106 protein-coding genes (1 of these 106 only partly in view) are annotated in these 112,668 nt (G+C 68.1%); 72 read left to right on the forward strand and 34 right to left on the reverse strand.

What is annotated here, in order from left to right; translation table 11 throughout:
- Positions 1-328 precede the first annotated feature (328 nt).
- On the forward strand, positions 329-1,306 hold the full coding sequence (locus tag KVT32_RS18770) for a hypothetical protein (RefSeq protein ID WP_217618676.1): 978 nt from the start codon (positions 329-331) through the stop codon (positions 1,304-1,306).
- A gap of 201 nt (positions 1,307-1,507) precedes the next feature.
- On the forward strand, positions 1,508-1,765 hold the full coding sequence (locus KVT32_RS18775) for a PAAR domain-containing protein (RefSeq protein ID WP_152382378.1): 258 nt from the start codon (positions 1,508-1,510) through the stop codon (positions 1,763-1,765).
- A 5-nt stretch (positions 1,766-1,770) separates the two neighbouring features.
- Here KVT32_RS18775 and KVT32_RS18780 read toward each other — a convergent pair whose 3' ends face one another.
- Positions 1,771-3,837, reverse strand: a complete 2,067-nt coding sequence (locus tag KVT32_RS18780) for a TonB-dependent receptor (protein ID WP_175155318.1) — start codon at positions 3,835-3,837, stop codon at positions 1,771-1,773.
- A 98-nt stretch (positions 3,838-3,935) separates the two neighbouring features.
- On the opposite strand from KVT32_RS18780, the gene KVT32_RS18785 reads away from it, so the two are divergent.
- From KVT32_RS18785 to KVT32_RS18795, 3 genes are all read left to right on the forward strand, one after another.
- A complete protein-coding gene (locus KVT32_RS18785) occupies positions 3,936-4,151 on the forward strand; it encodes a SlyX family protein (RefSeq protein WP_056326323.1) in 216 nt (71 codons plus the stop codon).
- A 375-nt stretch (positions 4,152-4,526) separates the two neighbouring features.
- Complete coding sequence (locus tag KVT32_RS18790) at positions 4,527-4,892, forward strand: DUF4148 domain-containing protein (protein ID WP_217618677.1); 366 nt, start codon at positions 4,527-4,529, stop codon at positions 4,890-4,892.
- A gap of 137 nt (positions 4,893-5,029) precedes the next feature.
- Positions 5,030-5,410, forward strand: a complete 381-nt coding sequence (locus KVT32_RS18795) for a hypothetical protein (protein WP_217618678.1) — start codon at positions 5,030-5,032, stop codon at positions 5,408-5,410.
- Positions 5,411-5,509: 99 nt separating this feature from the next.
- On the opposite strand, the gene KVT32_RS18800 is transcribed toward KVT32_RS18795, so the two are convergent.
- The gene (locus KVT32_RS18800; RefSeq protein ID WP_152382384.1) at positions 5,510-7,807 is read right to left on the reverse strand and encodes an NADP-dependent malic enzyme; all 2,298 of its coding nucleotides are present in this window, start codon (positions 7,805-7,807) and stop codon (positions 5,510-5,512) included.
- A 106-nt stretch (positions 7,808-7,913) separates the two neighbouring features.
- Here KVT32_RS18800 and KVT32_RS18805 point away from each other — a divergent pair, with 106 nt between their 5' ends.
- The 6 genes from KVT32_RS18805 (at position 7,914) to KVT32_RS18830 (ending at position 14,741) form a co-directional block, all read left to right on the forward strand.
- Complete coding sequence (locus KVT32_RS18805; protein WP_217618679.1) at positions 7,914-8,882, forward strand: LysR substrate-binding domain-containing protein; 969 nt, start codon at positions 7,914-7,916, stop codon at positions 8,880-8,882.
- 105 nt (positions 8,883-8,987) lie between these two features.
- Positions 8,988-11,726 carry a cation-transporting P-type ATPase gene (locus KVT32_RS18810; protein ID WP_217618680.1) on the forward strand — a complete coding sequence of 913 codons (2,739 nt, stop codon included), beginning with the start codon at positions 8,988-8,990 and terminating at the stop codon, positions 11,724-11,726.
- Positions 11,727-11,848: 122 nt separating this feature from the next.
- The gene (locus tag KVT32_RS18815; RefSeq protein WP_217618681.1) at positions 11,849-12,397 is read left to right on the forward strand and encodes a hypothetical protein; all 549 of its coding nucleotides are present in this window, start codon (positions 11,849-11,851) and stop codon (positions 12,395-12,397) included.
- Positions 12,394-12,885: a hypothetical protein gene (locus tag KVT32_RS18820; protein ID WP_217618682.1), complete on the forward strand. Its 492-nt coding sequence runs from the start codon at positions 12,394-12,396 to the stop codon at positions 12,883-12,885. Before KVT32_RS18815 ends, KVT32_RS18820 begins: the two co-directional genes overlap by 4 nt.
- 74 nt (positions 12,886-12,959) lie before the next feature.
- Entirely contained in the window at positions 12,960-13,766 is an 807-nt protein-coding gene (locus KVT32_RS18825; protein ID WP_152382387.1) for an AraC family transcriptional regulator, read from the forward strand.
- Positions 13,767-13,841: 75 nt separating this feature from the next.
- Positions 13,842-14,741 (forward strand): DMT family transporter, encoded by a 900-nt coding sequence (locus tag KVT32_RS18830; RefSeq protein WP_217618683.1) that lies wholly within the window; start codon positions 13,842-13,844, stop codon positions 14,739-14,741.
- Here the strand turns inward: KVT32_RS18830 and KVT32_RS18835 are convergent.
- Entirely contained in the window at positions 14,728-15,204 is a 477-nt protein-coding gene (locus KVT32_RS18835; protein WP_056326992.1) for a MarR family winged helix-turn-helix transcriptional regulator, read from the reverse strand. The two genes, KVT32_RS18830 and KVT32_RS18835, sit on opposite strands and share 14 nt — an antisense overlap.
- 134 nt (positions 15,205-15,338) lie before the next feature.
- On the opposite strand from KVT32_RS18835, the gene KVT32_RS18840 reads away from it, so the two are divergent.
- Positions 15,339-16,739, forward strand: a complete 1,401-nt coding sequence (locus KVT32_RS18840; RefSeq protein WP_217618684.1) for an MATE family efflux transporter — start codon at positions 15,339-15,341, stop codon at positions 16,737-16,739.
- Here KVT32_RS18840 and KVT32_RS18845 read toward each other — a convergent pair.
- Positions 16,663-17,676: a LysR family transcriptional regulator gene (locus KVT32_RS18845; protein WP_217618685.1), complete on the reverse strand. Its 1,014-nt coding sequence runs from the start codon at positions 17,674-17,676 to the stop codon at positions 16,663-16,665. The two genes, KVT32_RS18840 and KVT32_RS18845, sit on opposite strands and share 77 nt — an antisense overlap.
- A gap of 124 nt (positions 17,677-17,800) precedes the next feature.
- Between KVT32_RS18845 and KVT32_RS18850 the strand changes: the two genes are divergently transcribed.
- Together KVT32_RS18850 and KVT32_RS18855 are read left to right on the forward strand one after the other, a co-directional pair.
- Positions 17,801-18,217 (forward strand): sel1 repeat family protein, encoded by a 417-nt coding sequence (locus tag KVT32_RS18850; protein WP_152382390.1) that lies wholly within the window; start codon positions 17,801-17,803, stop codon positions 18,215-18,217.
- Entirely contained in the window at positions 18,214-18,969 is a 756-nt protein-coding gene (locus KVT32_RS18855) for a sulfite exporter TauE/SafE family protein (RefSeq protein ID WP_152382391.1), read from the forward strand. Before KVT32_RS18850 ends, KVT32_RS18855 begins: the two co-directional genes overlap by 4 nt.
- Here KVT32_RS18855 and KVT32_RS18860 read toward each other — a convergent pair.
- The gene (locus tag KVT32_RS18860) at positions 18,966-19,781 is read right to left on the reverse strand and encodes an SDR family NAD(P)-dependent oxidoreductase (protein WP_152382392.1); all 816 of its coding nucleotides are present in this window, start codon (positions 19,779-19,781) and stop codon (positions 18,966-18,968) included. The genes KVT32_RS18855 and KVT32_RS18860 overlap by 4 nt on opposite strands.
- 260 nt (positions 19,782-20,041) lie before the next feature.
- On the opposite strand from KVT32_RS18860, the gene KVT32_RS18865 reads away from it, so the two are divergent.
- A complete protein-coding gene (locus tag KVT32_RS18865; protein WP_056326291.1) occupies positions 20,042-20,374 on the forward strand; it encodes a hypothetical protein in 333 nt (110 codons plus the stop codon).
- Between the two features lie 21 nt (positions 20,375-20,395).
- Here KVT32_RS18865 and KVT32_RS18870 read toward each other — a convergent pair whose 3' ends face one another.
- Positions 20,396-20,932 (reverse strand): GNAT family N-acetyltransferase, encoded by a 537-nt coding sequence (locus KVT32_RS18870; RefSeq protein WP_152382393.1) that lies wholly within the window; start codon positions 20,930-20,932, stop codon positions 20,396-20,398.
- A 6-nt stretch (positions 20,933-20,938) separates the two neighbouring features.
- Positions 20,939-21,514: a helix-turn-helix domain-containing protein gene (locus KVT32_RS18875; RefSeq protein WP_152382394.1), complete on the reverse strand. Its 576-nt coding sequence runs from the start codon at positions 21,512-21,514 to the stop codon at positions 20,939-20,941.
- Positions 21,515-21,632: 118 nt separating this feature from the next.
- On the opposite strand from KVT32_RS18875, the gene KVT32_RS18880 reads away from it, so the two are divergent.
- From KVT32_RS18880 to KVT32_RS18910, 7 genes are all read left to right on the forward strand, one after another.
- Positions 21,633-23,174: a phospholipase D family protein gene (locus KVT32_RS18880; RefSeq protein WP_217618686.1), complete on the forward strand. Its 1,542-nt coding sequence runs from the start codon at positions 21,633-21,635 to the stop codon at positions 23,172-23,174.
- Positions 23,175-23,252: 78 nt separating this feature from the next.
- Positions 23,253-23,966, forward strand: coding sequence for a 2OG-Fe(II) oxygenase (locus KVT32_RS18885; RefSeq protein ID WP_142053628.1), 714 nt, complete (start codon positions 23,253-23,255; stop codon positions 23,964-23,966).
- A 1-nt stretch (position 23,967) separates the two neighbouring features.
- Positions 23,968-24,627 (forward strand): DNA oxidative demethylase AlkB, encoded by a 660-nt coding sequence (gene alkB, locus KVT32_RS18890; protein ID WP_217618687.1) that lies wholly within the window; start codon positions 23,968-23,970, stop codon positions 24,625-24,627.
- A gap of 160 nt (positions 24,628-24,787) precedes the next feature.
- Positions 24,788-25,789 (forward strand): formylglycine-generating enzyme family protein, encoded by a 1,002-nt coding sequence (locus KVT32_RS18895; protein ID WP_217618688.1) that lies wholly within the window; start codon positions 24,788-24,790, stop codon positions 25,787-25,789.
- 60 nt (positions 25,790-25,849) lie between these two features.
- Positions 25,850-26,242, forward strand: a complete 393-nt coding sequence (locus KVT32_RS18900; RefSeq protein WP_108007096.1) for a VOC family protein — start codon at positions 25,850-25,852, stop codon at positions 26,240-26,242.
- A 175-nt stretch (positions 26,243-26,417) separates the two neighbouring features.
- Positions 26,418-26,786: a cupin domain-containing protein gene (locus KVT32_RS18905; protein WP_217618689.1), complete on the forward strand. Its 369-nt coding sequence runs from the start codon at positions 26,418-26,420 to the stop codon at positions 26,784-26,786.
- Positions 26,787-26,828: 42 nt separating this feature from the next.
- Positions 26,829-27,575 carry an SDR family oxidoreductase gene (locus KVT32_RS18910; protein ID WP_217618690.1) on the forward strand — a complete coding sequence of 249 codons (747 nt, stop codon included), beginning with the start codon at positions 26,829-26,831 and terminating at the stop codon, positions 27,573-27,575.
- A gap of 66 nt (positions 27,576-27,641) precedes the next feature.
- Here KVT32_RS18910 and KVT32_RS18915 read toward each other — a convergent pair whose 3' ends face one another.
- Both KVT32_RS18915 and KVT32_RS18920 read right to left on the reverse strand, forming a co-directional pair.
- Complete coding sequence (locus KVT32_RS18915; RefSeq protein WP_217618691.1) at positions 27,642-28,160, reverse strand: MgtC/SapB family protein; 519 nt, start codon at positions 28,158-28,160, stop codon at positions 27,642-27,644.
- A gap of 94 nt (positions 28,161-28,254) precedes the next feature.
- Complete coding sequence (locus KVT32_RS18920; RefSeq protein WP_217618692.1) at positions 28,255-28,944, reverse strand: HAD family phosphatase; 690 nt, start codon at positions 28,942-28,944, stop codon at positions 28,255-28,257.
- Positions 28,945-29,091: 147 nt separating this feature from the next.
- On the opposite strand from KVT32_RS18920, the gene KVT32_RS18925 reads away from it, so the two are divergent.
- The gene (locus tag KVT32_RS18925) at positions 29,092-29,748 is read left to right on the forward strand and encodes a 2OG-Fe(II) oxygenase (protein WP_217618693.1); all 657 of its coding nucleotides are present in this window, start codon (positions 29,092-29,094) and stop codon (positions 29,746-29,748) included.
- Between the two features lie 35 nt (positions 29,749-29,783).
- Here the strand turns inward: KVT32_RS18925 and KVT32_RS18930 are convergent, their stop codons facing one another.
- Positions 29,784-30,767: a tripartite tricarboxylate transporter substrate binding protein gene (locus tag KVT32_RS18930; RefSeq protein ID WP_217618694.1), complete on the reverse strand. Its 984-nt coding sequence runs from the start codon at positions 30,765-30,767 to the stop codon at positions 29,784-29,786.
- Positions 30,768-30,856: 89 nt separating this feature from the next.
- Here KVT32_RS18930 and acnA point away from each other — a divergent pair, with 89 nt between their 5' ends.
- From acnA to KVT32_RS18945, 3 genes are read left to right on the forward strand one after another with little or no spacing between them, the layout of a single operon-like run.
- On the forward strand, positions 30,857-33,487 hold the full coding sequence (acnA, locus tag KVT32_RS18935; protein ID WP_217618695.1) for an aconitate hydratase AcnA: 2,631 nt from the start codon (positions 30,857-30,859) through the stop codon (positions 33,485-33,487).
- Complete coding sequence (locus KVT32_RS18940; RefSeq protein ID WP_217618696.1) at positions 33,484-34,380, forward strand: GntR family transcriptional regulator; 897 nt, start codon at positions 33,484-33,486, stop codon at positions 34,378-34,380. The genes acnA and KVT32_RS18940 overlap by 4 nt, the downstream gene beginning before the upstream one ends.
- Positions 34,381-34,429: 49 nt before the next feature.
- Positions 34,430-35,479 carry a lactonase family protein gene (locus KVT32_RS18945; protein WP_217618697.1) on the forward strand — a complete coding sequence of 350 codons (1,050 nt, stop codon included), beginning with the start codon at positions 34,430-34,432 and terminating at the stop codon, positions 35,477-35,479.
- On the opposite strand, the gene KVT32_RS18950 is transcribed toward KVT32_RS18945, so the two are convergent.
- The 3 genes from KVT32_RS18950 to KVT32_RS18960 form a co-directional block, all read right to left on the reverse strand.
- The gene (locus KVT32_RS18950; protein WP_217618698.1) at positions 35,476-37,938 is read right to left on the reverse strand and encodes a TonB-dependent receptor; all 2,463 of its coding nucleotides are present in this window, start codon (positions 37,936-37,938) and stop codon (positions 35,476-35,478) included. The two genes, KVT32_RS18945 and KVT32_RS18950, sit on opposite strands and share 4 nt — an antisense overlap.
- A gap of 95 nt (positions 37,939-38,033) precedes the next feature.
- Positions 38,034-39,005 carry a FecR domain-containing protein gene (locus KVT32_RS18955; protein WP_217618699.1) on the reverse strand — a complete coding sequence of 324 codons (972 nt, stop codon included), beginning with the start codon at positions 39,003-39,005 and terminating at the stop codon, positions 38,034-38,036.
- Positions 39,002-39,523, reverse strand: coding sequence for a sigma-70 family RNA polymerase sigma factor (locus tag KVT32_RS18960; RefSeq protein ID WP_217618700.1), 522 nt, complete (start codon positions 39,521-39,523; stop codon positions 39,002-39,004). The genes KVT32_RS18955 and KVT32_RS18960 overlap by 4 nt, the downstream gene beginning before the upstream one ends.
- Before the next feature lie 149 nt (positions 39,524-39,672).
- On the opposite strand from KVT32_RS18960, the gene KVT32_RS18965 reads away from it, so the two are divergent.
- Positions 39,673-41,319, forward strand: a complete 1,647-nt coding sequence (locus KVT32_RS18965; RefSeq protein ID WP_217618701.1) for an ATP-binding protein — start codon at positions 39,673-39,675, stop codon at positions 41,317-41,319.
- 11 nt (positions 41,320-41,330) lie between these two features.
- On the opposite strand, the gene KVT32_RS18970 is transcribed toward KVT32_RS18965, so the two are convergent.
- Both KVT32_RS18970 and KVT32_RS18975 read right to left on the reverse strand, forming a co-directional pair.
- On the reverse strand, positions 41,331-41,675 hold the full coding sequence (locus KVT32_RS18970) for a hypothetical protein (protein WP_152382409.1): 345 nt from the start codon (positions 41,673-41,675) through the stop codon (positions 41,331-41,333).
- 81 nt (positions 41,676-41,756) lie between these two features.
- Positions 41,757-41,999 (reverse strand): hypothetical protein, encoded by a 243-nt coding sequence (locus tag KVT32_RS18975; protein ID WP_056326242.1) that lies wholly within the window; start codon positions 41,997-41,999, stop codon positions 41,757-41,759.
- A 261-nt stretch (positions 42,000-42,260) separates the two neighbouring features.
- Between KVT32_RS18975 and KVT32_RS18980 the strand changes: the two genes are divergently transcribed.
- Positions 42,261-44,366, forward strand: a complete 2,106-nt coding sequence (locus tag KVT32_RS18980; RefSeq protein WP_217618702.1) for a PTS sugar transporter subunit IIC/EAL domain-containing protein — start codon at positions 42,261-42,263, stop codon at positions 44,364-44,366.
- Here KVT32_RS18980 and KVT32_RS18985 read toward each other — a convergent pair.
- Together KVT32_RS18985 and KVT32_RS18990 are read right to left on the reverse strand one after the other, a co-directional pair.
- Positions 44,359-45,261 carry a prohibitin family protein gene (locus KVT32_RS18985; RefSeq protein WP_056326237.1) on the reverse strand — a complete coding sequence of 301 codons (903 nt, stop codon included), beginning with the start codon at positions 45,259-45,261 and terminating at the stop codon, positions 44,359-44,361. The two genes, KVT32_RS18980 and KVT32_RS18985, sit on opposite strands and share 8 nt — an antisense overlap.
- Before the next feature lie 244 nt (positions 45,262-45,505).
- Entirely contained in the window at positions 45,506-46,141 is a 636-nt protein-coding gene (locus tag KVT32_RS18990) for a DUF4375 domain-containing protein (protein WP_180097979.1), read from the reverse strand.
- Between the two features lie 180 nt (positions 46,142-46,321).
- Between KVT32_RS18990 and KVT32_RS18995 the strand changes: the two genes are divergently transcribed.
- Both KVT32_RS18995 and KVT32_RS19000 read left to right on the forward strand, forming a co-directional pair.
- Positions 46,322-47,386, forward strand: coding sequence for a M4 family metallopeptidase (locus KVT32_RS18995; RefSeq protein WP_180097978.1), 1,065 nt, complete (start codon positions 46,322-46,324; stop codon positions 47,384-47,386).
- Positions 47,383-47,715, forward strand: a complete 333-nt coding sequence (locus tag KVT32_RS19000) for a protealysin inhibitor emfourin (RefSeq protein WP_217618703.1) — start codon at positions 47,383-47,385, stop codon at positions 47,713-47,715. Before KVT32_RS18995 ends, KVT32_RS19000 begins: the two co-directional genes overlap by 4 nt.
- Here KVT32_RS19000 and KVT32_RS19005 read toward each other — a convergent pair.
- Positions 47,636-48,886 (reverse strand): MFS transporter, encoded by a 1,251-nt coding sequence (locus KVT32_RS19005; RefSeq protein WP_175155191.1) that lies wholly within the window; start codon positions 48,884-48,886, stop codon positions 47,636-47,638. The genes KVT32_RS19000 and KVT32_RS19005 overlap by 80 nt on opposite strands.
- A 131-nt stretch (positions 48,887-49,017) precedes the next feature.
- On the opposite strand from KVT32_RS19005, the gene KVT32_RS19010 reads away from it, so the two are divergent.
- Entirely contained in the window at positions 49,018-49,824 is an 807-nt protein-coding gene (locus tag KVT32_RS19010) for a helix-turn-helix domain-containing protein (RefSeq protein WP_062839716.1), read from the forward strand.
- Between the two features lie 13 nt (positions 49,825-49,837).
- Here KVT32_RS19010 and tam read toward each other — a convergent pair whose 3' ends face one another.
- On the reverse strand, positions 49,838-50,611 hold the full coding sequence (gene tam / locus KVT32_RS19015; protein WP_152382414.1) for a trans-aconitate 2-methyltransferase: 774 nt from the start codon (positions 50,609-50,611) through the stop codon (positions 49,838-49,840).
- Between the two features lie 176 nt (positions 50,612-50,787).
- Positions 50,788-51,774 carry a TerC family protein gene (locus tag KVT32_RS19020; protein WP_062839718.1) on the reverse strand — a complete coding sequence of 329 codons (987 nt, stop codon included), beginning with the start codon at positions 51,772-51,774 and terminating at the stop codon, positions 50,788-50,790.
- 109 nt (positions 51,775-51,883) lie between these two features.
- Between KVT32_RS19020 and KVT32_RS19025 the strand changes: the two genes are divergently transcribed.
- The 3 genes from KVT32_RS19025 to KVT32_RS19035 all read left to right on the forward strand — a co-directional run bounded on the left by KVT32_RS19025 (position 51,884) and on the right by KVT32_RS19035 (position 53,927).
- Positions 51,884-52,777, forward strand: coding sequence for a LysR family transcriptional regulator (locus KVT32_RS19025; RefSeq protein WP_062839719.1), 894 nt, complete (start codon positions 51,884-51,886; stop codon positions 52,775-52,777).
- 85 nt (positions 52,778-52,862) lie between these two features.
- Positions 52,863-53,258, forward strand: a complete 396-nt coding sequence (locus KVT32_RS19030) for a hypothetical protein (protein WP_217618704.1) — start codon at positions 52,863-52,865, stop codon at positions 53,256-53,258.
- Between the two features lie 54 nt (positions 53,259-53,312).
- On the forward strand, positions 53,313-53,927 hold the full coding sequence (locus tag KVT32_RS19035) for a hypothetical protein (RefSeq protein ID WP_227741289.1): 615 nt from the start codon (positions 53,313-53,315) through the stop codon (positions 53,925-53,927).
- Between the two features lie 19 nt (positions 53,928-53,946).
- Here KVT32_RS19035 and KVT32_RS19040 read toward each other — a convergent pair whose 3' ends face one another.
- Complete coding sequence (locus KVT32_RS19040) at positions 53,947-54,348, reverse strand: hypothetical protein (protein ID WP_056326215.1); 402 nt, start codon at positions 54,346-54,348, stop codon at positions 53,947-53,949.
- Between the two features lie 214 nt (positions 54,349-54,562).
- Between KVT32_RS19040 and KVT32_RS19045 the strand changes: the two genes are divergently transcribed.
- Positions 54,563-55,141 (forward strand): YdcF family protein, encoded by a 579-nt coding sequence (locus KVT32_RS19045; protein WP_152382415.1) that lies wholly within the window; start codon positions 54,563-54,565, stop codon positions 55,139-55,141.
- A gap of 53 nt (positions 55,142-55,194) precedes the next feature.
- Positions 55,195-56,238, forward strand: a complete 1,044-nt coding sequence (locus KVT32_RS19050) for a histone deacetylase family protein (RefSeq protein ID WP_217618705.1) — start codon at positions 55,195-55,197, stop codon at positions 56,236-56,238.
- Positions 56,239-56,344: 106 nt separating this feature from the next.
- Here the strand turns inward: KVT32_RS19050 and KVT32_RS19055 are convergent, their stop codons facing one another.
- A complete protein-coding gene (locus tag KVT32_RS19055) occupies positions 56,345-57,679 on the reverse strand; it encodes an MFS transporter (RefSeq protein WP_056326974.1) in 1,335 nt (444 codons plus the stop codon).
- Positions 57,680-57,900: 221 nt separating this feature from the next.
- Between KVT32_RS19055 and cyoA the strand changes: the two genes are divergently transcribed.
- The 5 genes from cyoA to KVT32_RS19080 all read left to right on the forward strand — a co-directional run bounded on the left by cyoA (position 57,901) and on the right by KVT32_RS19080 (position 62,846).
- Positions 57,901-58,944 carry a ubiquinol oxidase subunit II gene (cyoA, locus tag KVT32_RS19060; RefSeq protein ID WP_175155195.1) on the forward strand — a complete coding sequence of 348 codons (1,044 nt, stop codon included), beginning with the start codon at positions 57,901-57,903 and terminating at the stop codon, positions 58,942-58,944.
- Positions 58,945-59,007: 63 nt separating this feature from the next.
- Complete coding sequence (gene cyoB, locus KVT32_RS19065) at positions 59,008-61,011, forward strand: cytochrome o ubiquinol oxidase subunit I (protein ID WP_152382418.1); 2,004 nt, start codon at positions 59,008-59,010, stop codon at positions 61,009-61,011.
- The gene (cyoC, locus tag KVT32_RS19070; protein ID WP_056326198.1) at positions 61,004-61,645 is read left to right on the forward strand and encodes a cytochrome o ubiquinol oxidase subunit III; all 642 of its coding nucleotides are present in this window, start codon (positions 61,004-61,006) and stop codon (positions 61,643-61,645) included. Before cyoB ends, cyoC begins: the two co-directional genes overlap by 8 nt.
- On the forward strand, positions 61,642-62,067 hold the full coding sequence (gene cyoD / locus KVT32_RS19075; protein WP_369818574.1) for a cytochrome o ubiquinol oxidase subunit IV: 426 nt from the start codon (positions 61,642-61,644) through the stop codon (positions 62,065-62,067). Before cyoC ends, cyoD begins: the two co-directional genes overlap by 4 nt.
- Positions 62,067-62,846 carry an SURF1 family protein gene (locus KVT32_RS19080; protein WP_175155196.1) on the forward strand — a complete coding sequence of 260 codons (780 nt, stop codon included), beginning with the start codon at positions 62,067-62,069 and terminating at the stop codon, positions 62,844-62,846. The genes cyoD and KVT32_RS19080 overlap by 1 nt, the downstream gene beginning before the upstream one ends.
- Positions 62,847-62,919: 73 nt before the next feature.
- Here the strand turns inward: KVT32_RS19080 and KVT32_RS19085 are convergent, their stop codons facing one another.
- The 3 genes from KVT32_RS19085 to KVT32_RS19095 all read right to left on the reverse strand — a co-directional run bounded on the left by KVT32_RS19085 (position 62,920) and on the right by KVT32_RS19095 (position 66,245).
- Positions 62,920-64,620, reverse strand: a complete 1,701-nt coding sequence (locus KVT32_RS19085; protein ID WP_217618706.1) for a nicotinate phosphoribosyltransferase — start codon at positions 64,618-64,620, stop codon at positions 62,920-62,922.
- A gap of 21 nt (positions 64,621-64,641) precedes the next feature.
- Positions 64,642-65,490, reverse strand: a complete 849-nt coding sequence (gene prs, locus KVT32_RS19090; protein ID WP_152382421.1) for a ribose-phosphate diphosphokinase — start codon at positions 65,488-65,490, stop codon at positions 64,642-64,644.
- Positions 65,491-65,591: 101 nt separating this feature from the next.
- Positions 65,592-66,245, reverse strand: a complete 654-nt coding sequence (locus KVT32_RS19095; protein WP_056326188.1) for an NUDIX domain-containing protein — start codon at positions 66,243-66,245, stop codon at positions 65,592-65,594.
- A gap of 254 nt (positions 66,246-66,499) precedes the next feature.
- On the opposite strand from KVT32_RS19095, the gene KVT32_RS19100 reads away from it, so the two are divergent.
- Positions 66,500-67,606 (forward strand): porin, encoded by a 1,107-nt coding sequence (locus KVT32_RS19100; RefSeq protein WP_152382422.1) that lies wholly within the window; start codon positions 66,500-66,502, stop codon positions 67,604-67,606.
- Between the two features lie 56 nt (positions 67,607-67,662).
- Here the strand turns inward: KVT32_RS19100 and KVT32_RS19105 are convergent, their stop codons facing one another.
- Positions 67,663-68,331 (reverse strand): ankyrin repeat domain-containing protein, encoded by a 669-nt coding sequence (locus KVT32_RS19105; protein ID WP_152382423.1) that lies wholly within the window; start codon positions 68,329-68,331, stop codon positions 67,663-67,665.
- Between the two features lie 187 nt (positions 68,332-68,518).
- Between KVT32_RS19105 and KVT32_RS19110 the strand changes: the two genes are divergently transcribed.
- Positions 68,519-69,862: a ParB/Srx family N-terminal domain-containing protein gene (locus tag KVT32_RS19110; protein WP_217618707.1), complete on the forward strand. Its 1,344-nt coding sequence runs from the start codon at positions 68,519-68,521 to the stop codon at positions 69,860-69,862.
- 51 nt (positions 69,863-69,913) lie between these two features.
- Here KVT32_RS19110 and KVT32_RS19115 read toward each other — a convergent pair whose 3' ends face one another.
- The gene (locus KVT32_RS19115) at positions 69,914-70,285 is read right to left on the reverse strand and encodes a hypothetical protein (RefSeq protein ID WP_152382425.1); all 372 of its coding nucleotides are present in this window, start codon (positions 70,283-70,285) and stop codon (positions 69,914-69,916) included.
- 171 nt (positions 70,286-70,456) lie between these two features.
- On the opposite strand from KVT32_RS19115, the gene gvpU reads away from it, so the two are divergent.
- Both gvpU and KVT32_RS19125 read left to right on the forward strand, forming a co-directional pair.
- The gene (gene gvpU / locus KVT32_RS19120; protein ID WP_180097963.1) at positions 70,457-70,906 is read left to right on the forward strand and encodes a gas vesicle accessory protein GvpU; all 450 of its coding nucleotides are present in this window, start codon (positions 70,457-70,459) and stop codon (positions 70,904-70,906) included.
- A 5-nt stretch (positions 70,907-70,911) separates the two neighbouring features.
- Positions 70,912-71,607 (forward strand): pentapeptide repeat-containing protein, encoded by a 696-nt coding sequence (locus KVT32_RS19125; RefSeq protein WP_152382426.1) that lies wholly within the window; start codon positions 70,912-70,914, stop codon positions 71,605-71,607.
- 59 nt (positions 71,608-71,666) lie between these two features.
- On the opposite strand, the gene KVT32_RS19130 is transcribed toward KVT32_RS19125, so the two are convergent.
- On the reverse strand, positions 71,667-72,227 hold the full coding sequence (locus KVT32_RS19130) for a DNA-3-methyladenine glycosylase I (protein ID WP_254636942.1): 561 nt from the start codon (positions 72,225-72,227) through the stop codon (positions 71,667-71,669).
- A gap of 155 nt (positions 72,228-72,382) precedes the next feature.
- Entirely contained in the window at positions 72,383-72,787 is a 405-nt protein-coding gene (locus KVT32_RS19135; protein ID WP_056326179.1) for a lysozyme inhibitor LprI family protein, read from the reverse strand.
- 131 nt (positions 72,788-72,918) lie between these two features.
- Between KVT32_RS19135 and KVT32_RS19140 the strand changes: the two genes are divergently transcribed.
- On the forward strand, positions 72,919-73,740 hold the full coding sequence (locus KVT32_RS19140; RefSeq protein WP_217618709.1) for a metallophosphoesterase: 822 nt from the start codon (positions 72,919-72,921) through the stop codon (positions 73,738-73,740).
- Here KVT32_RS19140 and KVT32_RS19145 read toward each other — a convergent pair.
- Positions 73,725-74,204, reverse strand: a complete 480-nt coding sequence (locus tag KVT32_RS19145; RefSeq protein WP_217618710.1) for a hypothetical protein — start codon at positions 74,202-74,204, stop codon at positions 73,725-73,727. The two genes, KVT32_RS19140 and KVT32_RS19145, sit on opposite strands and share 16 nt — an antisense overlap.
- 216 nt (positions 74,205-74,420) lie before the next feature.
- Positions 74,421-75,470 carry an NADP(H)-dependent aldo-keto reductase gene (locus tag KVT32_RS19150; RefSeq protein WP_152382432.1) on the reverse strand — a complete coding sequence of 350 codons (1,050 nt, stop codon included), beginning with the start codon at positions 75,468-75,470 and terminating at the stop codon, positions 74,421-74,423.
- 156 nt (positions 75,471-75,626) lie between these two features.
- Between KVT32_RS19150 and KVT32_RS19155 the strand changes: the two genes are divergently transcribed.
- Positions 75,627-76,415: a hypothetical protein gene (locus KVT32_RS19155; protein ID WP_152382433.1), complete on the forward strand. Its 789-nt coding sequence runs from the start codon at positions 75,627-75,629 to the stop codon at positions 76,413-76,415.
- Positions 76,416-76,451: 36 nt separating this feature from the next.
- Here KVT32_RS19155 and KVT32_RS19160 read toward each other — a convergent pair whose 3' ends face one another.
- Entirely contained in the window at positions 76,452-79,088 is a 2,637-nt protein-coding gene (locus tag KVT32_RS19160; RefSeq protein WP_152382434.1) for an excinuclease ABC subunit UvrA, read from the reverse strand.
- Between the two features lie 264 nt (positions 79,089-79,352).
- Here KVT32_RS19160 and KVT32_RS19165 point away from each other — a divergent pair, with 264 nt between their 5' ends.
- Both KVT32_RS19165 and KVT32_RS19170 read left to right on the forward strand, forming a co-directional pair.
- Positions 79,353-79,814, forward strand: a complete 462-nt coding sequence (locus tag KVT32_RS19165; RefSeq protein ID WP_175155204.1) for an SRPBCC family protein — start codon at positions 79,353-79,355, stop codon at positions 79,812-79,814.
- Between the two features lie 165 nt (positions 79,815-79,979).
- Entirely contained in the window at positions 79,980-80,768 is a 789-nt protein-coding gene (locus KVT32_RS19170) for a hypothetical protein (RefSeq protein WP_193725321.1), read from the forward strand.
- Positions 80,769-80,774: 6 nt separating this feature from the next.
- Here KVT32_RS19170 and KVT32_RS19175 read toward each other — a convergent pair whose 3' ends face one another.
- Positions 80,775-81,539 carry a class II aldolase/adducin family protein gene (locus KVT32_RS19175; RefSeq protein ID WP_056326159.1) on the reverse strand — a complete coding sequence of 255 codons (765 nt, stop codon included), beginning with the start codon at positions 81,537-81,539 and terminating at the stop codon, positions 80,775-80,777.
- A gap of 167 nt (positions 81,540-81,706) precedes the next feature.
- Between KVT32_RS19175 and KVT32_RS19180 the strand changes: the two genes are divergently transcribed.
- From KVT32_RS19180 to KVT32_RS19195, 4 genes are all read left to right on the forward strand, one after another.
- On the forward strand, positions 81,707-82,366 hold the full coding sequence (locus KVT32_RS19180) for a glutathione S-transferase family protein (RefSeq protein ID WP_152382436.1): 660 nt from the start codon (positions 81,707-81,709) through the stop codon (positions 82,364-82,366).
- Positions 82,367-82,432: 66 nt separating this feature from the next.
- A complete protein-coding gene (locus tag KVT32_RS19185; RefSeq protein ID WP_217618711.1) occupies positions 82,433-84,160 on the forward strand; it encodes an alpha/beta-hydrolase family protein in 1,728 nt (575 codons plus the stop codon).
- Positions 84,161-84,178: 18 nt separating this feature from the next.
- Positions 84,179-84,916: a hypothetical protein gene (locus KVT32_RS19190; RefSeq protein WP_152382438.1), complete on the forward strand. Its 738-nt coding sequence runs from the start codon at positions 84,179-84,181 to the stop codon at positions 84,914-84,916.
- Positions 84,917-84,962: 46 nt separating this feature from the next.
- Complete coding sequence (locus KVT32_RS19195; protein WP_371825600.1) at positions 84,963-86,153, forward strand: hypothetical protein; 1,191 nt, start codon at positions 84,963-84,965, stop codon at positions 86,151-86,153.
- Positions 86,154-86,162: 9 nt separating this feature from the next.
- Here the strand turns inward: KVT32_RS19195 and KVT32_RS32500 are convergent, their stop codons facing one another.
- Positions 86,163-88,763 carry a carbohydrate-binding family V/XII gene (locus KVT32_RS32500; RefSeq protein WP_371825601.1) on the reverse strand — a complete coding sequence of 867 codons (2,601 nt, stop codon included), beginning with the start codon at positions 88,761-88,763 and terminating at the stop codon, positions 86,163-86,165.
- A gap of 422 nt (positions 88,764-89,185) precedes the next feature.
- On the opposite strand from KVT32_RS32500, the gene KVT32_RS19205 reads away from it, so the two are divergent.
- The 19 genes from KVT32_RS19205 to KVT32_RS19295 form a co-directional block, all read left to right on the forward strand.
- Positions 89,186-91,468 (forward strand): phage tail sheath subtilisin-like domain-containing protein, encoded by a 2,283-nt coding sequence (locus tag KVT32_RS19205; RefSeq protein ID WP_217618712.1) that lies wholly within the window; start codon positions 89,186-89,188, stop codon positions 91,466-91,468.
- Positions 91,469-91,535: 67 nt separating this feature from the next.
- Positions 91,536-92,060, forward strand: a complete 525-nt coding sequence (locus KVT32_RS19210; protein ID WP_056326957.1) for a phage tail protein — start codon at positions 91,536-91,538, stop codon at positions 92,058-92,060.
- 12 nt (positions 92,061-92,072) lie between these two features.
- Positions 92,073-92,798 (forward strand): hypothetical protein, encoded by a 726-nt coding sequence (locus KVT32_RS19215; RefSeq protein WP_175155208.1) that lies wholly within the window; start codon positions 92,073-92,075, stop codon positions 92,796-92,798.
- Positions 92,795-93,595: a hypothetical protein gene (locus tag KVT32_RS19220; protein WP_152382441.1), complete on the forward strand. Its 801-nt coding sequence runs from the start codon at positions 92,795-92,797 to the stop codon at positions 93,593-93,595. Before KVT32_RS19215 ends, KVT32_RS19220 begins: the two co-directional genes overlap by 4 nt.
- Positions 93,592-94,884 (forward strand): DUF4255 domain-containing protein, encoded by a 1,293-nt coding sequence (locus tag KVT32_RS19225; protein ID WP_175155209.1) that lies wholly within the window; start codon positions 93,592-93,594, stop codon positions 94,882-94,884. The genes KVT32_RS19220 and KVT32_RS19225 overlap by 4 nt, the downstream gene beginning before the upstream one ends.
- Positions 94,881-96,824 carry an ATP-binding protein gene (locus tag KVT32_RS19230; protein ID WP_217618713.1) on the forward strand — a complete coding sequence of 648 codons (1,944 nt, stop codon included), beginning with the start codon at positions 94,881-94,883 and terminating at the stop codon, positions 96,822-96,824. Before KVT32_RS19225 ends, KVT32_RS19230 begins: the two co-directional genes overlap by 4 nt.
- Complete coding sequence (locus KVT32_RS19235; RefSeq protein ID WP_217618714.1) at positions 96,821-97,063, forward strand: hypothetical protein; 243 nt, start codon at positions 96,821-96,823, stop codon at positions 97,061-97,063. Before KVT32_RS19230 ends, KVT32_RS19235 begins: the two co-directional genes overlap by 4 nt.
- Before the next feature lie 8 nt (positions 97,064-97,071).
- Positions 97,072-98,244: a DUF4157 domain-containing protein gene (locus KVT32_RS19240; protein WP_217618715.1), complete on the forward strand. Its 1,173-nt coding sequence runs from the start codon at positions 97,072-97,074 to the stop codon at positions 98,242-98,244.
- Between the two features lie 8 nt (positions 98,245-98,252).
- On the forward strand, positions 98,253-98,522 hold the full coding sequence (locus tag KVT32_RS19245) for a hypothetical protein (protein ID WP_056326128.1): 270 nt from the start codon (positions 98,253-98,255) through the stop codon (positions 98,520-98,522).
- Positions 98,519-99,172 carry a hypothetical protein gene (locus KVT32_RS19250; protein WP_056326125.1) on the forward strand — a complete coding sequence of 218 codons (654 nt, stop codon included), beginning with the start codon at positions 98,519-98,521 and terminating at the stop codon, positions 99,170-99,172. The genes KVT32_RS19245 and KVT32_RS19250 overlap by 4 nt, the downstream gene beginning before the upstream one ends.
- Positions 99,169-99,510, forward strand: coding sequence for a LysM domain-containing protein (locus KVT32_RS19255; protein WP_152382446.1), 342 nt, complete (start codon positions 99,169-99,171; stop codon positions 99,508-99,510). Before KVT32_RS19250 ends, KVT32_RS19255 begins: the two co-directional genes overlap by 4 nt.
- Entirely contained in the window at positions 99,482-100,630 is a 1,149-nt protein-coding gene (locus tag KVT32_RS19260) for a hypothetical protein (protein WP_227741290.1), read from the forward strand. Before KVT32_RS19255 ends, KVT32_RS19260 begins: the two co-directional genes overlap by 29 nt.
- On the forward strand, positions 100,627-101,142 hold the full coding sequence (locus tag KVT32_RS19265) for a phage baseplate assembly protein V (protein WP_056326117.1): 516 nt from the start codon (positions 100,627-100,629) through the stop codon (positions 101,140-101,142). Before KVT32_RS19260 ends, KVT32_RS19265 begins: the two co-directional genes overlap by 4 nt.
- Positions 101,143-101,166: 24 nt before the next feature.
- On the forward strand, positions 101,167-101,490 hold the full coding sequence (locus KVT32_RS19270; protein ID WP_217618716.1) for a DUF4280 domain-containing protein: 324 nt from the start codon (positions 101,167-101,169) through the stop codon (positions 101,488-101,490).
- A gap of 11 nt (positions 101,491-101,501) precedes the next feature.
- Entirely contained in the window at positions 101,502-101,864 is a 363-nt protein-coding gene (locus KVT32_RS19275) for a GPW/gp25 family protein (RefSeq protein ID WP_152382448.1), read from the forward strand.
- Entirely contained in the window at positions 101,861-104,317 is a 2,457-nt protein-coding gene (locus KVT32_RS19280) for a putative baseplate assembly protein (RefSeq protein WP_217618717.1), read from the forward strand. The genes KVT32_RS19275 and KVT32_RS19280 overlap by 4 nt, the downstream gene beginning before the upstream one ends.
- Positions 104,314-107,439: a putative baseplate assembly protein gene (locus tag KVT32_RS19285; protein WP_217618718.1), complete on the forward strand. Its 3,126-nt coding sequence runs from the start codon at positions 104,314-104,316 to the stop codon at positions 107,437-107,439. The genes KVT32_RS19280 and KVT32_RS19285 overlap by 4 nt, the downstream gene beginning before the upstream one ends.
- Positions 107,436-109,550, forward strand: a complete 2,115-nt coding sequence (locus tag KVT32_RS19290; protein ID WP_217618719.1) for a phage tail protein — start codon at positions 107,436-107,438, stop codon at positions 109,548-109,550. Before KVT32_RS19285 ends, KVT32_RS19290 begins: the two co-directional genes overlap by 4 nt.
- Positions 109,551-109,575: 25 nt before the next feature.
- Positions 109,576-112,668, forward strand: the 5' portion of a protein-coding gene (locus KVT32_RS19295; protein WP_217618720.1) for a DUF6519 domain-containing protein. It continues 33 nt past the right edge of the window; only the first 3,093 of its 3,126 coding nucleotides appear in the window; the start codon lies at positions 109,576-109,578; its stop codon lies beyond the right edge, outside the window.

Here is a 112,668-nt window from a genome sequence, read left to right on the forward strand (position 1 = left end):
CGAAGTCGAACAGCTCTGCGCCCATGGCGCCGGCCTGAGCGGTTATGACACGACGCCCGTGCAAGCAAACAAAAGCATATTCCACCGATTCAACGGTCAAGGCTTCGACCTGGTCGACATCAACGGAACCGTGCTCGGCTGAACGACATACATAGATTCCCTCCGCCATGTATCCGGCGCATTACCTAACAGCATCGGAACTATCCCGGAAGGACTCATGCAACTCGTCCTGTCTGCTCCATGTCGGCAGCGCAGACAACGCGCCTGCGCAGCGGGCGTCCGGTTCCAAGAACGCGCACCCATTCGCCACTACGACGCGAACTAGCTCATGTCCAACCAAAATGCTCTGCTCACTTTTCAAGAAATGCTGTCCAACCTGCGGGCACGATCAGACTGGCAATCGCTACCTGATATCCGTATCGCAATGTGGCCTGGCCAGGTGAGTTTTTCCGATGACCTATCCGACCCTCGAATGTTCAACGAACGCTACGTGGAGAGCCGCGTATTTGCGGGAAAAATGGCGTTTGTCCTTTATTTGCTTTGCGGAGCATTTTTGACGTCGTCTGCATTCATCATCTACTTCGTATGGTGGACCTTAGACGAAGGCGGAACGGCATACGAGGCATTGGCCGACAGTTGGGTAATCCTGCTGCTTTCGGCCCTTACAGGTTGGCTAGCTGGCGTCCTGCTCAAGCTGGAACCCGCCTGCGTTCGGTTCAACCGTCAAGCTCAGGTCGTTCACATCTATGACGGCCCGAGCAAAGCGACCACGGTTGCATGGCGGGATGTGCACCCCTTCACCGAGTTCAGGACTTCGGCAGACGGAAAATTTGCTATCAGACTAGTCTTTCAGACTGGGCCGGCCGATTTGGCGATGGCGTCAGGTGCATTCGACATCGGTGACGAATCGGCAATGATCGACAACCTAACAAGACTTGAGTTCTTGCGCCGTTACATGGCCGAGGGCCTAACAGCCGTGCAGCCCGACCCTCAGCGCATCCCTTGCAAGCCAAGCGGATTCACAAAATCTGTCACCCTGAAAGAAGATGGAGTGCTCAGTTTCCTCCTAGCGAAATTCTTCATCTTTCCCGCGTACTGCTTGGCCGGCGGTCCGTTCATCGATCGCTACCTCCTGCGTCGCGCGTCACGTCTCCAATGGCCCGCCGAGGTCGAGCGCCTCTGTGCGCCGGACGCGGATCTTAGCGGCTATGACACCACACCTGTTCGACCTCACAAGCACCACTTTTACCGATTCGATGGGCGAGGGATCAAAATCGTCGGCAGTGACGGGAACGCAATTGGATGAGCACCGCCCCAGCGTTAACGCTGCATGCCACTGTCCTTCGCGCCCACGTCCTCTGACGGTGCGCCGCCGACGGTCAATGGCCAGTCGCGGACGAACGACCTTGTGCACCGGAAGCCTATCTCAGCTTGAGGCATTGCTTCCGCGGAAGCCGCATCACAGCATTTCTACCGCGCTTTGAACACACGATACGAGGAACCACCCATGCAACCCATCGTCCTAGTCGGCCATCGCCACGCCTGCCCCACTCACGGCAGCGGCACTGTCATTACCGGCGCTGCGCAAGCCCACGTCAACGGCCGGCCCATCGCGCGGGTTGGGGACAAGATCAGCTGTGGGGCAGTGATCGTGACCGGGTCGTCCACTGCCACGCTGGAGGGACGGGCCATCGCCCGGCTGGGCGACACCACGAGCCATGGTGGAGTATTGGTCGAGGGAGAATCGGCGTGGCTGGTGGACTGAGCGCATCAAAACCGATAAGTCGCCCCCACCCCAACGCCAGCATTCCGGCCGGGCGCCGGTTCGTAGTAGCGTCCGTTCGCTTCGTTGACGATCACCGATCCCGCGTAGTCGCGATCGAACAGGTTGTCGACGCGGGCATAGGCGTTCAGTTTCCATTGGCCCACCTGCTTCACGTAGCCGACGCTGGCAGCGGCCACGAAGTAGGCGGGTGCGTCCGCGTTGTTGGCATCGTTGACGTAGATCTTGGACAGGTAGCGGCCTTCCACGCCTGCTTGCCAGCCTTCGGGCGGCGCCCAGGCCAGGGACGCGAAGGCCGCCTGGCGTGCGATGCCCGGGATCTTGTTGCCGGCGCGGATGTTGCCCGAACCGTCGTCGGCGTAGCGGGCGTTGAGCAGCGTGTAGGCCACTTGCGTGCGCCAGTGCTGCGCGAATTCCCCGGACCAGCTCAGTTCCAGGCCATCGCGGCGAGTGCGGCCGGCGTTCTGGTAACTGGTGCGGCCGCCTGAACTGCCGGCGGAGACGATCTCGTCGTCGGTGCGGGTATGAAAGACTGCAGCCGTCAGCAGGCCGCCTGCCATGCGCGCCTTGATGCCGGCTTCAAGGTTGGTGCTGACCGACGGCATCAAGCCGAAGTTCAGGCCCGGGTCGCCGTCGGGCCGGTACGAGATTTCGTTCAGCGTCGGCGTCTCGAAACCGCGCCCATATGAGGTGTAGACGCTGACGTCGTCATTGACGGCGTAGCGCAGCGCGGCGACGGGCAAGGCCTTGCGGTAGCGGGCGCTGCCGCTGTCGTCGGCGTTGCCGGGGGTGATGTAGTGGTCGTCGGAATCGAAGCGGACCGTGCTGTATCGCAGGCCGGCGTCCAGCGTCCAGCGGTCCGCGAAGTTCCAGGACGCCTGGACATAGGGGTCGGCGTTGTAGACGCGGTTGGTCTCGTCGCGCCGCAGGGCGCCCTGCACGCCGAGTTGCCGGCTGGGGCCCGCGCCAGTGAAGTTCTGGTAGCCCTTGCGGTCTTCCTGCATGGCGTCGTAGGCAAAGCCGCCGATCAGGGTCAGCGCCCGGCCGCCCAGGGCAAGCTCGGACGTCCAGCGCACGTCGGCGCCGCCGTATTCGCGCTTGAGGTCGATGACGCCGCCGGCTTGCGTGGGTGGGATTTGCACCGCGGGAGGAATCGACTGGTACTGCGTCGTGTCGCGCTGGCCGTAGTAGACCATCACACGCAGCGCGTTGCGGCCGTCGACCTGGTGGTCGAAGACCAGCCCGCCTTGCGTCTGCTTTACCGTCTTGCGCGTGTTGTATTGCTCGGCAAGCGGCGCGCTGCGCGGGTCGTCCTGGAACTGCTGGTAGGTCAGGCCCAGCGGATCCTGCGCCTTCAGGTCGACGCTGTTGACGACCAGCGTCAGGCGGCTGTCGTCATTCAGTTGCAGGCCGAGCTTTGCATTGCCCAGATTCTTGCGGGCGGCGCTGTGGTCGCGATAGCCGTCGGTGGTGAAGCGCGACAGGTCCAGCACATAGTCCAGTTGACCGGCGCCCGTGCCCGACACCCCGCTTGCCATCGCGCCATAGCGCCATGTGCCATAGCTGCCGCCCCAGCCGCTGGCGGTGATCTCGGGCGGGTCGGCGCCGTCCTGCGTGAAGACCTGGATGACGCCGCCTGAAGAGTTGCCGTACAGCGCCGAGAACGGGCCGCGCAGCACCTCGACGCGGTCGATGGAGCCGATGTCGATATTGGAGGTCTGCCCCTGGCCATCCGGCATCGTTGCGGGAATGCCGTCCACGTAGAGGCGCACGCCCCGCACGCCAAACGTGGAGCGTGCGCCAAAGCCGCGGCTGGATATCTGCAGGTCTTGCGCGTAGTTCTGGCGGTTCTGGATCTGCAGGCCCGGCACGCTTGCCAGCCCTTCAGACAGGTTGATGCCCGGCTGCTGCCAGCGCATGGCGCTGCCTTGGACGACGTCGACCGAAGCCGGCGTCTCCAGCACCTCGGTGCCCAGCCGTGTGCCGGTCACCACCACCGGGGCCAGCGTGTCGGCCTGCGCCAGCACGGTGGCAGCCGGCGCAAGCGCCAGTATTGTGCCCGCCGTCCACCGCCAGGTCCCGCTGTCCCGCCATTGCCGCTGTACCAAACTTCTCTCCTGTGCCTGGGCGGGAATGGGTTCTAATACCCGCCATGGAAAATACGCAAGACATTGAACGCCGGCTGTTGGACCTGGAGGTCAAGGCCAGCTTCTCGGATGATCTTCTGGAGCAGTTGAACCAGATCATCGTCCGCCAGCAACAGCAGATCGACCGGCTCATGCGCGAGGTCGCCGACCTGCGCCAGCAGGCGCCCGAGGGCGCAGCCCCTTTTCGCAGCCTGCGCGACGAACTGCCGCCGCACTACTGATTGCGAAGCCTGAAGGCGCTGCAGCCTGGTCATCCTACCCAAGGGCCCTGACTGGCGCATCCGCCATAGGGGCGCCCGCGCCCGCAGCGAATATCGTGCCCGCTGCGCGGGGCCATCGGGTTCGTGGCCACGGCTCGTCGAAGCTGGCGGGGCGCGTCGGCGACGCTGACACTATCTCACGACCAAACGTTCCATCAGCGGCATCAAAGCCTGAAATACGGCCAGAATTTTCCATTGGTGGAATTATCTTTTACGGATATCCGGGTTTATCCGCATTCTAGATCGGCGCAAGATTCAGCCATCGGGAAACAGCAACGAACCACGACGGAAAGGCCGCCGGATTCGCTCCCAGGCTCTAGAAATCGGAGGTTTACCATGAAAACCCTTGCGACCGCTGTGATGTTTTCGCTGGCTGCACTGAGCGCCGGCGCCTACGCCTCGCCCAACATCGAACCCAACAACGTGCCCTTCCAGGGTGTCTATGGCACCCCCTACGAAGGTCCGACCCGCGCCCAGGTGCAGGCCGAACTGGCCGCCGCGAAGGCCGCCGCCAAGGCCGCCGGGATCAACACCAACGCCGAACCGAACAACACGCCCTTCCAGGGTGTCTACGGCACGCCGCACACGGGCAAGACCCGCGCCGAAGTCCAGGCCGAACTGGCCACCGCGAAAGCCGCGGGCCAGGTGTCGAACGTGGAACCGAATGACATGCCGTTCGCGGGCGTGTATCGCGGCAACTGAAGCGGCGCAGATTTACCCTCCCCTTGTTGTATGTTGGCCGCCCGGTTGGGCGGCCTTTTTTTGGCGTACTATCGGCTCAGATTCATGATGCAGACTCGCTTACCGCCAAACCGGCTGTTCACATCAGGGAGCCCATCTTGATATACCCCCGCGTTCTTGCCGCGTTGCTGCTGTCCGGCGGCATGGCGTCGGTGGCGGTTGCCGCCCCGCCCGTCATGCTCAACGACGCACTCATCACCCAGATATCCAAGGCCGACCGCGCCTCGTTCCACGAAGCCGTGGCGCAAGCGCTGAACAGCTCGGCCGACGGCCAGAGCACCGAATGGAAAAGCGCGCACCAGCCCAAGCGTGCGGCGCCGATCACGGTGCAGCTGACTCCCAAGCAGACCACCCGCGCCGGCAACGACCGGGTTTGCCGCTTCCTGGTGGGCAACTTTGCGCGGACCAGCACCTCGGAAACGTGGCAGTTCTGGTTCTGCAAGCAGCCCGACGGCACCTGGAAGGCCAGCGCCAACTAGGCCGCCCGGCGCCCCCCGGAAGAAAAATGCGCGCCAGCCCCGGAAGGGGTGGCGCGCATTGTCATGCCCGCGCAAGACGCGCGGGCCGGTGAAGGCCGATCAGGCGCCTTCGACGCGATTGGCGTCCAGCACGGTCATGGCCGTCATGTTGATGATGCGACGCACGGTGGAGCTGTTGGTCAGGATGTGCACGGGGGCATTGGCGCCCAGCAGGAACGGACCCACCGCCACATTGCCGCCCGCGGCGGTCTTGAGCAGGTTGTAGGCGATGTTGCCCGAGTCCACGTTCGGGCAGACCAGCAGGTTGGCTTCGCCTTTCAGCGTGGAGGACGGCAGGATGCGCATGCGCAGTGCCTCGTCCAGCGCGCAGTCGCCGTGCATTTCGCCGTCAATTTCAAGTTCGGGCGCGGATTCGCGGACCAGTTCCAGCGCGCGGCGCATCTTTTCGCCGGAGGCCGAACTGCCCGAGCCGAAGTTCGAACGCGACAGCAGCGCGACCTTCGGCGCAAGGTTCATGCGCGCCATTTCCTGGGCGGCCATGATGGTGAATTCGGCGATCTGCTCGGCCGTGGGATCGTCGTTCACGTGCGTGTCCACCAGCACCACCGTGCGCTCGTCGAGCAGCAGGATGTTCATGGCGGCATACACGTTGTGGCCGGGGCTGCGGCCGATCACTTCGTCCACGAAACGCAGGTGGTCGTGGTACGCACCCACCGTGCCGCAGACCATGCCGTCGGCATCGCCCAGGTGCACCATCATCGCGCCGATCAGCGTCAGGCGGCGGCGCATTTCCACGCGTGCCATTTCCTTGGTGATGCCGCGGCGGCTCATCAGTTCCCAATACGTCGTCCAGTACTGATGGAAGCGCTCGTCGTATTCGGGGTTGGTAACTTCGACGTCCTCGCCCAGGCGCAGGCGCAGGCCGAATTTTTCGATGCGCGAGAGCAGCACGGCGGGACGGCCCACCAGGATGGGACGCGCCAGGCCTTCGTCGACGATGACCTGGACCGCGCGCAGCACGCGTTCGTCTTCGCCTTCGGTGAAGACGATGCGCGCCTTACCGCCCGAACGCACGATGCGCTTGGCCGCCGAGAACAGCGGCTTCATGAACGCGCCGGAGTGATACACGAACTGCTGCAGCTGTTCCTCGTAGGCTTCCAGGTCGGCCAGCGGGCGCGTGGCCACGCCGCCTTCCATCGCGGCCTTGGCCACCGCCGGCGCGATGCGCACGATGAGGCGCGGATCGAACGGCTTGGGGATCAGGTATTCGGGGCCGAACGAGATGTCATACGTGCCGTAGGCCGCGGCCACGACTTCGTTCTGCTCTTCTTCGGCCAGGTCGGCAATGGCATGCACCGCCGCCATTTCCATCTCACGCGTGATGGTCGTGGCGCCCACGTCCAGCGCGCCGCGGAAGATGTACGGGAAGCACAGCACGTTGTTGACCTGGTTGGGATAGTCCGACCGGCCCGTGGCCATCACCACGTCGTCGCGCACGCCGTGCGCCACTTCCGGCAGGATTTCCGGCGTGGGGTTGGCCAGCGCCAGGATCAGCGGGCGCGGGCCCATGGCGGCCACCATTTCCGGCTTGAGTACGCCGCCGGCCGACAGGCCCAGGAACACGTCGGCGTCCTGGATCACGTCGGCCAGCTTGCGGGCGTCGGTCTTTTGCGCAAAGCGCGCCTTGTCCGGGTCCATCAGCGTGGTGCGGCCTTCATAGACCACGCCTTCGATATCGGTGACCCAGATGTTTTCCAGCGGCAGGCCCAGGTCCACCATCAGGTCCAGGCACGCCAGTGCCGCGGCGCCCGCGCCGGACGTGACCACCTTGACCTGCTTGATGTCCTTGCCCACGACCTTCAGGCCGTTGATGAAGGCCGCCGACACGGTAATGGCGGTGCCGTGCTGGTCATCGTGAAAGACCGGGATCTTCATGCGCTCGCGCAGCTTGCGCTCGACGGTGAAGCATTCCGGCGCCTTGATGTCTTCGAGGTTGATGCCGCCGAAGGTGGCTTCGAGGCCGGCAATGATCTCGACCAGCTTGTCCGGGTCGGTTTCGTTGATTTCGATGTCAAAGACATCCAGGCCGGCGAACTTCTTGAACAGCACCGCCTTGCCTTCCATGACGGGCTTGGAGGCCAGCGCGCCGATGTTGCCCAGGCCCAGCACCGCGGTGCCGTTGGTGATGACGCCCACCAGGTTGCCGCGCGCCGTGTAGCGGTACACGTTGGACGGATCGGCCACGATTTCCTCGCAGGCCGCCGCCACGCCGGGCGAATACGCCAGCGCCAGGTCGCGCTGGTTGACGAGCGGCTTGGACGCCACGACGGAGATCTTTCCCGGGGTGGGGAACTCGTGATAGTCCAGGGCTGCCTGGCGGTCGGAGGGGTTGTTCATGGGCTGTGGCCTCGCTGTCTTGAATGAGCAAAATTCTAGGCGTTAAGACATAAGGCGATCATTCGGATTTAATATCGTCCCATTATGTTTTCCTAATGCCTTGTCTATGACAGCCTTCGACCCGGATGCCGTCTTCCGGAAATTGACCTCGCGCCTGAAGATGCGCCACCTGATGCTGCTGCTGCAAATCGAGCAGCACGGATCGCTGACCCGGGTGGCCGAACACATGGCGACCAGCCAGCCGGCCGTGACCAACGCACTGGCCGAACTGGAAAGCATGTTCGGCGTGCCGCTGTTCGACCGTTCCGTGCGGGGCATGACGCCCACGCCGATGGGCGCCGTGGTGCTGGCGCGCGCCCGCGGGCTGGTGCACGACCTGGGGCATCTGGCGCAGGAAATGGAAACGGTCGCGGCCGGGCACGCCGCCCACCTGCATATTGGCGTCATCCCCTTCGTGTCGGGCCAGATGCTGTCGGCGGCCATCGGCCGCACGCTGCCGCAGGGCCGCCAGCTCACGGCCACCATCCACGAAGGCCAGGGGCCGGCCCTGCTGCGCCAGCTGCGTGACCACACGCTGGACGTGGTGGTGGGCTGGGCCACGCCTTCGGTGGACCTGACCCATATCGGCTTCGAGGTCCTGTATCACCAGCAGCCGCGCCTGATCGCCAGCCGCCGGCTGGCCGCGCGTCTGGGCCGGTCGCGCCTGGAATGGAACCGGCTCGCCGACCTGGACTGGATCCTGGGCACGCCGGGCAGCCCGATCCGCGAGCAGGTGGCCGACATCTTTCTGCGGGCCGGCCTGGCGCCGCCGCCGCCGTCCGTGCAAAGCGACTCGTCCAAGCTGATTGGCGAAATGATCGTGGCCAGCGACCGCGCCGTCACGATCCTGCCGGCCGACATCGCGGACGAGCTGGTCCGCATCGCGGGCGCGGCCATCGTGCCGTACTCGTTCGATTGGACGCTGCCGCCGATCTCGCTTTTCACGCGGTCCGATGGCTTGCGGCGCAACGTTGAAGCCCTTTTCGCCGCCGCCTTGCGCGAGGTCTATCTGAAGGGCGCCCGCCCGCCGCTCTGATCGTCCACGGGCAGTTGGCCGTCGTATCATGGACGCCGGACTGACGCGTGCGGCCCCCGACCCCCGGCCCGGCCACGGCGCCGGTCCTCCCGGGAGGCCGTCGCAATGACGCAGGCGCACACGCAGGCTCCGCAAACTCCTCGCCCCTGGCACCAGCTCTCCGTCGACGAGACGCTGGACGCGCAGGTGACCAGCCCGTCGGGCCTGACGCAGGACCAGATCCGGCGCAGGCAGGAAACCCACGGCCTGAATGCCCTGCCTCCGCCCGCCCGCCGCAGCGCCTGGCTGCGCTTTCTGGGTCACTTCAACGACGTGCTGATCTACATCCTGCTGGCCGCGGCCGTGGTGACGGCGTTGATGGCCCATTGGCTGGACACGATCGTCATCCTGGCCGTGGCCGTCATCAACGCGGTCATCGGCTACGTGCAGGAAAGCCGCGCCGAACGCTCGCTGGACGGCATCCGCAACATGCTGTCGAACCACGCCCGCGTGGTGCGCGACGGCCAGAAGGAAGAGATCGACGCCCGCGACCTGGTGCCGGGCGACATCGTGATCCTGCGGCCCGGCGACAAGATTCCGGCCGACGTGCGGCTCTTTGATACCCACAACTTCCGCGTCGAAGAATCGATGCTGACCGGCGAGTCCACCGTCGTCGAGAAGCACGACGCGCCGCTGCCCGGCGAGGCGCCGCTGGGCGACCGCCTGAACCTGGGCTTCTCGGGCACGAACGTCAGCGCGGGCAACGCGCGCGGCATCGTCGTGGCCACCGGCAGCGACACCGAGATCGGCCACATCAACCGGATGATGAGCAACGTGCGGACGCTGCAGACGCCGCTGCTGCGGCAGATGCAGCTGCTGGGCAAGCGCATCTTCCAGGTGGTGCTGGTGATGGTGGCGGCGCTGTTCGTGCTGGGCCGCTACGTGCTGGACATGCCCCTGCCCGACCTGCTGTTGTCGCTGATCAGCATCGCGGTGGCCTCGGTGCCCGAAGGGCTGCCGGCCATCATCTCGATCATCCTGTCGCTGGGCGTGCAGCGCATGGCGCGCAATCGCGCCATCATCCGCAAGCTGCCCACCGTGGAAACGCTGGGCGCGATGACGGTGATCTGCTCGGACAAGACCGGCACGCTGACCATGAACGAGATGACCGCCAAGAATGTGCTGCTGGCGCAGGGCGTCTATCGTGTGTCGGGCGACAACTACCGCCCGGTCGGCGACGTCACCCGCGAGTCCGACGGCATGCCGGTGGACTGGAGCCAGGAGGACGCGCTGACGCGCTTCGTGCGCGCGGCGGCCATTTGCAACGACAGCCAGCTGCACGAAGACGCCGACGGGCAGTGGCGCATCGTGGGCGGCCCCACCGAAGGCGCCATGATGGTGCTGGCCGCCAAGGCGGGCCAGGGCCTGGATGGCGTGGCCAAGCATGGCAAGGTGCCGTTCGACTCGGGCTACAAATACATGGCGCGCCGGTGCGACGACCACGGCCAGAACGTCATCTACGTCACTGGCGCGCCCGACGTGCTGTTTCAGTTGTGCGCGCAGGAACAGGGCGAAGACGGACCGCAGCCGTTGCGGTTGGACTATTGGGAAAGCGGGCTGCAGGCCTTTGCGCACGAGGGCCTGCGCACGTTGGCCGCCGCCTACAAGCCCGGCGCCGCCGGCGCCACGGCGCTGGACCATCCGGATTTCCAGGCCGGCCTGATATTGCTGGGCGTGGCCGGCATCATGGATCCGCCCCGCCCCGAGGCCATCGAGGCCATCGCGCAGTGCAACCAGGCCGGCATCCGCGTGAAGATGATCACCGGAGACCATCCCGAAACCGCGCTGGCCATCGGGACGATGCTGGGCATGACGCACGTCAGCGAGGCGGTGACCGGCGCGCAGCTGGAGCAGACCAGCGACGAAGCGCTGGCTGCGCTGGCGCGCGACCACGACATCTTTGCCCGCACCAGTCCCGAGCACAAGCTGCGCCTGGTGCGCGCCTTGCAGGGCATGGGCGAAGTGGTCGGCATGACGGGCGACGGCGTCAACGACGCGCCCGCGCTCAAGCAGGCGGACGTGGGCGTGGCCATGGGCATCAAGGGCACCGAGGTCACCAAGGAAGCCGCCGACATGGTGCTGGCGGACGACAACTTCGCCTCGATTGCCTACGCGGTGCGCGAAGGGCGCCGCGTCTACGACAACCTGAGAAAGACCATCCTCTTCATCCTGCCGACCAATCTGGCGCAAGGGCTGCTCGTCATCGCGGCGCTGCTGGCGGGCGCGCAGGCGCCGCTGACGCCGCTGCAGATCCTGTGGATGAACATGGCCACCTCCATCACGCTGGCCTTTGGCCTGGCGTTCGAACCGGCCGAGCCCGGGGTGATGCAGCGCGCGCCGCGCGATCCGGCCAGATCCATCCTGGACGCCTTCGCCATCTGGCGCATCGCCTTCGTGGGGCTGCTGTTCATGGCGTCGGCCTTCGTCATTGAAAAGAGCCTGATCGCCGCCGGCCGCGATCCGGACTTCATCCGCACGGTCATCCTGCAGACGCTGGTGACGGCGCAATGGACCTACCTGTTCAACTGCCGTCTGCAGGACCGCTTTCCGCTTACGCCCAGCATGTTCCGCAACAAGGCGCTGTGGCTGGTGACGATCATGCTGGGCGTGCTGCAAGGCGCGCTGATCTACCTGCCCGTGATGAACCGCGTCTTTGGCACCGTGCCGCTGCCGCCGGAGTACTGGACGCTGACGCTGGTGGCCGCCGGCATCCTGTTCTGCGTGGTCGAGGCCGAGAAGCTGGTGCTGCGCATGTGGCGGGCGCGGCGCGACCGCGTGGCGCTGGCGCAGCGAACGGCGGCGTGAAGCGTCCGGCAGGGTAAGGCGCCCGCCCACAAAAATGCCAACAAATGTAAAGCCCGCGGCCGCAAGGCCGTGTGCGCTCCTATACTTGCGCCCGCCAAGTTTCACGCAGGAGGGCACGCAGCGTGTTCACCATCTCGCCAATCCTTGCGAGCCGCCGCGCGCTTACCGCCGTGGGCATCGCCGCGCTGACCGCGCTTTCCGGCTGCAGCTCGATGCTGGGCGAAGGCACGGGCGCCGCGGCAGGTATCGCCGGCACGGCCATCGCCAATAAAGTCACGGACAACGCCACCGTCGCCACCGGCATCGGCCTGGGCGTGCAGGCCGGCGCCAAGGCCGCGCTGGCCTATGCGCAGCGCCAGACCCGCGGCGAAGAACAGGACGCCATCGCCAAGGCCGCCGGCCCGCTCGCGGTGGGCAAGGTCGCCAGTTGGAACGTCAAGCACAAGCTGCCCATCGAAGACGACGCGCGGGGCCAGGTCACCGTCAGCCGGCTGATCGGCGGCGGCGATCTCCAATGCAAGGAAGTGGTGTTCTCGGTGGACATCCCCGCCGACAAGCCCGGCGCCGATCCCGAGCGCGAATTCTACGTCACGACCGTCTGCCGCGACGGCGAACACTGGCGCTGGGCCAGCGCCGAACCGGCGACCGCCCGCTGGGGTTCGCTCCAGTGACGCGCGCGCTTGGGATGCTGGCGCTGGCCGCCAGCCTCGCGCTCGCGGGCTGCCAGAGTTCGTCCATCGGTCCGGCCACGGGCGCGGTGGTCGGCACGCTGAGCGGCGCGGCCACGGCCAATCCCGTCGCCGGCTTCGCCATCGGCGTTTCGGTGCAAGCCGCGGTCGACGCCACGGTGAAGTACGTATTGCGCGAGTGGAAGAACGACCAGCAGAACGTGATGGCCAACGCGGTGGGCACGCTGCCCCTGGGCGAAGTCCGGCAGTGGCAGGTCAAGCGCACGCTGCCGGTGGGCAACGAGCGCGGCAGCATCCAGGCGGTGCGCGATATCAAGACGCCACTGGCGCATTGCCGCGAAGTGCTGTTCACGGTCGAGGTCGAAGGCGCCGCCCCGGCCTACGCCAGCACGATCTGCCAGCGCCCGGACGGCCAATGGAAGTGGGCCGCTGCCGAGCCCTCGGTGGCGCGCTGGAACGGGCTGCAATAGCCCGCTTGATCGCGGCGCAAGCGGCGGGCGATACTGGCCGGAATCTCCCGCGTCATCGCCGCCCCCGTTCGTCCATGCCCGCAGGCCAATTCCTCATGCAACGCAGCGCCATCGCCGGCGTGCAGGCCGTTTCCGCCTGCAGCGGGCACGCGTTTGCGCGCCACACGCACGAGCAGTTCGGCATCGGCGTGATGCGCGCGGGCGCACAGGTGTCGCACAGCGGGCGCGGCCAGGTCGAGGCCGGACCCGGCTACGTCATCACGGTCAATCCGGGCGAGGTGCACGATGGCGCGCCCCTGGGCGGCGGGGCGCGCGCCTGGCAGATGCTGTATCTGGACCCCGACGTGGTCCACGCCTGCAGCCAGGAGATCGCGGGCGCATCGCGCTACGAATTCGAGCACCCCGCCCGCGAACAGCCGGCGCTCGCGCGCGCGGTCCTGGCGCTGTATGTGCAGGGGACTTCCGGCGCGCCGGCGCTGGCGTGCGAGGCGCTGCTGCTGCGCGTGCTGGCGCAGGCCGGCGGGCCGTGCGGGGCGCCCGTGTCTGCGTCCGGCCGGGAAGGCGTGCCCGCGTCCTTGCGCCATGCGCTGTCGCTGATCGACGACGACCCGGCCGCCGCCCTGTCGCTGGCCGACCTGGCTGGCGTCGCGGGGCTCTCACGCTACCAGGTGCTGCGCGCCTTCACGCGCGCGACGGGACTGACCCCGCATGCCTACCAGACGCAGCGCCGCCTGCTGCTGGTGCGCCGCCTGATCCGGCAGGGCCTGGCCCTGGCCGATGCGGCCGCGCTGGGCGGATTTGCCGACCAGAGCCACATGACGCGCACCTTCGCCCGCGCCTATGGCGTGTCGCCGCGCCGGTATGCCTTGGCGGCCGCCTGACCCTGCAATTTCGTTCAAGACCGACGCCGTCCCGCCCGCTTACGCTGCGCTTTTCCACAAGGGAGAAGACGCGCGATGGCGATCAGCAAGCAACAGCTCGGGTATCTCTATCTGGCGGGGGCCATGGTGCTGGTGGGCAGCACCGTGACCGCCAGCAAGATCATTGGCGCTGGCCTGCCGCCCTTCACCGCGACCGCGCTGCGCTTTGCCATTGCGCTGCCGTGCTTCGCGCTGCTGATGGCCGCGTCGGGCGCGCGCATGCCCCGGCTGGACCGCCGCGACTGGCTGCTGCTGACCGTGCAGGCCGTGGCGGGCAGCGTGGGGTACACGACGCTGCTCATCGCGGGGTTGCAGCGCACATCGGCGGTGGACGGCGGGGTCATCCTGGGGACGCTGCCGCTTGTCACCGCCGCGATTGCCGTGCTGCTGTTGGGCGAGCGGCCGGGCAAGGCGGCCTTGGCGGCGATCGGCCTGGCGGCATTCGGCGTGTGGCTGATGTCGGGCCATGCGGCCGGACCCGGCAAGGCAGGATCGCTGGCGGGCAATGCGCTGATCCTGGGCGCCGTGGCCTGCGAGGGGCTCTTCATCCTGTTGAACAAGCGTCTGCGCACGCCCGTTGCGCCGCTGGCGCTGTCGACGCTGATGGCGGCGTTTGGTCTCGTATTCTCGGCCGCCGCCAGCCTCGCGGAGGCGCCCTGGACGCTGACATTCACGCAGGACGCGGTGGCGGCGGTGGCGTACTACGCGCTTGTGCCCACGGTTGGGGGATTTCTGCTCTGGTATGCCGGGGCGGCGCGCGTGCCCGGATCGGAAGCGGCGCTGTTCACCGCGCTGGCGCCGGTATCCGCCGTGCTGCTGGCAGCAGGCATGCTGAAAGAGCCGCTGTCGGCCGCGCAGATCGCCGGCATGGGCTGCGTGCTGGGCGCGGTCGTGATGCTGGGCGGCACGCGGCGGGCGGGTGCTACCCCCGGCTGAAGGCCAGCGCGAACTCGTCGGAAAAGATGTCGGCCAGCGCGTGCCGCAGCGCCGCGGCGCGCTCGGCGCCGTAGGCGGCCTCGAAACGGTTCTGCGCGTCTTTCCACAGGCGGCGCGATTCGGCCAGCTTGGCGCGGCCGGTCTCGGTCAGTTCGACCCGTCGGCTGCGGCCATCCAGCGGGTCGCGCATCATGCGCACGTAGCCGTCGCGCTGCAGGGGCTTGAGGTTGTGGGCCAGCGCGGACCGGTCCAGCACCATTGCGCGGGCCAGATCCGTCATCGAGGGCGAACCTGCGCGCGCGATGTGCACCAGGATCGAATGCTGCGACACCTTCAGCCCGCAGGGCGCCAGCACCGTGTCGTACAACTGGGACACGCGGCGCGTCGCCTTGCGCAACGCCGCGCCGTTGCAGATGAGCGGATCCGGAGGAACGGCGGGGCCAGGGAGCGGGGCGTCGGACATGGCGAGCGGCGAAGGAAGGTGTGCGGGCAAGGACATAACGCTAACGCCGGGGCAGGCCCCGCGTCCAGCGCGATATTGACAGATATTGGCATATGCACGTAAATTTTGCCGACCCCTTTCAACCGGCCCGTCCCATGACCGCGACCGTTCCGCCTCGCCCCGCCAATGCGCGCTTGCAGGCCATGCTGCACGCCCCCATCGCGCCCACGCTCGCGCGGCTGGCGTGGCCCAACATCCTGATGATGCTGGCGCAGTCGTCCACCGGCCTGATCGAAACCTGGTTTCTCGCGCGGCTGGGCACGCCGGTGCTGGCGGGCGTGGCGCTGGTCGTGCCGGTCCTGATGCTGATGCAGAACATGTCGCAGGGCGCGATGGGCGGCGGCATATCCGCGGCGGTGGCGCGGGCGCTGGGCGGCGGCCGCCAGCAAGAGGCGGATCAGCTCGTGCTGCACGCGGTCGTGCTCAACGCCTTGCTGGGGGTCCTGTTCTGCGTGCTGCTGCTGGCCTTCGGTCCGGCGCTGTACCGGGCGCTGGGCGCCGAGGGCGCGGCGCTCGATGCGGCGCTGGCCTATTCCAACGTCATCTTCGGCGGCATCGTGCTGATGTGGCTGATGAATGCCTTCGCCAGCGCCATCCGGGGCACCGGCAACATGCTGGTGCCGGGCGCGGTCATCTGCGGGGGCGCGCTGCTGCTGATTCCCCTGTCGCCGTGCCTCATCTTCGGTTGGGGTCCCTTCCCCGCGCTGGGCGTGGCCGGCGGCGGCTGGGCGCTGGTGACCTACTACGCGGTGGGCACGCTCATCCTGGGCGCGTACTGCGCCAGCGGCCGCAACGCGGCGCGGCTCGTGGCCAGCCGGCTGCACGTGACGCTGATGCGCAACATCCTCAGCGTGGGTGCGCTGGCCACCATCAACCCGCTGCTGACCAACGCGCTGGTGGCCCTGACCGCCGCATTGGTGGGCGCCTACGCGGGCGAGGCGGCCGTCGCGGGTTACGGGGTGGCGGTCCGGCTTGAATACCTGCTGATGCCGATTGCATTCGGCCTGGGCGCCCCCATGGTCGCGATGGTGGGCTCCAACATCGGCGCCGGGCAGCCCGAGCGCGCCATGCGCATCGCCTTGACCGGCGGGGCGATGGCCTTCGTGCTGGCCGAGGCGATCGGGCTGGCCGCGGCGTGCTTTCCCGAGGCATGGCTGCGTCTCTTTGGCGCGCAGGATCACATGCTGCAGGCGGGCGCCGACTACTTGCGCACGGTGGGCCCGGTGTACGGGTTCTTTGCGCTCGGCTTTTCGCTGTACTTCGCGTCGCAGGGCGCGGGACGGCTGAAGTGGCCGTTGACCGCGGGATTCCTGCGGCTGCTCATCGGCATCGGGGCGGGCGGCATTGCGCTGCACCTGACCGGGTCGCTGACCGTGTTCTTCGTGATTGCGGCCGTGGCAATGTGCGTCTACGGCCTGGTCATCCTGGCCGCCGTCGCGTCGGGGTCCTGGTACGGCCCCGGGCACCTGCCGGGGCGCCGGCTGTTCGCGCGGTGATGCCTGCCGGCGCATTTTCCGGCGCATTTTCCGGCGCATTTTCATGCGCATTTTCCGGCGCATCGCGCAACGCATACGCCACCAGCTCGTCCGCGTAAGCAGGCAGATCGTCGCGCACGCACAGCACCAGGTCGCGCGCGGCCCAGGGATCGGCCAGCGCCACCCGGCTCACGCCCGCCGCGCGGCCATAACGCAGCGCCGCCGCCCGCGGCACGATGGCCACGCCCACGCCCTGGCCCACCATCCGGCACACGGCGTCAAAGCTACGCAGCCGCACACGATAGGACAGGGGCCTGCCGCTGCGGCGCGCATGATGCGCAATGTGTTCCTGCAGCGCGCTGCCCTGCACCAGTCCCACGAAGTCATGCCCGGCCACGTCCTGCAACAGCACCTGCGGCTGCGCCGCCAGCGGATGGCCGCGCGGCACGATCAGCGTTAGCGGATCGTGCCGGAATATGCGCGTGCGCAAGCCATGCAGGTCGGCCGAGTCCGCCAGCACCCCAATGTCGGACGCGCCCGCCCGCAGCGCGTCGGCGATCTCGTGGCTGAGGCGCTCTTCCAGGTCGACGGAAATATGCGGGTGGTCCTTGAGGAACGCGCCGAGCACGGGCGGCAGGTATTCACTGAGCGCCGTGGTGTTGCACAGCACGCGCACGTGCCCCTTCAGGCCAGCCCCATAGTGGTCGAGTTCGCCGCGCATGCGGTCGATCTGGCCCAGCACCAGCCGGGCATGGTGGACCAGCGTGCGCCCGGCGGGTGTGACCTGCACGCCGCGCGGCTCGCGCACCAGCAGCGGCACGCCCAGCGCGTCTTCCATGCCGCGGATGCGCTCGCTGGCCGAGGCCAGCGTCATGTGCGAACGCCCCGCGCCCGCCGTGATGGAGCCGGTTTCGTGCACATTCAGAAATAGGCGAAGGTCGGTCAGGTCGAAACGCATGGAAAAAAGCGTAGCACGCGAGCCTCAGGCGCATCCATAGGCTGGGTAAGCCAGATCCCGATAGGTGTAGCGGGGCGCGATCGGCAGAATGTGTTCACCCCCCCCTTCAGAACAGGCGAAAAACATGTACCTCGCACCCTTGCGCACCCGCGCCGCGCGCTGGACGGGCGCGGCCGCGATCGCACTCGCGCTGCAGGCCTCAGGCGTGGCCGAAGCGAACAACGGTCTTGGCGGCGCCATCACGCCCGCCCAACAATACGCGCTGGCGCTGGAAGCGCAGACCCAGGGCGATCATGCCGCGATGCTGGCGTGGCTGCGCGCCGCGGCGCGCGGGGACCACGCGCCCGCGCAACGGATGCTGGGCGTCGTCCTGATCGCCGGCCCGGCGTTATATGGTCCATCACTGCCCGCCGATCTGTGCGAAGGACGCGCGTGGCTGCTGCGCGCCGCCCGCCAGAAGGAGGGCCCGTCGCAGGACGTGGCCTATGCCCTGTTCGGCCGACCCAAGGATGTGCTGACCGCGCACTGCGAGCCCGCATGAATCTCTTGGATCCGGTTTTGCTGGCCGCCGTTGTCGCGGTGTTTGTCCTGGCGGGCGTGGTCAAGGGCGTGGTCGGCCTGGGCCTGCCCACGATTTCCATGGCGCTGTTGGCGCTGGTGATGGCGCCCGCACAGGCGGCGGCGCTGCTCATCGTGCCGTCGCTCATCACCAACCTGTGGCAGGCGCGGCCGTGGGTCACGCTGCGGGCGGTGCTGCTCCGGATCGCGGGCATGCAGGCGGGCGTCTGCACCGGGACGGTGGCGGGCGCGCTGTGGCTGGGTCCGCCTTCGGGCGAGTGGGCGGGCATCTGCCTGGGATTGGCGCTGGTGGCCTATGCCGGGTGGGGACTGTTTGGCACGCCGCCCACGGTGCAGCCCCGTCACGGACCCTGGCTGGGCATCGCCACCGGCGCCGTCACTGGCGTCATCACGGCGGCCACGGGCGTCTTCGTCATCCCCGCCGTGCCGTATCTGCAGGCGCTGAACCTGGACAAGAACGCGCTCATCCAGGCCATGGGAATTTCGTTCACGGTGTCGACCTTGGCGCTTGCTGCGGGGCTGTGGCTCAACGGCGGCTACACGGCCGGCGCGGCCAGCGCGTCCCTTCTGATGCTGCTGCCCGCGCTGGCCGGCATGGCCTTGGGGCAGCGCTTGCGCAACCGGATGTCCGCGCGCACCTTCAAGCTGTGCTTCATGGTCAGCCTGGCGCTGCTGGGCGCGTATCAGGCCGGGCGCGGCCTGCTGGGCCTCTAGGCGGCAAGCCGACGTGCGTCGGCAACACCGATCGACACCGACATCTCGCGCCAGCGCGCCAGCTCCTGCTGCACCGACTGGATCTTGCTGCGCGCCAGGTCGAAGGAATCGCGGCCCAGGAACAGGTGCAGCGGCGCGTACTGCGCCTGCGCGGCATCGATCAGCGCTTGCGCCGCCTTGGCCGGGTCGCCGCTCTGATCCCACCCCTGCGCGCCGCGCGCGGCCAGTTCCGGCGATGCCTCGGATTCGCTGGCGCGCATCGCACCCGGATAGACGAGCGAAACGCGGATGCCGAGCGGGGCGGCTTCGGCGGCCAAGGATTCGGTCAGCCCGCTGACGGCGAACTTGGCGGCGCTGTAGGCGCCCCATTGCGTCGTGCGCCCGTCGAAGCCCAGGATGGACGAAATGTTGAACACATGCCCGCCGCGCTGCGCGCGCAGGCGCGGCATCACGGCGCGGATGACGTTCAGCACCCCGAACACGTGGGTATCGAACGTGCCGCGCAACTGCGCGTCGGTCAACCTGTCGAGCGCGCCCTGCACCCCTTGCCCGGCGCCATTCACCACCACGTCGATGCCGCCGAACGCGGCGACGGCGGCATCGACCGCGCGCCGCGCCGCGCGCTCGTCGGCCAGGTTGACCGTCAGCGGCAGGAACCGGCCTTCCAGCTTGGCGCCCACCGCCTCCAGCAACGCATCGCCATCACCTGAGGTCGCGGCCACCTTGTGTCCCTGGTCCAGCAGCATTTTGACCAGGGTGATGCCCAGGCCGGCCGATACGTCCGTCACCAACCAGATTTTTTCGGTATTCATGCGATTCCCATCCCTTGCTTGCGGCGGCCGGCAAGATGCCGTGCCGCCCGGCCGATGCCGCCGCCCTTGGCAAAACCACGGCCGGCGCGGCCCTGGACAGGATAGTAAGAATCGCCCGCGCGGGCGTACAGGCAGGATCTTGCGTGAAACCTGCCTATTTCTACGGCAATGCGATATGGCGGATAATCCGTCTGTTTGCCGCCGCCTTGCGCGGCGGATCATCACGGGGGCAACCGCCCCCGCTGCTTTCGGAGTCAGCTATGTATCGCGGCATTGAGGCGATCGAACACTTCATGGAATCCATCGGCCTGACCTGGCGGCCCGGCCAAGCCGAACGCGCCGAACTGCGCGTCAGCTACCGCATCGGCAATACCCGCCCGCTGGGCATCGACCGCACCCTGGTGGAATTCCACTGCGATGCGAAGCGCGCAAAGGTGTGGGTGCCGGAGTTCTCGCGCACCAGTTTTCACCAGTGGTTCGAAGTGCCCTACCAGGAATTCGAGTTCACGCCGGGCGGCTCCATGCTGAAGATCAAGGCCGCCGCCCGCGGCAACGCGCCGCCCTACAGCGTGGGCATCAAGCCGCTGGCCTGACCGCCCCGCGCGGGACGCCGGTCATAGCTGCTTGTACATGATCGTCGTTCCATCCACCTTGTCCGGGTCGAGCGGATCGCGCGCAAAGCCCGGAATCACCCCCACGGTCTGGTAGCCCAGCGACGCATATAGCGGCTCGGCCGAGTCGCCCGTGCGCGTGTCCAGCGTGAGCAGGCTGCGTTGCAGCCGCCGCGCCATGTCCTCGACCTCGCCCATCAACCGCCGCGCAATGCCCTGGCGCCGGAAATCCGGATGCACCAGCAGCTTGCGCACCTCGGCGCGGTGCGGCTGATTCGGCGGCGTATCCACATCCAGCTGCACGGAACCGGCCACCCGCCCGTCCACCCGCGCCACCCACAACTTGACCGCGCCGCTTTCCACGGCCGGCAGCACCTTGCGGCGCCAGAACGCCTGCGCGTCGTCATGGCTGTACGGCAGCACGAAGCTGACGCTGGCGCCGCCCTGCACGCACGCGTGCAGCAAGGTGGCGAGGTCGGACACGGCGGCTGCGGCGGCGTCGGCCGGCAGCAGCGTCAACTCAAGATTTGAAGGCGTCATGGGGGCTCAGACAATGAATAGCAGGTAGCGGGCGCCGCGATGCGGCGGGGTGACGAAGGTGCTGGCGCCGAATAGCTGGTAGCGCAGACAGTCGCCCGGCAGCAGGCGGTGCGCCTGCCCGTCCACCGTGACGGACAGCTCGCCGTCCAGCATCAGCAGGTGGTGTTCAAGACCGGGCCGGGGGGATTGCTCGTAATGGATGCGGGCATCGGCGGCCAATTCGCAGGCCAGCACCTCGCCGGCAAGGCGTTGCGAGGGCGGCGACACCGAGCGGCGCGTAAAGCCCACGCTGTCGTCCACCCACACGGACTGCGCGGCTTCGGGCACGCAGGCGGCAAAGTCGTCCTCGACCATCAGCATGAGGCGCGACATGGTCATGCCATGGGCGGCGCACAGCTTGCCGAGCACGCTGGCGGTGGGACTGACCTCGCCATTCTCCAGCCGGGACAGCGTGGCGCGGCTGATGCCGGCCCGGCCGGCCAGATCGTCCAGGGCCCAGCCGCGTTCCTGGCGCAGCATTTTGAGCCGGGCGGCAAGACGAAGGTCCAGCCCGGCGTCGGCAGAAGCGTTTTTGTTTTCCATATTTGGGAATTTATCCCGTATATGAAAAAACGTCGACTGCGTGGTTTCCCCAATGCGCGATTCGTTCGGCCGCCGGACACTACGGAGGACCCGCGCAGGATTCGGCACAATAGCGGTCATGCAACTGGGCAAACTCCTCTACATGACCATCCTTTGCGCGTTGACCTCCGGTTGTTCCCTTCCCTCGCTCGACAAGCGCAGCGTGTCGCAGGCGCTTCCCGAAGACCAGGCCCAGACCACGCCGCTGGGACAGGCGATTGCGCCGCTGGCCGCCGCGCATCCCGGCAAATCCGGCATCCATGCCCTTGCCAACCCCCTGGACGCGTTCGCCGCCCGCATCATGCTGGCGCGCGCGGCCGAGCGCAGCCTGGACGTGCAGTACTACATCTGGCACGACGACATGACGGGCATCATGCTGTTCGAGGCGCTGCACGAGGCCGCCGATCGCGGCGTGCGCGTGCGCCTGCTGCTGGACGACAACGGCACCGCGGGCCTGGACCGGACGCTGTCCGCCCTGGACGGGCATCCGAACATCGAAGTCCGCCTCTATAACCCGTTTGCGGTGCGCTGGCCTAAGCCGCTCGGCTACCTGACGGACTTCAACCGGCTGAACCGCCGGATGCACAACAAGTCGTTCACCGCCGACAAACAGGTCACCATCGTCGGTGGCCGCAATATCGGCGACGAATACTTTGGCGCCACCGACGGCGTCGTGTTCACGGACATGGACGTGCTGGCCATCGGGGAAACGGTCAGCGACGTGTCGGCCGATTTCGACCGTTACTGGTGCAGCGATTCCGCTTATCCCGTGGAAGGCCTGGTCAAGAAGGCGGCCTCCAACGAACTGGAGGAACTGGAAGCCGATGCCGCCACGGTCGAGCGATCGCCGCAGGCCGCGGCCTATGCCCAGGCCATGCGCGACCTGCCGTTCATCCGCCAGTTGCTCAGGGGCGAGCTGCCCCTGGAATGGTCGACGACACGCATGGTCAGCGACGATCCCCGCAAGACGCTGGGCACCGCGCCGCCCGAGGCGATGCTGCCGCACCAGCTGCACGACATCGTGGGCGTGCCGGCCAAGGATCTGCTGCTGGTGTCGCCCTACTTCGTACCCACCGCCGCCGGCACGCGCGCGTTCGCCAAGATGGCGCGCAACGGCGTCAGGGTGCGGGTGCTGACCAACGCCCTGGAAGCCACCGACGTGGCGGTGGTGCATTCCGGCTACGCCAAACGCCGCAAGGATCTGCTGGCTGCCGGCGTCGAGATCTACGAAATGAAGCGCGCGTCGCACGGCGTCGAACGCAACCGAAGCATGGGCCCCTTCGGCAGTTCGGGCTCCAGCCTGCACGCCAAGACCTTCGCCGTGGACGGTGAACGCGTCTTCGTGGGTTCGTTCAATTTCGACCCGCGTTCGGCGCGGCTGAACACCGAGCTGGGCTTTGTGATCGACAGCCCCGCATTGGCCCGCGGCATCGAGAACGCATTCGACAAGGAGCTGCCCCGCACCGCCTACCGCGTCCGGCTGGACGACATGGGCAAGCTCTATTGGCTGGAGGAACGCGACGGCCAGACGGTGCGGCACGACCGCGAGCCGGGCGCCACCCTGCTGCAACGCGCGACCGTGTGGTTTGCATCGAAGCTGCCGCTGGAACCGCTGCTCTAGGCGTCCGCAACAAGCGGAGTGGCCGGCGCACGCGCAAGGCGTAGACTGGACGCAGCGATATTCCTTTTTTTGCCGATCATGACCCTGACGCCCGCCGACGCCTTGCTCGCGCAGCAAGACTGGACCCGCGCCGCCGCAGACCTCGACGCGCACGGTAATGCCATCCTGCCCGCCCTGCTGACGCCCGCGCAATGCAATGTGCTGTCCAATGCGTACGACCAGGACGACCGCTACCGCAGCCGCGTCGTGATGGCGCGCCACGGATTCGGACGCGGCGAATACAAGTATTTCCGCTACCCCTTGCCCGGCCCGATTGCCCGGCTGCGCGGCGCGCTGTATGCCCGGCTGGCGCCCATCGCCAACCGCTGGAACCGCCAGATGGGCATCAACGTGCAGTACCCGGCAGACCACGCCGGCTTTCTGGCGCGGTGCCACGCGGCCGGACAGCGCCGGCCGACGCCGCTGATCCTGCGGTACGGGCCGGGCGACTACAACTGCCTGCATCAGGACCTGTACGGCGAACACGTCTTTCCGTTGCAGGTGGCGCTCTTGCTATCGGCGCCCGGCGTGGACTTCACGGGCGGAGAATTCGTCATGACCGAGACCAGCAGCCGCGAGCAGCGCGCCGACGTGCTGCCCTTGCAGCAAGGCGATGCCCTGATCTTCACGGTGAACCAGCGCCCCGTCGCGGGCGTGCGCGGCTGGCGCAAGGCGGCCATGCGCCACGGCGTGAGCGAACTGCGCGCGGGCCGGCGCCACACGCTGGGCATCATCTTTCACGACGCGGTGTGACATGACCTCGACCCTGAACCTATTCGGCGGCGACGATCCCGCCCAGCACGGCCGCGTGGCGCTCGGTGCGCAATCGGTGGTGCTGCGCGGGTTTGCGCTACCCGCCGTGGACGCGCTGCTGGCCGGCGTGGACGACGTGATCGCGCAGGCCCCGTTTCGCCACATGGAGACGCCTGGCGGCTACACGATGTCGGTGGCGCTGACCAATTGCGGTGAGCTGGGTTGGACGACGGATGCCCGCGGTTACCGCTATAGCCGCATCGACCCCGTGTCCGGCCAACCCTGGCCGGCGATGCCGCGGGCCTTCAGGCAGCTGGCCGAAGACGCGGCGCGGGAAGCCGGCTTTGCGGACTTCGCGCCGGATGCGTGCCTGGTCAACCGTTACGCGCCCGGCTCGCGGCTGTCGCTGCATCAGGACCGCAATGAACGCGATTACGGCGCGCCCATTGTCTCCGTGTCCCTCGGCATGCCGGCGATGTTTCTGTTCGGCGGCGACGACCGCGCGGACCGGGCCGCGCGGGTGCCGCTGTTTCATGGCGACGTCGTCGTGTGGGGTGGCGTAGACCGCCTGCGGTTTCACGGCGTGATGCCGCTGAAAGACCTGCCGCATCCGCGGCTGGGCAGCCAGCGCATCAACTTCACGATCCGCAAGGCGGGTTAGGCGCGCGGCGGCCATGACGTGGCCGCACGCCTTCCTGCGACGTGGCAGGATGCGCATGCTTGCCGTCCGATGCCCGCAACATGAGGGTTCACCATGTCTGGCGGCGGCTGCGCGGCGGCCCTACTATGGCGCACCCTCTGGCCCAACCCGTCGGACACCCATGCGTACCCGCACCGCCATCGCCCTCATTTGCACCCTGACCTGCGCGCCCGTCCTGGCGGCCACGCCGCCCGACATCATCGAGAACTCGCTGGGCATGACGTTCGTGCGCGTGCCGGCGGGCACGTTCCAGATGGGCAGCGACGAAGACCCCCGCACGCTGGCCGCCGCCTATCCGCAGTATCCGCCGGAGCGCCACGCCCAGCTCTTTGACGAAGCGCCGGTGCACACCGTCCGCATCACGCGGCCGTTCTACCTGGAACGCACCGAAGTCACGGTGGGCCAGTTCCGCCGGTTCATCGAAGCGTCCGGCTACGTGCCGGAGTCCGAGGCCGACGGCACGGGCGGCTACGGCTACAACGCCGCCTACGACCCGGAAACGTCTGCCTCGGGCGACGCCTTCGAAGGCCGCGACCGCCGGTATTCGTGGCGCAATCCCGGCTTCGCGCAAGGCGACGATCACCCGGTCGTGAACATCAGCTGGAACGACGCCACCGCGCTGGCGCAGTGGCTGACAAAGACGGAGGGCCGCGTGTACCGCCTGCCCACCGAGGCCGAATGGGAATACGCCTGCCGCGCCGGCACGCGCACCCGCTACCAGAACGGCGACGACCCGGCCGCGATGCCGGACGTGGGCAACGGTTTCGATGCCGACGCCAGCCCGCTGTGGCCGAAATGGCAGGCCTTCGCCTCGCCACGCCACGACGGCAACACCTTCACCGCGCCCGTCGCCAGCTACGCGCCCAATGCATTCGGCCTGTACGACATGCACGGCAACGCCTGGGAATGGGTGGCGGACTGGTACGGCGAGGACTACTACGCAAAGTCCCCCACGGACGACCCGCAGGGTCCGGACACCGGCAACGTGCGCGTGCGGCGCGGCGGCTCCTGGCACACCTGGGCGCTGTACACGCGCGCGTCGTACCGCAACTGGAACACGCAGGAAACGCGCTATCCGCTGGTCGGCGTGCGCCTCGTGCGCGAAGCCCACGCCGCCGACTGAAGAAAAAGACTGCCTGGTGGGTTAGCATGGCCGCACGATCCATTTGAAGAGAATCCTGACATGCACACGCTGGGCCGTCTCGTCCTGCTTGTAAACGACTACGACACCGCCATCGCCTTCTACCGGGACAAGCTCGGGATGGAGGTGTCTGTCGACATGCCTGTCGGCCAGCAGCGCTATGTGCACCTGCGCCTGCACGATCAGCCTTCGGTGGGCATGTGGCTGCTGCAAGCCCAGACGCAGGCGCAGCGCGATCGCGTGGGCGACCAGACCGGCGGCCAGCCGGTCGGCGTGTTCTACACGGACGACGTGCTGCGCGATCATGCGCACTTCGCGGCCAAGGGCGTGCGCTTTACCCGCGAGCCCGTGCACGAGGAAACCGCCGCCTACGCGCACTTCATCGACCTGTACGGCAACGAGTTCGTGCTGGTGCAGTTGAAGCAGCCGGCCTGAACCATCTGACGCGCCGCCACGTGCAGGCCTACGGCATGGCGCCCGACCGCTGGCGGCGGATGCTGTACGCCTGACGGGCGGCGCCGGGGCGGGCCCGGCAAACTTGCTCGATCGTACAAGACGCGTTGACCGGCATGGCCGTATCGTGGGGGTTCTCCCATGCCGAGGCAACGCCATGTCCGTTCCCGCCCCCATCAATCTGGCCGCCAAGCTGGCCCTCATCCACGACCACTGGATGCCCAAGGTCATCGCCGAGATGAACGACTACCAGTTCAAGCTCGTCAAGCTGAAGGACGACTTCGTCTGGCACGCGCACGCCGACACGGACGAGACGTTCATCGTCATCGCCGGCCGGCTGCGGATCGCGCTGCGGGACGGCCAGATCGACCTGGGTTCTGGCGAAATGACGGTGATACCCAAGGGCGTCGAGCACAAGCCCTGTGCGCTGGAGGAAACACAAGTCATGCTGATCGAGCCGCGCGGGGTGGCCAACACGGGCGATGCGGGAGAGGAACGCCGCGCGCCCAACGACGTATGGATCTGAGCGTCCGGCTTTGCTAACGTGATGCCCCAACAGGAGGAAACCATGTCCAAAGTCATGCTGGTCACCGGCGGCAGCCGCGGCATCGGCGCCGCCATCGCCAAACTGGCCGCCCGCCGCGGCTACGCCGTCGGTGTCAACTACCACGCCAATGCCGATGCCGCGCAAGCCGTGGTGGACGAGATCGCACGCAGCGGCGGCAAGGCGGTTGCCATCCAGGCAGACGTGGCCGACGAGGATCAGGTGGTGCGCATGTTCCGCACGCTGGACGAGCGCCTGGGCCGCATCCACGCGCTGGTCAACAACGCCGGCATCCTGGAAAAGCAGATGCGCGTCGAAGACATGGACGCCGCCCGCCTGCACCGGGTGCTTTCCACCAACGTGGTCGGGGCATTCCTGTGCGCGCGCGAAGCGGTGCGGCGGATGTCGCCGCGCCACGGCGGCCAGGGTGGCGCCATCGTCAACGTGTCCTCGGCCGCGGCCCGTCTGGGATCGCCCAACGAATACGTGGACTACGCCGCGTCCAAGGGCGCGATGGACACGCTGACCATCGGCCTGTCCAAGGAAGTTGCACCCGAAGGCATCCGTGTGAATGGGGTGCGCCCGGGCACGATCTACACCGAGATGCACGCCAGCGGCGGCGAACCGGGCCGCGTGGACCGGCTGAAAAGCTTCATTCCGTTGCGCCGCGGCGGCACGGTCGAAGAAGTGGCCGGGGCGGTGATGTGGCTGTTTTCGGACGAGGCGGGCTATACCAGCGGATCGTTCATCGAAGTGTCGGGAGGCAGTTGACGCGCGGCCCGGCAAGCTTGTGCCGGACCGGCACCGGCATCCGGCCAGGCCTGCTATGCAGGACGGCTACTTGTCGTCCGTGGAAATCACGGACTTTGCCTGGCTTTCGGAAATGCGCGCTTCGACGCGCCGCAGCACGGCCAGCACGAAGAGCGCCATCAAGGTGCTGACGACAGCCGTGGCCTCGCGACCCATGCCCGCAGCCACGCCGATGGCGGCCGTCATCCAGATGCTGGCCGACGTGGTGAGACCGTGGATTTCGCGCTCGGCGCCCAGCTTGATGATGGCGCCCGCCCCCAGAAAGCCGATGCCCGCGATCACGCCTTGCAGCACGCGGCTCAGGTCGCCGACGTCCATGCCGCCCTGCAACGGCACCAGCACAAAAATGGCCGCGCCCAGCGCGACCAGCATATGCGTGCGCAACCCTGCCGCCTTGCCGCTGCGTTCCCGTTCGTAACCCAGCAGGCCGCCCAACAGGACGGCCATGCTTAAGCGCAGCACGATGCGCGTTGCCTCTGCCACATCGGGAATATCGGCAAATTCAGTGCGCACGGCAGTCCAGATTTCCAGCCAGATTTGCGACATCGACGCGTCCTTGGATCCGAGGAGAAACCGAGCATAGCAGGCGGCGGGCAGTCCGCCACGCCCGGACGCGCGCGTGCGGCGCGGCCGTTGCGTGTCAGGCGGCGGCTTGCCAACCCGCCAGCAGCGCCGGCAGCGCGCGCATGTCGGTAAAGACGTGCGCCACGCCCACGCTGCGCAGCGCCTGTGCGCCGCTGTGTCCGGGTTCGCCCGGGCTGTAACCGAACACGGTGGCGCCGGCGGCCACGCCCGCCGTCGCGCCGGTAACGGTGTCTTCCACGATCGCGCAACGCTTCGGATCCACGCCAAGCGCCTGCGCGGCCGCCAAGTACACATCCGGGAAGGGTTTGCTGCGCGGCATTTCGTGGCCGCTGAAGACGCGGCCCTCGAAGCAGTCTGCAATCCCGACCTTGACCAGTTGCAGCTCGACCTTGCGCCGGTCTGCCCCCGAGGCCACGGCAATGCGTCCGCTCAGCGCCTCGTGCAGCGCGCGCACGGCATGCGGCGCGCCGGGAATCTCGAGCAGGTCGCGGTCCAGCGCGTCGTTGCGGCGCTGGCGGAACTGGTCGAACCACGCTGGCGTGATCGTGGCGCCGGTACGCGCCTGGATCAGCGGCAGTTCGTCCTTGACCGCCTTGCCCGTGAAGATCTGCATCGTCTCGGCGTGCGTGATGCCCCAGCCCAGCTCATTGAGCATCTCGGTCAGCACGCGGCTGGTGATGGGTTCGGAATCGACCAGCACGCCGTCGCAGTCGAACAGCACGGCGTCAAAGGGAAAATCAGTCATTGGGGGCAGCGAAGGGAGTGTCCATGAAGCGGGTAAGCATACTGCACGGCCACTGCCTCCCCGGGTGGCCGGGCCGCCACGCAGCAAGCGGCGGAGTGCCCGGGCGGGCGGGAGTGGCTAAGCTGTCGTTTCGACCACCAACTGACCATGACCATGCCCGCCTCCCGGCCGCTCGGCCACTACGACTGGACTTGCGTTGTCCAGGACCTGAACGCGCAGGGCTGGACGATGCTGCCCGGGCTTTACGCGCCGGACGACGCGCGCGCGCTGGCTCACGCTTTGCCGCAGTCCGGCCCCCTGCCCGACCCGTTGCCCGCGCCGCTTGCCCGCCTGCGCGCCGGCCTCTACGACCGCCTGCTTCCCATCGCGCGCGCCTGGGCGGCCGCGCTGGATCTGGACACCTTGTATCCCGACACGCTGGCCGCCTACACCCAGGAGAACCGCCTGGCGGGCCAAGCGCGCGACCTGTCCGCCATCCAGCGCCTGCCAACGGACGGCTACCAGCCGCTGCTGCAGCACGCCGAGGGAACCTGCGTATTTCCGCTGCGGCTGATCGTCCTGCTGTCCGAACCCGGTGTTGACCACACGGGCGGCGAACTGGTCATGACCGAGCAGCGCCCTCGGATGCAGTCCCGTCCCCTGGTGCTGCCGATGGGATTGGGCGACGCGGCGGTGATCGCAACGTCGCACCGGCCCGTGCAAGGCGCGCAGGGCATCTACCGCGTCACGGTGCGCCAGGCGATCAGTCGCGTGCGCAGCGGCGAACACGTCAGCCTCAGTCTGATGCTGCACGACGCGCCGTAGCCGCAAACCACGCAGCGGTCCGGCGCGCGTCCCGATCAATTCTCGGCCGTGATGTTGCCGTCGGCCACGACCTTGGCAAACACCGCTGTCTGCGCCTTGATGAATGCCCGGAATGCATCCTGGCTCATGGGCTGCACTTCGCCGCCCAACTCGCGAATGCTGGCCACGAATTTCTCATCTTTCAGCGCGCGGTCGATGGCGGCTGCCAACTTTTGCTGCACCTGCGGCGGCGTGCCCGCCGGGACGAAAACGCCGAACCAGTTTTCCAGCGCGTAGTCCTTGAGCGGCGCGTACTCGGCCAGCGCCGGAATGTCCGGCGCAAACGACGCGCGCTTGGCCGACGTCACGGCCAGCGGCTTGACCTTGCCGCTCTTGATGAAGGGCAAGGCGCCCGCCAGGCTGACAAAGGTGAGGTCCACGCTGCCGGCGGCCACGTCCACCAATTGCGCCGCGGCGCCCTTGTACGGCACGTGAACCATCTTGATGCCCGCCAGCGACTGCAGCAGCTCGCCGTTCAGGTGCTGCGGATTGCCCACGCCGCTGGTCGCATACGTCAGCTTGTCGGGATGCGCGCGGCCATAGGCGACCAACTGTTCGACCGAGGCGACCGGCAGCTTGGGATTGGCGACCAGCACGTTGGGCACACGCGCGATCAGCGCAATGGGCGCCAGGTCTTTTTCGGGCTGGTACTGCATCTTGGCCTTGAAGACGAGGGGATTGATGGCGGTCTCGCCGGCCGACCCCAACAGTAGCGTGGCGCCGTCCGGCGCGGCGCGCACGACCGCCGCCGCGCCCAGCATGCCGCTGGCGCCGGGCTTGTTCTCCACGACGACGCCCTGCGGCAGTTCGCTGCGCAGCCGCTCGGCCAGCAGGCGGCCCATGCCGTCCACGCCGCCGCCCGCCGCAAAGGGGACGATCAAGGTGATCGGCCGGTTCGCCGGCAGGTCGGCGGCGTGCAAGGGGGATGAGGCGGCGAACGCCAGGGCCGCGGCAGCGGCCAGGATGCGAATAGGGGGCATGGTTTTGTCTCCGATGGGGCCAGCGTCATTGCGCGGCCGGGTTTTTCCTTAATTGCATTTTATGCAGTCAATATGCAAAACTGGCAGCTATGGAAAACACCAATGCCCCGCTGCGCCGCACGCACTTCACCCTGGACGGCACCCGGTACACCTGCCCGGACCTGCCGGCTGCGTTCGGCGCGGACTATTTCCGGTTGCCGGTCTTGCTGCGACTGCTGCTAGAAAACGCGCTGCGCAACATGCAGGGCGCCGAGCGCGACGCCGCCGTGGCCGCCCTGTTCGGCTGGCTGGCGCACGGCACCAGCGAAGCCGAGATCGCCTTCCAACCCGGCCGCGTCCTGATGCACGACACGACCAGCACCCCCGCGCTGGTCGACATTGCCGCAATGCGCGATGCGCTGGCTGAGGCCGGTGTCGATCCGGCGGTCCTGAACCCCGTGCTGCCGGTTGACGTGTCGGTCGACCACTCGCTGGCCGTCGAGGCCTATGCGCGCGCCGACGCGGCGCAATGCAACCTTGACCTTGAATTGCGCCGCAACGCCGAGCGCTACCGCTTCCTGCGCTGGGCCTCCAAGGCGCTGACGAATGTGCGCATCCACCCGCCGGGCACCGGCATCATGCACACCATCAACCTGGAGCAGCTGGCCACGGTGGTCTGCCAGCAACCCGGCCCCGACGGCATCGCGCTATATCCCGACATGATGATCGGCACCGACAGCCACACGCCGATGATCAACGGCATCGGCGTGCTGGGCTGGGGCGTGGGCGGACTGGAGGCGCAGACGGTCATGTTCGGCATGCCGACGATGCTGCGCATTCCCGATGTGATCGGCGTGCGGCTGACCGGTGCGCTGCAACCGGGCGTGACCGCCACCGATCTGGCGCTGACCGTCACGCAGCGCCTGCGCGCCATCCACGTCTCCGGCGAATTCGTCGAATTCTTCGGACCGGGCGTGGCCACGCTGCCCGCCGGCAGCCGCTGCGTCGTCGCCAACATGGCGCCCGAATACGGCGCCACCACGGGCTACTTTCCGATCGACGGGGAAACGCTGGCCTACCTGCGCCAGACGGGCCGCGACGAGGCGCAGATCGCGCGCATCGAGGCCTACGCGCGATGCACCGGCATCGCGCTCGATCCGAACGCCGAGCCGCGCTATACCCGCGTGGTCGACCTTGCGCTGGACGCCGTGCAGATGCACGTGGCGGGCCCCAAGCGCCCGCAGGACCTGCATCCCTACGGCCAGACCCGCGCGATTCTTGCCGCGCTGGATTTCACGCCGCGCACGCAAGCGGACCTGCCCCGACACGCCATCGCCATCGCCGCGATCACCAGTTGCACCAACACATCCGATCCGCGCCTGCTGACCGCCGCCGGCCTCTTGGCCCGCAAGGCGCGCCAGGCCGGCTTGCGGCCGCCGGCGTGGGTCAAGACCTCGCTGGGTCCGGGCTCGCCGGCCGCCGCCGATTACCTGGCGCGCGCGGGTCTCCTGGACGACCTGGCCGCCGTGGGTTTTGACATCGTCGGCTACGGCTGCACCACCTGCATCGGCAACTCGGGCCCGCTGCCGGCGGTGGTGCGCGAAGCCCTGGCCGAAGGCGCCATCCACCCCGTCGCGGTGCTGTCCGGCAACCGCAATTTCACGGGGCGGATTCATCCCGACCTGGACCTGGGCTTTCTGATGTCGCCGCCGCTGGTCATCGCGTTCGCGCTGGCGGGCGACGCGGAACGGGACCTGAGCCGCGACCCCGTCCAGGTGACGCCCGACGGCCGCGCGGTGCATCTGGCGGACCTGTGGCCGACGGAAGCGGAGATCGATGCGGCCCTGGCCGCGGGGCAGCGCCCCGAGGACTACCGCGCGGCCTTCAAGATCGCCAGCGCGAATCCCGCCTGGCAGGCCCTGCAATCGCCTGCATCGGCGCGGTTTCCGTGGGACCCCGCCTCGACCGCGCTGCGCCGGCCGCCGTTTGCCAGCACCGAGGCGGGCAGCCAGCTTGGGCGCTACACCGCGTATCCGCTGCTGGTAGTGGGCGACGACGTCACGACCGACCATCTGTCGCCGGCCAGCGCGATCCCGCCTGACAGCCTGATCGCCGACTTCCTGGTCGAACGCGGCGACGACCGCAATGACCTGAATGTGTTCGCCTCGCGCCGCGGCAATTGGGAAGTCATGATGCGCGCCGCGTTCTACAGCAAGAGCCTGACGAATCTGCTCTGTCCGCCGGCGCCCGTGGGCCACACCCTGCATGCGCCCAGCGGCAGAATGGAACCCATCTGGGAGGCCGCCGCACATTACGCCGAGGCCTCACAGCCGGTGGTGCTGGTGGCGGGCGCGCGCTTCGGCACGGGCTCGTCGCGCGACTGGGCGGCCAAGGGCCAGCGCCTGCTCGGCATCCGTGCGGTGCTGGCCGTCAGCTTTGAACGCATCCACCGGTCCAACCTGATCGGCATGGGCATCCTGCCGCTGCGCCTGCCGGACGGCGTAACGCCCGGCACCCTGCGGCTTGAACCGGGCGACCGGATCGACATCGATGCCGATGCCGCCGCGCTGATGCCCCGCGCCGCCATCCCGGTGCGCATTCTGCGCGCACAGGGCGGGTCCGAACCGCTGATCGCCACCGCCGCAGTCGAAACGCGGCTGGAGATCCGCCTGTTGCAGTTGGGCGGCGTCATTCCCGCTATCCTGTCGGACACCCTGTCATCGGCCGTCCGCCACCCGTGAGCGCGCAAACCAATACCGTCACGAAAATCCTGGACCTGATCCGGGAAGACCGCCTGCTGGAGGGCGCGCACCTGCGCGCGCAACAGATCGCCGACCGCCTGCGGCTGTCGCGGTCGCCGGTCAACGATGCGCTGAGCATCCTGGCGCAGCACGGCGTCGTGGCGCGCAAGCCCAACCGCGGGTATTTCCTGTTGCGCGACTTCGACGCGACGGGCGACGCCCCCGCGGACATCACGCCCCCGTCGGCGGACGACATCGTCACGCAGACGTACTTCGCGCTGGCCGACGAACTGCTGCGCGGCGAATTGCCCATGCAGTGCAGCGAAGCGTTGCTGCGCACGCGCTACGCGCTTACGCAGGCGCAGACGCAGGCGCTGCTGGCCCGCATCTCGCAGGAGGGCTGGGCGCAGCGCCGGCCGGGCTACGGGTGGGAGTTCTCGTCCATGATGACCACGCCCGACAGTCTGCTGCAGTCCTACCGGCTGCGGCTGGCGCTGGAGCCGGCGGCGCTGCGCGAACCGGGCTTTCACATCGACAAATCCGTGCTGGCGCGCTGCCGCGCCGCCGAACTGCACCTGCTTGAGGGCGGCATCGCCACCGACACGGCCGATCAGTTGCACGATCGCGGCGTGCGATTCCACGAGTCGCTGGTGGAAGCCTCGGGCAATCCGTTCTTCATCGACACGATCAAACGCGTCAACCGCGTGCGCCGCCTGCTGTCGTACCGCTCGATGCAGGACCGCAGCCGCTACAAGCAGCATTGCGATCAGCACCTGGCCATCCTCGACCTGCTGGAACGCGAGCGCAACGACGAAGCGGCCGACGCGCTGGCCGCCCATCTGCGCAGCACGCTCGACAACCTGGCCCGCATCAGCGGCATCCTGACTTCGTAGGCCGCGCGGGGCGCGGCCGCTTTCAACTGGCAGAAAAGAGGCTCGCGCCATGCATGTCTACATCGGCTCCCGGACCACCCGGGAACGCAACGCCCGCGGCGAGGGCATCAGCGTGTACGACTACGCGCCCGGCGCGGGAACGCTGACGCTCAAACAGGTCGTGGGCGGGTTGCCCAACCCGTCGTATCTGTTGCCGCACCCCACCCTTGCCGTGCTCTACACCGTGCATGGCGACAGCAGCGAGGTCAGCGCCCTGCACCGCGATCCGCGCGATGGCACGCTGACGCCGTGGCATACCCAGCCCTGCGAAGGCCGCAATCCCGTGCATCTGGCGTTGGGGCCCTCTGGCCGCTACCTGATGGTGTCCAACCACCTGACGGGCACGCTGGCGGTGCTGCCGGTGGCGGCGGACGGCGCGTTGCAGGCCGTGGCGCAGACGGTGCAGCTGGCCGGCGAGCCGGGCCCGCATCGCAAGGAACAGCCGTTTTCCAAGCCGCATTTCAACGTGCTGGACCCCTCGGGCCGGTATGTCGCGGTGCCGGACAAGGGACTGGACCGCGTCTTTCTGTACCCGGCCGACGCGCGCGGCCTGGCCGCGCAGCCCGCCAGCGCCGTCGCCACGCGCGAGGGCGCGGGGCCGCGCCACGCCGTCTTTCATCCTTCCGGCCAATGGCTGTATGTCGTCAACGAACTGGACAACACCGTTACCGCGTACGCCGTGCAGGAAGGGGTCTTGCTACCCTTTCAAGTGCTGCCCACCCTGCCCGACACCTACACCGGCAACAGCCGCGCCGCCGGCATCGCGCTCGGCGCGAGTGGCCAGCATCTGTATGCGTCGAACCGGGGCGACGACAGCATCGCGGTGTTCAGCGTGGATCCGGCCAGCGGACGGTTGTCCCCCGTGCAGCACACCCCCACCCACGGCCGCACGCCGCGCTTTTTCACGCTGTCGCCCGATGGCCTGTTCCTCTTCGCGCTGAACGAGGACACCGATACGCTGCAGCGTTTTCGCGTCGATCCGGCCAGCGGCACGCTGACGCATGACGACTATGCGCTGCCCATTGGCAGCCCGGTGTGCATGGTGTTCGCTGGCCCCTAAAAGTCCATCGACGCCGACAGCATCACGGTGCGCGGCACGCCTTGCGAGATCGTGCCGTACGACGCCACGCCGGACCAGTACGCGCGGTTGAACACGTTGACCACATTGGCGCGCAGCGTGACGTCCCGGCCCTGCACCTTCAAGGCATAGCGCGCGCCCAGGTCGAACGTCGTCCACGACGGCACGGACTGCGTGTTGGCCTGGTTGATGTATTCGCGGCCGGTATAGACCATGCCGCCCGTCAAGGTCAGCCCGGTCACCCAAGGCGTGTCCCATTCGGCGCCCAGATTGACCGCGACGGTCGGCACGCCCACCGGCCGGTTGCCCTGCGTGGCCGCGCTGCTGGTGCGCGTCAGCTCGGCATCCAGCAGCGTCACGCCGCCCAGGAGGCGCAGGCCGCGCAACGGCTCGCCGGACACATTCAGCTCCAGCCCGCGGTTGCGCTGCTCGCTGTCGGCGGCATACACCCCGTTCGTGAGCTGCCCGCTGGGCTTGGTGATCTCGAAGGCGCTCAGCGTCACCATCGCGCTGTCCAGCTCCACCTTGACGCCCACTTCCTTCTGCTTGGCCTTGTAGGGCTTGAAGACCTCTCCCGAATTGATGGCGGTGGCGGGCGCCACGTCGCCCTTGCTCAGGCCTTCGATGTAGTTGGCGTAAAGCGACACGTTGTGCCAGGGCTTGATGACCAGGCCCGCCAGCGGCGTGGTCGCGCTTTCGTCGTAGCTGACGGTGCGCACGCCCGTCGTGCCATTGAAGTTGCGCGACTCGATGCGCTGGTGGCGCAGGCCCAGCGTCAGCTGCGCGCGCTCGTCCAGGATGCTGAGCGTGTCGGCCAGCGCCAGCCCGGACAGATCGGACGAGGACACCTTGGGCACGTTGGCCGGCGCGGGGATATGCTGCTCCGGACGTGTGATCGGACGGTAGATGTTGGACGTGAGCGGCGTGCCGTTTACGCTGGCCTGGCTGTTGCGGTCGCTGTACAGGCTACCCATGAAGCTGACGGCGTGGCGCACCGGCCCCGTGTCCAGTTTGGCGCGCAACCCGGCGTTGTAAGTGCTGCGGTCGACCTGGAAGCGGAAGTTGTTGGGCGTCACCACCGTGTCGCCGGCCTCGTTCACGATGGTGGGCGTCTGGTCCGACAGGCGAGAGACCGAGGTGTCCGAACCGCCCGCGTCCGCAAAGACGGTCAGCCTGTCGCTGATGTCGTACTCCACGCGCAAGAGCGCCGACTGGCCGTCGGACTTCCACCATCCCCACGGCTGCGTGGCATTGCGGCGGCCGTCCGCCGCGCGGGGCACGGCAATGCCGGGCGCGACCAGGAACGGCCGCGTCGGGGCATCGATCTTCTCGTGCTGCGTCAGCAGGTCCAGCGAGGCGCGCAGCCGTTCGCCCTGGTAATCCAGCGACAGCGCACCGATGGTCGTGCGCGAGGACATGTTGTCCAGCGGCGTATCGCCCTGCCGTTGCATGCCGTTGACCCGCACGCCCCAATCGCCTGCGTCGCCAAACCGGCGGCTCAGGTCGACCCGGGCGCCGAACTGCGAGTCGCCGACGTAATCGGCCGACACGCGCGTCAGGTCCTCGGGCAGCGCGCGTTTGGGCACCATGTTGATCACGCCGCCCACGCCGCTGTTGGGCGACATGCCGTACAGCAGCGCCGCAGGCCCTTTCAGCACTTCCACCCGTTCGATGTAGTCGGTGAAGACGTGGTAGTTGGGCGCCACGCCATAGACGCCGTCGAAGGCGATTTCGCCGAGGTTGCCTTCCCCGATTGGAAAGCCGCGGATGTAGAACGAGTCGGTCACGCCGCCGATCTGGCCGGTAAAGCGCACCGACGGCTCCACGGTCAGCGCATCGGCCAGCGTCACGGCCTGGCGGTTCGCCAGCAATTCCGACGTATAGCTGGTGACATTGAACGGCGTATCCATCACGTCGCGATTGCCCAGAAGGCCCAGACGCGCCCCGCGCGCCACCTGGCCGCCCGCAAATTCGGCGGGCAGCGCGGACGGGCTCACGCCTGCCCCGGCCACGGTCACCGCGGGCAGCACGGTGATCTCGCCGGCGGCCACCGGCAGCTTGCGCAGCGAGTACGCGCCGCCGCCCTGTTCCGACAGGGCATAGCCCGACCCCGACAGCAGTCGGGCAAACCCCTCTCGCACGGTGTACGCGCCCTGCAGGCCGTCGCTATGCTGGCCTGCCACCAGGGCGGGATCGAACGACAGCGGCACCCCCGCGGTGGCGGCAAACTGCGCCAGCACGTCGCCCAGCGGTCCGGCCGCGATGGCGTAGGACTTGCGCGCGGCGGCAGCGGCGGGCTCGGCCGCGTGCGCCGGCGCCAGCGTTCCCGTGGCCGCAATCAGCGCCAGCCCGAGGCCGGCGGCCCGGACAAGCGACGCCGCGGGCGACAAAACGGCAAGGCCGCGCGGCAGGCGGGGCGGACGGGAGAGTCGGGAAACCATCAAGCGATCCTTCGTGGGTATGGGGTGGCGCGCATGTCGCGGCGGTTCACCCGGTACACCGGACGAAGCGGAAAAAAGTGTCAGCCGATCGGCGATTAATGTGTAACGGCGGCGCGCGGCGCGACCGTGATCCACCACGGCGTCACTTGGCTCACCCGCACCGGCAGCGTCTTTTCCAGCAGGCGCAGGCTGGCGTCGATGTCGTTCAACGGGAACGCCCCCGACACTCGCAGGCCGCCCACCGCGGGATCGCAACGCAGCACGCCGTGGCGGTAGCGGCCCAGCTCGGCCACCAGATCGGCCAGCCGCCAGTTGCGCGCGGCCAGCATCCCGTCCGCCCACGATGCCGCCAGCGGATCGGCGGAGACGGGCGCGGCGGCCCCCTCGGCGGAAAAGACGGTCTGTTCGCCCGCGGCCAGCACCAACGGGTTTGCGCCTTCCCGGGCAGGCCGGACCTCGACCGCGCCCTCGTACACCGCCACGCGGACGCGGGCGCCCTCGTCGCGCACCATGAAGCGCGTTCCCAGCGCACGCAGCACGCCCTGGGTCGTCTGCACAAGGAAGGGGCGCCGCACGGGCGCGGGATCCTGCCCCGTGGTCAGCAGGATTTCTCCCGCGAGCAGCCACAGCACGCGTTGGGCAGGGGTGTAGTCGACGTCCACGGCGCTGGCCGTGTTCAGCACCAGTTGCGTGCCGTCGGCCAGCGCGATGCGGCGCTGCTCGCCCGTGACCGTGCGCAAGTCCGCGCGCCATTCGCGCCAGGGCAGTTCGCGCGCAGCCATCCAGGCCGCCGGTCCCAGCACCAGCAACCCGGCCAGCGCCCGCACGGCCTGCCGGCGCCCGGCGCGGTGCGCCTGGCGCAACGTCTGCCCGCCGATGTGCGGCGGGACCTGGCCGAAACTGCGCAACATCGTCTCGGCGCGTTGCCACGCGGCTTCGTGATCGGCGCTGCGGGCCCGCCAACGGTCCAGCGCCGCGCTGTCCGCCGCCGACAGCGTCTCGGACTGCACGCGCACCAGCCAGCCGGCCGCCTCTTTAAGGATGGCGGGGTCGATGACCGCGTTCATGTCGCATCTGCCTGGTAGGCGATCAGGCAGGCGGCGAAAGCAGCCTGCATATGGCGCTTTACGGTCGAGAGCGACACGCGAAGCTGCCGGGCGATCTCGTCATAGCCCATGCCGTCGAACTGCGACAGCAGGAAGACCTCGCGTGTACGCGACGGCAGCGAATGCAGGGCGGCGTCGATGGCGTGCAGCGTTTCCAGGATCAGTGCGCGCGCCTCCGGCGAGGGGGCTTCGGCAGGCGGCACTTGCGCCACCGCGGCCAGGTAGGCGTCTTCGACCGACCGGCGGCGCCAGTGGTCCGCCACCAGGCCCTTGGCGATGTGGGCCAGCAGCGCGCGCGGCTCGGCGCCGGTGTCTTCCCGGCGCCGCCCGGCCATCAGCCGCACGAACGTGTCGTGCGCCAGGTCGGCGGCATCGAAGGAACTGCCCAGCTTCTTGCGCAGCCATGCCGAGAGCCAGCCGTGGTGTTCGCGATAGAGCTTCGTGACGTTGTCGGCGGATGGAATTAGCGGCGCAGGCAAGGCGCACCTCGGCTTTCATGCAAATAGGAATTGTTTTTATTCTATACGAGCCGTCAGTCTACCCTGGCGCGCGCGACGGCACCGTGGGATAGAATCTGTCACTTACCCGCCACACCCACGAGCTGAGTGCCATGCCGAACGACCCTTCCATGCCTCAGTTCCTTGCCAGCGGCGGGCAAATGGGCGCCCGGGTCGCCAGCCATGACTGGTCGGCCACCCCGCTCGGCCCCCTCTCCAACTGGTCCCCCTCCCTGCGCATCGCCGTCAGCATGGTGCTGTCGTCCCGGTTTCCGGCCTGTCTGGTGTGGGGCCCGCACCTGATCTCCATCTACAACGACGCCTTCGTGCCCATCCTGGGCGCCAAGCCCGACCCATTGGGCCGCCCGTTCAGCGATATCTGGCGCGAAGCCTGGTCCCAGATCGGCCCCATCGCCGAACGCGCCTTTGCCGGCGAGGCCACCTTCATCGAGGACTATCCCGTCGAGCTCGCGCGGTACGGCCGCCTGGAGCTGGCGCACTTCACGTTCTGCTATAGCCCGGTGCGCGACGAACATGGCAAGGTCGTCGGCATGATCGACACCGTCATCGAGACCACCGCGCGGGTCGAGGCCGAAAAGGCCCAGGCCGATGCGCTGCGCCTGGCGGAAGAGACCCTGCGGCAAAGCCAGAAAATGGAAGCCATCGGCCAGATGACCGGTGGCGTCGCGCACGACTTCAACAACCTGCTGACGGGGATTTCAGGCAGCTTGGAACTGCTTTCGCAACGTCTTGCGCGCGGCCACACCGACGACCTCGACCGCCACATCGCCGTGGCAAAAAGCGGCGCCGAAAAGGCGGCCGTCCTGACGCGGCGCCTGCTGACCTTCTCGCGCACCCATCCGCTCGAGCGCACGGTGGTGGACATCAATGGCGTCATCGCCGGCATGGAAGCGTTGATCGCGCGCAGCGCCGGATCCGCCGTCACGCTGGAAATGGACTGCGCGCCCCGGTTGTGGCCCGTATGGGTCGACTCGCACCAGCTCGAGAACGCCCTCCTGAACCTGTGCCTGAACGCGCGCGACGCCCTCGACGCGTGCGGCGTCTTGCGCATCGAAACGCGCAACGTCACGCTGGACGCGCAAGCCGCAAGCGACCGTGGCCTGCAGGCCGGCGACCACGTGCTGCTGCGCGTTTCCGACACAGGCTGCGGCATGACGGCCGAAACCGTGCAACGCATGTTCGAGCCCTTCTACACCACCAAGCCGGCCGACCGCGGCACGGGCCTGGGCCTGTCGCTGGTGCACGATTTCGTCCGGCAATCGGGCGGGCATGTGCAGGTGCGCTCCCAACCGGGCCAGGGCACCGACATCGACCTGTTTTTCCCGCGCCACGGCGGCGCCGAGATCGACATGACCTCGGCCGTCGCGGCGGCAGCCCAACCGCCCCGCGTCCTGCAAGGCGGCACGGTCCTGTTGGCCGAGGACGACCCCGCGGTACGCGAAGTCACGGCCGAAGTGCTCAGGGAAATGGGCTACGACGTGATCGAGGCCACCGATGGCGCCAGCGCCCTGCGGCAACTGACCGCCCTGCCGCGGATCGATCTGCTGGTCTGCGACCTGGCGCTGCCAGGCGGCGTGAACGGCCGGCGCGTGGCGGAAACTGGCCGCGCGCTGCGGCCCGGCATGAAGGTGCTGTTCATCACCGGCTACGGCGAACGCGCCGAAGGCGCCAATGTTCCGGCCGGCGACGCGCCGGTGCTGCTCAAACCCTTCATGCTCGATGACCTGTCGAGCCAGGTGCATGCGTTGATGCGCTGACGGGGCGGCGCTCAGGGGTGCCGGCCCCGCGTCGTGCGGATCCAGAACAGGCCGGCCGCCGACAACAGCATGGCGCACAGCAGATACGCAAAGCAGATCAGCAGGCCGAAGAAATAGTAGCGGTCATAAACGCTGGCCGCCCACCATGCCGTGCCGCCATAAATGGCCATCACGATGAACGGCAGCCACAGCACAAGGATGCCTGCGCGGCGCCAGCCCGGCGTGTTCAGGCGGGGAAACCTGCCGGCCTTTGCGCGCAGCACCAGGGCCAGCGCCGACAGCGCCGGCAACAGGAAGGCCAGCACCGCCAGCACCAGCAGGCCGGCATCCAGGAACGTCGCCACGAACTCGCGCAAGATGTTCTCCCGAAGGCGCCCGGCACAGGCGCCGGTTGGGAGGTTATACACGAGCGCTACATCCGGCAGCCGCGGCCAGGCCTAGTAATCCATCGGCACGTGGCTCTGCGCGGCGCGGATCTCCTGCAGATGCCGTTCGGCCTCCTGGCGCTCGACGGCGGGGGGCAAGGCGCGCCAGCTCACCAGGTTGCCCGGTGTCTTCACGGGCATCCACCCCAATACGCTGTACAGCGAAATCGCGGTGCCGCCCGTGTCCAGCCGCGTCTCGTAATAACCCTGACGATCCGGCACGGTATCGCCGGGCGTCCAATCCAACTGAGACATCCAGGTCTCCTCCTGGTGAAGCGTGTGCGCTAGGCGCCGCCGTCTACGAAAGAGCGGCGTTCCTCCGATCGTATAGCGTCCGGACAGACTTGTCCCCGGTCAAAAAGCCGGGACAACGCGTTATTGACAGAGGGGAATCCCTAGGCCGACCGCATTTTTTTGAATTGCTAAAGCCCGAATTCAGGCGCTAGCATGCGGCAACGGATTTTTACCCGCCGGACGGACACGGGCCGCCCGCTCCCCCTGCGCCCTACGACGGCAATGCCGAAATCGATCTTCCCGCAGTACCCGAGGGATCGGCTGGCCGCTCTGGCAAGCGCCAATTCCCTGCGCGCCATCCGCGAAGGCCTGCTTTGGGCCATGCCCTGCCTGCTGGTGTCCGCGCTGTTCCTGGTGCTGTCCGTCTGCGCCCGGCTGCTGGGCCTGCCGGGCGGCATTGCCGACGCCCTGGCCGACCTGCACGGCGCGCTGTCCGCCGTCATGCCGCTCCTGGCCGGCACGGCCATCGGCTACATGCTGTCGATCCGCCACCGGCTGCCGCACCTGCCCACCGCGTTGCTGTGCCTGTGCCTCGTTGTCATCGCCGAACGCCTGCTGGCGCCCCACCCCCGCGCGGCGTCCACGCTCACCCTGTTCATCGCGATCGTGATCCCGATCGCGGCCGTGCCGCTGATGGCCTGGCTGCACCGGCGCCGCTGGACGCAGCTTGCGCCGGACGGACTTATCGGCGAGAGCGTGCGCGACTCGCTGAACATGATCGTCCCCGGCCTGCTGACCGCCGGCCTGGTGATGGCGGCGTTGTCTGCCGCACTCTCGATCCCGGCGGTGGCGCAGGTCGACATCCCGCTCAGCATGGCGTCTCTGGACAGTCCCTACCGCGCGGGCGCGATCGTCGCCGCGTTGAATTCGATGTTCTGGTTTTTCGGCATCCACGGCGCGCACGCCATGGCGCCGATCATGGACGTGCTGGACCAGGCCACGCGGCTCAACGCCACGAGCGTCGCCGCCGGCTACGAAGGGGTCTATGCGCTGAACGGCACGTTGCTGGGCGCCTTCGTCTTCATTGGCGGCTCGGGTGCGACGTTGTCGCTGGTCGTGGCGATCCTGCTGTTCTCGCGCAGCGATTCGCTGCGGGTACTGGCGCTGGCGAGCATTCCCGTGTCACTCCTGAACATCAACGAAATCCTCCTGTTCGGACTGCCGCTCATCCTGAACCCGCGGCTGTTGCTGCCTTTCGTGCTCCCGCCCGTCATCAACGTGCTGATGGCGCTGGCAGCGGTGCAACTGGGTTGGCTTGCGCCCGCCACCGTGACGCTGCCGTTGACGTCGCCCGTGCTGTTCAACGCCTATCTGGGCGCGGGCGAACAGGTGGCGGGCATCGCGTTGCAATGCGGACTGGTGGCGTTGGGCGCGTGCATCTATGCGCCCTTTCTGATCGCGCTGGAGCGGCAGCGCAAGGCCGATTCCACGGTGTATTTCAAGTCGCTGGACGCGACCTTTCCGCAACTGCAGGAAGAATCGCTGCTGTACGCGCACGACCCCGTCGCGTCCACCTACGCCACGCGCGCGCGGCGCCGCGCCGAGGTCGCACGCATCCGCGCCATCAGCGAGTACGACTTCTACCTGGAATACCAGCCGCAGGTCTCGCTGCGCACGGGCCTGTGCACCGGCTGCGAGGCGCTGCTGCGCGCCACCGGCCCCGAAGGCACGCAACAGGCGCCGCTGGAATTCCTGCGATGGCTGGCGCAGGCCGGCCTGATGGGCGAAGTGGATCTCTGGGTGGCGCGGCAAGCGGTGCGGCAATGCCTGGCTTGGCGCGCGCAGGGCTTCTCGCTGCCCATGACGATCAACGTCACGAGCGCCACGCTGACCTCGCCGGCTTACCTGGACCGGTTGATCAAGGTACTGGACCAGACGCGGGGCCAGGTCTCGGTGGAGCTGACGGAAGATGCGCTGGTCGAGGACGCGCAGGCGCTGCACACCGCCTTCGACCGGCTTCACGGCATCGGCGCCCGTGTCTACATCGACGACTTCGGCACGGGCTACTCCGCGTTGAGCTACCTGCACCAATTCCAGATCGATGCGGTCAAGATCGACCGCAGCTTCGTGATGGCGCAAAGCCATGACCGGGGCGCGCTGGTGATGAGCGGCCTCTTGCGGTTCTGCGAGGCATTGAACCTGCAGATCATTGTCGAGGGTGTGGAAACCGATGGTCAGTTGTCCGCGCTGGCGTCCAGCGCGGAGATCATCGTGCAGGGCTGGTACTACAGCAAGGCGGTGTCCGGCGAGCATGTCGTGGACTTCGCGCGCCGGCGGCAGGAAGGGCCTGCTCTGCCGGCGAACCTGCCCGAAGCAAAGGCTATTTGATGCCGATGAAAGGCAGAGCCGCGCCCGGCACCTGGGTGGACGGGAGCACGCCATCCCATTTTTCCACGGCGTTCAGGCTGACGAGGTTGGTGTTGGCGGCCAGCGCCTCGGCCTTGGCGCGGATCGAGGCCGCCTCGGCTTCGCCGCGCATGCGGATGCCGTCGGCTTCCGCGGTGAACTGCTGACGGCGCGCGTCGGCTTCGGCCTTGGCCTTGACCACCTGGATCTCGGCGGTGATCATCGCCGTTTCCTTTTGCTGGCGCGTGGTTTCGATCTGCACCTGGGCCAGCATGCGCTGTTCGATCGAATGCTCGTAGGCCTGCGAGAAACCCACTTCTTCGATCTGAACGCCCACCACCTGGACCGGCGCGCCTTCCATCGTCTTGAGGACGGCGTTGTTCACATCCAGGCCGAGCTTCTGCCGTTCCTGGATGGCGCGCACGGCCGTGTACTGGCCGAATACGTTCTTCACCGCGTCCGGCGTCTTGCGCTCGAGCACGCGCATCTGCAGATTGGCGATGGTGCCGTATTCGGAATAGAGCTCTGCGACGTGCTCGGCCGGCACGCGGTAGGTCACCGACACGCGCAGCGTGGCCGGCTGCTGGTCATAGCTATAGGCCTCGAGCTTTTCGAACACGAAAGTGTGGTCGCGCACGGACACCGTCATCACGTTGTCGATGAACGGCGTCTTGAAATCCAGGCCGGGTTCGGCCACGCGCACCAGCTTGCCGTTGCGCAGCACCACGCCGCGCTCGCCCTGATCCACCTGGAACCACGAGCCGAACGCGATGAACAGGATCAGCAGAAAGATGAGCGCGGTGCCAATGGCGAATGTCAGTTTGCGCGGCTTGACCGCGCCAATCGTCTTGACCATCTGGATATCTGTCGGCTTCATCTTCACTTCCAATCCCTGTCTGTTCTTTTGCGTTTACGGTCCGAGAGCACCGCTGCGATGCCGCGCGCGAGCAGATATGCGATGACCGCCGCCCCCACCAAGATCAGGAAATACCGCATCGAGCGTCCCCCCCGGGAAAGAAGGACGGGATTCTAGCCCGCAGCGGACGCGCTGCCGCAAGCGGGTGTCAACGTAATGTGGCGATACGTTTCCGAACGTTTCACACGCGGTGTTTTCGGCGGTTTTACGCCCCGTACCAGCGCAACCCCAACCGGGACAGCGGATCGGGATAGTCCCAGAACGCGTGGTCCAGCGTCTCCAGCTCTTCCTGCTCCGCCTCGGTCATCGCGCCGTAGATATCGTTGAGCTGCACCACCTCGGGCGACGCCTCGAAGCGGTCGATCAGCGCGCGCATGCGCGAGAGTACGTCCAGCATGTGCACGGCCCCGATCTTGCGCAGCGCCTGCAAGGCAAGCTGGCAGGTCTCGTCGCCCCAGTTGCACAGAAACTGCATGAAGCCGCCGTTATTGATGTCCGCCTCCATGCGCCACAGCGCAACCAGTTCCTGGTCGGTGGGGGACAAGCGGTCGAGCTTCCATCCGGCCGCCTGCAACGCCGCCATGGCCTGCTCGTATCGCAAGTCCCACAGCAGATCGTGCACGTTGAGCATGCCCTGCGGCACCGGCGCGGCCAGCGCGGGCCACACGACGCCGTGGCCGTCATCCACCAGTTGCCACGCCTGGCGTGCCTCGGGCGTGGCTTCATGCAGGCGGATATGCCGCCGTATCGGCTCCCTGACCTCGCGGCCGTCGGCAAGCGTCAACAGCACGTGCGTATCGGTCAACGTCAGGGCAGTGATGCGGTAATCGGGAGTCGGCATTGCAAGGGCCCGGCATGACAGGAAAGCGCAAGACCCTACCGGATCGGCGCGGCGCTGTCGAGGCGCGCCCGTTGCCGGGGCGCATCGCGCCGCATCCTGTTACGGCTCCCTGTTCACCCATCTGCTACGTTAAACAGGACCGCGCCGGGGCCCATCCGGCGCGCTTGTCGGAGATCGACCATGCCCCGCCCTTCCGAGTCCGCTCCCCTCATCGGAGTGGTCCCGCCATACATGCTGGACCGGCTTGCGCAGCACACCGATGCGCGCGTCAGCATGCCTGCCGTCAAGACGATGATCATCGATCAGCAGCAGCGCAGCCTGCGCGAGATGGCGGGACAGCCACCTCGCGCGACGCTGGCGCCGGCGCGCCAGGTGGCGCCGGCGGGCACGCCCGACCGCGCCGTGCACGACGCCGGCAACGGCACCACGCTGCCCGGCAAGCTGGTCCGCGCCGAAGGCGCACGGCCGAGCGGCGATCCCGCGGTGGACGAGGCCTACGCGCATCTGGGCTCGACCTACAAGCTTTTCTGGAATGTGTACAAGCGGCACTCCATTGACGCGCATGGCTTGCCGCTGATCGGCACGGTGCATTACGGCGAGGACTACGAAAACGCCTTCTGGAACGGCGCGCAGATGGTGTTCGGCGATGGCGACGGCGAGATCTTCAACCGCTTCACCGTCGCGGTCGACATCATCGGCCACGAGCTCACCCATGGCGTGATCGACACCGAGGCCGCCCTCCTCTACCAAGGCCAGCCCGGCGCGCTGAACGAATCGCTGTGCGACGTGTTCGGCGCGCTGGTCAAGCAGTATTCGCTGGGGCAGACGGCCCGGGAGGCGGACTGGCTGGTCGGCCAAGGTCTCTTCACGGAAAACGTGCAAGCGCGCGCGCTGCGCTCGATGGCCGAGCCGGGCACCGCGTACGACGATCCCGTGCTGGGCACGGACCCGCAGCCCGCGCACATGCGGGACTACGTCGATACGCCGCGCGACAACGGCGGCGTGCACATCAACTCGGGGATTCCGAACCGCGCGTTCTATCTGGCCGCCACGGCGCTGGACGGCAATGCGTGGAACGGCGCGGGGCACGTCTGGTACGACACGCTGTGCGACAAGCGCCTGCGCCACGATGCCGCGTTCAAGGATTTTGCGGGCCTGACGCTGCTGGTCGCCGGCGAGAAACACGGAGCGGACGTGCGCCGCGCCATCGACGAGGCCTGGAAGGCCGTGGGCGTGCTGCCATGATCGAACTGCCGCCCCTCGACCTTGCCCAGCTCGTGCGCCTTAGCCGCGAGGGCGGCCTGGCATACCTGCCCGGCCTTGCCCAGCCGCGCCGTATCGACATGGCCACCTGCCCGCCTGGCGTGCGGCAGGAGGTCTGCGACGCGATCCTGCATGCCGCCCCGAAAGCCATGCCCGGCAGCGCCGGCGCGGGCGGCGATCAGCGCTACTTCCACGTGGAAGTGGAATTCGGAGGCGCGGATACCGCGCGGGTCACTTTTGACGTGCCGGAGGCCGATGCGCCGGAAACGCTGGTGCGTCTTTGGAAGCGCCCGCCCGGCCAATCTGAATAGCGCGCCCCGCATACAGCCCGGTCACCGCCATGACGGCGCACAACGCCGCGCACACGCCCAAGGCGGCGCCCCACCCGCCCAGCTTGTCATGCAAGCCGCCCACCAGCGCGGGGCCGGTCGCGGCGAACAGGTAGCCGGCACATTGCGCCATGCCCGACAGCGCCGCGGCCTGCTGCGCATGGCTGGCGCGCAGTCCCACGAACGCCAGGCCCAGGATGATGCCCGCGCCGGTGCCCAGGCCCAGCAGCGCGATCCACAACGCGCCCCACGAGGGCGCCGCGATCAGGCCCGCGAACGCGACGCACGACGCGCCCGCCGCGCAGAACGCCGCAACCCGCTGATCCCTCAACCGGCGCAGTAGCGGCGCCATGAACAATGCGGGCGCCGCGGACGCCAGCTGCATGAATCCATGCAGCGATCCGGCGCGTTCGGCAGAGTAACCCGCGTCGCGCAAAATGGCGGGCAGCCAGCTCACCGCCACATAGAACACGAAAGAATTGATGCCCAGGAACACGGTGACCTGCCAGGCCAGCGGCGAACGCCACAGACGCACGCCGTGCGGCGCGTGGGCGGTGGTCGCGGCGGGCGGCGTGTGGCCCGCAAGCTGGGGCAGCCACAACAGCAGGCTGATCAACGGCAGCGCCAGCATGCACAGCGTCGAAAACCGCCAGCCGCCCAGGGGCAGATTGGCAAGCGGAATCGCAACGGCCGAGGCCAGTCCCGCCGCAAGACCCATCGTCAGCACGTAGGCCGACGTCAGCCCCGCCAGGCGCTGCGGGAAGTCGCGCTTCAACAGGCTGGGCAGCAGCACGTTGCCCAACGCAATGCCCGCGCCGATGATGGCCGTGCCCGCGTACAGCCCCGCCGCCGCGCCCATCGTGCGGATCACGATACCGCCAGCGACGAGCAGCATCGCCGCAAAGAGCGTGCGCTCCAGGCCAAACCGGCGCGCAAGCCCCGCGGCGAACAGCGACACCACCGCGAAGGCCAGCAGCGGCAGCGTGATGAGCATGCCGGCCGCCGCGGACGACAGGTCCAGCTCGGCGCGGATCAGGCCGATCAGCGGCGGCACGCCGGTGAACGGCGCGCGCAGGGCCATCGCAATGCAGAGAATGCCCAGGATCAGCAGCGCCGGGCGGCTGGGTGGCGTCGAAGGACGGGAAACGTGCATGGTCATTCGGGCGTCGGCAAAGGGAAACGGAAAGGCCACCAGCTTACGCGCCGCGCGCCTTACCGAATTTCGAGATAATGACAACCTTTCCCGCAATTCGGCCACATTCCCCTTTTGCAGCGCCGACGCCCATGCGCACGCCCGACACGCCGCCCGCCCCCTTCGATCCGGATTCCGCCACGCAATGGGCGTTCGCCATGCCCGTGCATGCGGCCGAGCAGGACAACGAATCGCCGACGCACCGGCATCACATGGGCCAGCTTGTCCTGGCGCTGCGCGGCGGCGTCACCTGCTCGGTGCCGCAAGGCCTGTGGATGGTGCCGCCGCAGTGCGCCGTCTGGATCCCCGGCGGCGTGCCGCACAGCAACCGAGTCACGGCCAATGGCCGCGTCTGCTTCCTGTTCGTGCCGGCCGACGCGCCGCGCCTGCCCACGGCATGCTGCACGCTGGCTATCACTCCGCTAGTGCGCGAACTGGTCGTGCACCTGGCCAACCTGGCGCCTGCCGACGCGGCGGCGCCCGCCAACCGCAGACTGGCCGACGTGCTGATGGACCAGTTGTCGCAGATGCCCACCGAGCACCTGCACCTGCCCATCTCGGATCATCCGCGCCTGCGCGAAATCGCCGGCGCGTTGAACGCGGATCCGGCGGACCGCAGCACCGTCGCACAGTGGGGCAAGCGCGTCGCCATGAGCGAACGCACGCTGGCGCGGCTGGTGCAGCAGGAGGTCGGCATGAGCTTCGGCCGCTGGCGTCAGCAGCTGCACATCATCCTGGCGCTGCAACGGCTGTCGGCGGGCGTGTCGGTGCAGCGCACGGCCGAAGACCTGGGCTACGAGTCGGTCAGCGCCTTCATCACGATGTTCAAGAAGACGCTGGGCAAGACGCCCGCGCGTTATTTCGCGGACAAGAGCGACCCGCAGGCCACGCCGCCATGAACGCGCGCGCGGGTCACGCCTGTCTGGAACCGGCCACGATGAACAGGCGCGGAAACGGCAGCAGCACGGTGCCATCGGCCAGCGCCGGATAGGCCTGCTCGATCAACGACTGATAGCGCGCCAGGAAACTGGCCTGTTCGGCGGCATCCAGCTTGTCCAGATAGGGCCGCAAGGCCGTCCCCTTGAACCACTCGACCACGGCGGCGGCGCCCGCGAGCGGATGGTGGTAGGTCGTGCACCATACGTCCAGCGTGCCGCAATGCGGCTTGAGAAGTTCGTAATACCAGGCCGCCCTGTGACGCGGCGGATGCTTGACGCCGCCAATCTTGGCCTCCCAGGGCGCCTCGCCGGCCACCTGCCTGGCCAGACGATGCGCGGGTTCTTCCAGGTTGTCGGGCGTCTGCACCGCCAGGCTACCGCCGGGGGCCAGCTTGGCCACCAGCGCGGGGTAGAGCGTCTCGTGGTCGGGCACCCATTGCAGCGCGGCGTTGGCAAGGATCACGTCATAGCGCTGCGGCGGATTCCACGTGGCGATGTCGGCCAGTTCGAACGACAGCGCCGGCAAGCGCTTGCGCGCCGCATCGATCATGTCCTGCGAGCTGTCCATGCCCGAGATCTCGGCGTCCGGATAGCGGCTGGCCAGCACTTCGGTGGAATTTCCCGGCCCGCAGCCCAGGTCCACGGCGCGCTTGACGAGCAGATTGGGCAGGGCCGCCACCAGGTCCCGCACCGGGCGGGTACGTTCGTTTTCAAAGGCGGAATACTGCTTGGCGGACCAGCTGTTCATGATCGTTCCTTGCGTGGCGATGGGGGTAGCGCCGACTGTACGCTTCGCCTTTTCCGCTGACAAATTCACAGTGGCGTCGCTTGCCATATCGGCTGCATATGGACTGCACAAAAAGGCCGCCATAAAAAAACCCGCCGGTTGTCGCCGGCGGGCGGTTGGAAGGCGGGACGCCAGGGTTACTGCGGCTTCAGTTCATCCGAGCGGGTTTTCCACAGCGAGAACAGCACGCCGCCAAGGATCAGGCTGAAGGTCACGCCCAGCGAAATCGCGGGAGGCACCTTGCCGATGAAACCGACCAGGAAGATCTTCGTGCCGATGAACACCAGGACCAGAGCCAGCGCGTACTTCAGGTAATGGAAGCGGTGGATCATCGCCGCCAGGGCAAAGTACAGCGCACGCAGGCCCAGGATCGCGAAGATGTTGCTCGTGTACACGATGAACGGGTCGGTCGTGATGGCGAAGATCGCGGGCACCGAGTCCACGGCAAACACCAGGTCGACAAACTCGATCAGCACCAGCGCCAGCAGCAGCGGCGTCGCATAACGCACCTTCTTGGACGTGGCCGGATCGACCTCGGTCACCATGAACGCGTTGCCGCGCAGGTCGTCCGTGACACGCATGTGACGCTTCAGGAACTTCAGGATCGGATTCGTGGCGATGTCAGGCGTCTGGTCCGCGATCATCCACATCTTGATGCCCGTGAACACCAGGAACGCGCCGAACAGATACAGCAGCCAGCCGAAGTTGCTGACCAGGGCGGCGCCCAGGCCGATCATGGTGGCACGCAGCACGATCACGCCCAGGATGCCCCAGAACAGCACCCGGTGCTGGTACTGGCGCGGGATCGCAAAGAAGCTGAAGATAAGCGCGATCACGAACACGTTGTCCATGGACAGCGATTTTTCGATCATGAAGCCCGTGTAGTAGGCCATGCCGCTTTCCGCGCCCATGTTCCACCAGACCCAGCCGCCGAACAGCACGGCCGCGGTGATGTAGCCGGCAGACAGCAACAGGCTTTCGCGCACGCCGATCTCGCGGTCTTCCTTGTGCAGCACGCCCAGGTCAAAGGCCAGGAGGCTGACGACGATACCGACGAAGAGCAGCCAGCTCCACGCCGGCGTGCCGAGAAAATCGGCGTTGAAGAAGGTAATCAGAGTGTCCATGGTTGACCCCGCTAGATTCGAAGGTGCCCATGATCCCGCTGTGCCTGGAATGGAGAAATCAGCCTGAAAGTGAGTTAAGGTTCGAAAAAACCGAAGTGAGCCGACACCCATGCTGAACTACCGCCACCTGTATTACTTCTGGATGGTTGCCAAGGAGGGCGGGTTTTCCCGCGCCGCCGAGCGCCTGGACATGGCCATCCAGACGATCAGCGCCCAGGTCCGGGAACTTGAAAAAAACCTGGGCCATCAGTTGCTAAAGCCAGCCGGGCGCGGCGTGGCGCTGACCGATGCCGGCCAGGCGGCGTTCGCCCGCGCCGAGGAAATCTTCCAGATCGGGCAAGTGCTGCCGCAGGAGGTGCGCGCGGCCGCCACCAAGCCCGTCGTGCGGCTGTCGGTGGGCCTGTCGGACGGCATTTCCAAGCTGGCGGCCCACGCCTTGCTGGGCCCCGTGCTGCATACGCCCGATCTGCACCTGACCTGCCATGAAGGCGAAGTGGAGGAGCTGCTGGGCGAGCTGGCGCGGCATCACCTGGATCTGGTGCTGGCCGGCCAGGGCGCCCCCGCCAACCCCAACCTGCGGCTGACCAGCGACCGCCTGGTGTCCTCGCCCGTGGACTGGTACGGCCCCGCCAAGCTGGTGCGCAAGTCGGACACGCTGGATTTTCCACGCTGCCTGGAGCGGCTGCCGGTGCTGCTGCCCACGGGTCACTCGGTGCTGCGACAGACGCTGGACCGCTGGTTTGCCGAACAGAACGTGTATCCGAACGTGGTGGGCGAATTCGAGGACAGCGCGCTCATGTCGGTATTCGCGGCCCGGGGCCTGGGGGTGTTTCCGCTGAGCCGCCTGGGCGGGGACGACGTCGCGCTGTTGCGCGGTCTGCGGCCGCTGGCGCGCTGCGAGGACGTGCACGAGGAAATCCACGCCATCCGCAACCGCCGCGGCCAGCACCATCCCCTGGTCCGCGAGATTCTTTCCCAGGCCAAAACTTCGGTTTTATCTTAATGTTTGTCACATCCACTCTGGTTTTTCGGAAATAGAATCGCCGCTATCGTGGCGGTTCTTTTTGAGTCATCGGAGTACCACATCAATGAAGAAAATCATCTGGCTCGCTTTTGCCGTCCTCGCGGCGCTCTGGACCGGGCTGGTGGCGCTGACCCTGCAACTGACCGACTGGGTGCTGGCCACCATTGCCACGACGCAGGTGCCCGGCTCCGCCGTCGACACCTCGCAATGGGTTGCGCCGGCCTGGGCGGCCCCCTGGGTGGATCCGGCATGGCTGGAATCGCTGCAGGGCGGCCTGGTCTGGGCCGCGCATGGTCTTAACCAGGTGCTGCCCTTCGCAGGCAGCCTCGGCACGCTGATCTCCGTGCTCGGCTGGATCTTCTGGGGCTTCATCATGGCCGGCCTGCTGGTGGTTGCCCTGATCCTGCACTGGCTGGCTGGCAAGCGCGAGCAGCAGGCCCCGGGGCGGCAAGTGGTGTAAAAAGGGGGGCAGGCAACGCGCCGCCCGGTACGCTGCCCTTACCCGGAGCGTGCCGTGCTGTCTCGATCTACCCGCTGCCTGACCCTGCCGTTTTCGGCGCTGCTGGCCTGCGCCGGCGCGGCGTCCGCCCAGGCAGCGTCTCCCCACGGCGTGGCAGTCTGCACCGTGACGGGAACATCGGGGCAATATAGCGTGCGAGTGCGCAACACCAGCGACAAGACGCTCTCGCACGCCGACGTCGTGGGCGTGCACCTGGATGCCGCCGGCCAGGGCGGCGCGCAGGTCACCGTCAACCTGCAGGACGTGCCGCCCGGCAAATACAAGACCGCCGTGCTGGCGCGCCCTGGCGAGTCCGCGGCGTTGGTCAGCATCGCCACCTACCAGACCATCGACGGCGTCGACACCCCCCAACAGGAACTCTACGCAGGCAAGGTCGCCCATGTCGCGCATGGCTCGGCCCTGCAATACACGTTGGCGCCGCTGGCCTTGCGCGGCTGGACGGTGGCCTATGGCACGGCGCAGAGTCCCAAGCTGGAACCCGGCAGCGCCGTGCTGCTGATCTATCCCGCCCGCACGGGCAAGAAACGCGACGTCACGCGACCCGACGCCGGGCGCGCGCCGGCGGACGTGGTGCCGCTTGCGCCCTGCCCCGCCGTTCGCGGGAACTGACCGCGGTCCTTGACCGCGATCACGTGCCGCTCAAGAGGTCGCGCTCGTTCAGGAGCGCATAGACGATCTCGGGCCGGTTGTCGAAACCGCGCCGAATCGCGGCGGGCAGCGACGCCCGCGTCTTGCGGCACAGGCCGGGCAATTCTTCCAATTGAATCGAGATGCCGCGCGAGGTCCGCACCTCGTTTTCGCTGGGCGTGATGTGGATGACGATGCCAAGCTGGGCCTGGATGCGCCCCTGCATGGCCCGCAGGTCGTCCAGGCTGGTGATGTTTTCCAGCCGCGCGACCAGGCGCTTTTCTTCTTCCCGGGTCAGCCGCAGCACGCGCAGGTCAGACGCCGGATTGGCCAGCAACCGGTCCCTGTCGCACACACAGGCGCCGGGAGGACATTCTTGGCGGATGGGAAACGGCAGGTTCATGGGGACGGTGCGCCAGCCACGACGGCGCGGGGCGTTGCCAATCTGGGCATTCTAACCAGGATGAACGAGCTCCTGCTGGCGCGCACTGCGCGTTTACCCCGCTAGCGCGGGCCGCAGACTTCCCGGCCAGGCAGCCGTAATCGTTCAACCCCCGGCATCGTCTGGCGCGCCTTTTGCCGTAAGCTCTGCCCTCGCCCTGAACTCGCCCTTCGCCATGACATTTTCACCCCGCCGAATCGTGACCCGCGCCCTGATCGTTCTGGCGGCGATCGTGCTGGTGGCGGCCGTGGCGCTTGCGGCGACGGGCCTGCTGACCGGCGCCCGCGACGCCGACGTGGCCGTCGTGCTGGGCAACACCGTTCAACCCGGCGGACAACCCTCTGCGCGTCTGGCCGCGCGGCTGGACCGCGCCTACGACTGCTATGCCGCGTCGCAATGCCGCATTCTGTTCGTCAGCGGCGGCGTGGATCCGGCCGGCACGGACGAAGCCGCCGCCATGCGCGACTACCTGCTGGGGCGCGGCGTGCCCGCGGACCAAATCGTCGTCGACAGTGCGGGGGTGGACACGTGGGCCACCGCCCGTCACGCCAGCGCCTACATGCGCGAACACGGCTACACACGGGCCCTGGCCGTGACGCAATATTTCCATGTGCCGCGCACGATGCTCGCGCTCAAGCGCCAGGGCGTGGCCGAGGTCGGCGGCGCCTATCCGGCATTTTTCGAAATGCGCGACCTCTATTCCGTTTTCCGTGAACTGCCCGCCGTGGCGCTGTATATTTTCCGGCCGCTCTAAGGGCGAACCATCAGGGCGCATCCGCCCGCCTGATCCATCCAGGACTTCCCATCGTGCTGATCTTTCACAACCCCGTTCACAACAAACACAGCGGCCGCCACGAAATGTTCCGCGGCAAACTGGTGCCCTGCCATGAAACGCCGGCAAGGCTGGCGTTCGTACTGGACGCGCTGCGCCAGCGCGGCATCGGCGAACTGCGCGTGCCCGGCAGCCCGGACATGGATCTCATCAAACGGGTGCACACGCCGCGTTATGTGGACTTTCTGGCAAACGCCTGGAACGAATGGGTTGCGCTGGATCCGGCCAATGCCGGCATCGATGTGCTGCCGTCGATCTGGCCGGTGCGCGGATTTCGCCACGACATCGAGCCCACCAATTTCGCGGCGCGCGTGGGCCTGTTCTCGTTCGATAGCGGCTGTCCGCTGACCGCCGGCACGTGGGAAGCGGCCACGGCAGGCGCCGCCTGCGCCATCGACGCCGCGCGCGCCGTATCCCAGGGCCAGGGCCTGCGCGCCGCAATGGCGTTGACCCGGCCGCCCGGCCATCACGCCGGACCGGACTTCTTTGGCGGCTATTGCTTCCTGAACAACGCGGCCCTGGCGGCGCAGGCGCTGCGCGACGCGGGGGCACAACGCGTCGCGGTGCTGGACGTGGATTATCACCATGGCAACGGCACACAAAGCATCTTCTACAACCGTGGCGACGTGTTCACCGTGTCGGTCCATGGCGACCCGACCACCGAGTATCCGTTCTATCTGGGCTATGCCGACGAGCGCGGCGAAGGCGCGGGCCAGGGCTGCAACCTGAACCTGCCGCTGCCCGCCGGCAGCGACTTTGCGGCCTGGACGGCCGCCTTGCAGCAGGGGATAGCCGCCGTGCGCGCGTTCAAGGCCGACGCGCTGGTCGTCGCGCTGGGCGTGGACACCTACGAAGGCGATCCGATTTCGAAGTTCAAATTGAAGAGCGCCGACTATCTGCAGGTCGGTCAGATGCTGGCTGGGCTTGGGCTGCCCGTGGTGTTCACGATGGAGGGCGGCTATGCTGTCGCGGACGTGGGCATCAACGTGGCGAATGTGCTTCAAGGGTATCTGGGCTGAACCTTCTGGAAGGTCTGAAAGGTGTCTGACACCCTATGCACACCGCGGCAAACCCGAGACCGTCTCCCCAGAGTGTCAGACACCGCCGCAAAACCGCGGCACCCATTCAATCGCGCGTCTCAAGCACCTTGTTGATCCGCAGCGCCAGCAGCGTGCACGCCACACCCGACAGCAGGTACACGCTGACCGCCACCAGCCCGAATCGCGCGGACAGGCCCAGTGCCACCACCGGCGCGAAGGCCGCCCCGACCAGCCATGCCATGTCGGACGTCAGCGCCGCGCCGGTATAGCGGAACCGGCGCGTGAAGTTGGCGGTGACCGTGCCCGACGCCTGCCCGTAGGACAGGCCCAGCAGCGCGAAGCCGATCAGGATGAACGCATCCTGCGCCTTCGGCCCGCCGCCCAGCAGCCAGGGCGACACCACCGCAAACACGCCGATCAGCATGGCCAGCAGCCCCAGCGTCGTGCGCCGGCCGATGCGGTCGGCCAGCCAGCCGGAGGCGATCGTGCCCAGGATGCCGATCACCGATCCAATGATCTGCACGATCAGCACATCCGAAATCTGTTGCGTGCCGCTGACAGCGATCCACGACAGCGGAAAAACGGTGACGAGGTGAAACAGCGCATAGCTCGCCAGCGCGGCGAAGGCGCCGATGAAGAGGTTGTAGCCTTGCTGGCTGACGATCTCGCGGATGCTGATAGGTTCGAGTTCGCCTTCTTCAAGCAGCTGCGTGTATTCCTCGGTCACGACCAGCCGCAGCCGCGCAAAGAGCGCCACCACGTTGATGGCAAACGCCACGAAGAACGGATAGCGCCAGCCCCACTCCAGAAAGTCCGACTGCGTGAGCGTCACGTGCAGATAAAGAAAAAGCGCGCTGGCCACCATGAACCCGACCGGCGCGCCCAGCTGTCCCATCATCGAATACCAGCCGCGGCGATTGGGCGGCGCATTCAGCGCCAGCAGCGATGGCAGGCCGTCCCACGATCCGCCGAACGCCAGCCCCTGCAGGCAGCGGAACACGGCAAGCAAGGTGATCGCATGCACGCCGATGGATTCATAGCCCGGCAGAAACGCCATGCCCACGGTCGCGGTGCCCAATACGAACAAGGCAACGGTCAGCTTGGTGGCGCGGCCCCATCGGCGCTGAATCGCCATCGACACGGCCGTGCCGATGGGACGCATGATGAAGGCAAAGGAGAAGATGACGAAGGCCCAGAGCGTGCCTTCCAGCGGGGCTTCGAAGGGAAAGAACACCTTCGGAAAAACCAGAACGCAGGCGATGCCGAATACGAAGAAGTCGAAGTATTCCGAGGCGCGTCCCACGACCACGCCCACGGCGATCTCACCAGGCGCCACCTTGGCGTGGCTGGTCCCGCCGCTGATCGCCCCAGGTCCGGAAACGGGAGAGGGATGACCAGGATATTGCGTGGTGGTCGACATGGATTCGCTCGCAAAAAAAGGATCTGAATACGCCTTGTCTACGATCTTGCAACACACCTGCATGACAGTACGCGCATCATGCCGCACCCCGCAAGCCTTACGGCCCAGGACGGCTCCGCATGCGCGGCCGTGCATACTTTTGCTCTTTTTACCCTAGATTTTTCGCGGCTTCCAGCGTAGTGTTTCGTTTACTTCGCACGGTTACGTTTCGGGGTATGACTATGTCGTCCTTCGCAAGGCTTCGCGGATTGATCCTGTTTGCCGCCCTGCCGCTGCTCGCCGGGTGCAATGCGGTCTTGCTCTCGCCGTCGGGCGACGTGGCCGTGCAGCAACGCAACCTGATTATCATCTCCACCGGCCTGATGCTCATCATCATCGTGCCGGTGATCATCCTGACCTTGCTGTTCGCATGGCGCTATCGCGCCAGCAACAAGGACGCCGCCTACGATCCCGACTGGAACCACTCCACCATGCTGGAGCTTCTGATCTGGGCCGCGCCGCTGCTCATCATCATCGCGCTCGGCGCACTCACGTGGGTCAGCACCCACCAGCTCGATCCCTACCGACCGCTGGCGCGCCTGTCCGAAGGCCGCGAGGTGCCGCCCAACACCAAGCCGCTGGTGGTCGAAGTGGTGGCGCTGGACTGGAAGTGGCTGTTCCTCTATCCCGAGCAAGGCGTGGCGGCAGTGAACGAAATGGCCGCGCCGGTCGATCGTCCCATCCAGTTCAAGATCACCTCGTCATCGGTGATGAATTCATTCTTCGTGCCCGCGTTGGCCGGCCAGATCTACGCGATGCCCGGCATGCAGACCACGCTGCACGCCGTCATCAATCACCCCGGCGAATACGAGGGCCTGTCCGCCAACTACAGCGGCTCGGGGTTTTCCGGCATGCGCTTTCGCTTCCATGGCCTGGACCAGAAAGGCTTTGACGACTGGGTCGGGCAGGCGCGCAAGTCGCAAGCCACGCTGGACCGCGCGGCGTACCTGAAACTTGAACAACCCAGCGAGCGCAACCCGGTGCAGCGTTACGCCACCGTTGCGCCGGGCCTGTTCGACGCCATCGTGAACCGATGCGTCGAGCCCAACCGCATGTGCATGCGCGACGCGATGGCGATCGACTCGCAAGGCGGCGCCGGCATTCCGGGCGCGCATAACCTGACCACCCTGGATCCCCAGACGCGCGAGCGCCTGGGGCTCACGGACACGCCGCCGCGCAAGTACGTGGGCGCCATGTGCACGGCCACCGAAGGATTGCTGCTGTAGCGCGGCAGGTTTTTCAGCTCGGCACGTGCGCCATGTAAACGCGGTCTTTTTGCTGGAATCGAGATGCCTGATCAACCTGACCTCACCAAGCTGATCTTCGGCCGTCTGACCTGGGACGCCATTCCTTACCACGAGCCCATCCTGCTGGTCACGTTCTTCGTGGTGGCGATCGTCGGCATCGTCGTGCTGGGCTCCGTCACTTACTACAAGAAGTGGGGCTACCTGTGGCACGAATGGTTCACCAGCATCGACCACAAGAAGATCGGCATCATGTACGTGATCCTGGGCATCGTGATGCTGCTGCGGGGCTTTGCCGACGCCATCATGATGCGGGCGCAACAGGCCGTGGCCTTTGGCGATTCCACCGGCTACCTGCCGCCGCACCATTACGACCAGATCTTCACGGCGCACGGCGTCATCATGATCTTCTTCGTGGCGATGCCGCTGGTCACGGGGTTGATGAACTACATCGTGCCGCTGCAGATCGGTGCGCGCGACGTCGCGTTTCCGTTCCTGAACAACTTCAGCTTCTGGATGACCGCCGGCGGCGTGATCCTGGTGATGATGTCGCTGTTCGTCGGGGAATTTGCCCGCACCGGCTGGCTGGCGTATCCGCCGTTATCGGGGATACTGCACAGTCCGGACGTAGGCGTGGACTATTACATATGGGCCTTGCAGATAGCGGGCGTGGGCACATTGCTATCCGGGGTGAACTTGCTGGTCACCATCGTGAAGATGCGCGCGCCCGGCATGAAGATGATGCGCATGCCCATCTTCACGTGGACGGCGCTGTGCACCAACGTGCTGATCGTGGCGGCCTTTCCGGTGCTGACGGCGGTGCTGGCCCTGCTGTCGATGGACCGCTATGTCGGCACCAATTTCTTCACCGCGGACTTTGGCGGCAACGCCATGATGTACGTGAACCTGATCTGGATCTGGGGCCACCCCGAGGTCTACATCCTGATCCTGCCGGCGTTCGGCATCTTCTCCGAGGTGGTGTCCACCTATTGCCGCAAACGCCTCTTCGGCTATGCGTCCATGGTGTACGCCACGGTAGTGATCACCGTGCTGTCGTACCTGGTGTGGCTGCACCACTTCTTCACCATGGGGTCCGGCGCCAGCGTGAACTCGTTCTTCGGGATCACGACAATGATCATCTCGATCCCGACCGGCGCCAAGATCTTCAACTGGCTGTTCACCATGTATCGCGGGCGCATCCGCTTCGAAGTGCCGATGCTGTGGACGCTCGGGTTCATGGTCACGTTCGTGATCGGCGGCATGACGGGCGTGCTGCTGGCCGTGCCGCCCGCCGACTTTGCGCTGCACAACAGCCTGTTCCTGATTGCGCACTTTCACAACGTGATCATCGGCGGCGTGCTGTTCGGACTGATGGCCGGCATCACCTATTGGTTTCCCAAGGCGTTCGGCTACAAGCTTGATCCGTTCTGGGGCAAGTGTTCGTTCTGGTTCTGGCTGGTGGGCTTTTACGTGGCCTTCATGCCGCTTTACGTGCTGGGCCTGATGGGCGTGACGCGCCGCGTGAACCACTTCGAGGACATGTCGCTGCAGATCTGGTTCCAGATCGCGGCCTTTGGCGCGCTGCTGATCGCGTGCGGCATCGCCAGCTTCATCATCCAGCTCGTGGTCAGCTACCGCCGCCGCGACCAGTTGCGCGACACCACCGGCGATCCGTGGGATGGCCGCACGCTCGAATGGTCCACGTCGTCGCCCCCGCCCGTGTACAACTTTGCGTTCACGCCGCGGGTGCATGACCTGGACGCCTGGTGGCAGATGAAGCAGCACGGCTACCAGCGTCCGCAGCAGGGCTTCATTCCGATTCACATGCCGAAGAACACGTGGGCGGGCATCGTGCTGGCCGGGATCAGCGTGGTGCTGGGCTTTGCGCTGATCTGGCACATGTGGCCGCTGGTGGTGCTGGCGTTTGCCGCGCTGATCCTGGTGTCGATCATCCATACCTTCAACTACAAGCGCGACTACTACGTGCCGGCCGAACAGGTCGTCGCCACGGAAGACGCCCGCACAAGGCTGCTAGCGCAACATGTCTGATACCCTCGCCCACCCCATGCCCGGCGGCGCCGCGCCGGCTCAGGAACCGGTCTTCTACGTTCCTGGCGAACACCATCCCAAGAACGGCACGCTGCTCGGGTTCTGGATCTACCTGATGAGCGACTGCCTCATCTTCGCGTGCCTGTTCGCGGTCTACGGCGTGCTGGGCCGCAGCTTCGCGGCCGGGCCGTCCGGCGCGGACCTGTTCGACCTGCCGCTGGTGGCGGTGAACACGACGCTGCTGCTGCTGTCCTCGATCACGTATGGCTTTGCCATGCTGGAGATGCGGCGCAACCGCATCGGCGCCACGCAATTGTGGCTGGCGGTTACCGGCATCCTGGGCCTGGGCTTTCTGTCGCTAGAAATCTACGAATTCTGGCACCTCATCCACCAGGGTGCGGGCCCGCAGCGCAGCGCCTTCCTGTCGGCCTTCTTTACGCTGGTCGGCACGCACGGGCTGCACGTCACCTTCGGGATCGTCTGGCTGGTGACGATGATGCTGCAGGTCCGCCTGCACGGCCTGATCCCGGAAAACCGCCGCCGCCTGATGTGCCTGTCGATGTTCTGGCACTTCCTGGACCTGATCTGGGTGGGCGTGTTCACCTTTGTGTACCTGATGGGAGTGCTGCCATGACGTCGCACATGGATAACCTGGCCGACACCGGCCACGGCGGCCATCATGGCCACGATCATCACGATGGCCACCATGACGATGACGACGCCGCCGCCCACGGCACCTTCAAGAGCTACATGACCGGCTTCGTGCTGGCGGCCATCCTGACGGCGATCCCGTTCTGGCTGGTGATGGACCGGGTCATCGACAGCTCGCGCGTCACGGGCCTGGTGATCCTGGCGTTCGCCGTCGTGCAGATCGTGGTGCACATCGTCTACTTCCTGCACATGGACACCAAGTCCGAAAGCGGCTGGAACATGTTGGCGTTAATATTCACGCTGGTGCTGGTCGTGATCACGCTCAGCGGATCCATCTGGATCATGTATCACTTGAACTCCAACATGATGCCCATGTCCCCGCATGACATGCGCAAGATGCCCTGATGGCAGCAGTCAAAGACATTTCTTCACGCGACACCTCCCGACATCCGCGCAGCAAGGCAACCCTGGTCATCCTGGGGTTGCTGGCGGTCGCCCTCTTTGCCGGGCTTTGCGCCCTGGGCACCTGGCAGGTGCACCGGCTGGCCTGGAAGCGCGCCTTGATCGCGCAGGTGGATCAGCGGGCCCACGCGCCCGCCACGCCCGCCCCCGGCAAAAGCGAATGGGCGCAATTGACCCAGGACAACGCGGAATACCGCCACGTCACCGCCGCCGGCACGTACCACTTCGACAAGCAGACGCTGGTGCAGGCCGCGACCGAACTGGGCAGCGGCTATTGGGTCATGACGCCGCTGCAATTGGCGGACGGCGGCACCGTGCTGGTCAACCGCGGCTTCGTGCTGCCGGCTTGGCGCAAGGACCCGGCCAATGCCGCCCAGCCCGCCGCCCCGGGCCAGGTGACGGGCCTGCTGCGCATGGGCGAGCCGGCCAGCGGCTTTCTGCGCAACAACGACCCGGCCGCGAACCTCTGGTATTCGCGCGATCTGCCCGGCATCGCGGCGGCGCGCGGGTTGACCGACGTGGCGCCCTACTTCATCGATGCGGATGCGGCGTCCAGCCCCGGCAAGGATCCCGCGCGGGAACCGGTGGGCGGCCTGACGATGCTCAACTTTCCGAACAACCATCTGACGTACGCCATCACCTGGTATGCGCTGGCGCTGATGGTGATCGTGGGCGTGGTGATCTTCGTGCGCGAGGAAAAGCGCGCGCGCCGGCAGGCCTGAACCTCATGCGGTAAAAATAACGGCGCCCTTTCGGGCGCCGTTTCGCTTGGGCGGCCGGCTCACGCCGGCGGCATCAGCAGGCCGGCCAGCGAATGCTGCCCGGATCGGGGCACACCCACGATCCCTGCAGCCGCGCCCGGATCTGGGCCAAGCTTTGTTCGACCAGCAGCTCGCCGTCGCGGAACACCGGCACCAGCGCCCCGCCCGCCGCCTGCTCGGGCGTCTGCTGATCGTGCAGCACGTAGCCGCTTGGCGTCTCTTCCACGCGCAGCAGTCCCTTGGCGGACTTCTTCACGCCGGAGTCGGTGACCGGGTCCTTGACCAGTTCCTGCGGTTCGCCGTTGACTTCGGCGTATGTGGCCTTCAGCGCCCAGCCGAAGGTGTCGCGCGTCAGGTACTGATAGGTGTATGACCCGATGCCCAGCACCACGTTGCCCGAGGCAAAGCCCTTGCGCTCCAGCCGCACCAGGATGTCGCGCGCCCGGGTCAACGTGATGGAGTCGCCGTAGATCAGGCCGACGTGCGGATCCAGAAGCTTGTAGCCGCGCTCGGTCTCTACCCCGCCAAAGGTGTCCCACAGGCATTGCACGGCGCCCTTCACGTCGGCGGCGCGCAGGGCTTGCCGCGCGCTGGCGTCTTCACCCAGCAGCCAGTAGTTGCCGGTGGCCGCATCGCGCACGGCCTCAAAGCCGGCGGCTTGCGCCGCTTGCAGGGCAGCGCGGTCGTCTACGCCCGGCACATCGGTGCAGAAGTAGCCAGTCAGGATCTTCACGGGATCGCCCGAGTCCGGGCGGAACACGACCTTGGCGTTGCCCAGCGCATCCGGCTCGCGGCTCATGATCTCGGACTTGAGCGCCGCCGCAAAATCCGTGACCACCTGCCAGAAGTCCCAGGTGTCCGACACCACGGACACGATGCCCGCCGGATAGACCTGCTTGACCAGGCGGCGGATGGTTTCGATCTCGCCTTCCTTGCTGCCCAGGCACATCACGGAGTGTTCGGTCGCCGGCACCGAGCCGCCGATGAGTTCCCGATCCGAATCCGCGAGGTAGAGGTCTTCGAGGTAATCGATGGCCGGGATCGTGTCGGTGCCGGTGAAGGACAACAGGTGGCCCGCGCCGCACTTGCGCGCGTCGTACAGGCCGGCCATGCCGCGCATCGAGAAGTCGTGGCCCTGCCAGTCCACGAACGCCATCGGGCTGCCGGTCAGCTGCGCGAAGTAGGTCAGCAGCTTGCGGTATTCGAAGGCGATGGTGGCGACCGTGGACGGCTTCCAGGATTCGCAGCTGAACAGGGTTTCGATGTAGGTCACCAGCCAGGCGAATTCCGGCTGGGTGTTGATGAAGGTGACGGGCGGCACGCGGATGTCGACGCGGGCGCCTTCGGGCACCGAGCGGATTTCCAGCGGCAGGTAGCCCAGGTCGTGCAGCGCCTGCAGGTGGTCGACCGTGACCGCGCCCTTGCCCAGCGCGTTGTCCACGCGGCGCTGGTACTGGCGCACCGCCGTCGCGGCCGGCTTGCCGAAGAACTCGCGGTTGAAAAGACCGATCAGGATTTCCTTGATGAAGCCCTGCAGGCCGAACCAGACGATCTTCTCGTCGAACAGTTCGGGCAGCACCGGCGCCAGGCGCGCGGAACGCGGCGTGAAGTTGGCAAGGATCTTGTTGGTGCCCTTGGGGTACTGGAACGGGTGGCCGGTCTTGTAGAAATCCGCCTGCAGAAAGGGATTCAGGCCGTTCTTGAGCGCGGGGGCCAGGGTGTCGGGGGCATTCATGGCGTTTTCCTTCTTGGCTACTTAGTTGACCAGGACGGCTGCGGCGGCGCCCGGCACAGGGGCGTCTTCGGTGCGAGTCCAGTCGTAGGCGGTGAAAATCTCGGCGTAGTTGGCCTTCAGTTCGGTCAGACCCTTGCTGAAGATGCCGTGCGTGACATACAGGTAGAGCGGCTGGCGGGTCTTGCCGCGCAGGGCGGCGGCCAGTTCCAGGAACGTGCGTCCGCCGTCGCAGATGTCGTCGACCACCAGCACCGGCTGGGCCGGGATATCGTCGGGCACGCGGGTTTCAGTAATGCGGCCGGTCTGCGGATCGCGGACCTTTTCCGCGTAGCGCACATCCGCCACGCCCAGCGCCTTGGCCAGCGCCTGCACCCGCTTGCGGGCGCCGGCGTCCGGCGCCATCAGCGTGACACCCTGCGCAAAGGCCGGGGCGGCCAGCGCCTTTTTCAGGAAGGCGGCGGCATCGACGATCCGAACCCGCGCGAGCAGCGCGGGCGTGACGTCGCTGTGGGGTTCGACGATGGTGACGGTGGCGTACTGCTGGTCGTTGATCAGCTTGCAGAACACCGCGGCGCCCAGCGCCTCGCCCGGATTGCACACGCGGTCCTGGCGGGCGTACGGCACGTAGGGCATGTCCAGGTGCACCGGCACGGCGGGGTTCAGGCGGCGCAGGGCATCGGTCAACAGCAACAACTGCATCACGTCGTCGGCCGACTTCAACAAGGCATGGATGCGAAATTCGCGGGCGGCGTCCGCCTGCTCGCGCAACCCTGCCGGAATGGTGACCTGCATTTCGCCGCCCGGAAACCGGAACGCTGCCGGCGTATCGGTCAGGCGTTGTCCTTCAATGACCGCAGTGATGGTGAACATGATCGTCCCTTAGTGGCATTTCAAAACTAAGTGACGCCAGTATAAGCCTACTTATTGTCGTTGTGCAACTATCTTTGCATTTGATTGGACGCGCTCACGCCTCATCCGACGCTGCGGTCGAAAAACGTGAAATCCTTCAGCCGGTACAGGCGCGCCGGCCGCTGCGCGCCGCCGACCTGTTCGTCGGTGGCCTCCAGCGCGCCCCACGCTTCCATCTTGCGGCGGAAATTGGACTTCTCGAGCCGGGTCTGCAGGATCGCCTCGTAGGTGTGCTGCAGCTGCGTCAGCGTGAAGCGCTCGGGCAAAAGAAAGAACGGCAGCGTGGAATAGGTGGACTTGCTGCGCAGGCGATCCACGGCCGCCCGGACGATGGCGGCGTGATCGAACGCCAGCGGCGGCAGCGCGTCGACGCTGACAAAGCGGAACTCGGCGCGCGTGGCGGCGGCCAGTTCGGCGGCGGGCACCAGGGCCACGTAGGCCACCGACAGCGACCACTGCCGGGGGTCGCGATCCATGCCCGAAAACACCTGCAGCTGCTCAAGGTAGCGCGGCTCGAAACCGGTCTTTTCCCGCAACACGCGCCGGATGCTGTCTTCGGTGGACGCGTCCTCGTCGGCGTGCACCACGCCGCCAGGCAGCGCCATCGCGCCCTGGAAGGGCTCGCGGTCGCGCTGGTGCAGCGCGACTTCCAGGCCGGATTCGCGCAGGGTGAGAAGGACGGCGTCGACGGTGACGAGCGGCTGGGGAAATTCCAAGACGAGGGTTCCAAGATTCGGGTTTTGGGCAAGATGCCACTATGACGGATCCAGGTCAATCCGGCCCCGATCCGCCTGCGCAGGTTTCGGGCGCGTGCGCCACTAGAACAACTTCGAATTTTGGCAAAAATTGACGGCGGATAACGACAATTAACGCATTGTTCTACACTATGCCCCGAGGAACACCGCCGGGTTGATGCTTGGCGCCGTGTTCCTTTTGCTTTTTCTTCAACTGCAACACAGGAGTTTTCCGGATGAAAAAGACGCTGCTCGCCGCGGCAATGCTGGCCTCTTTCGCAGGCGTTGCCCAGGCAGAACCGTCAGTCACCCTCTATGGTGTCATCGACACCGGCCTCGGCTACAACAAGATCAAGGGCGATGGCTACAGTGGTTCCAAAGTCGGCATGATCAACGGCATCCAGGCCGGCTCCCGCTGGGGCCTGCGCGGATCCGAAGATCTGGGCGACGGCCTGCGTGCCGTCTTCAAGCTGGAAAGCGGCTTTGACTCCGCCAACGGCAGCCGCGGCCAGTCGGGCCGCCTGTTCGGCCGCCAAGCCACCATCGGCCTGGCCAACGACGCCTGGGGCTCGCTCGAATTCGGCCGCCAGGCCACGGTCGGCTCCAACTACCTGGCCGACATCGATCCCTTCTACACCAGCTACACCCAGTCCAACCTGGGCCTGGGGTTCAGCGCGGCCAACACCATGCGCTGGGACAACATGGTCATGTACCGCACCCCGTCGGTGAACGGCTTTGAATTCGCCGTGGGCTACTCGTTCAGCGTGGACGACACGACGACGGACCAGACCGGCTTCAAGACCGCCGACAACACCCGCGGCATCACGACCGGCCTGCGCTACGTGCAAGGTCCGCTGAACGTGACGCTGACGTATGACCAGCTGAACGGTTCCAACCGCGGTTCCATCGACAACGGCGCCACGCCGCGCCAGTACGCCATCGGCGCGTCGTACGACCTGGAAGTGGTCAAGCTGGCCGCCGCTTACGGCCGCACTACCGACGGCTGGTTCGTTGGCCAGGACCTGCCGGCCGGCACGCCCTTCAGCGATGAATTCGGCATCAACCGCTTCGTGGACGGTTTCAAGGCCAATTCCTACATGCTGGGCGCAACGTTCCCCCTCAGCGCGGCCGGCAGCCTTTTCACGTCGTGGCAGCACGTGGCCCCGTCCAACGACAAGCTGACGGGCGGCGACGCCAACATGAACGTCTACAGCGTGGGCTACACCTACGACCTGTCCAAGCGCACCAACCTGTACGCCTACGGTTCGTACGGCACGGATTACGCGTTCATCGACGGCGTCAAGAGCACCGCCGCCGGCGTGGGCATCCGCCACCAGTTCTAAGCGTGTGCCGGGCCGGTCCGCCTGCGCGGCGCCGGCCCACCCCGCCGCCCGGGCCGCTACCGCGCCCGGGCGCGCTCCAGCATCTGGACGATCTCTGTCTGCCCGCGCTGGCGGGCGTGCTGCAACGGCGTGCGGCCGTCCTTGTCCGGCAGATTCACGTCCGCGCCCCCTTCGATCAGCAGCCCCACGATGGCCTGATGACGCGGTCCGCCATCGCTCAGAATGATGGCTTCCAGCAGCCCGGTCCAACCCAACCGGTTGACATGGTTCGGATCCACCCCAGCCTGAAGCAGACGCTTGACGACCTCGACATGACCCCGCTCGCAAGCAGGTATCAGCGCCGTGCCGCCGTAGCGGTTGGTGCTTTTCAGATCCGCGCCGTGCGTCAGCGTCAGTTCCAGAATCTCGCGATACCCCTGCGCGCCCGCCAATAGATAGGCGCTGTCCTGCATGCCGTTCTTGGCGTTCACGTCCGCGCCAGCCTGGATCAGCGCCGCCGCGGCCGCTGCGTGGTTGCCTTGTGTGGCGCGCAGGAGCGGCGTGTTGCCCTGCCCGTCCCGCGCCTCGAGCGGCGCGCCTGCGGCCAGCAATTGGCGCACCCGCGCCGTGTCGCCCTTGCCGGACGCCTCCAGCAGTTGCGCGCCCCGGTCGTCCGCCGCCGCACCGAAGCCGATTGCGCTGAGCGTCAGCGCGAAGCAGACGCGCCAGAAGTTGATGTAAGCCATTGCCGGCAGCCTCCCTGGGTTTTCCGGTATCGCGCCACGGTCCCGCGCCGGGCGCGCTGCCATTATCTCCCTGCTGCGCGCCGCGCAAGCTATGCTCGGTCAGATTCATGGTGACGTGCAATGCGCAGGAAACACGCGTCCGGCATGATCGGCCTCCCTTACTGATCGCAGCCTCCCACGAACTGTCATGCCTTCTCGTTCCCCTTCCGAGTTCTCGCCCGTATTCCGTCCGCGAACGCGCCTTGCCCGCGCCCTGTCCCTGGCGTTGCTGCCGCTGGTCCTGGCCGCCTGCAATGGCGGCGGCGACGATGACGATGACGCCGTCCAGCCGCCTGTCGCCGAAACCCCGGCGCCGCCGCAGACGCCCGCTCCGGAACCGCAACCTGAAACGCCCCCGCGCAATACGGCCTACCTGCAGACCAAGCCGGGCGACGTGATCCAGGTCCGCATCGAGGAACTGCACCCCACGCAGGCCGCGATCGGCTATGACCAGATCTATTACAAGCTGGGCCGCTGGCAGGGCGACTTCGACCGCGCCACCTGGGCGGCCGATCCGGTGCTGCAGCTGGATTACCTGAACCGCACGGTCGGCAAGAAGTTCGACGATTACTGCGAAGACGTGGGCGGCGCCGAGCGCGCGCAGAAGTTCCAGAGCATCGCCGAAGCCCGCGCCGCCCGCCTGGACCAGCCCGACACGTTCGCCTGCCTGGACGCGCCGGGCACCCACACCGCCAACCTGAAGACGGTGGTGGTGGGCTGGGACGGCAATCTGTACCTGACCGACGGCCACCACACGTTCTCGTCCCTGCGCGAGATCTTTGACGGCGGCCCCAAGCTGCCGGTGTGGGTGAAGGTCGACGCCAACTACAGCGATCTGACGACCGCGTCCGCCTTCTGGCAACGCCTGGTGGACGAGCGCCGAGCGTGGCTGCGCGACGGGCAGAATCAGCCCATCACCGTCGACCAGCTGCCCACGCGCCTGGGGCTGTCCCATGCGCAGGAACCCGGCGGCATGCAGGAAGACCGCTATCGCTCGCTGGTGTACTTCACCCGCGACATCGCCTACAGCAACGGCAACCTGCCCGAGTTCGCGGAATTCCTGTGGGGCGACTGGCTGCGCCGGCAGGCCGCGGCGGGCCAACTGCCCGGGTTGGATCAGTACAAGATGCAGGCGCCGGCCACGCCCGCCGAGATCCTGGCGGTCAGCACGCTGAACAAGGACATCCTGCCGACCGGCGCCAGCGACAGCTACGCCGCCGCCGTGCGCGATGCCTCCTTGAAGATGAGCGCGTTGAACGACACGGATATCGTGTTCGAGGACCGCGATGCCGCCAGCCTGGGCCGCATCGTGCTGGCACCCAACGCGGCCAGCGGCTCGCCCACCAAGACCGCGCGCGACACCTTGGAAGAACTGCCGCGCAACGACGTCAAGACGTCAGACGGCACGCCGCGCGGCGCGGGCAAGCTGTGGTTCGCGGTGAATTACCGCACCTGCGGCAAGCCGGCGTCGGGCACCTGCTGGGGATGGTGATGTGAAAAAGGCCCGCACAAGCGGGCCTTTTCGCATTGGGCCGTCAGGACCTCAGAGCACTTCCTTCGTATTTTCGGCCTTGGCTAGCTGCTGCATTGCCAGGGACACCTTCTGGGCGACTTCCAGGCGTTCGGCGGCCGACATGGCGTCGTACTCTTCCTTGGAAATGCCCAGGCTTGCCAAGGCCGCGTAGAACATCTTGTCCTCGATCGACATCGCGGCGTAGTCCATGAACTCCTGCTCGGCCTGCGACGGCGCGGATTGCGCGGCGCCCGAGACGCCACGGCCCATGGCCGAACGGTTGCGCTCGGTGGCGTCGGCGAACGCCGCGCGAAAGCCCTCGCCGGCAGTGGCGTTGGCGGTGCGGGCGGACGCGGGTTGGCCGGCGCCGGCATTGATACCCAGGAAATTCACGCTGCTCATGGAGGCTCCAAAGGGAATGGCGGTCAGGGTGCCAACATACTCCCCACCCGCGCCGCCGGAAGGCCCGGTCAGGCGCCCGATCGGCCCGCTTCTCGCGGGATTGCCGCGCGACCATTTTCAGCGTCCTTCGAGTATCTTGTGCCTCTTGCAAACCTTTCAGAGATCCCTCTCATGAGCATCGACCCCTCCGCCGCCAGTCAGCCTGCTGCCGCCGCACCCACCGCGGACGCCTTCCTGCAGTTCCTGGTCAACCTGGTCAACAACGGCAGCCAGATCGAGAGCATTGGCGTGACCTTGCAGATGGGCGGCATGCTGGTGTCCGGCTCGATCGTTTCGGGCGCCGAGTACTTCGACACCTTCGCCGCCAGCTTTTCGGGCTCGCTGGCGTCGATGGACGATGACACGCGCCAGACCGTGCACGCTTCGCTGGCCGAACTGGGCGATGTGTTCCGCCTGCCGCAGCCCGTCGACCCGCTGCCCAACTACATCCACCTGGCCGACGCGCTGTTCTTCACCGCTGACGGCACGCCCATTGCGGGACAGCCGACCCTGTGGCGCGGCCGCACCAGCGCCGTGGACGGATTCATCCTGGGCCGCATGCAGTCCGACGCGTCGGCCTGATCCGCATGACGCAAACCGTACCGCCACCGATCGAGGGCCAGGATATCGACCGCAAGGCGATGCTGGCCCTGATCGAGGCTGCCCCGGGCGTCCCGCTGTCATTCGTCGATTGCGACTTCCAGGAGGCGGACTTTTCGCGCCTGGATCTGCGCGGCTTTCAATTCAGCGGCTGCGCGATCGCCGGCGCCTCGTTCCAAGGTGCAGACCTGACCGACACGCAATGGCTGCGCTGCCGGGGCGGGTCGGCCAATTTCGCCTCGGCCGACGCCAGCGAGGCCTCCTTCCAGAACTGCGACCTGAACAATGCCAACTGGCGCCGTGCGCGGCTGGCCAGCGCGCGCTTGCGAGCATGCAAGCTGACAGGTTCGGATTTCGATGGCATCGCGTGCCTGGGGTGGTCGCTCGAGGAATGCCGGCTGGTCGGCGCCCTGCTGCGCGGCGTGTCGTTTCGCAAGTGCAACCTGCTTCAGCTCGATTTCTCGGACGCGGACCTATCGGGCAGCGATTTCCGCGAGACGGTCTTTCACGGCGGCAGCCTGCGCAACGCCACCCTGAAAAACGTGCACTTCGAAGGCGCGGACCTGCGCGAGGCCGATCTGGGCGGTCTGGACCTGTCGGCCGCCGCGCGGCTGGCGGGCGCCACCATCTCCAAGACCCAGGCGGCGGCGCTGCTGGCTGAACTGCGGATCAGCGTGGTCTGACGCCTTTGCGGTGCTCCGCGCGCTTGCGCGGGCGCGGGCCGGCGTTGCGGCGCGTTGATTCAGCCGGGGCGCCGGAAGCGCGCCCGAGCCGCCTCGATCTGCCCGTGGCAGACGCAGCCGCTCATGTGCTCGTTTACCATCCCGACGGCCTGCATGAAGGCGTGGATGGTGGTTGGCCCGACGAACGTCCAGCCGCGCCGCTTCAACGCGCGCGAGAGTTCGATCGACGCCTTGGAGGTGGGATTGTTGTCCCAGTAGTGCCGGTCCACGGCCGCCGGACGCGCCTGCGGCGGCGGCTCGTGCGACCATAGCCAGCCGGCGAGCGACCCGGTTTCATCGGCCAGTTCGCGCGCGCGCTGCGCGTTGTTGATGGCCGACACGATCTTGGCGCGGTTGCGCACGATGGAGGCATTGCCCATCAGGCGCTCCACGTCGCGCTCGGTATAGCGCGCCACGCGTTCCATGTCGAAATCGTCGAACGCCTCGCGAAACGCCTCGCGCTTGCGCAGGATGGTGATCCACGCCATGCCGGCCTGAAAGCCTTCCAGGCAGATCTTTTCGAACAGCCGCCGGTCGTCCGCCACGGGCCGGCCCCATTCATGATCGTGATAGTCCGGCATGGACGGCTGCCAGAAGCAGCGCGGCACGCCGTGCTCGTCGACGCTCAGGCCAGAGTCGGGGCTGCCGGCGTCCGGGCTATCGGCGTCTGAGCTAGCGGCGTCCGGGCTGCCGGCGGCCGGCTTGCGCTGATCCCCGCCAGCCCGCCTGGCGGCGCTCATGGCTTGCGGGGCACCGGGCAGCTGGTGTCGCCTTCCTCGCACGCGAGGTACGCGCGCAGTTCCTTGGTGCGGGCCTGCGTGAGCTTATCCAGGCACTGGCTCAGCACCATCGGATACGCGCTGCCGCCCGTAACGCCTGCTGACGAAAACGCGCATTCGGCATCGCGAAAGAACAGCCACGCCTTCTGCGCGGCCTGCAATTGCGTCAAGGCAGCCTTGCTGTCTTTCAGACGCTCGGTCACTTCCTTGTACGCGGCGTTCAAGTCGGCGTCGGACTTGCGATAGGCCTGGTCCGCGCACAGGTTCATGTCGGTCTGGGTCGAGGCCTGGTCACACTTGAGCACTTGGGCCTGCGCCCCCGCTGCAAGCAGGAGCGCTGCGGCGGCAAACACGATACGCATGGGATTTCCTCCTGTATCCGGTGGGTGGTGGGTTTGGGTGATTGCCGTGGGGTCGGCAAATGCTTGGGGGAAAGTGTCGCACGGATGCCGGTCCGGCGCAGCGCGTCCGCTCGTCGCCTAAGATAGGGCCCATGAAGATCCAATTGCTTTCCGATTTGCATCTTGAAACCGATCCCACCTTCGTGGCACAACCTTCGCCCGGGGCCGACCTGCTGGTGCTGGCCGGCGACATCGGTTCGTATCGCCAGGGCTCACGGCTGGAGCGGGACGATTTCGGCCTGGGCGACTATTCGCCCCGCCACGGCTGGCCCACGCCTGTTCTCTTCGTGCCGGGCAACCACGAATACGACAACGTGGATTTCGACGAGACGCATGAGCGCCTGCGCGACCTGTGCGAGACCCTGGGCATCCAATGGCTGGAACGGGAGACCACGGTGATCGGCGGCGTTCGGTTCGTGGGCACGACGCTGTGGACGGACTTCGACGCGCTTGCCGCGCCGGACGACGCGCTGGGGGAAGTCCTGAAAAAACGCGCCAAGGCTTTCCGGGCCGCGGACTTCTATCTGGAAAAGGCCGAAATGCGCCGCCACGGCGCACCCTTCATGGCCGAACAGATGCGCGAGCAGGGCCTGGCCTGCCAACAATGGCTGGACGCCGCGTTGCGCGTGCCCTTCGACGGCACGACGGTAGCGATCACGCACTTTGCACCCACGCTAGCCAGCGCCGATCCGCGCTACGGGGTCACGCCGGGGACAGCGGGATTCTGCAACGCGCTGGACGGGTTGCTGCCGCTGGCTGACGTGTGGATACACGGACATCTGCACTGTCCGCAGGACTACATGAAGGACGGCTGCCGGGTGATTGCGAATCCGCTGGGGTATGCAAAGAAGGGGGAACAGGAGGGCTTCGCGCCGGGGAAGTTGTGGGAAGTGCCGGCCTATCGCCGGCCGTGATCGGCAACCTTGCAGGGCTCACTTGGCGACGTGAAGCGCGCGAAAAATCCATGTCGAATGGCGGTTCGTTGCACCTTCGCATCCGGACCCACGTACACATCCACTCGGCTGAACGGGCCGTTTACTTCCACATGATCCCCGCTTTCCGCTGGCAAGCTGACCGAGGTCCAGTAGTCGGAAGCGTGATGCCAATCGGTGTAATACATCGCCGACTCACCGGGGTGTAGCGTTCTTCTAGCGAGGTACACGTCGGTATCGTAGACATAGCCGATCGGGGAACCTCCCGCAGCCGAATAGTGAATAACCACGACCGGTCGGCAGAAATACCAAAACAGCGTCAGCGCGCAAAGCAATCCTGCCACCGTGGCGCAGCCAATCTGGATGTAGGACGAAAACCCCTCCATCACCGTGCCGCCATGGGTGGTCTTGTCGCCAACACGAATGATCGGGCGCCCTGTCATCATGGCTCCTGGCAATTGCTGATGCACCGGAGTTTGAGCGCCGAAGAAAGCGGCTTGAATCAGATAAACACGAAAATGGCCTGACGCATTGGCATCCCTTCATGCAAAGCAAAAAGCCCACCGCTTTCGCAAGTGAGCTTTTGCACGTAGACCACTACGGAGATCAATAGCGTCCGATCAGGGCATTGAATTCTTTCTGCCCTTCACACCTTGCTCGTCTCAAGGCGCCGGATTCGGATGCCGCGCGTGGATCTGGTTGATCGCGTCCAGCACGTCTGCCGGCAAGGTCACGTCGACGCTGTCGATGTTTTCCTTGAGCTGTTCCAGCGACGTCGCGCCGATCAGGTTGCTGGTGACGAAGGGGCGCTGGTTGACCCAGGCGAGCGCCAGGTGCGTCGGCGAGATGCCGTGTGCGCGGGCCAGTTCCACGTATTCGCGCGTGGCGGCTTCGGCCTGGGGGTTGCTGTAGCGGGTGAAGCGCGAGAAGACCGTCAGGCGGGCGCCGGCCGGCTTTGCGCCGTCCAGGTACTTGCCGCAGAGCATGCCCATCGCCAGCGGCGAATACGCAAGCAGGCCCACGCCTTCGTGGTGAGTGAATTCCGACAGGCCGATCTCAAACACGCGGTTCAGCAGGCTGTAGGCGTTCTGGATCGAGGCGATGCGCGGCAGGTTCTGGTTTTCGGCGTGGCGCAGGAACTGGCTGACGCCCCACGGCGTTTCGTTGGACACGCCCACGTGGCGCACCTTGCCGGCGCGCACGAAGTCCTGCAGCACCGACAGGGTTTCCTCGATCGGCACGGTGTGCTCGTCTTCGACCCACGGGTAGTTCAGCTGGCCGAACGTGGCCGTGGTGCGGTCGGGCCAGTGGAGCTGATACAGGTCCAGGTAGTCCGTCTGCAGCCGCTTCAAGCTGGCGTCCAGCGCCGCGGTCAGGTTCTTGCGGTCCAGGAAGGTCTTGCCGTCGCGGATGTGGCCGGGACGCTTGGGGTCGCGCACGGGGCCGGCGACCTTGCTGGCCAGCACGATGTCGTTGCGGCGGCCCGTCTTGGCCAGCCACGTGCCGATGTAGGTTTCGGTCAGGCCCTGCGTTTCGGGCTTGGGCGGCACCGGGTACATTTCGGCCACGTCGACCAGGTTGACGCCGCGCTCCAGCGCGTAGTCCAGTTGCTGATGCGCGTCAGCTTCGGTGTTCTGCTCGCCCCAGGTCATGGTGCCCAGCCCGATCAGGCTGACGTCCAGGTCGGTACGGCCGAGTTTGCGGTATTTCAAGTTCTGCTCCGTGCGGGGTCTTCAAGTTGGGAAGCGACACCTTACTCCAAGATGTTGGCATTTCGCTGACGGGCGGGGCGTCAGGGCCACGCCCGATTGCCGCCGCCGCGCAATCGGCTTACGCTGATGCGCACATCCAAACCGGGGGGAGACGGCATGCTGCGGGAAGTTGACGAAGTCATCATCTTTTTCGTCGTGCTCATCATTTTCCTGGCCGTCATCGAGCTTGCCTACCGGCTCGGCCGCCGGCTGCGCAAGCCGGCCGATGAGGCCGCCAAGACGCACATCACCGCGCTGCAGACCGCGCTGCTGGGCCTGTTGGCTTTGCTGCTGGGGTTTACGTTCGCCATGTCGGTCACGCGCTTCGAGACGCGCAAGAACCTGGTGCTGGAAGAGGCCAACGCCATCGGCAACGCCTATTGGCGATCGCAGCTCATTCCCGCCGAACACCGGCCTGCGGTGGCCAAGATGCTGCATGAATACGCCTCGGCATCGCTGGACTACCACCTGGCCGATCAGGATTCGCCGCGCTTTGCCGCCGCCAACGCCACCGCGCGCCGCATCGAACGCCAGATCCGGGCGGCGGTCGCGGCCCGGGCGGAGAACCCGCCGACCATCTCCACCATCATGTTCATCCAGGCCATCAACGAGATGGCGCAGATCAACGAAAAGCGGCGCGTTGCGCTGGAAAACCACGTGCCGGAGCCGGTGTACTACCTGCTCTTCATCGTGGCCGCCGGTTCGATGGCCTACATCGCCTACGGCACTGGCCTGTACGGACGGCGGCGGCCCGTGTCGACCGGCATGTTTGCCGCGCTGATCGCCCTGGTGCTGACCTTCATCCTGGACATCGACCAACCGATCGGCGGCTTGATCGAGGTCGGCCAGGAAAGCATGGAGCGCATGCGGGACACGCTGGCCGACGAAATGCGGCAGCAGCCCTAGCCGCGTTCAGGGCCGGTCGATGACCGCCATGTTTCCTCAATCAAAGAAAGGCCGCAGAAACTGCGCCGTGACGCCGGCGTTGCCGCGGCTGACCGCCTGCGGCGTGCCGGCTGCCACGATCGCGCCGCCTGCCTCGCCGGCGCCGGGTCCGACGTCCAGCATCCAGTCGCTGCCCGCCACCACGCGCAGGTCGTGTTCCACCACGACCACGGTGTTGCCGGCGTCGACCAGGCCGTGCAATTGCGTCATCAGTTTGTCCACATCCGCCGCGTGCAGGCCCGTGGTGGGCTCGTCCAGGACGTACAGCGTGTTGCCGCGCTGGCTGCGCTGCAGCTCGGTCGCCAGCTTGATGCGCTGCGCCTCGCCGCCGGACAGTTCCGTGGCGGGCTGGCCCAGGCGCAAATAGCCCAGTCCGATTTCAGAGAGCAGCGTCAGGGGACGCGACACGACGGCCTCGTCCTTGAAGAACGCGCGCGCCTCGTCCACGGTCATGTCCAGCACCTGCGCGATGTTGCGGCCATTCCATTCGACTTCGAGCGTCTTGGCGTTGTAGCGGCTGCCGTGGCACGTGGGGCACGGCGCATACACGCTGGGCATGAACAGCAATTCGACGTGGACGAAGCCTTCGCCCTCGCAGGTCTCGCAGCGCCCTTGCGCGACGTTGAAGGAAAAGCGGCCGGCGCCGTAACGCCGCGACCGGGCGGCCTTGGTGCCGGCAAACAGCTTGCGCACGTGGTCAAAGAGGCCGGTATACGTGGCGAGGTTGGACCGCGGCGTGCGGCCGATGGGCTTCTGGTCCACATTGACCAGCCGCTTGATGGCTTGCGCGCCGGCATGGATGCGGCCCGTCGTGCGCGGCAGGTTGCCGGGCTGCGGCAGGTCGCTGTCGGATTCCTCGGCGGGCAGCTCCTGGCCCAGATGTTCGCCCACCAGTTCGACCAGCGCCTGGCTGACCAGACTGGATTTGCCTGACCCGGACACACCCGTCACCGCCGTGAACGCCCCCAGCGGAAAGCGCGCGTCCACGCCATGCAGGTTGTTGCGGTGGATGCCGCGCAGCTCAAGCCACCCGGTGGGCTCGCGCGGCGTGCGCCGGCTGGCGGGCCGGGCATCGAACAGATACTTGGCCGTGACCGATTCCTTGACCTTGCGCAGGCCGTCTGGCGGACCGCTGTACAGCACCTGTCCGCCATGCTGGCCCGCGCCGGGCCCCACGTCCACCAGCCAATCGGCGCGGCGCAGCGTATCCAGGTCGTGCTCCACGACGAAGAGCGTGTTGCCGCCCGCCTTGAGCTGGTCCAGCGCGCGGTGCAGCGCCTGGCCATCCGCGGGGTGCAGGCCCGCCGAGGGCTCGTCCAGCACGTACACCACGCCAAAGAGGTTGGAGCGGATCTGCGTGGCCAGGCGCAAGCGCTGCAATTCGCCGGGCGACAGCGTCGGCGTGGACCGGTCCATCGCCAGATAGCCCAGGCCCAGCGCCTGCAGCGTGCCGATGCGCTCGACCAGGTCGTGCGCGATGCGCTGCGCGGCAATGCGTTTCTCGGGCGATGCGTCCGGCGTGCGGCGCACGTCGCTGCTGCCCGCATGCGACAGCCCGCCCGCCGCCACGCGGCGCGCGTTGGCGCGCACCCCGGCAGCCTTGCTGCGGGTCGTGCCGGCTTTCCCGGCCGCGTCGTCGAAGCGGCCTTCGGCGGCGGGCGTCAGGATCTCGGCGATGCGGGCCAGCGGCAGTTGCGACAGGCTGCCGATGTCCAGGCCCGCAAAGGTCACGGACAACGCCTCGCGTTTCAGACGCCGGCCGCCGCATTCCGGGCAGGGCGCGCCGGTCATGAAGCGGGCCACGCGCTTTTTCATCATGACGCTTTGCGTGGTGGCGAACGTGTGCATGACGTACCGGCGCGCGCCGGTGTAGGTACCCATGTAGCTGGGCTCGGCCTTGCGGCGCAGCGCGGCGCGCGTCTCGGCGGGCGTGAAGCCGGCGTAGACGGGCACGGTCGGCTGCTCGTCGGTGTACAGGATCCAGTCGCGATCCTTCTTGGGCAGGTCGCGCCACGGCTTGTCCACGTCGTAGCCCAGCGTCACCAGGATGTCGCGCAGGTTCTGCCCGTGCCAGGCGGGCGGCCACGAGGCAATGGCCCGCTCGCGAATGGACAGCGACGGGTCCGGCACCATGGACGCCTCGGTCACGTCGTACACATAGCCCAGGCCGTGGCAGTGCGGGCAGGCACCCTGCGGCGTGTTCGGCGAAAAGTCCTCGGCGTACAGCATGGGCTGGCGCGCGGGATACGTGCCGGCACGCGAGTACAGCATGCGCAGCATGCTAGACAGGGTCGTCACGCTGCCCACCGTGGAGCGCACGTTGGGCGTGCCGCGCTGCTGCTGCAATGCCACCGCGGGCGGCAGGCCGTCGATGGCGTCGACGTCGGGCACGCCCACCTGATCGATCAGGCGGCGGGCGTATGGCGACAGCGATTCCAGGTAGCGGCGCTGCGCTTCGGCATACAGGGTGCCGAACGCGAGCGAGGATTTGCCCGACCCGGACACGCCGGCGAACACGACGAGCGCGTCGCGCGGGATGCTGACGTCGACGTTCTTCAGATTGTGTTCCCGCGCGCCTCGCACGCGGATGCAGGCATCGGGGCCCGGCTTCGAAGGTGTCTTGCGCTGGCTCATGGTCCAAATAGTAATAGACCGAAGATCGAGCTGGGCGTGATCGACCTGGAACTTGCTGGCGGCCGCCATCCCTTGAACACCGGCCTGCAGGATGCCTTCAATCTGGGCAGGAAGCTGGTGCTGGCCTGACAGGGGCGTGGTTCGCCGGCCTGATGGGAAAGCCCATCGCGACCTAGGGAAATCCCCAGCAAATTGCTTGTCGATCCGGGTGTTGGCGGTTCGTCGTAGTCATGCACCCACCCTCACTTCAAGGCGGATTACACCATGACTACCGGAACCGTACGACACCTTCGCGTCCTGCGCACCACCCCCGAACGCGTCTATCGCGCCTTCATCGAGCCCGATGCGATAGCCAAGTGGCTTCCGCCCTATGGCTACACCTGCTCGGTCCAGGAACTGGACGCGCGCGTGGGCGGCCGCCACAGGATGGCCTTCCACAACTTTGCCACCGGCCATGAAGAGCCGTTCGGCGGTGAATATCTGGAGCTGGTTCCGGGCGAGAAGATCCGCTACACGGACCGTTTCAACGATCCCAACCTGCCAGGCGAGATGACCACCACCGTCACCCTGCGGCAAGTGTCGTGCGGCACGGAACTGGTCATCGTGCAGGAAGGCATACCTGAGGTCATCCCGACCGAGATGTGCTACCTGGGCTGGCAGGAGTCGCTGCTGCAACTGGCGCAGCTGGTCGAGTCCGATGTGCCCGACGGCCCCGTGCGCGACTGACGCCGCCGCAGCGGCGGCGTCCACTCCGATACGTTTGTTCATGTTTTGACACCATCAGGTCGCGCGTAACGGTGCGACTGCCTACAAAATGTGGCGCGCCCCCGGAGGGCGTGGCGCGGGGCCGTAACATACGGCCCCGCGCGCATCCCACCAGAAGGAAGAATCGTGTCAAAAGTGCTTGCCCTGCTGCTTTGCACCGCCCTGCCCGCCGCGGCAATGGCCGCCCCCGATACCGAGCCCTTGAAGCTCAACGCGGACAACAAGCTGTACTGCAACGCCCAGACCGACTGGTGCGTGGGCATCAAGACCGATGGCGCGTTCGGCGAAAACGGTCCCTTTGCCACCAGCAGGACCCTGCGCGCCGACTACCGGTTCTGGGATTCGCCCGAGATCCCGGACTTCAAGGATTTCACCGTGTGGCCGGAACTGATCCGGCTGAGTGAAGAACGGGCGCTGGTGGGCGTGATCGGTCCGGCCGAGCCGGACTTCGAGGCGTCCACGCCGTTCTCGGGCGGCGGCTTCTCGCGCCGCGACCTGTATCTGTACGACGTCAACCTGGGCGAACAGACCGGCGCCAGCCTGGTGCTCGTCATGCCGTACACGGCCGACGCGTCGATCCGCGCGTGCTTCACCGAGGCCGACCCGCAAAAGCGGGCCGGCCAGTGCAGCGACATCTACGCATTCAAGGCGTCGCTGAAGGCCGTGCCGGGCAAGGAACTGCCCGATCTGCAGGTCAAGACGCAGGCGACGCGCTCGCCGGCGGGCGCCAGCCGCTACGAGGACTCCAGCACGCGCCCCGCGCTGACCCAGGCCCAGCTTGCGCCGCAGACCGACAGCCAGTGCAGCTACACCGTGACCTACGCGTGGCAACCGGGCACATCGTCCTACGAGCCGTCCAAGCCGCTGCCTGACTGCACGGAATTCCTGTCCGCCGACCCGACCGCGAAAAAATAGTCGCGCTTACTCGGCATACCCCGGATTGCGCCGGTCCAACCGGCGCAGCAGGCCCGGCCACGCAAGTTGGGCCTTGCGGGCGCGGTCGGCGGGCGATTCCACCGCCGCGCGCGCCAGGATGTCGGCCGGAATGTGGGTCAGTTCGCCGCCCGCCTGCGCGCGCACCTGCACCATGCAGGCCGCTTCCAGGCGGTGCATGGCCTGGAAGGCTTCCGCCATGCTCTGGCCGACGGTCAAGAGGCCGTGATTGCGCAGGATGAGGTAGTTGTTGGCGCCCAGGTCGCGCACCAGGCGCGGCTGCTCGTCGGGGTTGAGCGCCAGACCCTCGTAGTCGTGATAGCTGAGCGAGCGCAGCACGATGAACGCGAATTGCGACAGCGGCAACAGGCCGGCCTTCTGCGCCGACACGGCCACCCCGTTGATCGAATGCGTGTGCAGCACGCACATCGCGTCCTTGCGGGCCGCATGGATACAGCTATGGATGGTGAAGCCCGCGGGGTTGATGTCGTATTCGGACTCCATCACCTTGTTGCCGTGCAGGTCGATCTTGACCAGGCTGGACGCGGTGATTTCGTCGAACATCATGCCGTAGGGATTGATGAGGAAATGCTCCGTGCCCGGCACCTTGGCCGTGATGTGCGTGAAGATCAGATCGTCCCACCCAAAAAGCGCCACCAGCCGGTACAGCGCCGCCAGATCCTTGCGGACCTGCCATTCCGTTTCGCCGACCTGTTCGCGCACGCTGGCGCCCTGCTTGCCTGCCGTATCCATCCTGTCTCCGTATTGTTGGTGTCTGCCCGAGGCCACTGCCCCGGGATCCGTCATGCACTGTATTCCTTTTCGCGCGCAACGCGCAGCGGGGCGCCGGACACGCGTCCGTCTGGTGAAACAGCCCCGGACCCATTAACCTGTGCGCCACGACCCAGGAGACTTCGAGCATGCTGCCTGCACTTTACGGTCATCCCTTTTCCTCGTACACCCAGAAGGTGCTCGTCGCGCTGTACGAAAACGCGACGCCCTTCGAATTTCGCGGCATCGGGCCGGACTCGCCCCAGCATGGCGCCGACTGGCTGCAGCGCTGGCCGCTGCGCAAGTTTCCGCTGCTGGTGGACGGCGGCCGCAACATCGCCGAATCCAGCATCATCATCGAATACCTGCAGCTCGCCCACCCCGGGCCTGTCCGGCTGATTCCCGACGACCCGATGGCCGCGCTGGACGTGCGCTTTCTGGACCGCTACTTCGACCTGCACGTCATGTTCTGGATGCAGCACGCGGTCAACGGCGCGCTGACCGGCGACGCCGCCAAGCGCGACGAGGCGCTGGCGCTGACCGCGCAGAAGCTGGAACCGGCGTACGCCTGGATCGACGCGCTCCTGGCCACGCGCACGTGGGCTGCGGGCAACGACTTCACCCTGGCGGACTGCGCGGCGGCGCCCGCGCTCTTCTACGCCGATTGGACGCATCCGATCGCCGATGCCTATCCGCACCTGCGGGCCTACCGCGCCCGGCTGCTGGCGCGGCCGTCTTTCGCGCGGGCGGTCGATGAAGCCCGGCCGTACCGGCCGCTGTTTCCGCTGGGCGCGCCCGACCGCGACTGAAAACGCCGCGCCCCCCGCGGCAACATGCGAGAATCCCCGCCATTCCCTCCCCGATGAGGACGCACCGTGCAGCAGACCTTGCATCGACACCTGCCTTCCTTCTTCCGGTCGCACCTGGAATCCCTCTCCGGCGTCGGCCTCATGCTCGGCACGCTGTTCTTCGCCGCGGCACTGACGCCCACCCTCATTCCCCGAACGCACGTCACCCAGGGCGTCCTGGCGGGCGCCTGCCTTGCGGCCGGGTATGGCCTGGGCGTGCTGTGGCATTGGCTGTGGACCTACCTGGAACTGCCCTCGCCCCGCGGCCGCGCCGCGTGGGTCATCAATGCCGTCATCGGCCTCTTGTGCGTGGCGGTGGCGATCCTCTTTCTGGGCCGCGCCGCCGAATGGCAAAACACCATCCGCGCCCTCATGCAGATGGACCCCGTGACCAGCGCCCATCCCATCAAGGTCAGCCTGATCGCCCTGGCCACCTTTGCCGTGCTGCTGGCGCTGGCGCGGCTGTTCAAGCTGATCGCCCGCTATCTTTCCCGGCAGGTGCGGCGCGTCGTGCCGCGGCGCGTGGCCAACGTGACGGGCGCGCTCATCGCCATCCTGATCTTCTGGCTGCTGGCGACCGACGTATTCTTCCGCGGCGCGCTGCACGTGCTGGACGCCTCGTTCCGCGAGTTCGACGCGCTGCTCGAGCCCGAACGCCCGCAGCCCACCGCGGACCTGAAGACGGGCGGCCCCGCCTCGTTGATCCGCTGGAACGAACTGGGCCGCGCCGGCCGCGAATACATCGCCTCCGGCCCCACCGCCAGTGAAATCCAGACGCAGTCGGGACGCATGGCGCTGGAGCCCATTCGCGTCTACGTCGGCCTGCGCGGCGCGGCAATCCCACAGGCGCGCGCGCAGCTCGCGCTGGACGAGATGAAGCGGGTGGGCGCCTTTGACCGCTCGGTGCTGGTCGTGATCACGCCCACGGGCACGGGGTGGGTCGACCCCGCGGCCGCGGACTCGCTGGAATACCTGCTGAACGGCGACGTGGCCAGCGTGGCCATGCAGTATTCGTACCTGTCCAGCCCGCTGTCGCTGCTGGCGCAACCCGAATATGGCGCGGAAGCCGCGCGCGCCCTGTTCCAGGCGGTGTATGGCTACTGGACCACGCTGCCCAAGGACCGGCGGCCGCGGCTGTACCTGCACGGCCTGAGCCTGGGCGCGAAGAATTCCGCGGGGTCGGCCGAACTGTTCGAGATGATCGGCGACCCGATCCAGGGCGCGCTCTGGAGCGGCCCGCCCTTTGAAAGCCGCGTCTGGCGCACCATTACCGATGCCCGCAATCCCGGCTCGCCCGCCTGGCTGCCCGAACTGCGCGATGGCGCCTTCGTGCGCTTCATGAACCAGAACGGTTCGCCGGTGCCGGCCGACGCGCCGTGGGGGCCGATGCGCGTCGTCTACCTGCAATACGCGAGCGACCCGGTCACGTTCTTCGACTATCGCGACCTGTATCGTCCGCCCGCGTGGATGAACGCGCCGATGGGCCCGGACGTGTCGCCGGAACTGCGCTGGTATCCCGTGGTGACCATGCTGCAGCTTGCGCTGGACATGGCGGTGGGCACCGCGACGCCGATGGGGTATGGCCACGTCTACGCGCCGCAGCATTATGTCGACGCCTGGGTCGCGGTGACCGGCGTGTCCGGCTGGACGCCCGACGCACTCGAAGGCCTGAAGGCCTATCTGCTGGAGCGCGCGCAGGCGGCAATGGAAGACGAAGACGGCGACGAAGGCGCCTACGAGGGACGCGGAGGCTAGGCGCGGCAGGCGCGGCTCATGAATCACCCCATGCAGGATCGATTGACGTCACTTTTCTTTTCGCGCGATGACGCCTTGCGCAGCCGCAGCGTCAGCGCGCGCCTGCTGGCCGCGAACCTGAACGTGCCTGCGCCGCCCGCGCGCCTTACGGCCGATTGGGACCGCGAGATCCGGACCCGGCTGGCGCTGGAGCCGGGCGACGTCGAGCAGATGCCGCTGTCGCGCACCCGCGCCCGCTGGCCGGAGTTCGGCCTTTGCGTGCAGGCCATGCGCGACTGGACGCGCGCGCTGGGATTGGGCGACGTCCTGGCGGCCAGCGACATGGCGCTCATGGCTTGCCGCGGCGCGCGCTATCACCACGACGGCAGCCAATACGGCGGCGCCGCGTTCTGCAATCTGTTCCTGTCCGACGACAAGGGCCTGGACGTGCATTTTCCCGGCACCGGGCACCGCATCCCGCTTACGCGCGGCGTCGCCATCGTCTTTGACACCTGCCAGCCCCACGCCGTCATCGCCCGCCACGCCAGCGGCTACGACGAAGCGGACTTCCCGCAGGCGCGGGATCTGTCGCAACTCTTTCTGACCTGGGAACTGCCCATTGAAGACCCGTCGGTGGCACAGGCGCTGGGGATCGCCTTCGATATCGAGCCGGGACTGGCGTCGCGGCTGGACGAAGACGCGGTGTGGGCGGGCGGCCGCCGCGTCAGCGTGGACCCCGAGCGCGGCCATTGGCAACCCGCGGCGCGGGAGCCCTGACCCGTCGGGTATATTGACCGGCCCACGTCTCAGGGTCCCCACGCAGATGTCCTTTTCCTTTGCACGCACGCGCCCGTTCCGGTTTGGCGTCCTGACGCTGGCCATGCTGTGGCAGGCAGGCCATGCCGGCGCCGCCGAGCGCACCGTCTACACCGGCACGCTGCAAGGCGTGGGCGACATCGTGATGGAACTGGACAGCGCCACGGCCGGCAACGAATTGACGGGCCGCTACTTCTATCCCGAACATGGCGTGGACATCCCGCTCAAAGGCAGCGAAGCCGCGCTGCAAGAACCGATGACCTTTGCTGCCGCCACGGCGCCCGGCGCGCAGCCGGCCGCCACCTGGCAAGGCAAGCGCGACGCGCAGGGCTATCACGGCGTGTGGATCGACACGCGCACGGGCAGGCAGCGCACCTTCACGCTGCAGCGGGTCGCGCAATACGACGCCGGGGCGTTGGCGCCCGATGGCAGCATCGGCGTTGACGAAGACATCGACGCGGCCCGCGTCCCCTACGACACGCTCAAGCTTGCCGGTCACGCCGTGCCCGTGGGCGCCGACGTGGGCAGCGCCACCGTGGCATATCGCATGTGGCGCGACCCGCGCACCCAGTTCAGCTATCCGCGGCTGTCGCGCCATCCGGACGCGCAGGTCATGGCGCGCGTCAATCACCTGCTCGAGCAACGCCACTGGCGCATGAGCCACGCCGCACTGGCCTGCAAGGCCTCGGCCTACACCAGCGGCAATCCGTCGGCCGGCACACTGGCCAACTACGAGGAAGAAGTCGTGGCCGTGCCCTGGCTGTCCCGCGCCATGATGACGGTGACCGAATCCGGCAGCCTGGATTGCGGCGGCGCGCATCCCAACAACCACTTCGATCCCTACACGTTCGACCTGCTGCACGGCGAAATCCTGGATTGGAACCGCGTGTTCGATGCCTACAAACCGGGCAGCCGCGAGCCCCGCCCGGCCCTGACGGCGCTGGTGGGCCAGGCGCAGAAAACCCTGGCCGCGCGCGACGAGGCCGGACTGACCGAGGACCGTTCCAAGGAAGGCTGCTGGGACCTGTGGCCGGCCTACCTTGCGTTGGGCGCCACGACGCCCGGCGCGCTGAGCCTGTCGGTATCGGGCGTGGGACATGCGTCGGGCGTGTGCCTGGGGACGCTGGCGCAGGTGCCTTTTGGCGACCTCGCGCCGTACCTGAAGCCGGGCGGCGAGGCGTATCTGATGCAGGACTGAGCGAGACGCTCAGCGCCTGAATCCGCCGCCGCCCCTGAATCCGCCAAACCCGCCGCCAAAGCCGCGGCCCTCCATCCCGCGCCCCTGCCAGCCGCCTTCGCCCCGGCCTTGCCAGCCGCCCGCGGATTCGCCCATGCGGTTCTGCCAGCCGCCATTCATGCCGCCCGCCGGCTGCGTCGAATAATCGCGCGCCTGGCGCTGCGCGTTCAGGTAGTTGGACTGCGTGTTCGGCTGGACCGGCTGCCAGCCCGAGGACGTGTGCTGCTGCCAGCCGTTGTCGTTGTGTTCGTACACGTTGCCGTTGTGGTCCGCATACACGTTGCCGTTGTTCCACGCCATGCCGCTGCCGGTGTCGCGGTTGTAGGTGGCGCCGCGCCGGTCGACGCTGTCCGCGCCCTGTCCCGCCATGCCGGTCGCGCCGGCGGCGGAATACGTGGTGCGGCCGGTATCGGCATTGGTGCGCACGTTCTGCCGGCCCGCGGCCCATTGGCCGTCATCGTTCTCGACCGCGCCTGCCCGGCCCGCGCCCGAGGCGCCGGTGACCGGGTCGGTGTAGGCGCCCCGGCGGCCCGCCGCGGCATTGCCCGTGTATTCGTTGTAGGCCGCGCCGCGCGTGCCTTCGAAGGCGGCGCCGGTTTGCGGGTTGTAGCCTTCCGCGTGCGCACCCTGCCATTCGGTGCCCGTCCAGCCATTCCACCCGGCCGCGTGGGTGACCGTGCCGGAACCGCCCCACGCGCCGTAGACGTCCACCTTGTTCACGTCGACGCCGCCCCAATAGGGCGCGCCGTAATACGGGCCCCAGTAAGGCGCCGCCCCGCCCCAGGCTTCGGCCGCGGCAAACCCGAAGGCAAAGCCCGCCGCGGAATCGAAGGCGGCGTTGTAGCCATAGCTGGGCGGATAGCCGACCCAGGTGTTTTGCACGATCGTGGGCGGGTAGGAATAGCCCGTGCCGTAGACAACCGTGCCGTCGGGCGCGACGACCACGCCCATGTAGCCCGGCGAATAGCCGAACACCACGCTCTGCGGCGTCGAGCCATAGACCTGCACGTAGGTCACGTAATGCAACGGCGAAGTGGCGGGAATGGCGTAGATGGCCGCGGGCAAATGGTCGGCCACGCGCCACGGTCCGGTGGGCGAATCCGACACGAACCACACCGCATGCGACAACGCGTAGTAACGGCCTTCGGCCTGGATGACCGGCACCTGCGAATTGGCCGCGTAATGCAGCGTGGTGCCCTCGATGGGCCGCAGCACCGGCGCGCCGCCGGCGTATTCGACCTGCAGCCGGGCAGCGCTGCGCGACACGGTTGCGGTCTGCGGAATGGTCGACGCGATGACGGCTTCGCGGGCCTGCGGCGTGCCGGGCACCGACACCAGCACCCCGCCCTGCGGATCGCGCGCCGGGATGCGCGCGAAGTCGCGCGGCAGGTCCTTGCCGGGCACATACGACCACGGTCCTTCCAGCCGGGGGCCGCGGAACCAGCGGCCCGACACAAGCAGGTAATAGCGGTTGTCGCCCGGATTCATGAACACGGCGTGGTCGGCATTGGTGACCGACAGCAGCGAGGTCCCGGGCACCGGCCGCAACTCGGCCTGGCCGATCGTGATCAGAAGCTCCGACGGCACCGTGGACACTTCGATATCGGGCGCGCGATGCGGCGCCTTGCCGTCATGCGGCATCAAGGGGTCCGCCGCAGGGCCGCGCCGCGCGGCGTCGGCGGCGGCCAGCAGCGCGGGCGGGGGTTGCGCCACGGTGCGCCAGGGCCCGTTGATGTCGCCCGCGTCATACCAGTGGCCTGCCGCCTGCAGGTACAGACGTCCGGCGTTGTCGCCCAGGATCAGGGCGCGGGTGTTGACGACCCGGCGCCAGCCCGGCGTGCCGGGCAGCGCCGTCCACGCGGGCGGGCCATCGACCAGCACCAGGATCGCCGGGACCGTGCGATAGATGATGCGCGGCGGCGTGTTGTCCACGGGCACCGTCCGGGTGGCCGGGTTGTTCTGCGACAGCGCATAGCTCAGCTGCAACCCGTCCAGCGGCGTGACCACGCCCTTGGGCGGAATGCGGGCCTCCAGCTCGCTGCGCAGCCGCGCGGCCTCTTGGGGCGCCGTTGGCACCTGCACGCGTTCGATGCGGATGTCCGACAGGCGCACCAGCCCGGCGGGCTTGTTCACGTCGGCGCGCGCGGAGAATTCCGCGACGCCGTAGGTCGGATTGCCCTTGGCCGGCCCCACGGCGACGGCCATGCGGCCGGACAGGCGGTCGGCGGTCCAGGTGTCGATCTGCGGCTGGTAGAGCTCGACCCGCGCGCCATCCGGCGCGGAAAAACTGCGCGGCCATTGCAGCGCGCGCGCGGCGGACGAGTCGGATTGGGGTTGGCCGGCGCCGGGCTGCGCGGCGGTGGACTGGACCGCGCCCGGCGGGGTCGCGACCGAGGCGCCGGGCTGGCCGGGACTTTGCGGCTGCGCGGCGGCGCCGAAGGCCAGCGTCGTTCCAGCCGCCACGCCCAGCATCAGGCGTGCGATGCGCCGGCGGCGGCCGGTAGCGCGGGACGCGGCGGGCAAGCGGAAAAACCAGGCATGCAGGTGCAGCAATCGGGACACGCAATGCATATCACGCTCCTTGAGGTTCGGACCGCCTGCACAGCCGGCCGGGGTGTCCCGCTGCGCAAATGAAAAAGCGAGAAAGCGGGTGCCGCCGCTTCGGGTTATACGCCAGCGGGCCCCGGCATTCAATTGCCGGAAGACCCGAGCTGACCGCACCCTGAATAAGAAACAGATCGTTAATGCCGCTAAAAAGCTATTGATCGCATCAGGCAGAAATTCTATAACTCGTTCCTACCAGGGCTTGCTGCTTTTGCCCGATTGCCTTTCCGCTGCAATCCAACTAGAGCGGCGCAACGCCCGCCACCCCGCGCAAGCCTCGCGCGAATCGCCAGCCCTTCCTGCCGCTCTCAAGCGGCGCGCTGGCGGCTCTCTAAGCCTCTCCTGCGGCATGGACCTCCCGTCCGGACAGCCGCGCGAAGGAGCAGCTCATGGCCCTTACCCTGTCCCATCCCGGGGTTTACATCCAGGAAATTCCCAGCGGCGTTCGCACGATTGCCGGGGTCGCGACCTCGGTTGCCGCCTTCCTGGGCGCGGCCCCGCGCGGTCCCGTCAACAAGGCGGTCCGGATATTCAGCTTCTCCGACTATGAGCGCGCCTTTGGCGGGCTTGCCGACGACGCCGAGCTTGGTTATGCCGTCCGCCAGTTCTTCGTGAACGGCGGCACCGACGCCTGGGTCGTGCGTGTGGTCAAGGAAGCATCGCCCGCGCAGCGCGTGCTGCGCAGCGCCACGGCGGTGGACGTGCTGACGGTCCGGGCGCTGGACCCCGGCGTGTCCGGCAACAGCATCCAGGTGCGGGTGGACTACGCCACCGCCGTGCCGTCCAGCACCTTCAACATCCAGTTCATTCGCGCCAGCGACGGGCGGGCGGAAAGCTATGCCAACGTCTCCCTGAACGCCAAGGATCCGCGTTATCTACTGGACCTGGTGCAGGGCGTGTCGCAGCTTGTCAGACTGGAACGGATGCTGTCGCAGGGCGCGCTGGACGCGCTGCCGGCGGGCACCAGCGTCAGCGGCACGCTGGGCGACGTGCAGACGCTGCTGGACGCGACGCACACCGATTTCCGCGTGGCCGTGAACGGGCTGGAGCCCGTCGGCGTCAGCATCGCGCTGCCCGGCGACATTGCCGGTGGCACGGCGACGCAGCGCCTGACCGCACTGGCCGCCGCGATCCAGGCCAAGGTGCGGGCGCAGGCGATGGGCCGCCCGGCGCTGGCCAATTTCACGGCGGCGCGCAGCGGCAACACCCTTCTCATGACGTCCGGCGCGGGCGGCGAAAACGCCAGCGTGCGTGTGCTGCCCGGCGCGCGCAACAACGCCGCGGGCGTGCTGATGCTGGGATCGCTGGCGGGCGGCGTCGAGACCGACGGCGCGGCCATCATCCGCCCGGCGCCCACCCCCGACGCGGCCACGCTGACCAGCGACACGTTCGGCGCGACCGATCTGGACGCGCTGCCCGACGCCACCCACACCAGCCTGCGCATCACCCTGGATGGCCTGGGCCCGGAACTCGTGAGCGTGGGCGACGCCGCCGCCGCGGGCGGCTCGCTGGCCGCCAAGCTGGAAGACGTGGCGGCGCGATTGCAGGCCGCCGTGCGCGCGCTGCGCCCGGGCACGCCCGCCTTCCGCGACTTCACGGCGCGGGTGCAGGGCAGCACGCTGGTGCTGGCCAGCGGCTCGCGCGGCATGGGCTCCACCATCGCGGTGGCAGCGGCCCCGGCCAACGATCTGGCGGCGTCGCTGCACCTGCTGGCGGGCGCCGTCGCCTCGCCACCGCCAGTCGACGCGCTGCTGGAAGGCGGCACCGAAACGCCTTACGGGCCGGACGACGTCTATGCCGCGTTCGTCGGCAGCCGCGCGCTGCGCCAGGGGATATATGCGCTGGAAGACGCCGACATCTTCAATCTGCTTTGCCTGCCCGCCATCACGCACGGCGGCGTCCTGGCCGACGCCGCGTCGTACTGCGAAGAGCGGCGCGCCTTCATGATCGTGGACGCGCCGCCCACGGCCACCGACCCCGCCTCGATGGTGGCGGTGGCCAATGGCACCGCCCTGCCCAAGTCCGATCACGCGGCCGTCTACTACCCGTGGACGTACGTGTCCGATCCGCTCAAGAACGGCAAGCCGCGCCTGGCGCCGCCCTGCGGCACCGTTGCCGGCCTGTATGCGCGCACGGATGGCAACCGGGGCGTATGGAAGGCGCCCGCGGGCACCGACGCCAACCTGACCGGCGTCGTCTCGCTGGCGACCACGCTGACCGATGGCGAGAACGGCAGCCTGAATCCGCTGGGGGTCAACTGCCTGCGCACGTTCCCGGTGTACGGCGCGGTCTGCTGGGGCGCGCGCACGCTGCGCGGCGCCGACCAGCTCACCTCCGAGTACAAGTACGTGCCCGTGCGGCGCCTGGCCCTGTACCTGGAGGAATCGCTCTACCGGGGCACGCAGTGGGTGGTATTCGAACCCAACGACGAGCCGCTGTGGGCGCAGATCCGCCTGAACATCGGCGCGTTCATGAACACGCTGTTCCGCCAGGGCGCCTTTCAAGGCAGTTCGCCGCGCGAGGCCTATCTGGTCAAGTGCGACCGGGAAACCACCACGCAAGACGACATCAATCGGGGCGTGGTCAACATCCTGGTGGGGTTCGCGCCGCTCAAGCCCGCCGAGTTCGTCGTCATCAGCATCCAGCAACTGGCCGGCCAGATTCAGGCTTGAGCCCGGCGGGCGGCAACGCCGCTTGCGGCCCGCCACGCCCGCCGACCACGGTTACCAGGAGATTGCCATGGCGCAGTTCACCGTCAATCCGCAGCGCTTCGACCCGTACAAGAATTTCAAATTCCGGGTGAAGTGGGATGGCCGCTATGTGGCCGGCATCAGCAAGGTGTCGGCGCTCAAGCGCACCACCGAAGTGGTCGAGCACCGCGAAGGCGGCGACCCGTCCAGCGGGCGCAAGTCCCCCGGCCGCAGCAAGTACGAGGCGGTGACGCTGGAGCGCGGCGTCACGCACGACCGCGAGTTCGAGCAGTGGGCCAACAAGGTGTGGAACTTTGGCTCGGGGCTGGGCAGCGAGGTGTCGCTGAAGAACTTTCGCAAGGACATCATCATCGAGGTCTACAACGAAGCCGGGCAACTGGTGCTGGCCTACAAGGTGTTCCGCTGCTGGGTGTCGGAATACCAGGCCATCCCGGATCTGGACGCCAACGCCAACGCCGTCGCGATTCAGACCATCAAGCTGGAAAACGAAGGATGGGAGCGCGACTACGAAGTTGCCGAGCCGTCCGAACCAAGCTTTGTCGAGCCGGCTTGATGGAGCGCCGCGATGAACGCCCTGATCGAATCGCAGATTCTTGCGCTGTGGGAGGCAGGCCGTGACCGCCACCCGATAGATCGTGGCCTGCGCGCGCTGGCCGTGGCGATGCCCGGCGAGGAGGTGGCGTCACGGCCGGTCGGATGGCGGACGCTGTCATTGCTGCGCCTGCGGCGCGCGACATTCGGCGCGCGGCTGCCGGCCTGCGCCGATTGCCCGGCGTGCGGCGCGGCGATGGCGTTTGACCTGGATCTGGCCGCCCTGATCGAGACCCTGCCCGCGCCGCCGGAGCGCGGGTCCGCCGAGCCCATGTTCGACGCGCACGGCGCCGCCTGGCGCCTGCCCAGCAGCCGGGACCAGGCGCACGCGGCGATGGCCGCCGACAGCGAAGCCGCGCTCGCCCTGTTGCTGCGCGCGTGCCGTGTCGGTGCACCACCCGAGGCCAGCCTGCCGCAAGGCGCGGCGCTGGAAGACATCGAAGCGCGCATGGAGGCGCTGGACCCCGCCGCCAACATCGCGCTGTCATTGCGCTGCGCCGACTGCGCGCACCCCTGGACGGCGGCGTTGGATGCCGACACCTGCCTGTGGGACGACATCAGCCTGTGCGCGCGCGGCCTGTTGCGGGACGTGCACCGCCTGGCGCGCGCCTACGGCTGGACCGAGCCGCAGGTGCTGGCGCTGGGCCCGGCCCGGCGCGCCGCCTACCTGGCGATGGCTGACAGCGAGGCCATGCCATGAGCGGATTCCTGCGCCAGCTGGCCAGCCGCAGCCTGGGCACCGCCCCGCGTCTGCGCAGCGCGCCTTCGCCGCTGGCTGCGGCGCTGCATGGCGTCGTGCCGCGGGATCCGTTGCGCGCCGACGCGCAGGATCAGGACGGTCACCTTGCCGGGCACGATTCGGCCGCGCAGGCCGGCAGGGGCTTGGCGGACACCAGGAACCGTCTGGGGCAGCGGTTTTCACAAGGGGCGGCTTTCAACGCACTGGGAGATGCCGACGAGGCGGCGGACGTGCATGCACGCGCCACCGGACGCGAAGCGGCGATGCCGCAGAGGCACTTCATTGCGAACGCGCCAGTAACCGATGCCGGTATGCGAACGTCCGGCGCGCCGCAGCGCACGGACGCGGCGCCCCCGCCATTACGCAGCCCGCTCGTGCCCGATCCGGCCGATCAGGATTCAATCTCCCTTGAGGCGCAGCGGCCCGTTTCCGCAAGCGTGGCGCCGCCCGATCGCGCCGAGTCCGCAACACCGATGCACGCCGCGCAGGCGATTACCGATGTCGCCCACGCATCGGCCACCCTCAACGCGGCCGCCCCCAATGCGGCCGCCGCAGCATCGCTGCCCTTCCCTGCCGCACGGCGCGACGCCCCATCCCCTGCGTCTCGTCCCGCCGCGCAATCGTCCGCGCCCGACGTGCACATCACCATCGACCGCCTTGAGGTCGCGCCCCCGCCGCCGCGCGCCGCGGCCACTCCGCGATCGTCCGCGCTCTCGCTGCGCGACTACCTGGCCGCGCGGCGCGCGGGGCTGCCATGAGCAACGCGCTGGCCATCGCGGCGGTCACTGCCGTCATCAAGGACCTGCTCGACTCGGGCATGATCGACCACGCCGTGACGGACACGCTGGGCGCGGGCGTCAAGGTGTCCGCGCTGGCCCCCGACGCCGTGTCGCTGGACAACCAGGAAGACCCGCAGCTGAACCTGTTCCTGCATCAGGTCACGCCCAACGCCGCGTGGCGCAATGCGGCGCTGCCATCGCGCGATGCCGCCGGCGATCGCATCGCCAATCCGCCGCTGGCCCTGGATCTGCACTATCTGCTGACAGCCTATGGCCGCGCCGAGCTGCAGGCCGAAGTGCTGCTGGGGTACGCGCTGCAACTGCTGCACGAGTCGGCCGTGCTGCCGCGCGAGGCCGTGCGCCGCGCGCTGGATCCGGACGTGGTCGACGGCGCCATCCTGCCCACGGTGTACCAAAGCCTGCGCGGCGCGGACCTGGCCAGCCAGATCGAACTGTTGAAGATCACGCCCGCGGCGCTGGGCGCCGAAGAGATGTCGCGCCTGTGGTCTGCGCTACAGGCCCACTACCGGCCGACCGCGGCGTTCCAGGTGTCGGTAGTGCTGATCGAATCGCGCCGGCCCGCGCGCGGCGCCCTGCCCGTGCTGACCCGCGGCGAGGCTATCCCCGGCACGCCGCGCGACCGGGGCGTGCTGGTCTTTCCCGGCCTGACGCCGCCGCTGCCCACGCTCTTGTCCGTGCAACCGGCGGGCAGGCAGCCGGTTGCCGTGCCCGGCGGATCCGTGACGCTCGTGGGGCATCATCTGGACGGCCTGGCGCGGCGGGTGACGCTGCGCCATTCCACGCTGGACGCCGAGCGCGACGTGCCCGTCGAGGCCGGCACGGATACCTGGCTGCGGCTGACGATGCCGACGGACCTGCCTGTCGGCCTGTACCGCGTGCATGCCCACGTGCAGGCTGCCGATACCGGCCTGCCGCGCGACAGCAATCAGCTTGCGCTGGTGCTGGCGCCCGAACCCGTGCTGCCGCCGGTCTCGGCCACGCGCAACGGCGGCACGGTACGCATGACGCTGGGCATCGCGCCCCCGCTCTTGCCCGGCCAGGCCGCCAGCCTGCTGTTGGGAGACCGGGAACTGCCCGCCGAACCCGCCGCCGCGCCCGCCAGCGCGCTCATCTTCGAATGGCGTGACGCGCCGCCAGCAGGTACGCGCTTTCTGGCGCGACTGCGGGTGGACGGCATCGAAAGCCCGCTGGTGGACCGCGAGTCGGTCCCCGTCCGCTACCTTGACCGCCGGATCGAGCTGCCATGAACGCGCGCGCGCCCACCGGCTGGACCGAAGCCAACCAGCAATTGCTGGCCGCGGAGTTCACGCGGCTGCGCACTCGGCTGCGCAAGCCCGGCAGCCGGCCGCCCCGGCACGGCGCGCAACAGCTGGCCCAGGCGCGCGCCGCCATGGACGGCGACGCCGCCATCGACCAGCTGACGGCCATCTTCGGCCTGTCGGCGTTCGAGCGCGACCTGCTGCTGTTGTGCGCTGGCATCGAGATGGACGCGGTGCTGGCGGACCTTTGCGCCCACGCCAACGGCCGCAGCGGCGGCCAGCGCCACGCCAGCTTCGCGCTGGCGCTGGCCGAGCTTGAAGGCGCGCACTGGAGCGCGCTGTCGCCGCAACGCCCGCTGCGCCGCTGGCGTCTGCTGGACGTGGACGACACCGCCGACTTGAGCACGGCGCGGTTGCGCATCGACGAACGCGTGCTGCACTACCTGGCCGGGTTGAACGAACCCGACGCGCGCCTTCGCCCGCTGTTGCGTCCGGCGCTGCCCCTGCCCCACGCCGCGCCCGCGCACGCGGAGGCGTCGGAGCAAATCGCCGCGCAGGTGGCCGCCGCGCAAGGCACGCCATTGCCGGTGTTCGTGCTGGAAGGCGACGATGCCGGCGCGCACGAGGACGTGGCGGCGCGCGCCGCGCATGCCGCCGGGCTGGCGTGCCTGGCGCTGGCCGCCGAAGACGTGCCGGCGGACGCGGCCGAGCGCAACGCCATGCTGACGCTCTGGCAGCGCGAGGCCGTGCTGCTGGGCGCCGGCCTCTATGTCGATGCGACCGACGGCTTGCCGCCCGCGGCGCGGCACCTGGTGGAACAGGCCGGCGGCCTGTGCCTTGTGGGGGTACGCGAGCCGGTCGCCTTGCGCGCGGCGTCGCGTCACTACCCCGTGACCCGGCCCCAGGAGGCGGACCGCCGAACCTTGTGGCGGCAGGCATTGGGTCCGCAGGCAGCCGCGCGTGCGGGCCAGGCGGTGGACCATGCCGCCAGCCAGTTTGGACTGGACTCGCGGACCTTGCAGCTCACCGCCGCGGCGCTCGCGCCCGCGCTGCTGGCGGACGGCGCCGATCCGTCCGCCGTGCTGTGGCAGGGTTGTGCGCAGGCCAGCCGCCGCCGGCTGGACGGATTGGCGCAGCGCCTGACGCCCGCGGCAGGCTGGAACGACCTGGTGCTGCCCGAGCCGCAGTTGGCGGTATTGCGCCAGATCGCGGCGCATCTGCGCCAGCGCTACCGCGTTCACCAGGATTGGGGATTTGCCGCCGCGCAGTCGCGCGGCCTGGGCCTTGCCACCCTCTTTACCGGCGAAAGCGGCACCGGCAAGACCATGGCCGCCGAAGCGCTGGCGCGCGAGACGGGACTGGACCTGTACCGCATCGACCTGTCTGCCGTCGTCAGCAAGTACATCGGCGAAACCGAAAAGAACCTGCGGCGACTGTTCGAGGCCGCCGAGGACGGCGGCGCGATCCTGCTCTTTGACGAAGCCGACGCGCTCTTCGGCAAGCGGTCGGAGGTCAAGGACAGCCATGACCGCTACGCCAACATCGAGATCAGCTACCTGCTGCAACGCATGGAGTCCTACCGTGGCCTGGCGGTGCTGACCACCAACCTGAAGTCCAACCTGGACAGCGCATTCCTGCGGCGGCTGCGCTTTGTCGTGCAGTTTCCGTTTCCCGACCAGGACCAGCGCGCGCGCATCTGGCGCGGCGTGTTCCCGGCCGCCACGCCCACCCGCGACCTCGATCCGCGCCAGCTGGCGCGGCTGAACCTGACGGGCGGCAGCATCCGCAACGTCGCGCTGAACGCGGCCTTCCTGGCCGCCGACGCCGGCTCCGATGTCACCATGGCTCACGTGCTGCAAGCCGCGCACGCCGAAGCCGCCAAACGCGAGCGGCCCCTGGCCGACGCCGAAACGAGGGGATGGCCATGAAATCCGCAATCCATCTGCATATCCGCGCGCTCAGCCTGCCGAGCCACGACGCCGCCCAGCGCAATGCGTTCGTGGCCGCGCTGGTGCACGAACTGGTACGTCGCGCCGCGCAGCACAACGGCGCCGCCGCCGATGGCAGCGCCGAGCAGGCGCGCACCGTGGCAGACGGCCCGCAGCCGGAGCAGGCCGGCGCGCAAGCGGGGCGCGCCATCGCCGACACATTCCACCTCAAGCATTGAGCCTGGCCATGCGAACGGCTTTGTTCACGCCGCAACCTGACACCGCGCCGCCGCGCTCGCGCCTGGTGCTGCGCCGCTGCGCCTGCGGATGCGGTGGCAAGAACGGCGGCAAGAGCGGCGGCAAGTCCGGCTGCGCGGCCTTGCCGCTGGGCGGGCGCGCGAAGACGGCGGTGCCCAACCAGGTCGAGGACGTGTTGCGCAGCCCCGGCGAGCCGCTGGCCGCCGCCGACCGCGCGGAATTCGAGCAGCGCTACGGCCACGACTTCGGCCGCGTGCGCGTCCACGCCGACGCCCGGGCCGCAGACTCGGCGCGCGCGCTGCATGCGCAGGCCTACACCGTCGGCCCGCACGTCGCCTTCGGCGCCGGACGCTATGCGCCGCGCACGCGGCAGGGCCGCGAACTGCTGGCGCATGAGCTGGCGCACGTGGTGCAGCAGCAGGCGCGCTACCGCCCCGGGCTGCCGCTGGAACTGGGCGCGGCCGACTCGCCGCTTGAAGCGCAGGCCGACCGCGCGGCGCACAACCTGTCCCAGCCCATCGCCGCGCCAGGACTGGCGCAAACCGTGCAGCGCGCCGGCATGGGCGACCTGCGCGTGGCCGAGGCCGAAGCACGCAAATGCCCCGGCACGCACACCATGCCGGACGACGTGTACGACGCGGTCAACGACGCCTGGTCCAAGTCCGGGCACGGCGGCGACACCGTGCAGGAGCACGGCGGCCGCATCGTGTCCGACAAGGACGGCAAGCGCGTCATTCGCACGGGCTCGGGCGGCGGCGGCAGCATCAGCCTGCCCGCCGAGCAAAAAGGCGACTACACCCTCGGCACGTACCACACGCATCCCTACAGCAGCTCGGAAGGATCCAAGCTGGGCGTGGCGTTTTCCGGCGCGGACGTGGCCAACTTCATGGCCGGCAACCAGGGCTGGGTCAAGTACATCGGGGCGGGTAGCTGCCATTACGCGCTGAACATCCAGGACTACGAAGCGGTGTACGACTGCCGCAAGCGCAACGTCGATTTCAAGACGCGCTGGAACGACGCCTTTGCCGCCGCCACCGGCACGTTCCAGGCCAAGGTCGAGACCGCCGTGCGGGCATCGATCGACGGTTGCGGCGTCTGCTTTTACCGCGCCTGCCGGCCCGACGCCGCCAGCGCGGTCCCCAAGAACATGAGCCTCATCTAGGAGCCGTCATGCAAGACTGGATTGGCAAGACCGTGGGAGAGGTGCTCGACCTGTGCCAGACGCGCTATGCCGACGTCACCATGGTCGACGAGCCGCCGGGCAAGCTGCGCGCCGTCGAGATCGATTGCGTGGCGCGCGTGCCGGTATCGCGCTTCGTGCTGGAGTTCGACTACCGCCCGGATCTGTTCAGCGCGGCGCGCAACTGGCCCGAATCGCTGGTGGGCGCGCAGCGCATCACCGCCGTGCGCAACGCCGCCGAGCCGCAGGCCTACCCATGAGCGGACCGCTTTCGCCCCGCCTGCTGCGCGGCGGCATCATCCTGATCGATCCGTCCAGCGGGGCGGTGCAGCGCGTGATTTCGCTGCAGTACAACCCCGAGACGCTGACGCGATCGCTGCAGCCGCAAAGTGTGGACGACGGCGGCGCGGCGGGCGAGCCGCTGCGGCTCAAGGGGCCGCCGGCCGAGACGATCCGGCTGGACGCCGAGCTGGACGCGACCGACCAGCTGGAGTTTCCGGACGAACACCGCGACGCGCGCGACACCGGCATCCACGCGCAGCTGGCGGCGCTGGAAACCATCGTCTACCCGGACAGCGCCGCGCTCATCCGCAACAACCAGATCGCGAATCTGGGCACGCTGGAGATCGCGCCCACGGTCGCGCCGCTGAGTCTCTTCGTCTGGAGCCGCGAACGCGTGGTGCCGGTGCGCGTGACCGATTTCTCGATCACCGAAGAGGCCTTCGACGCGCGCCTGAACCCGATCCGCGCCAAGGTCTCGCTGGGCCTGCGCGTGCTGCATGTCGGCGACCTGGGCTTCGGCGACAAGGGGGGCCATCTGTACCTGGTGTATCAGCAGCGCAAGGAACGGCTGGCCGCGCTGGCGGGGCTGGGCGACCTGGGCTCCGTCGGACTGGAGTCCCTGCCATGAGCGTCGAGCGCTTTCCCGCCAACAGCCGCTATCAGGGCGTGCCCACGGCTGAAATGCCGGGGCCCGACGGCCGGCCGCTCGTCTACCTGCGCCGCCGCTTCCTGCCTGACCCGGCGGCGCTTACCGCGGTCGGCGAGGTGGCCGTTGCCCCCGGCGACCGGCTGGACCGGCTGGCCGCGGCGGCGCTGGGCGATCCGCTGCAGTACTGGCGTCTGGCGGACGGCAATGACGCGCCGCGCCCGGCCGCGCTGGAGACGCCCGGCCGCAGCCTGCGCGTGACGCTGCCCGCCGCGCTGGGCGCGCCATTCAATGGCCAATTCGGAGGCGGCGATGCTTAGCGGCGTGCACCTGACGCTGCTGGTGGGGCCCGGCCTGCCCGTGCCCGCGCCGCGGCCCATCATGGACGGCCTGGAGCGCGTCGAGGTGTCGTCGTCGGCCGACGGCCCGGGGGGCTTTCAGCTGTCGTTCACCGTCAGCAACCGCTCGCCGCTGCATACGCTGCTGGTGATCGCGGGCGGCCAGGTGCCGTGGCTGCGGGTCATCCTGATCGCCACGTTGAACGGACTGCCCACCGTGCTGATGGACGGGCTGGTCACGCGCCAGGAAATCACCGACGGCAACGCGCCCGGCCAATCGCGCCTGACCGTCACGGGCGAGGACCTGACGGTGGCGATGGACAAGCAGGACATGAGCGGCCTGCCCTACCCGGCGATGCCGCCACCCGCGCGTGTCGCAGCCATCATCGGCCGCTACGCGCTCTACGGCATGCTGCCGCTCGTCGTGCCGTCGCCGTTCACCGATGTGCCGATCCCCGTCGAACGCATTCCCCTGCATGAAGGCACGGACCTGGCCTACGTGCGCCAGCTGGCCGCGGAAGTCGGCCACGTGTTCTACATCGAACCCGGGCCATTGCCCGGCGCCAACGTGGCGTACTGGGGCCCCGAAATCCGGCTGGGGCCGGTGCAGCCGGCGCTCAACCTGGGCATGGACGTGCACAGCAACGTCGAGTCGCTGTCGTTCTCGGTGAACCAGTCGGACGCCGCGCTGCCCGTCATCTTCATCCAGAACCCCCTGACCAAGTTTCCAATTCCCCTGCCGGTTCCCGACATCAGCCTGGCCAGCCCGCCGCTGGGTCTTTTGCCGCCGCTGGCCAAGGGGCTGACGCTGCTCAAGGACACGGCCAAGCTGTCGCCGGCCGCCGCGCTGGGACGCGGCCTGGCCATGGCCGCCGGCACCACCGCCGACGCGGTCACCGCCGATGGATCGCTGAACGTGCTGCGCTACGGCCACGTGCTCAAGTCGCGCCAGCTTGTGGGCGTGCGCGGCGCGGGCCTGGCGTTCGACGGCCTGTACTACGTCAAGCGGGTGGACAGCACGCTCAAGGCGGGCGAGTTCCGCCAGCAATTCTCGCTGGCCCGCAATGGCCTGATCTCGACCCTGCCTCTGGTGCCGCCATGACAGACCCCCAACGCCACTACGGCAAATTCCGCGGCGTGGTGATCAACAACGTCGACCCCATGCAGATGGGCCGCATCCAGGTTCAGGTGCCCGACGTGCTGGGCCTGGGCGTCTCAAGCTGGGCCATGCCCTGCGTGCCGTTCGCCGGCCAGCAGAGCGGCGTCTTCGTGGTGCCGCAGGTCAGTTCGGGCGTGTGGGTGGAGTTCGAACAAGGCAAGCCCGACTACCCGATCTGGGTCGGCGGATTCTGGGGCTCGGCCGCCGAAGTGCCCGCGCTGGCGCTGGCGGGGCTGCCGGTGTCGCCCAGCATCGTGCTGCAGACGGGTGGACAGAACACGCTGATGATTTCCGACCTGCCCGGCCCCACGGGCGGCATCCTGCTCAAGACCAAGACCGGCGCGATGATCTCGATCAGCGACGTGGGCATCACGCTGTCCAACGGCCAGGGCGCGACCGTGATGCTTGCCGGTCCGGCCGTCAACATCAACCAGGGCGCCCTGACGGTGACCTGACTTTGAATCACAGGAGGCGCAGCCATGCCCGGACCCTTGCTGCATCTAGGCGCCACCGTGCAGTGTTCGCACGGCGGCCAGGCCGTTCCCCTGTCGCCCAACCCGCGCGTGCTGTTGTCGGGCCAGCCGGCCGTGACCATCCTGTCGACGTATTCGATCGCGGGATGCGCCTTTCCGCCCCCGCCCTCGGGCAATGGCCCCTGCGTCACCGGCATGTGGTTAAGCGGCGCGACACGTGTGCTGATCGGCGGACAGCCGGTCGCGCTGCAGGCCGGCGCGTCGATCTGCACGCCCACCGGCACGCCCATGCTGGCGCTGCAGGCGCAGGCACGCGTCGTGGGCATGTAAGGCGCACCGCCATGGCCATCCTGCGCTTTCCGTTCGAGCCCGACGCGCGCGGCCGCAGCCGCGATGCCGATGACGCCGAGCACGTGCGCGACATGATCGAACAGGTGCTGTTCACGGTGCCCGGCGAACGCGTCAACCGGCCGGACTTCGGCTGCGGTCTGCTGCAACTGGTGTTCGCGCCCAACAGCGACACGCTGGCCGCCGCCGTGCAGATGAGCGTGCAGGGTGCGCTGCAGCAGTGGCTGGGCGAGCGCATCGCGGTGGAGTCCGTCAACGTCGCGCATCGCGATGCCACCCTGCAGGTGGACGTGCAGTACGTGCTGCGCCGGGGCCAGCAACGGCGGCTGGCGCGCTTTACCCGGGACGTGCCATGAACCGCCAGTTCCGCAGCGCCACCCCCCGCCGCCTGCAACTGCTGCGCGCCCAGCAGCCGCCCGGCGACAACGGCATCGCCTTCGTCGAGATCGATGCGGCCGACCAGCGCACGCTGCGCGTGGTGTGCGTGCATCCGGTGTCCGGCATCGGCCGCACCCACGTGCGCATCGAAGGCGGCACGCGCATCCGCGGCATTGCGCTGGCTGCTGACCCGGTGCTGTCGGGCAACGAGATCCGGCTGAGCGTGGACAAGGCCGGCGACTTCTCGTGGTACACGCTGGCGCTGGTGAACCCCGCCGATCCCGACGCGCCCGCGCCGGGCTTTGACCTGTGCCTGTCCACCATCGAGATCAACTTCAAGGCCGGATGCCCGTCGGAATTCGACTGCGCCGATATGCGCGCGTGCGACGCGCCCGCCCCGCCCGAGCCGCTGCTCGATTACCTGGCCAAGGACTACGAAAGCTTCCGGCGGCTGATGCTGGACCGCCTGTCGCAAAGCATGCCCGACTTCACCGAGCGCAATCCCGCGGATTTCACCGTGGCGCTGGTGGAAACGCTGGCCTATGCCGCCGACCACCTGTCGTACGCGCAGGACGCCGCCGCCACCGAGGCGTACCTGGACACCGCGCGCCGCCGAACCTCATTGCGCCGTCATGCGCGCCTCTTGGACTATCCCTTGCATGACGGCTGCAACGCGCGGGTCTTCGTCACTGTCCAAGCCCACGCGGCGGGCGAAGGCAAGGTCATCCCGGCCGGCACGCCGCTATTGACCAGTTCCCCGGAAGCCGCGCTTGCGGCCCCCGTGCGCCGCCGCGATGCGCTGGACAGGCTGCCCGCGCCCGGCATCGAAGTGTTCGAGACGCTGCACGACCTGCTGTTGCACACCGCGCACAGCCGCATCTTTCTGCATGACTTCGCCGACCCGGCGTACTGCCTGCCGCGCGGCCGGACGCAGGCGGCGCTGGTGAACGATCCGCCGCTGGCGCTTGCGCCCGGCGACGTGCTGGTGTTCGAAGAGACGATAGACCCGTTGACGGGCCGCAAGGCCGATGCGGACCGCACGCATCGCCACGCCGTGCGCCTGACCGAAACGCGCACCGGCCGCGACGACCTGACCGGCACCGACCTGCTGCTGATCGCCTGGCATCCGGACGATGCGCTGCCGTTCCCGCTGTGCGTGAGCCAGGAGTTCGACGAGGGCGGCGCGCTGGTCAAGCGCGCGGTATCGGTGGCGCGGGGCAACGTGGTCCTCGCCGATCACGGCATGCAGCGCGATTGGACGCCGTTGCAGCCGGACGCCGCGACGGCGCGCGATGCGTTTGCCGCGCGGCCCTATCGGCCGCGCCTGCCAGACGCCGGCCTCGCCTGCGCCGAGCCCTACCGGCATGCGCTTGCCGTGGCGGGGCCGCTGCCCGCCAGCGCGGCGCTGGCCCAGGACCCGCGCCGCGCGCTGCCCAGCGGCATGTCGCTGCAGGCCGACGACGCCGATCAGCCCGGCGACGTGCCTGCGCCGGCCAGCCCGCCGTGGTCGCCCCAGCGCAGCCTGCTGGCCAGCGCGCGCGACGCGCGCGAATTCGTCGTCGAGATGGAACACGACGGCGCGGCCTGGCTGCGCTTTGGCGACAACCGCTATGGCGCCGCGCCCGCGCCCGGCGAACGCCTGCTGGCGCGGTATCGGCTGGGCGGCGGTCCGCAAGGCAACGTGGGCGCGGAAGCCATCGGCGCGCTGGTCACCGACGATCCGGACCTGATGCTGGGCGTGGCGCGCGTGCGCAATCCCCTGCCCGCGCAGGGCGGCGCGGCGCCGGAGCCGGCCGATGCGATCAAGCTCAACGCGCCCGAGGCCTTCCGGGTGCAGGAGCGCGCGGTCACCGCGGACGACTATGCGCGGCTGGCGCAGCGCCATCCGCAGGTGCAGCGCGCGGCGGCCCGCCTGCGTTGGACGGGCAGCTGGCACACCGTCTTCCTGACCGTGGACCGGCGCGGCGGGCTGGCCGTCGATGCGCCGTTTCGCGCCGCGCTGCGCGCCTTCATGGAACGCTTCCGGCTGGCCGGCCAGGACCTGGAGTTTTCGGACCCGGTGCATGTGCCGCTGGACATCCTGGTGCGCGTCTGCGCCGCGCCCGGCCACTTCGCCGCGGACGTTAAGGCGGCGCTGCGCGATGCTTTCACCGCGGGCCTGGACCGCGCGGGCCGGCCGGGCTTCTTTCATCCCGACCGATACACCTTCGGCACGCCGCTGGCGCTGTCGGCGCTGATGCGCGCCGTCATGGCCGTGCCGGGCGTGGCGTCGGCGCGGGCAGAACGCTTTCAGCGCTGGGGCCGCGACCCGGCGGGCGAACTGGACACTGGCCGTCTGCTGGCCGCGCCGCTGGAAGTGCTGCGCGCCGACGGCGATCCGAATTTCCCGGAGAACGGCCGCATCGACTTCATCGTGGAGGGCGGATCATGACGACTCGCGACGACTGCGGCTGCTGCGCCGGGCAGCCCGCGCTCACGCCGTCGGACCTGGCCAATCCGCCCGGCCAGCCCGCCTTGCGCCTGCGCATCGGCACGCATGGCCGCTTTCTTGCCAGCCTGACGGCGGATCTGGCGCGCTCGCCGGCCCTGGCGGCGCTGACGACGCGCGACCGCGATGACCCCGTCATTGCCCTGTTCGACGCCTGGGCGGCGGTGCTGGACGTGCTGGCGTTCTATCAGGAGCGGATCGGCAACGAGGGCTACCTGCGGACCGCGACCGAGCGCCGGTCGGTGCAGTCGCTGGCGCGGGCCATCGGCTACGAACTGCGGCCAGGCGTGGCGGCGACGACCTGGCTGGCGTTCTCGCTGGAAACCGCGCCGGGCGCGCCCCCGCGCGCCCGCATCGAGCCCTGGACGCGCGCGCAAAGCGTGCCCGCGCAGGACGAACGCGCGCAGACCTTCGAAACCCTGCAGGCCGTCGAGGCGCGCGCCGCCTGGAACGCGCTGGAACTGGCGTGGCTGGAACCGGCGCCCCCGCGCTTTGGCGCGCGCACGCTGTGCCTGGCCGGCGCGGCCACGCGCCTGAAGGCCGGCGACGCCGTGCTCGTCGTCGGCGATGAGCGCGCGCGCGATCCGGGCAACGAGAATTGGGACTTCCGCCGCCTGACACAGGTCCGCGAATACACGCCCGGTCCGGGCGAAGACGGCGCGCCCGCCTATACGCTGATCTCGCTGGAGCGGGGCCTGGGCAGCGCCGCGCCACATGTGCAGCCCGCAGGGCGCAACCCGCGCTGCTTCGCGCTGCGCGCGCAGGCCCGCCTGTTCGGCTACAACGCGCCCGATTGGCGCGCCATGCCCGCCACGCTGCGCGCGGCTTACCTGGGCATGGCCGACGACGCCAAGCCGTCATTCAGCCAGTTTCCGCAGTGGCCGGGCTATACGCTGGCCGAGGTGTCCGATCCGCCCGGCGCCAGCGGCCCCGGCACCGGGCTGTACGGCGAGTATTACCGTGGCCGCACGTTCAGCCAGCGCGTGATGACCCGCACCGATCCGCAACTGGATTTTCATTGGGCCGCGGGCGGCCCCGGCGACGGCGTGCCCGCGGACAACTTCTGCGTGCGCTGGACGGGCTGGGTGCGCGCCCCGGACAGCGGCAGCTACACCTTTCACGTCACGGCCGACGATGGCGTGCGGCTGTGGGTGGACGGCAACCTGCTCATCGACCAGTGGCGCGAACAATCTCCCACCGAATACAGCGCCAGCGCGCGGCTCGCGGCGGGGCGCAAGCACGACATCCGCATCGAATACTACGAGGCGGGCGGCGACGCCACCTTCGTGCTGGCGTGGTCCGGACCGGGCCTGGCGCGCCAGACGATTCCCGCGGCCAGCCTGTACCCGGGCGACGTGCACGGCGTGCACCTGGACGCCTCCTATCCCAAATGGGTGGCCGGCGGCTGGACCGTACTGTCGATGCCGGGCTATGAAGAGCTGTACCGCATTGCCGACGCGGGCCCCGACGCGCGCACGGGCTTTGCGCTGGCGGGACCGACCACGCGCCTCACGCTGCGGGGCGAGCGTGTGCGCGAGCAGTTCAACGACGCCCTGCGCGAGACCACGGCCTACGGCGAATCCGACCCGCTGGACTGGGGCGTGCGTCCGGCCTCGGGGCTGACGCAAGGCCACACGCTGGTGCTGGCGTCGTATGAGCCCGACCTGCCGCAAGACCGCATGCTGGCGGTGTCGGGCCTGATCCTGACCGACACCGATGCCGCCAACGTTGCGCCGCGCGAGCGGCTGCTGCGCGGCGACGCCGTGGCCAACGTGCGCGTGGCGCGTGACCGCGCAAGCGCCGACCTGGAATTCGAGGATGGCGCGCGCGCCACCGTCACGCTGGCCGACGCCAGCGACATCGTGCGCATCCAACGCAACGACAGCGCTGGCGGCCGCACGACGCTCGTGCTGGACGCCGACCTGGCGCACGCCTATCTGCCCGCCACGGTGCGCATCAACGCCAACGTCGCGCCCGCCAGCCACGGCGACAGCCGCCAGATGCGCATCCAGCCGGAGGTGCTGGGCAGCGGCGCCGGCAACCGCGCCTTCCAGCGCTTCACGCTGCAGCAAAAGCCCTTGACGTTCGTGCCCGCGCCCACCGCCAGCGGCGCGGCGAGCAGCCTGGAAGTCCGCGTGGACGGCCTGCTGTGGGACGAGGCGCCGCGCATCACCGCGCTGGCGCCGGACGACCGCGCGTATCTGCTGCGGGTGGACGACAGCGGCGGGGCCACCGTGCAGTTCGGCGACGGCCTGCATGGCGCGCGTCTGCCGTCCGGATCGGGCAACGTCCAGGCGCGTTATCGCGTGGGCCTGGGCCGCGAAGGCAATGTCGCGCGCGGCCAGCTGAGCGTGCTGCTCACGCGCGCGCCCGGCGTCAAGGCGGTCGTCAATCCCGCGCCCGCGACCGGCGGCGTGGACCCCGAAGCGGGCGACGCCGCCCGCCGCAATGCGCCGCTGCGGGTACGCACGCTGGACCGCATCGTGTCGCTGCGCGACTTCGAGGATTTCGCCGCCGCCTTTACCGGTATCGGCAAGGCGCAGGCGGTATGGCAGTGGGACGGCGAGCAACGGCTCGTGCACCTGACCGTCGCGGGCGAAGATGGCGCCGCGCTGGATCCGGCCGGCGCGTTGTATCGCAACCTGCTCGCGGCCATCGACGCGGCGCGCCCGCCCTACCAGCCGCTGAAGGTGGCGCCGTGCCGCTACCTGGACTTCGGCCTGCGGGCGGGCCTGGGCATCGATCCGCGCTTTGAAGCGGCGACCGTCTTGGTCGCTGCCCGCGCGCGCGTCCTGGACGCCTTCGGCTTTGCCGCGCGGGCGTTCGGCCAGCCGGTGCACGGCGCCGAGGTGCTTGCCGTCTTGCAGGACGTGCCGGGCGTCGCGTGGGTCGATCTGGACGCACTGGTGCTCCACGCCGGCCTGGACGGCGCGGGCGCGCGGCGCAGCAACGGTCCGGACGCCCTGCTACCGGCGCGCACCGCGCGTTGGCAACAGGGCGCCCTGCAGCCTGCCGAGCTGCTGCGCCCGGATCCCGCCGCCATCGACTTGTCGGAGCGCACATGAACACCCGCCTGGATGCCGATGCCCTGATGGCCCTCTTGCCGGCGTTCTACCGCGAACGCGACGCCGCCGCCGGCGGGCCGCTGCGCGCGCTGCTGGACGTGCTGGCGCGCCAGGGCGCGCTGGTGGACGCCGACGTGGACCGGCTCTACGACAACTGGTTCATCGAAACCTGCGAGGACTGGGTGGTGCCTTATCTGGGCGACCTGCTCGGCGTGCGCGCGCTGTATCCTGTGGGCGCCGCCTTTTCGCCGCGGGCGCTGGTGGCCAACACGCTGCGGCTGCGCCGCCGCAAAGGCACGGCGCTGGTGCTGGAAGAATTGGCGGCCAACGCCACCGGCTGGCCAAGCCGTGTGTCCGAGTGCTTCGAGCGCGTGGCCACCACGCAGCACGTCAATCACCCGCGCGCGCACGCGCTGCGCACGCCCGACCTGCGCGATTCGCGCGCCATGGAACGTGTCGACGGCCCCTTCGGCGCCGAGCTGCACACCGCGCACGTGCGCGCGCTGCCGGCCGGACGCTACAACCTGCCCAACGTCGCACTCTTTCTTTGGCGGTTGCAGTCGTACACCGTGCAGCGCGGCGACGCGGCGCGCGCCACCACGCACGACGGCTTCTACACTATCGATCCGCTGGGCCGCGACCAGCCCCTTTTCAACCGGCCGCGCACCGAGACCGACATCGACCACCTGGCCGAGCCGATCAACGTGCCCGAACCGCTGTCCTGGCGCGACCTGCATGCGGAACTGCAAGCGCGCCGCCAGGCCCTGACCGATGGCGACGCGCCCCCGCAAGGCTGGTTTGCCGACAGCGCCGCCGGCCCCGTCGTGCAGGTGTGGCTGGACGGCCAGCCGGTTCCCGCCGAGCATCTGGTGATCTGCAATCTTGCGCCCATCCCCGGCGTCGCTCCCGAAGCATGGCGCCGGCCCGACGCCGCCCTGCTGTTCAAGTCGCGCAAGCCCGGGCGGCCGGACCGCAGCTTTCCCGGCGCGGGCGGCGTGCTGGTCGGCCTGGATCCGCACCGCGGTCGGCTGGCCCTGCCGCCGGGCGTCACCGCGCAATCGGTGCAGGTGCGCTATGCCTACGGCTTTCCCGGCGACATCGGCGCGGGCCCCTACGCCCGCAGCACGACCGACGGCGATGACGCGGATGATGACGCGGAGGGGGCGTTCGACAACGCGTTCGACACCCTCCTGCGCGTGCCCTCGGCGGCCACGCCCACGCTGACGGCGGCGCTGGCCGCGGTGCTGGCGGGCCAGCGCGTGCGCATCGTGATCGACCACGACGGCACCGAGACCATTGCCCCGGATCTCGTGCTGCCCGACACGCGGTTGTCGATCGAGGCCGCGCCGCTGCGCCGTCCCGTGCTGCAAGGCGATTGGCGCGTGCGCGGCAACGCCAGCACCCGCATCCGGCTCGACGGGCTGCTTCTGGATGGCCGACTGCGGCTGGAAGGCGCGCTGCGCGCCGTTGCGCTGCGTCACTGCACGCTGGTGCCGGCGCGCGGCGGCGTGCGTCACACGGGCGCCGCGCCCGAACTGGAGCTGCGCCTGACGCGCTGCATCTGCGGGCCCGTGCGCTGCGCATCGCCGCTTGCGTCGGTGGAGATCGACGCAAGCCTCATCGATGCGCAAGGCAGCGCCGCGGCCGCGGTCGATGTGGACGACAGCGCCCTGCGCATCCTGGCCTGCACGCTGTTCGGGCGCGTGGCCGCCGGACGGCTGGACGCGTCCAACACGTTGTTCGGCGGCACGCTTGCCATCAACCGCCGGCAAGAGGGCTGCGTGCGCTATTGCCACGTGCCCATGCCGTCCGTCACGCCGCGCCGCTACCGCTGCCAGCCCGATCTGGCCATGCAAGACCTGACCGGCGCGGCCGCCAAGCGCGCGGCGGCGCGTGTCGCCCCGTCGTTCACCGCCACCACGTTCGGCTCACCGTCGTATGGCCAACTGGCCCGCAGTTGCGCGGCCGAGATCCGCGAGGGCGCGGACAATGGCGCCGAGATGGGCGCCTGGAATTTCCTGCTGCAGGCCCAGCGCGAAGCCAATCTGCGCCAGGCGCTGGACGAGTATCTGCGCTTCGGCCTCGAAGCGGGATTGATCCCTGTGAACTGAGCCCTCTGTCTTCGGGAACAACATCATGAAAGCCGATCTCAGCCGCCTCACCTTCGACCCCGCCCGGCGCTACCGGGCCGTCCGCATGCAGCAGGGCCGCGTGCAGATGGATTCGGACTGGAATGAGCAGCAGGACATCCTGAACCGGCGCATCGAAACCGAAACGGCGGACACCGTGGGCCCCGTGGGCGTGCCGCTGGCCGCACCCGGCTTCGCACTGGCGCCTGCCGGCAAGGACCTGTCGCTGTCGGCAGGCCGCCTGTATCTGGACGGCCTGCTTTGCGAGAACCCGCAGCCCGCCACCGTGGCCAGGCAGCCCGACATGCCCCCGACGGCATCGCCCGTGCTGCCCGCCGGCGCGTCCGTCCTGCCGCTGCCGCCGCCTGCGCTGACGCCCGCCGACATCGACGGCATCGTCGTCTTCGGCGCGGGCGGCCAGACCGCCCCGCCGCCCGAAGGCCTGTACCTGGCGTATCTGGAAGCGTGGCAGCGCCACCTGGGTACGCTGGACCTGCCAGCCGGCGACACCAGCATGCGCGAAGTCGCGCTGGGCGGCCCCGACACCGCCACCCGCGAAAAGTCGGTGTGGCAGGTCAAGCTGATGCAGGTGGGCGCGCCGGACGCCGCCCTGACCTGCCTGTCCGCGCTGCCCGCGTGGGACGCCCTGACCGCCGCGCCCGACGCCCGCATGGCGGCGCGCGCCGAGGCCAGCGTGCCGCCCAAGACGCCGTGCCAGCTGCCGCCCGACGCCGGCTACCGCCTGCTGGAAAACCATCTGTACCGCATCGAGATCCACCAGGACGGCGCGGGCGCGGGCAAGGCGCGCTACAAGTGGTCGCGCGAAAACGGCAGCATCCTGTCGCGCGTCGTGCGCTGGCTGAACGATCCCGTGGCCAACGAGTTCGAAGTCGCCAGCATCGGCCGCGACGACGTGCTGGCCATCACCGCGGGCTGCTGGGTGGAGTTTCTGGACGACACGCACGAATTGCTGGGACAGCCGGGGCCGCTGGCGCAGGTCGTGCGCACCGACGGCAACACGGTCACGATCGATGCGGCCAGCCTGATCGGCCACGCGCTGGACGCCGCCCGCTTTCCGGCCAACCCGCGCGTGCGCCGCTGGGACGGCGTTGCGGAAATCACGCCCGCGCCCATCAACAGCGCCAACGCGGGCTGGGTGGAACTGGAACAGGACGGCATTGAGATCAAGTTTTCGCCCGGACGCCTGCGCGTGGGCGACTATTGGCTCATTCCCGCGCGCACCGCCACCGCGTCGATCGAATGGCCGCAACTGCCCGACGGCAAACCCGCCTTCATCGCGGCCGCGGGCGTGCTGCGCGCGTTCGCACGATTGGCGCTGCTGCGCTGGCAGGCCGGCGCGTGGACCGCCGTCAGCGACTGCCGCCCGCTCTTTCCCGCGTTGACGGAACTGACGCAGCTTTACTACGCGGGCGGCGACGGCCAGAGCGTCAAGCCCAACCCCGCGATGACGCCGGACGTGGTGGCGTTGCCGTCGGAACTGCGCGCGGGCGTGGCCAATGGCAGCCTGCCGGTGGCGGGCGCCGTCGTGCGCTTTACCGTGGACGCTGGCCGGCTGCCGAATGGCGCCGCCACCCAGGACGTGACGACGGGCGCCGACGGCATCGCGTCGATTGCCTGGTCGCTTGCGTGCGACGCCGCCCGTCCCGTGCAACGCGCCACCGCGCAATTGCTGCGGGCGGGCCAACCCGCGCCCGACCACTATCTGCCGCTGCGCTACACCGCCACCCTCGCCCTCGCCGCCGAGGTCGCCTACGACCCGAGCCGCTGCGCGGACCTGCTCGCGGAACAGGCCTATTCGGTGCAGGAGGCGCTGGACGCGCTGTGCCGGCGCACGCACGGCGGCGGCTGCTGCCTGACCGTCGGCCCGGCGGGCGATTTCCCGACACTGGACAAGGCGCTGCGCACGCTCATCGGCCAGGACCGCATCGACATCTGCCTGTGCCTGACGCCGGGCGAGCACAAGCTGGACGACGACCTCATCATCAAGGGGCCGCGTGTGCGCCTGATGCTGCATGGCTGCGGACCGGCCAGCCGGCTGATGCTGGACGAGCGCCTCTTCAGCCTGGATGGCTTTGCCAGCGTGTCCGTGGCCGACCTCGCGATCGCGCGCCGCGGACAGCCGGGCGCCATCGCCTTCAACCAATGCGCCGACCTGCGGCTATCGCGCGTCGATTGCACGGGTCCGGCTGGCCCCGGCAACAGCCTGGTGCGCGTCGACGGCAGCCGGCGCGTGCACATCGAGGCGTGCCGCCTGTATGCCGCCGGCCGCGGCGCCGCCGAACGGCTTGACCAGCTCTTTACCCGCGCGCCGACGCTGGCCGCGCTGAAGCGGGCGCTGGCGCCCGATGCGCTGCTGGACGATGACGACAATCGCGCCGCCCTGGCGCTGTCGCGCCAACCCATGGACGCGCGCAAGGCAATGACCGCCGAGATCGCGGCCTTGCTACGCGCGGGCGCCGCCGGCAATGCGTTGACGATGACGCCGCGCGTCCAGGCGGCGCTGACCACGCTGGCCACGCAGGTCGGCCGCGAGACGCCGGTGGCCAAGCGCCTGCGCCCCGCCATCGCCGCGCTGGCCGCCGCACTGCTGGCCGATCCGCAGTCGTGCGCGCTGGCGCTGCTGGATAACGACGCGGACACGACCGTGCGCGACAACCGCCTGCGCGGCGGCATTGCGCTCTTTGCGGAATCAGGGGATTTTCCGGAATTGACGACGGACCAATTGAAGCTGCTGGGCGGCGGCATCCGCACCGGCAAGATGGTGCCGGAAGGCGACGGCACGCTGACCCTGCAAAGCAATCACCTGCCCAGCATGCGGCTGGGCGCCGAGGCCGCGCGCGCCATGCTCACCATCATCCAGACCGGCGGCGAGTTTGCCGCGTGGCGCTGCCTGCGCGCCGCCGACAACGCGCTGGAGGCCTACAGCCACTTTCCGGCGTTCGACGCGGCAGTGACGGGCAACAACCTCCTGACCAACGGCGACGCGGGCGCGCTTATCGCCACGCAGGCCAAGGTGATCGGCAACTTCGCCCACGACGATTTCCGGTTGTTCGTGTCAGGCGCCAATCCGGAAAGCCTG

This window comes from Achromobacter sp. GbtcB20, assembly GCF_019091095.1.
Lineage (GTDB): Bacteria > Pseudomonadota > Gammaproteobacteria > Burkholderiales > Burkholderiaceae_B > Achromobacter > Achromobacter mucicolens.

Bases quoted from the DNA above. Each gene is read 5' to 3' on its own strand.
- KVT32_RS19125 (WP_152382426.1), top strand. From the start codon at position 70,912: ATGACGCAAACCGTACCGCCACCGATCGAGGGCCAGGATATCGACCGC.
- cyoB (WP_152382418.1), top strand. From the start codon at position 59,008: ATGCCTGATCAACCTGACCTCACCAAGCTGATCTTCGGCCGTCTGACC.
- KVT32_RS18810 (WP_217618680.1), top strand. From the start codon at position 8,988: ATGACGCAGGCGCACACGCAGGCTCCGCAAACTCCTCGCCCCTGGCAC.
- KVT32_RS19270 (WP_217618716.1), top strand. From the start codon at position 101,167: ATGCCCGGACCCTTGCTGCATCTAGGCGCCACCGTGCAGTGTTCGCAC.
- KVT32_RS18845 (WP_217618685.1), bottom strand. From the start codon at position 17,676: ATGCGTTTCGACCTGACCGACCTTCGCCTATTTCTGAATGTGCACGAA.
- KVT32_RS19225 (WP_175155209.1), top strand. From the start codon at position 93,592: ATGAGCAACGCGCTGGCCATCGCGGCGGTCACTGCCGTCATCAAGGAC.
- KVT32_RS19205 (WP_217618712.1), top strand. From the start codon at position 89,186: ATGGCCCTTACCCTGTCCCATCCCGGGGTTTACATCCAGGAAATTCCC.
- KVT32_RS18985 (WP_056326237.1), bottom strand. From the start codon at position 45,261: ATGAAGCCGACAGATATCCAGATGGTCAAGACGATTGGCGCGGTCAAG.
- prs (WP_152382421.1), bottom strand. From the start codon at position 65,490: ATGTTCACCATCACTGCGGTCATTGAAGGACAACGCCTGACCGATACG.
- KVT32_RS18895 (WP_217618688.1), top strand. From the start codon at position 24,788: ATGCGTACCCGCACCGCCATCGCCCTCATTTGCACCCTGACCTGCGCG.
- KVT32_RS19145 (WP_217618710.1), bottom strand. From the start codon at position 74,204: ATGATGACAGGGCGCCCGATCATTCGTGTTGGCGACAAGACCACCCAT.
- KVT32_RS18860 (WP_152382392.1), bottom strand. From the start codon at position 19,781: ATGAATACCGAAAAAATCTGGTTGGTGACGGACGTATCGGCCGGCCTG.
- KVT32_RS19000 (WP_217618703.1), top strand. From the start codon at position 47,383: ATGATCGAACTGCCGCCCCTCGACCTTGCCCAGCTCGTGCGCCTTAGC.
- KVT32_RS19020 (WP_062839718.1), bottom strand. From the start codon at position 51,774: ATGGACACTCTGATTACCTTCTTCAACGCCGATTTTCTCGGCACGCCG.
- KVT32_RS19105 (WP_152382423.1), bottom strand. From the start codon at position 68,331: ATGGCTTACATCAACTTCTGGCGCGTCTGCTTCGCGCTGACGCTCAGC.
- gvpU (WP_180097963.1), top strand. From the start codon at position 70,457: ATGAGCATCGACCCCTCCGCCGCCAGTCAGCCTGCTGCCGCCGCACCC.
- KVT32_RS19080 (WP_175155196.1), top strand. From the start codon at position 62,067: ATGGCAGCAGTCAAAGACATTTCTTCACGCGACACCTCCCGACATCCG.
- KVT32_RS19130 (WP_254636942.1), bottom strand. From the start codon at position 72,227: ATGCCGGACTATCACGATCATGAATGGGGCCGGCCCGTGGCGGACGAC.
- KVT32_RS18825 (WP_152382387.1), top strand. From the start codon at position 12,960: ATGCCCGCAGGCCAATTCCTCATGCAACGCAGCGCCATCGCCGGCGTG.
- KVT32_RS18840 (WP_217618684.1), top strand. From the start codon at position 15,339: ATGACCGCGACCGTTCCGCCTCGCCCCGCCAATGCGCGCTTGCAGGCC.
- KVT32_RS18835 (WP_056326992.1), bottom strand. From the start codon at position 15,204: ATGTCCGACGCCCCGCTCCCTGGCCCCGCCGTTCCTCCGGATCCGCTC.
- alkB (WP_217618687.1), top strand. From the start codon at position 23,968: ATGACCTCGACCCTGAACCTATTCGGCGGCGACGATCCCGCCCAGCAC.
- KVT32_RS19275 (WP_152382448.1), top strand. From the start codon at position 101,502: ATGGCCATCCTGCGCTTTCCGTTCGAGCCCGACGCGCGCGGCCGCAGC.
- KVT32_RS19240 (WP_217618715.1), top strand. From the start codon at position 97,072: ATGCGAACGGCTTTGTTCACGCCGCAACCTGACACCGCGCCGCCGCGC.
- KVT32_RS19110 (WP_217618707.1), top strand. From the start codon at position 68,519: ATGCCTTCTCGTTCCCCTTCCGAGTTCTCGCCCGTATTCCGTCCGCGA.
- KVT32_RS18850 (WP_152382390.1), top strand. From the start codon at position 17,801: ATGTACCTCGCACCCTTGCGCACCCGCGCCGCGCGCTGGACGGGCGCG.
- KVT32_RS19255 (WP_152382446.1), top strand. From the start codon at position 99,169: ATGAGCGTCGAGCGCTTTCCCGCCAACAGCCGCTATCAGGGCGTGCCC.
- KVT32_RS18875 (WP_152382394.1), bottom strand. From the start codon at position 21,514: ATGGAAAACAAAAACGCTTCTGCCGACGCCGGGCTGGACCTTCGTCTT.
- KVT32_RS19180 (WP_152382436.1), top strand. From the start codon at position 81,707: ATGCTGCCTGCACTTTACGGTCATCCCTTTTCCTCGTACACCCAGAAG.
- cyoA (WP_175155195.1), top strand. From the start codon at position 57,901: ATGTCGTCCTTCGCAAGGCTTCGCGGATTGATCCTGTTTGCCGCCCTG.
- KVT32_RS19155 (WP_152382433.1), top strand. From the start codon at position 75,627: ATGCTGCGGGAAGTTGACGAAGTCATCATCTTTTTCGTCGTGCTCATC.
- KVT32_RS18955 (WP_217618699.1), bottom strand. From the start codon at position 39,005: ATGAACGCGGTCATCGACCCCGCCATCCTTAAAGAGGCGGCCGGCTGG.
- KVT32_RS18975 (WP_056326242.1), bottom strand. From the start codon at position 41,999: ATGTCTCAGTTGGATTGGACGCCCGGCGATACCGTGCCGGATCGTCAG.
- KVT32_RS19285 (WP_217618718.1), top strand. From the start codon at position 104,314: ATGACGACTCGCGACGACTGCGGCTGCTGCGCCGGGCAGCCCGCGCTC.
- KVT32_RS32500 (WP_371825601.1), bottom strand. From the start codon at position 88,763: ATGCATTGCGTGTCCCGATTGCTGCACCTGCATGCCTGGTTTTTCCGC.
- KVT32_RS19165 (WP_175155204.1), top strand. From the start codon at position 79,353: ATGACTACCGGAACCGTACGACACCTTCGCGTCCTGCGCACCACCCCC.
- KVT32_RS18830 (WP_217618683.1), top strand. From the start codon at position 13,842: ATGGCGATCAGCAAGCAACAGCTCGGGTATCTCTATCTGGCGGGGGCC.
- KVT32_RS18910 (WP_217618690.1), top strand. From the start codon at position 26,829: ATGTCCAAAGTCATGCTGGTCACCGGCGGCAGCCGCGGCATCGGCGCC.
- KVT32_RS18980 (WP_217618702.1), top strand. From the start codon at position 42,261: ATGCCGAAATCGATCTTCCCGCAGTACCCGAGGGATCGGCTGGCCGCT.
- KVT32_RS19290 (WP_217618719.1), top strand. From the start codon at position 107,436: ATGAACACCCGCCTGGATGCCGATGCCCTGATGGCCCTCTTGCCGGCG.
- KVT32_RS18950 (WP_217618698.1), bottom strand. From the start codon at position 37,938: ATGGTTTCCCGACTCTCCCGTCCGCCCCGCCTGCCGCGCGGCCTTGCC.
- KVT32_RS19085 (WP_217618706.1), bottom strand. From the start codon at position 64,620: ATGAATGCCCCCGACACCCTGGCCCCCGCGCTCAAGAACGGCCTGAAT.
- KVT32_RS19135 (WP_056326179.1), bottom strand. From the start codon at position 72,787: ATGCGTATCGTGTTTGCCGCCGCAGCGCTCCTGCTTGCAGCGGGGGCG.
- KVT32_RS18930 (WP_217618694.1), bottom strand. From the start codon at position 30,767: ATGCCCCCTATTCGCATCCTGGCCGCTGCCGCGGCCCTGGCGTTCGCC.
- KVT32_RS19235 (WP_217618714.1), top strand. From the start codon at position 96,821: ATGAAATCCGCAATCCATCTGCATATCCGCGCGCTCAGCCTGCCGAGC.
- KVT32_RS19195 (WP_371825600.1), top strand. From the start codon at position 84,963: ATGTCCTTTTCCTTTGCACGCACGCGCCCGTTCCGGTTTGGCGTCCTG.
- KVT32_RS18800 (WP_152382384.1), bottom strand. From the start codon at position 7,807: ATGAACAACCCCTCCGACCGCCAGGCAGCCCTGGACTATCACGAGTTC.
- KVT32_RS19140 (WP_217618709.1), top strand. From the start codon at position 72,919: ATGAAGATCCAATTGCTTTCCGATTTGCATCTTGAAACCGATCCCACC.
- KVT32_RS18990 (WP_180097979.1), bottom strand. From the start codon at position 46,141: ATGCCGACTCCCGATTACCGCATCACTGCCCTGACGTTGACCGATACG.
- KVT32_RS18855 (WP_152382391.1), top strand. From the start codon at position 18,214: ATGAATCTCTTGGATCCGGTTTTGCTGGCCGCCGTTGTCGCGGTGTTT.
- KVT32_RS19250 (WP_056326125.1), top strand. From the start codon at position 98,519: ATGAGCGGACCGCTTTCGCCCCGCCTGCTGCGCGGCGGCATCATCCTG.
- KVT32_RS18775 (WP_152382378.1), top strand. From the start codon at position 1,508: ATGCAACCCATCGTCCTAGTCGGCCATCGCCACGCCTGCCCCACTCAC.
- KVT32_RS19175 (WP_056326159.1), bottom strand. From the start codon at position 81,539: ATGGATACGGCAGGCAAGCAGGGCGCCAGCGTGCGCGAACAGGTCGGC.
- KVT32_RS19025 (WP_062839719.1), top strand. From the start codon at position 51,884: ATGCTGAACTACCGCCACCTGTATTACTTCTGGATGGTTGCCAAGGAG.
- KVT32_RS19190 (WP_152382438.1), top strand. From the start codon at position 84,179: ATGAATCACCCCATGCAGGATCGATTGACGTCACTTTTCTTTTCGCGC.
- KVT32_RS18785 (WP_056326323.1), top strand. From the start codon at position 3,936: ATGGAAAATACGCAAGACATTGAACGCCGGCTGTTGGACCTGGAGGTC.
- KVT32_RS18770 (WP_217618676.1), top strand. From the start codon at position 329: ATGTCCAACCAAAATGCTCTGCTCACTTTTCAAGAAATGCTGTCCAAC.
- KVT32_RS18995 (WP_180097978.1), top strand. From the start codon at position 46,322: ATGCCCCGCCCTTCCGAGTCCGCTCCCCTCATCGGAGTGGTCCCGCCA.
- KVT32_RS18915 (WP_217618691.1), bottom strand. From the start codon at position 28,160: ATGTCGCAAATCTGGCTGGAAATCTGGACTGCCGTGCGCACTGAATTT.
- KVT32_RS19220 (WP_152382441.1), top strand. From the start codon at position 92,795: ATGAGCGGATTCCTGCGCCAGCTGGCCAGCCGCAGCCTGGGCACCGCC.
- KVT32_RS18905 (WP_217618689.1), top strand. From the start codon at position 26,418: ATGTCCGTTCCCGCCCCCATCAATCTGGCCGCCAAGCTGGCCCTCATC.
- cyoD (WP_369818574.1), top strand. From the start codon at position 61,642: ATGACGTCGCACATGGATAACCTGGCCGACACCGGCCACGGCGGCCAT.
- KVT32_RS19280 (WP_217618717.1), top strand. From the start codon at position 101,861: ATGAACCGCCAGTTCCGCAGCGCCACCCCCCGCCGCCTGCAACTGCTG.
- KVT32_RS19045 (WP_152382415.1), top strand. From the start codon at position 54,563: ATGACATTTTCACCCCGCCGAATCGTGACCCGCGCCCTGATCGTTCTG.
- KVT32_RS18790 (WP_217618677.1), top strand. From the start codon at position 4,527: ATGAAAACCCTTGCGACCGCTGTGATGTTTTCGCTGGCTGCACTGAGC.
- KVT32_RS19265 (WP_056326117.1), top strand. From the start codon at position 100,627: ATGACAGACCCCCAACGCCACTACGGCAAATTCCGCGGCGTGGTGATC.
- KVT32_RS19245 (WP_056326128.1), top strand. From the start codon at position 98,253: ATGCAAGACTGGATTGGCAAGACCGTGGGAGAGGTGCTCGACCTGTGC.
- KVT32_RS18965 (WP_217618701.1), top strand. From the start codon at position 39,673: ATGCCTCAGTTCCTTGCCAGCGGCGGGCAAATGGGCGCCCGGGTCGCC.
- KVT32_RS18920 (WP_217618692.1), bottom strand. From the start codon at position 28,944: ATGACTGATTTTCCCTTTGACGCCGTGCTGTTCGACTGCGACGGCGTG.
- KVT32_RS19005 (WP_175155191.1), bottom strand. From the start codon at position 48,886: ATGCACGTTTCCCGTCCTTCGACGCCACCCAGCCGCCCGGCGCTGCTG.
- KVT32_RS19215 (WP_175155208.1), top strand. From the start codon at position 92,073: ATGAACGCCCTGATCGAATCGCAGATTCTTGCGCTGTGGGAGGCAGGC.
- cyoC (WP_056326198.1), top strand. From the start codon at position 61,004: ATGTCTGATACCCTCGCCCACCCCATGCCCGGCGGCGCCGCGCCGGCT.
- acnA (WP_217618695.1), top strand. From the start codon at position 30,857: ATGGAAAACACCAATGCCCCGCTGCGCCGCACGCACTTCACCCTGGAC.
- KVT32_RS19160 (WP_152382434.1), bottom strand. From the start codon at position 79,088: ATGAGCCAGCGCAAGACACCTTCGAAGCCGGGCCCCGATGCCTGCATC.
- KVT32_RS18900 (WP_108007096.1), top strand. From the start codon at position 25,850: ATGCACACGCTGGGCCGTCTCGTCCTGCTTGTAAACGACTACGACACC.
- KVT32_RS18885 (WP_142053628.1), top strand. From the start codon at position 23,253: ATGACCCTGACGCCCGCCGACGCCTTGCTCGCGCAGCAAGACTGGACC.
- KVT32_RS19040 (WP_056326215.1), bottom strand. From the start codon at position 54,348: ATGAACCTGCCGTTTCCCATCCGCCAAGAATGTCCTCCCGGCGCCTGT.
- KVT32_RS19030 (WP_217618704.1), top strand. From the start codon at position 52,863: ATGAAGAAAATCATCTGGCTCGCTTTTGCCGTCCTCGCGGCGCTCTGG.
- KVT32_RS18870 (WP_152382393.1), bottom strand. From the start codon at position 20,932: ATGACGCCTTCAAATCTTGAGTTGACGCTGCTGCCGGCCGACGCCGCC.
- KVT32_RS18880 (WP_217618686.1), top strand. From the start codon at position 21,633: ATGCAACTGGGCAAACTCCTCTACATGACCATCCTTTGCGCGTTGACC.
- KVT32_RS19115 (WP_152382425.1), bottom strand. From the start codon at position 70,285: ATGAGCAGCGTGAATTTCCTGGGTATCAATGCCGGCGCCGGCCAACCC.
- KVT32_RS19010 (WP_062839716.1), top strand. From the start codon at position 49,018: ATGCGCACGCCCGACACGCCGCCCGCCCCCTTCGATCCGGATTCCGCC.
- KVT32_RS18805 (WP_217618679.1), top strand. From the start codon at position 7,914: ATGACAGCCTTCGACCCGGATGCCGTCTTCCGGAAATTGACCTCGCGC.
- KVT32_RS19260 (WP_227741290.1), top strand. From the start codon at position 99,482: ATGGCCAATTCGGAGGCGGCGATGCTTAGCGGCGTGCACCTGACGCTG.
- KVT32_RS19100 (WP_152382422.1), top strand. From the start codon at position 66,500: ATGAAAAAGACGCTGCTCGCCGCGGCAATGCTGGCCTCTTTCGCAGGC.
- KVT32_RS19055 (WP_056326974.1), bottom strand. From the start codon at position 57,679: ATGTCGACCACCACGCAATATCCTGGTCATCCCTCTCCCGTTTCCGGA.
- KVT32_RS18865 (WP_056326291.1), top strand. From the start codon at position 20,042: ATGTATCGCGGCATTGAGGCGATCGAACACTTCATGGAATCCATCGGC.
- KVT32_RS19230 (WP_217618713.1), top strand. From the start codon at position 94,881: ATGAACGCGCGCGCGCCCACCGGCTGGACCGAAGCCAACCAGCAATTG.
- KVT32_RS18925 (WP_217618693.1), top strand. From the start codon at position 29,092: ATGACCATGCCCGCCTCCCGGCCGCTCGGCCACTACGACTGGACTTGC.
- KVT32_RS19210 (WP_056326957.1), top strand. From the start codon at position 91,536: ATGGCGCAGTTCACCGTCAATCCGCAGCGCTTCGACCCGTACAAGAAT.
- KVT32_RS18945 (WP_217618697.1), top strand. From the start codon at position 34,430: ATGCATGTCTACATCGGCTCCCGGACCACCCGGGAACGCAACGCCCGC.
- tam (WP_152382414.1), bottom strand. From the start codon at position 50,611: ATGAACAGCTGGTCCGCCAAGCAGTATTCCGCCTTTGAAAACGAACGT.